General features: G+C 69.6%; 92 protein-coding genes and 2 tRNA genes (1 of these 94 running past the window's edge). 37 read left to right on the plus strand and 57 right to left on the minus strand.

The genetic code is table 11. The features are described from left to right. Positions 1-249: 249 nt before the first annotated feature. Positions 250-2,676: a family 43 glycosylhydrolase gene (locus MK786_RS12000; RefSeq protein WP_241112479.1), complete on the minus strand. Its 2,427-nt coding sequence runs from the start codon at positions 2,674-2,676 to the stop codon at positions 250-252. A 269-nt stretch (positions 2,677-2,945) separates the two neighbouring features. On the opposite strand from MK786_RS12000, the gene MK786_RS12005 reads away from it, so the two are divergent. Genes MK786_RS12005 through MK786_RS12015 form a run of 3 tightly spaced genes read left to right on the plus strand, consistent with a single transcriptional unit; the run spans position 2,946 to position 6,021 of the window. Then, on the plus strand, positions 2,946-4,286 hold the full coding sequence (locus MK786_RS12005) for an ABC transporter substrate-binding protein (RefSeq protein WP_241112480.1): 1,341 nt from the start codon (positions 2,946-2,948) through the stop codon (positions 4,284-4,286). Further along, positions 4,283-5,197 carry a sugar ABC transporter permease gene (locus MK786_RS12010; RefSeq protein WP_241112481.1) on the plus strand — a complete coding sequence of 305 codons (915 nt, stop codon included), beginning with the start codon at positions 4,283-4,285 and terminating at the stop codon, positions 5,195-5,197. The genes MK786_RS12005 and MK786_RS12010 overlap by 4 nt, the downstream gene beginning before the upstream one ends. Next, positions 5,194-6,021 (plus strand): carbohydrate ABC transporter permease, encoded by an 828-nt coding sequence (locus MK786_RS12015; RefSeq protein ID WP_241112482.1) that lies wholly within the window; start codon positions 5,194-5,196, stop codon positions 6,019-6,021. The genes MK786_RS12010 and MK786_RS12015 overlap by 4 nt, the downstream gene beginning before the upstream one ends. Here the strand turns inward: MK786_RS12015 and MK786_RS12020 are convergent. Next, positions 6,008-7,048, minus strand: a complete 1,041-nt coding sequence (locus tag MK786_RS12020) for a LacI family DNA-binding transcriptional regulator (protein WP_241112707.1) — start codon at positions 7,046-7,048, stop codon at positions 6,008-6,010. The two genes, MK786_RS12015 and MK786_RS12020, sit on opposite strands and share 14 nt — an antisense overlap. 164 nt (positions 7,049-7,212) lie before the next feature. On the opposite strand from MK786_RS12020, the gene MK786_RS12025 reads away from it, so the two are divergent. Beyond that, positions 7,213-8,208 (plus strand): LacI family DNA-binding transcriptional regulator, encoded by a 996-nt coding sequence (locus tag MK786_RS12025; RefSeq protein WP_241112483.1) that lies wholly within the window; start codon positions 7,213-7,215, stop codon positions 8,206-8,208. 92 nt (positions 8,209-8,300) lie between these two features. Here the strand turns inward: MK786_RS12025 and MK786_RS12030 are convergent, their stop codons facing one another. The 3 genes from MK786_RS12030 to MK786_RS12040 all read right to left on the minus strand — a co-directional run bounded on the left by MK786_RS12030 (position 8,301) and on the right by MK786_RS12040 (position 13,848). Next, positions 8,301-11,237, minus strand: coding sequence for an immunoglobulin-like domain-containing protein (locus MK786_RS12030; RefSeq protein ID WP_241112484.1), 2,937 nt, complete (start codon positions 11,235-11,237; stop codon positions 8,301-8,303). 270 nt (positions 11,238-11,507) lie between these two features. Further along, a complete protein-coding gene (locus MK786_RS12035; RefSeq protein ID WP_241112485.1) occupies positions 11,508-13,160 on the minus strand; it encodes an FAD-dependent oxidoreductase in 1,653 nt (550 codons plus the stop codon). 232 nt (positions 13,161-13,392) lie between these two features. Further along, a complete protein-coding gene (locus MK786_RS12040) occupies positions 13,393-13,848 on the minus strand; it encodes a MarR family winged helix-turn-helix transcriptional regulator (protein WP_241112486.1) in 456 nt (151 codons plus the stop codon). A gap of 93 nt (positions 13,849-13,941) precedes the next feature. Between MK786_RS12040 and MK786_RS12045 the strand changes: the two genes are divergently transcribed. Genes MK786_RS12045 through menE form a run of 5 tightly spaced genes read left to right on the plus strand, consistent with a single transcriptional unit; the run spans position 13,942 to position 18,969 of the window. Then, positions 13,942-14,859, plus strand: a complete 918-nt coding sequence (locus MK786_RS12045; protein WP_241112487.1) for an SDR family NAD(P)-dependent oxidoreductase — start codon at positions 13,942-13,944, stop codon at positions 14,857-14,859. Next, the gene (locus tag MK786_RS12050; protein WP_241112488.1) at positions 14,856-15,746 is read left to right on the plus strand and encodes an amidohydrolase family protein; all 891 of its coding nucleotides are present in this window, start codon (positions 14,856-14,858) and stop codon (positions 15,744-15,746) included. Before MK786_RS12045 ends, MK786_RS12050 begins: the two co-directional genes overlap by 4 nt. Position 15,747: 1 nt before the next feature. Next, entirely contained in the window at positions 15,748-16,938 is a 1,191-nt protein-coding gene (locus MK786_RS12055; RefSeq protein WP_241112489.1) for an acyl-CoA dehydrogenase family protein, read from the plus strand. A gap of 41 nt (positions 16,939-16,979) precedes the next feature. Beyond that, positions 16,980-17,432, plus strand: a complete 453-nt coding sequence (locus tag MK786_RS12060; protein ID WP_241112490.1) for a MaoC family dehydratase — start codon at positions 16,980-16,982, stop codon at positions 17,430-17,432. Between the two features lie 16 nt (positions 17,433-17,448). Continuing rightward, positions 17,449-18,969 (plus strand): o-succinylbenzoate--CoA ligase, encoded by a 1,521-nt coding sequence (menE, locus tag MK786_RS12065; RefSeq protein ID WP_241112491.1) that lies wholly within the window; start codon positions 17,449-17,451, stop codon positions 18,967-18,969. A gap of 21 nt (positions 18,970-18,990) precedes the next feature. Here the strand turns inward: menE and MK786_RS12070 are convergent, their stop codons facing one another. From MK786_RS12070 to MK786_RS12090, 5 genes are all read right to left on the minus strand, one after another. After that, positions 18,991-19,833 carry a PaaX family transcriptional regulator C-terminal domain-containing protein gene (locus MK786_RS12070; protein WP_241112492.1) on the minus strand — a complete coding sequence of 281 codons (843 nt, stop codon included), beginning with the start codon at positions 19,831-19,833 and terminating at the stop codon, positions 18,991-18,993. Further along, on the minus strand, positions 19,830-20,633 hold the full coding sequence (locus tag MK786_RS12075; RefSeq protein ID WP_241112493.1) for an ABC transporter ATP-binding protein: 804 nt from the start codon (positions 20,631-20,633) through the stop codon (positions 19,830-19,832). The genes MK786_RS12070 and MK786_RS12075 overlap by 4 nt, the downstream gene beginning before the upstream one ends. After that, on the minus strand, positions 20,626-21,450 hold the full coding sequence (locus tag MK786_RS12080; RefSeq protein WP_241112494.1) for an ABC transporter permease: 825 nt from the start codon (positions 21,448-21,450) through the stop codon (positions 20,626-20,628). The genes MK786_RS12075 and MK786_RS12080 overlap by 8 nt, the downstream gene beginning before the upstream one ends. Continuing rightward, positions 21,447-22,301, minus strand: a complete 855-nt coding sequence (locus MK786_RS12085; RefSeq protein ID WP_241112495.1) for an ABC transporter permease — start codon at positions 22,299-22,301, stop codon at positions 21,447-21,449. Before MK786_RS12085 ends, MK786_RS12080 begins: the two co-directional genes overlap by 4 nt. A gap of 85 nt (positions 22,302-22,386) precedes the next feature. Beyond that, positions 22,387-23,373 carry an ABC transporter substrate-binding protein gene (locus tag MK786_RS12090; protein WP_241112496.1) on the minus strand — a complete coding sequence of 329 codons (987 nt, stop codon included), beginning with the start codon at positions 23,371-23,373 and terminating at the stop codon, positions 22,387-22,389. Between the two features lie 251 nt (positions 23,374-23,624). Here MK786_RS12090 and MK786_RS12095 point away from each other — a divergent pair, with 251 nt between their 5' ends. From MK786_RS12095 to MK786_RS12110, 4 genes are all read left to right on the plus strand, one after another. Then, a complete protein-coding gene (locus tag MK786_RS12095; protein WP_241112497.1) occupies positions 23,625-24,500 on the plus strand; it encodes a methylenetetrahydrofolate reductase in 876 nt (291 codons plus the stop codon). Further along, a complete protein-coding gene (gene purU / locus MK786_RS12100) occupies positions 24,497-25,372 on the plus strand; it encodes a formyltetrahydrofolate deformylase (RefSeq protein ID WP_241112498.1) in 876 nt (291 codons plus the stop codon). The genes MK786_RS12095 and purU overlap by 4 nt, the downstream gene beginning before the upstream one ends. Positions 25,373-25,425: 53 nt before the next feature. Next, positions 25,426-26,835, plus strand: a complete 1,410-nt coding sequence (locus tag MK786_RS12105) for an aminomethyl transferase family protein (protein ID WP_241112499.1) — start codon at positions 25,426-25,428, stop codon at positions 26,833-26,835. Between the two features lie 88 nt (positions 26,836-26,923). Then, positions 26,924-27,505 (plus strand): PadR family transcriptional regulator, encoded by a 582-nt coding sequence (locus MK786_RS12110; protein WP_241112500.1) that lies wholly within the window; start codon positions 26,924-26,926, stop codon positions 27,503-27,505. 84 nt (positions 27,506-27,589) lie between these two features. Here MK786_RS12110 and MK786_RS12115 read toward each other — a convergent pair whose 3' ends face one another. The 5 genes from MK786_RS12115 to MK786_RS12135 form a co-directional block, all read right to left on the minus strand. Further along, a complete protein-coding gene (locus MK786_RS12115; RefSeq protein ID WP_241112501.1) occupies positions 27,590-30,460 on the minus strand; it encodes a DUF6351 family protein in 2,871 nt (956 codons plus the stop codon). 150 nt (positions 30,461-30,610) lie between these two features. Then, complete coding sequence (locus MK786_RS12120; RefSeq protein WP_241112502.1) at positions 30,611-31,486, minus strand: PaaX family transcriptional regulator C-terminal domain-containing protein; 876 nt, start codon at positions 31,484-31,486, stop codon at positions 30,611-30,613. Between the two features lie 69 nt (positions 31,487-31,555). Beyond that, complete coding sequence (locus tag MK786_RS12125) at positions 31,556-32,668, minus strand: 5-methyltetrahydropteroyltriglutamate--homocysteine S-methyltransferase (protein WP_241112503.1); 1,113 nt, start codon at positions 32,666-32,668, stop codon at positions 31,556-31,558. Positions 32,669-32,747: 79 nt separating this feature from the next. Continuing rightward, on the minus strand, positions 32,748-34,373 hold the full coding sequence (locus MK786_RS12130; RefSeq protein ID WP_241112504.1) for an amidohydrolase: 1,626 nt from the start codon (positions 34,371-34,373) through the stop codon (positions 32,748-32,750). Continuing rightward, positions 34,370-35,842: an APC family permease gene (locus MK786_RS12135; RefSeq protein ID WP_241112505.1), complete on the minus strand. Its 1,473-nt coding sequence runs from the start codon at positions 35,840-35,842 to the stop codon at positions 34,370-34,372. Before MK786_RS12135 ends, MK786_RS12130 begins: the two co-directional genes overlap by 4 nt. A gap of 151 nt (positions 35,843-35,993) precedes the next feature. On the opposite strand from MK786_RS12135, the gene MK786_RS12140 reads away from it, so the two are divergent. The 4 genes from MK786_RS12140 to MK786_RS12155 all read left to right on the plus strand — a co-directional run bounded on the left by MK786_RS12140 (position 35,994) and on the right by MK786_RS12155 (position 39,348). Continuing rightward, complete coding sequence (locus tag MK786_RS12140; RefSeq protein WP_241112506.1) at positions 35,994-37,004, plus strand: LacI family DNA-binding transcriptional regulator; 1,011 nt, start codon at positions 35,994-35,996, stop codon at positions 37,002-37,004. 7 nt (positions 37,005-37,011) lie between these two features. Then, positions 37,012-37,473 (plus strand): DUF3237 domain-containing protein, encoded by a 462-nt coding sequence (locus MK786_RS12145; RefSeq protein WP_241112507.1) that lies wholly within the window; start codon positions 37,012-37,014, stop codon positions 37,471-37,473. Positions 37,474-37,661: 188 nt separating this feature from the next. Continuing rightward, complete coding sequence (locus MK786_RS12150; protein ID WP_241112508.1) at positions 37,662-39,086, plus strand: hypothetical protein; 1,425 nt, start codon at positions 37,662-37,664, stop codon at positions 39,084-39,086. A 28-nt stretch (positions 39,087-39,114) separates the two neighbouring features. Further along, a complete protein-coding gene (locus MK786_RS12155) occupies positions 39,115-39,348 on the plus strand; it encodes a hypothetical protein (RefSeq protein ID WP_241112509.1) in 234 nt (77 codons plus the stop codon). 10 nt (positions 39,349-39,358) lie between these two features. Here MK786_RS12155 and MK786_RS12160 read toward each other — a convergent pair whose 3' ends face one another. Beyond that, positions 39,359-41,779 carry a LuxR C-terminal-related transcriptional regulator gene (locus MK786_RS12160; protein ID WP_308220040.1) on the minus strand — a complete coding sequence of 807 codons (2,421 nt, stop codon included), beginning with the start codon at positions 41,777-41,779 and terminating at the stop codon, positions 39,359-39,361. 834 nt (positions 41,780-42,613) lie between these two features. Here MK786_RS12160 and MK786_RS12165 point away from each other — a divergent pair. The 4 genes from MK786_RS12165 to MK786_RS12180 all read left to right on the plus strand — a co-directional run bounded on the left by MK786_RS12165 (position 42,614) and on the right by MK786_RS12180 (position 44,826). Further along, on the plus strand, positions 42,614-42,934 hold the full coding sequence (locus MK786_RS12165; protein ID WP_241112511.1) for a TraR/DksA C4-type zinc finger protein: 321 nt from the start codon (positions 42,614-42,616) through the stop codon (positions 42,932-42,934). Positions 42,935-43,155: 221 nt separating this feature from the next. Continuing rightward, entirely contained in the window at positions 43,156-43,896 is a 741-nt protein-coding gene (locus tag MK786_RS12170) for an SDR family NAD(P)-dependent oxidoreductase (RefSeq protein WP_241112708.1), read from the plus strand. A 136-nt stretch (positions 43,897-44,032) separates the two neighbouring features. Beyond that, positions 44,033-44,326 carry a hypothetical protein gene (locus tag MK786_RS12175; RefSeq protein WP_241112512.1) on the plus strand — a complete coding sequence of 98 codons (294 nt, stop codon included), beginning with the start codon at positions 44,033-44,035 and terminating at the stop codon, positions 44,324-44,326. 167 nt (positions 44,327-44,493) lie between these two features. Continuing rightward, the gene (locus tag MK786_RS12180) at positions 44,494-44,826 is read left to right on the plus strand and encodes a cupin domain-containing protein (protein ID WP_241112513.1); all 333 of its coding nucleotides are present in this window, start codon (positions 44,494-44,496) and stop codon (positions 44,824-44,826) included. A 486-nt stretch (positions 44,827-45,312) separates the two neighbouring features. Here the strand turns inward: MK786_RS12180 and MK786_RS16375 are convergent, their stop codons facing one another. From MK786_RS16375 to murQ, 7 genes are all read right to left on the minus strand, one after another. Next, positions 45,313-45,438, minus strand: coding sequence for a hypothetical protein (locus MK786_RS16375; protein ID WP_277397549.1), 126 nt, complete (start codon positions 45,436-45,438; stop codon positions 45,313-45,315). 378 nt (positions 45,439-45,816) lie between these two features. Then, the gene (locus MK786_RS12185) at positions 45,817-48,618 is read right to left on the minus strand and encodes an FAD-binding and (Fe-S)-binding domain-containing protein (protein ID WP_241112514.1); all 2,802 of its coding nucleotides are present in this window, start codon (positions 48,616-48,618) and stop codon (positions 45,817-45,819) included. Continuing rightward, on the minus strand, positions 48,615-49,376 hold the full coding sequence (locus tag MK786_RS12190) for a glucosamine-6-phosphate deaminase (protein WP_241112515.1): 762 nt from the start codon (positions 49,374-49,376) through the stop codon (positions 48,615-48,617). The genes MK786_RS12185 and MK786_RS12190 overlap by 4 nt, the downstream gene beginning before the upstream one ends. 2 nt (positions 49,377-49,378) lie before the next feature. Beyond that, positions 49,379-50,416 (minus strand): beta-lactamase family protein, encoded by a 1,038-nt coding sequence (locus MK786_RS12195; protein ID WP_241112516.1) that lies wholly within the window; start codon positions 50,414-50,416, stop codon positions 49,379-49,381. 6 nt (positions 50,417-50,422) lie between these two features. Continuing rightward, positions 50,423-51,442 (minus strand): Gfo/Idh/MocA family protein, encoded by a 1,020-nt coding sequence (locus MK786_RS12200; RefSeq protein ID WP_241112517.1) that lies wholly within the window; start codon positions 51,440-51,442, stop codon positions 50,423-50,425. Beyond that, on the minus strand, positions 51,439-52,386 hold the full coding sequence (locus MK786_RS12205; protein WP_241112518.1) for an N-acetylglucosamine kinase: 948 nt from the start codon (positions 52,384-52,386) through the stop codon (positions 51,439-51,441). Before MK786_RS12205 ends, MK786_RS12200 begins: the two co-directional genes overlap by 4 nt. A 1-nt stretch (position 52,387) precedes the next feature. Beyond that, positions 52,388-53,320 carry an N-acetylmuramic acid 6-phosphate etherase gene (murQ, locus tag MK786_RS12210; RefSeq protein ID WP_308220041.1) on the minus strand — a complete coding sequence of 311 codons (933 nt, stop codon included), beginning with the start codon at positions 53,318-53,320 and terminating at the stop codon, positions 52,388-52,390. A 146-nt stretch (positions 53,321-53,466) separates the two neighbouring features. On the opposite strand from murQ, the gene MK786_RS12215 reads away from it, so the two are divergent. Next, positions 53,467-54,363 carry a MurR/RpiR family transcriptional regulator gene (locus tag MK786_RS12215; RefSeq protein WP_241112520.1) on the plus strand — a complete coding sequence of 299 codons (897 nt, stop codon included), beginning with the start codon at positions 53,467-53,469 and terminating at the stop codon, positions 54,361-54,363. A 5-nt stretch (positions 54,364-54,368) separates the two neighbouring features. Here MK786_RS12215 and MK786_RS12220 read toward each other — a convergent pair whose 3' ends face one another. The 11 genes from MK786_RS12220 to serS all read right to left on the minus strand — a co-directional run bounded on the left by MK786_RS12220 (position 54,369) and on the right by serS (position 70,635). After that, positions 54,369-55,196 (minus strand): carbohydrate ABC transporter permease, encoded by an 828-nt coding sequence (locus MK786_RS12220; RefSeq protein WP_241112521.1) that lies wholly within the window; start codon positions 55,194-55,196, stop codon positions 54,369-54,371. Next, positions 55,193-55,990 (minus strand): carbohydrate ABC transporter permease, encoded by a 798-nt coding sequence (locus MK786_RS12225; protein WP_241112522.1) that lies wholly within the window; start codon positions 55,988-55,990, stop codon positions 55,193-55,195. The genes MK786_RS12220 and MK786_RS12225 overlap by 4 nt, the downstream gene beginning before the upstream one ends. Before the next feature lie 122 nt (positions 55,991-56,112). Next, positions 56,113-57,417, minus strand: a complete 1,305-nt coding sequence (locus MK786_RS12230; protein ID WP_241112523.1) for an extracellular solute-binding protein — start codon at positions 57,415-57,417, stop codon at positions 56,113-56,115. A gap of 524 nt (positions 57,418-57,941) precedes the next feature. After that, positions 57,942-58,033 (minus strand) — tRNA-Ser (locus MK786_RS12235). Between the two features lie 146 nt (positions 58,034-58,179). Then, positions 58,180-61,770 carry a glycoside hydrolase gene (locus MK786_RS12240; RefSeq protein WP_241112524.1) on the minus strand — a complete coding sequence of 1,197 codons (3,591 nt, stop codon included), beginning with the start codon at positions 61,768-61,770 and terminating at the stop codon, positions 58,180-58,182. Positions 61,771-61,955: 185 nt separating this feature from the next. Then, positions 61,956-65,450 carry a family 43 glycosylhydrolase gene (locus MK786_RS12245; protein WP_241112525.1) on the minus strand — a complete coding sequence of 1,165 codons (3,495 nt, stop codon included), beginning with the start codon at positions 65,448-65,450 and terminating at the stop codon, positions 61,956-61,958. A 107-nt stretch (positions 65,451-65,557) separates the two neighbouring features. Next, positions 65,558-66,868, minus strand: a complete 1,311-nt coding sequence (locus MK786_RS12250; protein WP_241112526.1) for an LCP family protein — start codon at positions 66,866-66,868, stop codon at positions 65,558-65,560. Further along, positions 66,868-68,142 carry an LCP family protein gene (locus MK786_RS12255; RefSeq protein WP_241112527.1) on the minus strand — a complete coding sequence of 425 codons (1,275 nt, stop codon included), beginning with the start codon at positions 68,140-68,142 and terminating at the stop codon, positions 66,868-66,870. Before MK786_RS12255 ends, MK786_RS12250 begins: the two co-directional genes overlap by 1 nt. Positions 68,143-68,193: 51 nt before the next feature. Further along, positions 68,194-68,278: transfer RNA gene (locus MK786_RS12260), tRNA-Ser, on the minus strand. Positions 68,279-68,384: 106 nt separating this feature from the next. Then, positions 68,385-69,293, minus strand: coding sequence for an HAD family hydrolase (locus MK786_RS12265; protein WP_241112528.1), 909 nt, complete (start codon positions 69,291-69,293; stop codon positions 68,385-68,387). Positions 69,294-69,348: 55 nt separating this feature from the next. Continuing rightward, a complete protein-coding gene (serS, locus tag MK786_RS12270) occupies positions 69,349-70,635 on the minus strand; it encodes a serine--tRNA ligase (protein WP_241112529.1) in 1,287 nt (428 codons plus the stop codon). Between the two features lie 65 nt (positions 70,636-70,700). On the opposite strand from serS, the gene MK786_RS12275 reads away from it, so the two are divergent. Together MK786_RS12275 and MK786_RS12280 are read left to right on the plus strand one after the other, a co-directional pair. Continuing rightward, the gene (locus tag MK786_RS12275) at positions 70,701-72,017 is read left to right on the plus strand and encodes a diacylglycerol kinase family protein (RefSeq protein WP_241112530.1); all 1,317 of its coding nucleotides are present in this window, start codon (positions 70,701-70,703) and stop codon (positions 72,015-72,017) included. Between the two features lie 254 nt (positions 72,018-72,271). Continuing rightward, a complete protein-coding gene (locus MK786_RS12280; RefSeq protein WP_241112531.1) occupies positions 72,272-73,627 on the plus strand; it encodes a deoxyribodipyrimidine photo-lyase in 1,356 nt (451 codons plus the stop codon). Positions 73,628-73,763: 136 nt separating this feature from the next. Here MK786_RS12280 and MK786_RS12285 read toward each other — a convergent pair whose 3' ends face one another. The 5 genes from MK786_RS12285 to MK786_RS12305 all read right to left on the minus strand — a co-directional run bounded on the left by MK786_RS12285 (position 73,764) and on the right by MK786_RS12305 (position 81,100). After that, a complete protein-coding gene (locus MK786_RS12285; RefSeq protein WP_241112532.1) occupies positions 73,764-75,827 on the minus strand; it encodes an alpha-galactosidase in 2,064 nt (687 codons plus the stop codon). A 9-nt stretch (positions 75,828-75,836) separates the two neighbouring features. After that, positions 75,837-77,180: an ABC transporter substrate-binding protein gene (locus MK786_RS12290; RefSeq protein ID WP_241112533.1), complete on the minus strand. Its 1,344-nt coding sequence runs from the start codon at positions 77,178-77,180 to the stop codon at positions 75,837-75,839. Positions 77,181-77,247: 67 nt separating this feature from the next. After that, entirely contained in the window at positions 77,248-78,147 is a 900-nt protein-coding gene (locus MK786_RS12295; RefSeq protein ID WP_241112534.1) for a carbohydrate ABC transporter permease, read from the minus strand. Beyond that, a complete protein-coding gene (locus MK786_RS12300) occupies positions 78,147-79,088 on the minus strand; it encodes a carbohydrate ABC transporter permease (RefSeq protein ID WP_241112535.1) in 942 nt (313 codons plus the stop codon). Before MK786_RS12300 ends, MK786_RS12295 begins: the two co-directional genes overlap by 1 nt. Beyond that, positions 79,085-81,100, minus strand: a complete 2,016-nt coding sequence (locus tag MK786_RS12305) for a beta-galactosidase (protein ID WP_241112536.1) — start codon at positions 81,098-81,100, stop codon at positions 79,085-79,087. Before MK786_RS12305 ends, MK786_RS12300 begins: the two co-directional genes overlap by 4 nt. A 136-nt stretch (positions 81,101-81,236) precedes the next feature. Here MK786_RS12305 and MK786_RS12310 point away from each other — a divergent pair, with 136 nt between their 5' ends. Continuing rightward, positions 81,237-82,265, plus strand: a complete 1,029-nt coding sequence (locus MK786_RS12310) for a LacI family DNA-binding transcriptional regulator (protein WP_241112537.1) — start codon at positions 81,237-81,239, stop codon at positions 82,263-82,265. Between the two features lie 25 nt (positions 82,266-82,290). On the opposite strand, the gene MK786_RS12315 is transcribed toward MK786_RS12310, so the two are convergent. Further along, positions 82,291-83,694 carry a collagen-binding domain-containing protein gene (locus tag MK786_RS12315; RefSeq protein ID WP_241112538.1) on the minus strand — a complete coding sequence of 468 codons (1,404 nt, stop codon included), beginning with the start codon at positions 83,692-83,694 and terminating at the stop codon, positions 82,291-82,293. Positions 83,695-83,947: 253 nt separating this feature from the next. Between MK786_RS12315 and MK786_RS12320 the strand changes: the two genes are divergently transcribed. Continuing rightward, on the plus strand, positions 83,948-85,009 hold the full coding sequence (locus MK786_RS12320; RefSeq protein ID WP_241112539.1) for an LLM class flavin-dependent oxidoreductase: 1,062 nt from the start codon (positions 83,948-83,950) through the stop codon (positions 85,007-85,009). 5 nt (positions 85,010-85,014) lie between these two features. On the opposite strand, the gene MK786_RS12325 is transcribed toward MK786_RS12320, so the two are convergent. The 3 genes from MK786_RS12325 to pheA are packed head-to-tail and all read right to left on the minus strand — an operon-like array spanning position 85,015 to position 86,962. Beyond that, entirely contained in the window at positions 85,015-85,635 is a 621-nt protein-coding gene (locus MK786_RS12325) for a class I SAM-dependent methyltransferase (RefSeq protein WP_308220042.1), read from the minus strand. After that, a complete protein-coding gene (locus tag MK786_RS12330) occupies positions 85,542-85,982 on the minus strand; it encodes a pyridoxamine 5'-phosphate oxidase family protein (protein WP_241112541.1) in 441 nt (146 codons plus the stop codon). The genes MK786_RS12325 and MK786_RS12330 overlap by 94 nt, the downstream gene beginning before the upstream one ends. Before the next feature lie 2 nt (positions 85,983-85,984). Beyond that, a complete protein-coding gene (gene pheA / locus MK786_RS12335) occupies positions 85,985-86,962 on the minus strand; it encodes a prephenate dehydratase (protein ID WP_241112542.1) in 978 nt (325 codons plus the stop codon). Positions 86,963-87,169: 207 nt separating this feature from the next. On the opposite strand from pheA, the gene pgm reads away from it, so the two are divergent. The 3 genes from pgm to MK786_RS12350 all read left to right on the plus strand — a co-directional run bounded on the left by pgm (position 87,170) and on the right by MK786_RS12350 (position 91,597). Continuing rightward, complete coding sequence (gene pgm / locus MK786_RS12340; RefSeq protein WP_241112543.1) at positions 87,170-88,813, plus strand: phosphoglucomutase (alpha-D-glucose-1,6-bisphosphate-dependent); 1,644 nt, start codon at positions 87,170-87,172, stop codon at positions 88,811-88,813. A gap of 109 nt (positions 88,814-88,922) precedes the next feature. Continuing rightward, on the plus strand, positions 88,923-90,443 hold the full coding sequence (locus MK786_RS12345) for an alpha-N-arabinofuranosidase (RefSeq protein WP_241112544.1): 1,521 nt from the start codon (positions 88,923-88,925) through the stop codon (positions 90,441-90,443). 110 nt (positions 90,444-90,553) lie between these two features. Continuing rightward, the gene (locus MK786_RS12350; RefSeq protein ID WP_241112545.1) at positions 90,554-91,597 is read left to right on the plus strand and encodes a LacI family DNA-binding transcriptional regulator; all 1,044 of its coding nucleotides are present in this window, start codon (positions 90,554-90,556) and stop codon (positions 91,595-91,597) included. 131 nt (positions 91,598-91,728) lie between these two features. Here MK786_RS12350 and MK786_RS12355 read toward each other — a convergent pair whose 3' ends face one another. After that, the gene (locus tag MK786_RS12355) at positions 91,729-92,847 is read right to left on the minus strand and encodes a glycerate kinase (protein ID WP_241112546.1); all 1,119 of its coding nucleotides are present in this window, start codon (positions 92,845-92,847) and stop codon (positions 91,729-91,731) included. Between the two features lie 47 nt (positions 92,848-92,894). Continuing rightward, on the minus strand, positions 92,895-93,872 hold the full coding sequence (locus MK786_RS12360) for a LacI family DNA-binding transcriptional regulator (RefSeq protein ID WP_241112709.1): 978 nt from the start codon (positions 93,870-93,872) through the stop codon (positions 92,895-92,897). A 95-nt stretch (positions 93,873-93,967) separates the two neighbouring features. On the opposite strand from MK786_RS12360, the gene galT reads away from it, so the two are divergent. From galT to MK786_RS12375, 3 genes are all read left to right on the plus strand, one after another. After that, a complete protein-coding gene (galT, locus tag MK786_RS12365; protein WP_241112710.1) occupies positions 93,968-95,143 on the plus strand; it encodes a galactose-1-phosphate uridylyltransferase in 1,176 nt (391 codons plus the stop codon). Continuing rightward, positions 95,140-96,339 carry a galactokinase gene (galK, locus tag MK786_RS12370; protein ID WP_241112547.1) on the plus strand — a complete coding sequence of 400 codons (1,200 nt, stop codon included), beginning with the start codon at positions 95,140-95,142 and terminating at the stop codon, positions 96,337-96,339. Before galT ends, galK begins: the two co-directional genes overlap by 4 nt. A gap of 114 nt (positions 96,340-96,453) precedes the next feature. After that, the gene (locus MK786_RS12375) at positions 96,454-97,290 is read left to right on the plus strand and encodes an alpha/beta fold hydrolase (protein ID WP_241112548.1); all 837 of its coding nucleotides are present in this window, start codon (positions 96,454-96,456) and stop codon (positions 97,288-97,290) included. 95 nt (positions 97,291-97,385) lie between these two features. Here MK786_RS12375 and MK786_RS12380 read toward each other — a convergent pair whose 3' ends face one another. The 3 genes from MK786_RS12380 to MK786_RS12390 form a co-directional block, all read right to left on the minus strand. Beyond that, positions 97,386-97,553, minus strand: a complete 168-nt coding sequence (locus MK786_RS12380) for a hypothetical protein (protein ID WP_241112549.1) — start codon at positions 97,551-97,553, stop codon at positions 97,386-97,388. Positions 97,554-97,670: 117 nt separating this feature from the next. Then, complete coding sequence (locus MK786_RS12385) at positions 97,671-100,022, minus strand: glycoside hydrolase family 3 C-terminal domain-containing protein (RefSeq protein ID WP_241112550.1); 2,352 nt, start codon at positions 100,020-100,022, stop codon at positions 97,671-97,673. Between the two features lie 58 nt (positions 100,023-100,080). After that, on the minus strand, positions 100,081-101,403 hold the full coding sequence (locus MK786_RS12390; RefSeq protein WP_241112551.1) for an MFS transporter: 1,323 nt from the start codon (positions 101,401-101,403) through the stop codon (positions 100,081-100,083). Between the two features lie 103 nt (positions 101,404-101,506). On the opposite strand from MK786_RS12390, the gene MK786_RS12395 reads away from it, so the two are divergent. Both MK786_RS12395 and MK786_RS12400 read left to right on the plus strand, forming a co-directional pair. Beyond that, a complete protein-coding gene (locus MK786_RS12395) occupies positions 101,507-102,178 on the plus strand; it encodes a TetR/AcrR family transcriptional regulator (protein WP_241112552.1) in 672 nt (223 codons plus the stop codon). Beyond that, complete coding sequence (locus MK786_RS12400) at positions 102,162-103,673, plus strand: carboxylesterase/lipase family protein (protein ID WP_241112553.1); 1,512 nt, start codon at positions 102,162-102,164, stop codon at positions 103,671-103,673. The genes MK786_RS12395 and MK786_RS12400 overlap by 17 nt, the downstream gene beginning before the upstream one ends. Before the next feature lie 120 nt (positions 103,674-103,793). On the opposite strand, the gene MK786_RS16480 is transcribed toward MK786_RS12400, so the two are convergent. The 6 genes from MK786_RS16480 to MK786_RS12430 form a co-directional block, all read right to left on the minus strand. Further along, complete coding sequence (locus MK786_RS16480; protein WP_241112554.1) at positions 103,794-104,285, minus strand: DUF559 domain-containing protein; 492 nt, start codon at positions 104,283-104,285, stop codon at positions 103,794-103,796. Positions 104,286-104,915: 630 nt separating this feature from the next. Beyond that, positions 104,916-105,902 (minus strand): LLM class F420-dependent oxidoreductase, encoded by a 987-nt coding sequence (locus MK786_RS12410; RefSeq protein WP_241112555.1) that lies wholly within the window; start codon positions 105,900-105,902, stop codon positions 104,916-104,918. Between the two features lie 9 nt (positions 105,903-105,911). Next, positions 105,912-106,805: a site-specific DNA-methyltransferase gene (locus MK786_RS12415; RefSeq protein ID WP_241112556.1), complete on the minus strand. Its 894-nt coding sequence runs from the start codon at positions 106,803-106,805 to the stop codon at positions 105,912-105,914. A 25-nt stretch (positions 106,806-106,830) separates the two neighbouring features. After that, complete coding sequence (locus tag MK786_RS12420) at positions 106,831-107,880, minus strand: lipoate--protein ligase family protein (RefSeq protein WP_241112557.1); 1,050 nt, start codon at positions 107,878-107,880, stop codon at positions 106,831-106,833. Positions 107,881-108,017: 137 nt separating this feature from the next. Continuing rightward, positions 108,018-109,616, minus strand: a complete 1,599-nt coding sequence (locus MK786_RS12425) for a glycoside hydrolase family 6 protein (protein ID WP_241112558.1) — start codon at positions 109,614-109,616, stop codon at positions 108,018-108,020. A gap of 159 nt (positions 109,617-109,775) precedes the next feature. After that, entirely contained in the window at positions 109,776-110,627 is an 852-nt protein-coding gene (locus tag MK786_RS12430) for an alpha/beta hydrolase (protein ID WP_241112559.1), read from the minus strand. A 92-nt stretch (positions 110,628-110,719) separates the two neighbouring features. Here MK786_RS12430 and MK786_RS12435 point away from each other — a divergent pair, with 92 nt between their 5' ends. Then, entirely contained in the window at positions 110,720-111,184 is a 465-nt protein-coding gene (locus MK786_RS12435; protein WP_241112560.1) for a MarR family winged helix-turn-helix transcriptional regulator, read from the plus strand. Between the two features lie 5 nt (positions 111,185-111,189). Continuing rightward, positions 111,190-112,539 (plus strand): MFS transporter, encoded by a 1,350-nt coding sequence (locus tag MK786_RS12440; RefSeq protein WP_241112711.1) that lies wholly within the window; start codon positions 111,190-111,192, stop codon positions 112,537-112,539. 30 nt (positions 112,540-112,569) lie between these two features. On the opposite strand, the gene MK786_RS12445 is transcribed toward MK786_RS12440, so the two are convergent. Next, a complete protein-coding gene (locus tag MK786_RS12445; RefSeq protein WP_241112561.1) occupies positions 112,570-113,814 on the minus strand; it encodes a D-arabinono-1,4-lactone oxidase in 1,245 nt (414 codons plus the stop codon). Positions 113,815-114,016: 202 nt separating this feature from the next. Here MK786_RS12445 and MK786_RS12450 point away from each other — a divergent pair, with 202 nt between their 5' ends. Then, positions 114,017-114,163: a hypothetical protein gene (locus tag MK786_RS12450; protein ID WP_241112562.1), complete on the plus strand. Its 147-nt coding sequence runs from the start codon at positions 114,017-114,019 to the stop codon at positions 114,161-114,163. A gap of 31 nt (positions 114,164-114,194) precedes the next feature. Here MK786_RS12450 and MK786_RS12455 read toward each other — a convergent pair whose 3' ends face one another. Beyond that, positions 114,195-115,040, minus strand: a complete 846-nt coding sequence (locus tag MK786_RS12455) for a transglutaminase family protein (protein ID WP_191764343.1) — start codon at positions 115,038-115,040, stop codon at positions 114,195-114,197. After that, positions 115,037-115,343, minus strand: the 3' portion of a protein-coding gene (locus tag MK786_RS12460; protein ID WP_241112563.1) for an alpha-E domain-containing protein. The gene runs 626 nt beyond the window's last position; the window shows 307 of its 933 coding nt (coding positions 627-933); its start codon lies beyond the right edge, outside the window; the stop codon is at positions 115,037-115,039. The genes MK786_RS12455 and MK786_RS12460 overlap by 4 nt, the downstream gene beginning before the upstream one ends.

Genomic DNA, 115,343 nt, shown 5'->3' on the forward strand with positions numbered 1-115,343 from the left:
TGACCCGGGCTGAGGTCGGCTCCGCGCTCCGCGCACGCGAGACGTCACATCCGCGCCGAGACAGCGGGGGCGAGACGCCGTCTCGGCGGGGGTGCGCCGGGGAGGCCGCGGGGGGCCCCCCCGCGGGGCCCACCGCCGGGGGGGGGGGGGCGTCTCCGCGCGCCGGCCCGCGGTCGCCCCCCGGGGGGGCCCGGGGGGGGGGGGGGGGGGGGGGGGGCCGGCCCCCGCCCCCCACCCCGGGTGTGTGCGTCAGCCGCAGCTGTGCGCGCCGTAGGCCGCCTCGACGACCCCGGTCAGCGGTTCGCCGCCGACTGTCGCCGATGCCGACACGGTCGCGGCGCCCGCCGTGACCGTGGCCAGGCGCGTGGTGAACGCGTTCGAGACCGTCTTGCCGGCCGCGACCGTCACCGACTTCGAGCCGAACTCGGTCGCCACCGATGCGGTGACCGGAACGTCCTCGCCGTTGGTGACCTTGACCGTCAGCACCGACTTGCCCGCGACGCAGCGCGATGCCGCCTCGGCAGTGACGTCGAGCGTGCGCTCATCGGCCTCGGTGAACGACAGAGTGTCGAGCTCGAACAGGTCGCCGGTCCCACCGCTGTAGGTGAAGAAGACGTCCTGGGTTCCCGTCGCGCCGGAGAGGTCCGCCGACAGCTCGGTCCACTCGCCGACCGCACCCGTCACCGGAACGGTGCCCACGACCGGCCCGGTCTCGCTGCCCGTGCGGACGGAGATGGATCCGCCCGCCTGGAGCGGCTTGACCTTGACCGTCACATCAGCGGCTCCGGCGTCGCCGAAGTCGACCGACGACAGCGCGGTCCAGTCCCCGTTGTCGATGTCCTTCACGACGAGGTTCGGAGCCTCCGCGCCGAACTGCGCGGAACCGTTCGTGACCTTCTGGGTCGCGATGCCCTTGCTCCAGCCGAACGTCTCGGCCTCGAAGGTGCGGAACGGATCGAAGTCGCGCACCTGCTGGACGCCGGCGTAGGTGCCCACGACCTGCTGGATGGTGCCGTCCGCGTTGAACGTCAGCTCCTGGATGTGCGGGCTGCGGTAGCCCTGGGTCGTGTTGCCGTTGATCCGCTTGTTGAGCGTGGGAGCGTGGTACGTGAAGTAGTACTTGCCCTCGAACTCGAAGACGGACTGGTGGTTGTTCCCGCCGGTGCCGGTCCCGAAGAACTGCGACTGGTTCGGGAAGAGCACCCCGACGTACTTCTCCTTCGGGAAGTTGGTCGGGCTGTCCGACATCATGTACGGAATCTGGCCTCCGCCCGGGTATCCGGGGAGCGGCGTCTGGTTGCCGCCGAAGTCGTTTCCGCCGAAGTGCGACGAGTAGGTCAGGTAGTACTTGCCCTCGCGCTCGAACACGTGCGCGGCCTCGAACGACACGGGGGTGTCGACGACCATCGCCGAGCCCTTGGTGGTGACCATGTCGTCCTCGAGCTCGATGACCCGGATGTTCTTCGGGTTGTTGTAGCGCTCGGCCGCGGGCAGGCTCGTCGAGGCGGGACCGCCGCCGAAGTACAGGTAGTTCTTCCCGTCCTTGTCGACGAGCGGAGCCGGGTCGAACTTCCAAGCGACGTCCTCGGCGCCCGGCGTCGAGCCGTTGATCAGCGTGCTGGTTCGCTCGCTGATCCAGGGGCCGAGCGGGCTCTCACCCGTGATGACGTTGCTCGAGCCGCCGCCGTTGGCGTAGTAGAGGAAGTACTTCTCCTCACCATCCACGACCTTCTTCGCGAAGCCGGGAGCCCATGAGTTGCCGGTGAACGGCGCCACGCCCTGCGGGCCGGCCACCTGGATCTCACCGTGGTCGGTCCAGTTCACGAGGTCCTCCGAAGAGATCAGCGTGATCTGGTTGATGTTGCCGTAATTGATCGACGGCGAGATGCCGGTGATCGGGTCGGGCGCGTACCCCTGCGTGTCGTTCGTCATGAACATGTAGACGCGGCCGTCCTCGGCATAGCCGAAGCCGTCGGCACCGAACTTGTGGCCGATCAGCGGGTTGTGCTCGCCGGGGAGCTTGCCGACGACCTCGATCGTCTTCGAGGGCGGCGGCGGCGGGGGCGTGCCGATCAGCGAGACGTCGTCGACGACGAAGTCCATGAGGTGCGTGTCGGGCGCCGCCGAGGGGTCGCTGGTCCACGGCGTCTCGATGAACAGACGGGCGGTCGCCACGCTCTGACCCGCAGGGACGGTGAACGTCGAGTTGATGTAGCCCCACTGTCCGCGCGCCGGCGTCGTGCTGGCGAGGTTCGTGTAGGTGCCGCCGCCGTAGTGCATTGTTGCGAAGAACTGCTTCGTCGCGGGGCTGGCGGGATTGTCGTACTTCACCCGTGCCTTGATCGCGTACGTCTGGCCGGCCTGGATCTTGCCGCTCAGATCCTGCATCGGGCCCGAGCCGGTCGTCTGCCGCGCGGTGATCTTCACCGCAGATGCGCCCGAGAACGCGTCATTGACGATCGACAGGGTGCCGCCGTCCGTGCCGTTCCCGTTGTTGACGAACCAGCCGTCGAGGCCGGCCTCGAATCCGCCGTTGACGATGAGCTCTTCATCGGCGGCGGTCGCGGGAGCTGCGAGCCCGCTGACGATGAGCGCTGTCGCGGCGAGAGCCGCGCCCAGCACGCCGGCCATCCTGCGGCGCACCGCCGCACGATGTGTGATCTCCCTGGTGGTCAAGGTCTCCTCCTCATTGATCGATCAACCTCGGTCCGCCTGCACCGCAGGAACGCGGGGGGATGTGGGGTGGGCAGTGATTTTCCCCTTGCCTCAGATCTGCTGAGCACTGCTGCGTGCGACCCGACCCCAATGGCGGATTCTCGCATGTTAGCGGTCACAGCAACCCGTGACAATACCCAGTTGTTCGCGCTATCAAAGTCGTGCATGATCGAGGGAAGCCACGAGCGGCGCCCGTTCCCGTCGATCCCGCTCGACGCGAAGGAGCGTGCATGGTCAGCATCGGATTCCGCGCGCGCCGCCGACTGGGGCGGTCGACACGCGGTCGCATCGCCGTGCCCGTGCGCGCCGTCTCCGCGTTCGCCCTCGCGGGTTCACTGCTGCTCTCCGGCTGCGCGGCGGCCCCTTCCGACGGACCGATGACCTTCTGGTCGTTCACGGGGATCCAGCAGGGCGAACAGGTCGAGGGGTACCTCGAAGCGCATCCGGGCGCCCGCATCGAACTCAGCGAAGTGGGCACCTCGGCCGAGACCGCCGACGCACTGACGGCGGCGCTCGCCGCAGGTCACGCGCCCGACCTGGTGCTGATCCAGGGCGACGATCTCCCACGCTTCCTCGAGGCCGAGGACCGCTTCGTCGACCTGAGGGACTTCGGCGGTGACGACGTGGGCGGCGAGTACCTCGATTGGGCACGGGATGCCGCGACCACGGCCGGCGGGAAGGTCATCGGCGTCCCCACCGACGTCGGCGGCATGGCGCTCGCGTACCGCGCGGACCTCTTCGCGGCGGCGGGGCTGCCCACCGACCCGGAGGAGGTGGCCGCGCTCTGGCCGACCTGGGAGGACTTCGTCGAGACCGGCATCCGATTCTCGGCGCGGTCCGACGTCGCGTTCGTCGACAACGTCTCGACCACCGTCTTCATCAACGCCGCCAACCAGCTGCCCGTCAAGTACTACGGCGACGACGGCGAGCTCGTCCACACGTCGAACTCGGGGCTCGAGCGCGCCTTCGACGTGGCGCTGCGCGCCCATGAGGCCGGCATCGGCGCCGGAGCCGCCGCGTTCACACCGGGCTGGTCGGCGGCCATGGCCCGCGGCGACTTCGCCGTGATGCCGGCTCCGTCGTGGATGCTCCGCGTGATCAGGTCGACCGCTCCCGACACGCACGGGGCGTGGCGGATCACGTCGGTTCCCGGTGTCGCGGGGAACTGGGGCGGCAGCTATCTCGCGATTCCGGCCGGGGCGCAGCATCCCGAAGCCGCATGGGACTACATCGCCGCGACCCAGGCCCCCCGAGCACAGCTCGAGCACTTCGAATCGGGCGGTCCGCTGCCCGCCTCCCGGGAGCCCTACCTCCAGGACGCCTTCGCCTCATACGGTGACGACTTCTTCGGGCCGTCGCGGATCGGCGAGGTGCTCACCCGATCGATCGTCGACATGCCGGCGGTGCGCCAGGGGCCGGCGTCGACCACCGTCGACACCGCCTTCGTGCAGACGCTCGCCGCCGTCGAGCAGGGCTCCATCCGACCTGCGACCGCGTGGCGCTCCGCCCTCGACGCGATCGCCGTCGCTCTGCCGCCGTCGGCCGCGACCGACGTCGCGGACGACCGGTGATCGACCGGCCTCGCCTGCGGTGGGCATCCCGGTGGGACCCCGCGGCGCCCTACCTCTTCCTCGCGCCGTTCGCGCTGATCTTCGCGGTGTTCACGGTGCTCCCGTCGGTGGCCACCTTCGTGCTCGCGTGGTGGCAGTGGGACCCTCTCGGCGCGCGCACGTGGGTCGGCGCCGCCAACTTCGAGCGCCTGGCCGCGGACCCGCGGTTCTGGACCGCGACGACCAACACCCTCGCCATCGCCGCCGCGGCGACGATCGTGCAGGTGGGGATCGCCCTCGGTCTCGCGCATCTCGTCCATCGGGTGGCCGGTCGGGCGGTGGGAGCTCTGCGGGTCTCCCTGCTCGTCCCGTTCGTGACGTCGGGCGCGGCGGTCACGATCCTCGTCGCGCAGCTGCTGGACCGGGACTACGGGTCCGTGAACCGCCTGCTCGACGCGCTCGGGTACCCGCACGTGGATGTGCTGGCGCCGCCGTGGGGAGCGTGGGCGGTCGTCACCGGCATCGTTGTATGGCGCACCTTCGGGTTCACGACGCTGCTGATGCTGGCCGTGCTCAGCGCCACGCCGCGGGATGTGTTCCGGGCGGCGGAGCTCGACGGCGCCGGAGGGTGGGCTCAGTTCCGCCACCTCTCTCTCCCCCTGCTCGGGCCCGTCATCGCGTTCAGCGTGGTCACCTCCGTCACCGGGGCGCTGCAGCTCTTCACCGAGCCTCTCCTGCTGGACCCCACCGGCGTCACCTGCGGCCCAGCGCGCCAGTGCCAGACCCTCGCGCTGCTCGTGTACGAGGTCGGCTTCCGCGACTTCCAGTTCGGATACGCGGCGGCAGTGGCCACCGCCGTGTTCGCGATCGCCGGCGCGGCCGTCGGCGCTGCTGCTCTGGTGGCCGGCCGTCGACTGGGGTGGACGACGTGACACGTTCCGCGCGGATAGAAGTCGCTGTCGTGGTGGCCGCGGCGATCGTGTGCTGGCTGCCGATCTGGTTCATGCTGGTGGTCGCCTCGCGCGACTCTGCGTCGGCGACGACCTTTCCTCCGCCGCTCCTCCCGGGTGGATCGCTCGTCGACAACGTCGGAACGGTCCTCGCGGCCGTGTCCTTCGGCCGGGCGCTGGTGAACTCCGTCATCGTCGCGGGATGCGTCGCGCTGGGCGGTGCGCTGGTGTGCGCGCTGGCGGGATTCGCCTTCGCGAAGCTGAGCTTCCCCGGTCGACGCCCTCTGTTCATGCTCGTGATGCTCGGTCTGACGCTGCCCGTGCAGCTCGCGGTGATCCCGCAGTATCTGCTCGTCTCTGCGTTCGGCTGGGTCGACTCGCTCACGGCGCTGATCGTTCCGGCGCTCGCGAGCGCCTTCGGGGTCTTCTGGATGCGCCAGTACATCGTGGCGACCCTGCCGGACGAGCTCCTCGATGCCGCCGCACTTGATGGCTGCGGCACCGTGCGGACATTCCGCCACGTCGCCTGGCCACTCGTCAGGCCGGGAGCAGCGGTCCTCGCCGGCATCCTGTTCGTCACCACGTGGTGCGACTTCATGTGGCCGTTCATCGTGTTGCGCTCTCCTCGCGGGCAGACCGTCCAGGTCGCGCTTCGCGCGCTGCAGGGCGAGTACGGCGCCGACTACGCCCTGGTGTTCACGGGTGCACTGCTCGCGACGGCGCCGATGATCCTGATGCTCGTCGTGGCGGGACGGCGCATCACGCGTGACGGGATCGCTCGCGCCCCGGCAATCACACGCCGCTGATCATCGACCGCTCTCCTCGGGCGCCGTCGTGGACCGGCGCGGTGCTCTGTCGCGCGACGAGCCGCGCACGAACCTGCACCTCGGACGCGAGTTCGTCGTGCGCTGCCAGGAGACGAGCGACGACGGTCGCGGCGAGATCATCCCTGCGTGACGAGACGGTGGTGAGCGGCACTGCGGCATGACGCGCGTCGGCGTGGTCCTCGAGACTCACGATGCTGAGGTCCCACGGCACTCGCACGCCACGCAGCCGCAGCCCCCGCACCGCGCCCAGCGCGAACGAGACCGTGGGCGCGAGCAGCGCGGTGCAGTCGGCGAAGGCTCCGGCATTCTGCCCGAGACGGAACCCTGCGTCGGCGTCGACGCCCGCTCCCGCGATCGACCGGAGCCGGACACCCCGGACACCCGGGACACCGCACGCATGGTCGACGGGGCGTGCCGTATCCGCGCCCGCGAGCGCGATCCGGCGGTGGCCGAGCCCGGCCAGGTGCTCCACGGCCACGGCGACCCGGGCCGGCGAGTCGGCCGCGAGCGCGAGCATCCTGTTCCGTCCCGCCTTCGGCACCTCGGCATGCGTCGTCTCGGCCAGGGACCTCAGCCGCTCACGCGAGAGCGGGTCGGCCGCGATGAGCACGATCCCCGCCGTGCCGGGCTCACCGATGCGCGCGGCCGCGCTCGCGCGCGAACGCTCGTCGGCAGGGTCGACATCGACGATCGTCAGAGCAAGACCGGCCCGATGCGCCTGTCGGGCGACGGCGTCGACGAGCAGCCCCGACTCGCGCCATCCCTCCGCTGCCACCAGCGCGACGAGCTGCGGACGCACGCGGCCGGCGAGGGTGCGCGCCGACGCGTTCCGCTCGTACCCCATCCGCCCGGCGATCTCGAGCACGCGTCGCCGCGTAGCCTCGGTCATGCCGTCCTGCCCGTTCACCGCTCTCGACACCGTCGTGTGCGAGACGCCGGCGAGCCGTGCGATGTCGTAGATCGTCGGCGGATGCTGCCGCGTCAACTGCTGCCCGACCGCCATCATGCTCACTCCAGACGCAACCGCGCAGGCAACGGGCGGCGCGAGCGGCCACCGTCTGTCCGCCGTGAGACGCGAGACGCAGCTAGAGTCGCAAGGTACCTCGGCACCGACCCGAACAGATCCGGATGCAGCCACCGCCCCCTTCTCACGCGAAACCGCATGTCACGATGCAGGATGTCGCGGACAGAGCCGGCGTCTCGGCGCAGACGGTGTCGAACGTGATCAACGGCCGCACCGAGCGCGTCGGCGCCGAGACCATCGACCGCGTGACCAGAGTGATCGATGAGCTGGGATACCGGCTCAATCAGAGTGCCCGCTCGCTCCGGAAGGGACGGACCGGGATCGTCGGACTCGGACTCCCGGTGCTCGCCTCCGAGTACTACAGCGAGCTTGCCGAACGCCTGTCGGTGCGATTCGCCGAGCGCGGCATCCGGCTCGTCGCCGAGAACACGGGCGGCGCGATGGCTGCCGAGGTGGAGTCCCTCGCGGCATCCCACCTCGAGACCTATGACGGCTTCATCCTCGCGATCGCAGCGAGCGAGTCGGTCGATCTCAACCGTCTGCTGCCCACCAAGCCCATCGTGCTGCTCGGCGAGCGTGCGCTGTCCAGCCGATTCGACCACGTGCTGATGGACAACGTCGCGGGCGCGCGCATGGCAACCGGACACCTCCTGGATCGGGGGTCGGAGTCGCTCGTCGCACTCGGCGGCGATAGATCGGGTCCGGAATCGGTGCAGACGCTGCGCACGCGCGGCTTCGACGAGGCCCACCGGGAGCGCGGCCTCGAGCCGCACCCGGAGCGGATCGTGAACGGCGGTCTCGACATGGCCGACGGGTACCGAGAGGTGTGCGCCCTGCTCGACCGCGGCGTCGGGTTCGACGGGATCTTCGCCCTCACCGACTCGTGTGCGCACGGCGCGCTGCGCGCGCTCGCCGACCGCCGGGTCCGCGTTCCGGCCGACGTCCAGGTCGTCGGATTCGACAACGTCCGGGCGAGCGCCTACACGACTCCGCGCCTGACGACGATCGAGCCCGGCAACGACGAGATGGCCGACGAGATCGTCCGCGTCATGATGGCGCGGCTGCAGGCGGGCGCCGCGCCCGGCGAGCTGCACCGCAGCACGGCGCACGCCCGGCTCGTGGCGCGCGAGAGCACGCGCTAGAGCTTCCGCGGGGCCGCCGATGCCGCCCGCCCGCCGATGTCGGCGGGCGTGCCGATGGGGGGCCGCAGGACGCGACCCCCCACCGGCACGGGTCACCCTGTGCAGGACGCCGCTCCGTACTCGACGACGTACACGGACTGCTCGCGATCATCTCCATCGCCCGCCGACACGGTCACCGTGACGGACCCGGCCGGGATGTTCGCCGCACGGGTCGTGAACACCGACGAATGCGTCTTGCCCGCGACCACGGCGCCGACCTGCTTCGTACCGAAGTCCGAGCCGATCTGCGCGCTGATCTTTCGCTCGTCGCCGTTGGCGACAGAGACCGTCAGCAGGACCTTGCCGCCCACGCAGCGAGACGACACGGCGACCGAGGCCGCCACGGCGGGCAGCACCTCGAACGACGCCGTCGCCTCCGAGGCGAGCAGGATGTCGAACCCGAGGAACTCGGCCTTCACGGTCTGCGCACCCTCGGCGAGGTCCGCGGGGAGCGTCGCCGACGCCTCGCCGTCCTCGAGGTAGACCGTCTCGGACCAGTCGCCCAGGCTGAACCGCACCTGGCCGCCGGTCTCGAAGCCGTCGGCAGCCGACACGGATGCCGTGACGACGGTGCTGTCGCCCGCGCGGACGTCGTCCGCCGAGACCTCGACCGTGGTGGCCACGTCCTCGTTCGGGATGCCGCGGATGCTGTTCCACTCGCGCAGGGTGATCGGGATCACGGTGCCGTGACGCGGACGCGGGACGCCGGCGTTGGTCATCGTGATCGTCTTCGCCTGCCACGTCTGCGCCTCGATGTTCGCCTCGCACGCGGCCTGGTATCCCCCGCCGTTCGTGTAGCGGTCTCCCCACAGGTAGAACTGGCCGGGGCACGCGGTGTCACCGGGGTTCGCCTTGAAGATCACCGGGCCCTCGTAGCCGGCGTTCGACTGCCACGTCGTGCGACCGAGCGCCGGGGCGATGAGCTCCCACGCGTTGATGTCGCTGTCGAGGAAGTCGGTGTGCTTCTCCGAGAAGATGTCCGACCCGGCGTTGCCCGCCTCGTTCTTGGTCACGCGGTAGTACTCGTCGCCGACCTCGATCGCGGTGGTGTCGATGCGCGACTGCGGAGCCGGGTTCTGCCACACCTTGGGCTCGGAGAACGTCTGGAAGTCGCGCGTGATGTTGTACCACATCTGCGCGTTCCCCTGACCGGTGCGGTTGATCGGGTCGTTCCACAGCGACTGCGCCCAGAACACCGCGTAGGCGCCGATCTCGTCGACCCAGAGCGACTCCGGAGCGAACGCGTTGCCGGCGTTGTCGGGCGCCACCTTGACATGACGCTGAGGCGTCCAGTTGACCAGGTCGTTCGACTCGAACACCTCGATGTACTGCGTGTCGTTGATCGCGTACCCGCCCTGGTCGTACCAGTTGAGGTCGGTGGCGATCATGTAGAACGTGTCGCCGTCGGGCGAGCGGACGATGTGCGGGTCACGCAGACCCTGATCGCCGAGCTGCGAGACGAGCGACGGCCAGCCTCCGGTCAGGCCGGTCCAGTCCAGCGCCGTGTTGCCGTTGGACGTCGCGAACATGATCTGCTCACCGTCCGCGATGCCCTCGCCCTTGAAGTAGCCGAGGAAGTACCGCTCGTTCTCCTCCTCGCGGGGCAGCGGCTTCACGACGACGTCGAAGGTCTTCTCGACCTCGGCGTCGCCCTTGGCGATGGTCGCGGTGAGCGTCACCTCGACCTCGGCGTGGCCGTACGCGGGGCGCGTGACCACACCGGTCGGCGAGACCGCGTCGGAGTCGGACTCCCACGTGATCTCCGAGCCCCATCGTCCGGCGTCGGGCAGCGTGATGTTGCCGCGCACGTTGTCGGTCTCGTAGAGCTCGAGGTCGAGCGCGTCGCGGTCCACCGAGTGTCCGTCATCGAACTCGGCCGGGACCGTGACCTGGATCTCGCGGACGGCGACGGACTCCGCGCCCTTGCGCAGGGTGGCCGTCAGCGTGGCGGTCGCGTCGGACTCGCCGAGCGCCGGGCGCGTGATCACACCGCGGATCGGCACCTTGCGCGCGCTGTTCACGGCGGGCGGGTTCACCACCTCGACAACGGCGGGGTCGGACGACGCCCACGTGGTCGTCGAGCCGGCGACGCTGCCGAGCTTCGGCAGCTCGAGGTCCTCGACGATGGCGCTCGTCAGTCCGAGGTCGATGGCCGCGGCATCCGCTTCCACTCCCTCGTCGTTGCCCTGCGCCGCACGCATCGCGACCTCAGACGCGCTCAGACCGCGGTCGTACACGCGGAAGTCCGCCAGCGTGCCGCGGAACGAGTAGTTGCCGGGCACCTGCGAGCGAGCGAGGAAGTTGCAGTTCGTGCCTGCGGCATTGACCGACGGCGGGGTGGTGATCGTGGCGGACTGCGCGTGCTGCACGCCGTCCACGAACAGGGTTCCGGTCCACGAGGTGCCGTTGGCGTTCGGCGTCTGGGTGTAGGTGACGTGCTTCCACACACCCTCCGGCAGCCGTACGCGGTTCTGCTGCACGTTGACGCTGCCTGCGGCGACACGCAGGCGCTGCGTGTTCGACGAGAACAGCTGGCCCTGCTGGCCGGTCGTCGCATCGCACGACGCCTTGTTGCCGAGGCTCCAGATCTGGTGCTCGCCGACGTTGGCAGGGTCGATCCAGATGTCGTAGTCGACGGTGATCGCCTGCATGCCGGCGGTCAGGTCGTTCGGCAGCCGCACGTACGCGCCGGAGAGGGCGTCGGCGTAGTCATCGGGATTGAAGCGGATGCCGCGGCCCTCCCGCGCCGCGTTGTCGGGGTTCACCAGCGTGGCGTCGGCTGCCGCACCGGCCGTACCGGTGTTGGCGACGCGCGTGCCCGTCGTCTCGTCGAGGAGGAACTGGTGGACGAGACCGTCTACGACATCTTCGTAGACGGGCTCCGCAGCCGCAGGTGTGGCGGCGATGACGCCGACGCACAGGGCCGCCGCAGCGGTCAGCGCGGTGACGCGACCCCTGCGTCGTTGTCGGGTGGGGGCGGGATGGGCCATGGAGCACTCCTTCGTGCGGTCGTCGGACGAGTGTGGTCCGCCGCGTGAGCTGGGGCTCCGACGGCGACAGACCGAGGTTTATCCATCAACCTCGGTCCTCTTCGCATGTTAGCGGTCACACTGCGGATGGCCAAGAGGCAATGGCTGACCCGGGCTGAGGTCGGCTCCGCGCTCCGCGCACGCGAGACGTCACATCCGCGCCGAGACAGCGGGGGCGAGACGCCGTCTCGGCGCGGATCCGCCGTCTCGACGGCGGATCCGCGCCCGGTGTCACACTCGGACGGGGTCGGGCTTGCGAGCGGCGACGCCCGCTGCCCAGGTGCGGTAGCCGCCGTCGAGGTTGCGGACCTCACTGCCATGCTGGGAGAGGATGCGCGCGGCGGTGTGTCCGCGCTGTCCGACCTGGCAGTGCACGATGAGCGGGCCGCCGGGCAGTTCACGCAGACGTTCGCGCAGCTCGTCGACCGAGATGCTGATCGCGCCGGGGATCGCACCGGCGGCGTGCTCCGCGGGGGTGCGGACGTCGATCAGGGTGGCGCCGCCGCGGAGCGCGTCGTCGAGCTCGTGCCATTGGATGCTCGAGGTCGTGCCTGCGCGCAGGTTGTCAGCGACGTATCCGAGCTGATTGACGGGGTCCTTCGCGGAGCCGAACTGCGGCGCGTACGCCAGTTCCAGGCGCGCGAGCCCGGACGCCGTGATTCCGCCCGCGATCGCGACGGCGATGACGTCGATGCGCTTGTCCACGCCCTCCCCTCCGACGATCTGCGCGCCGAGGATGGCGTCGGTGACCGGCTCCACCAGCAGCTTGATCGACATCGACTCCGCGCCCGGGTAGTAGGTGGCGTGCGATGCGGGATGGGTGTGGATGACGCGGTGGGGGCGGCCGGCGGAGGCGAGCTGCCGCTCGCTCCAGCCTGTCTTCGCCGCGACCACATCGAAGATCTTCACGATCGCGGTTCCCCATGCCGGCGTGTTCCGCTCGTCGCGGCCGACGATCACGTCGGCGACGGAGCGGCCATGCCGGTTGGCGAGGCCGGCCATCGTCACCAGGGCGGGCTCGCCCGAGATCGCGTCGATCTTCTCGATGCCGTCCCCCACGGCGTAGATGTGAGGGTCACTGGTGCGGTTTCGCCCGTCGACCGCGATCCCGCCGGTGGGCCCCAGCCGCAGACCGGCGGTGCGGGCGAGGTCGACGTTGGGGAGCACGCCGGACGCGTCGATGATGAAGCTCGGCCGCACGCCGGTCCCATCCGTGAGGAGAACGTCGCCGCCCTCGATGCTCTCGATCGTGACGGACGTGCGCACGTCGACGCCGTGGCGGCGCAGCTCCGTTTCGATCGGGCTGGTCATCTCAGGATCGAGCGGGCTGAGGATGTGCGGGCCCCGCTGGATGAGGGTGGTGTGGATGCCGCGGCGCACGAGATTCTCGACCGCCTCCAGCCCTATGAATCCGCCGCCCACCACGAGTGCGGACGAGTGATCGGCCGCGGTGCCGACGAGTTCGTCGATCGCGTCGACGTCTTCGACGGTGCGCAGCGTGTGGGTGGGGATGCCGGAGTCGCCGGTCGCCGCCCGTGCGGAGGCACCGACCGCCAGGATCAGCTCGTCGTAGGTCTCGACCGAGACGTCGCCGGTGCCGAGCTCGACCACGGTGATGGTCTTCCCCGCAGGGTCGACGCTGACGACCTCATGGCCGGTGCGCACATCGAGCCGGAAGCGAGCCGCCAGCGACGCCGGGGTCTGCAGGAGCAGGGAGCCGCGGTCGCGGATCACGCCGCCGACGTAGTACGGCAGACCGCAGTTCGCGTAGGAGACGTACGGTCCGCGCTCGAACACCACGATCTCCGCTGCCTCGTCCAGGCGCCGCAGCCGTGTCGCCGCAGACATTCCCCCGGCGACACCGCCGACGATGACCGTCTTCATGTGGGCTCCTCCAGAGGTGGTTCGGTATACCCCTATGGGTATCCTACTATACCCCCGGCAGTATCAGCATTCTCGTCGCCGCGGCTTGGTGGTTCGGCTTCGACCTTCTCCTCCAGGTGGTGAGCGGCGTGCGCTCTTCATCTGTCGAGCAAGGTATGAATCGATGTGGTGACTCGGCATCACCACATCTGGTGATCTTCGGTGCGGAAGACCGGGTCTGCCCGCCCCGGCTTCACTCCGCGGGGAAGGCGAGGGTGCGCAGCAGCCGCATGAGGGTCTCGCGGTCGTCGGGGGCGAGCTCCGCGTGCACGCGCTCTTCGGCGGAGCGCGCGGCCTCGCGCGCACGCGAGGCGAGGTCGCGACCGGCGTGCGTGGCCACCACGACGTTCGCACGCCGGTCGGCCGGGTCCGGCTTCCGCTCCACCAGACCGCGCGACTGCAGCTCGTCGACGAGCGTCACGACCTGACTCGGATCGAGCCGGAGGAACTCGGCGAGCTCGCGCTGCGACGGGCGGGCATCGCCCGCCGCCAGGACGAGCACGGAGTATGAGCGCGCTCTCAGCCCGTGAGCGGCGAGCGCACCGTTGCCCTCGGTGAGGGAGATCGCGTTCGCCCTTGCCAGGAGGAAGCTGAGATCGTCTGTCAGCGTGGACGACCTCAGACCCACGGCATCGACGGACTTCGGCATGACGTCGATGCTAGCGGAGGTGATGGAGAAACAGAATGATTGACTTTTTCAACAGTCCGCACTTCAATGGAGTCCGACACGAAGGAGTCACCAATGTCGCTGCAAGGCAAAGTCGCCATCGTCACCGGCTCGGGTCGCGGCCTCGGTCTGGCCTACGCCCATGAGCTCGCCCGACAGGGCGCAGCGGTCGTCGTCAACGACGTCGACGAGGCGACAGCAGCCGAAGCGGTCGCCTCGATCGAGGCTGCGGGCGGTCGTGCGGTCGCCGTCGCGGCCCCGGTCGGCTCCACTGAGACCGCGAAGCGACTCGTGCAGGCAGCGGTCGACACGTTCGGACGGCTCGACATCCTCGTCACCAACGCGGGAGTGCTTCGCGACACGGTGCTGTGGAAGATGAGCGACGACGACTTCGACACCGTCATCAATGTGCACCTGCGCGGCACGTTCACGTGCGTGCGCGAGGCGGCCACCTGGATGCGCGAGAACGAGGTCGCCGGCCGCATCATCTGCATCGGTTCCCCCACCGGTCAGCGTGGGAACTTCGGCCAGACCAACTACGCCGCCGCGAAGGCAGGCATCGTCGGCATGGTGCGCACCTGGGCGCTCGAGCTCAAGAGGGCCGGCATCACCGCCAATGCCGTCATCCCGGTCGCCGCCACCGCGATGACCGCGACGGTCCCGTACTTCGCCGCCGCCGTCGAGGCCGAAGCGGCCGGCGAGCCGATGCCGGCGTTCTTCCGCCACGACCTCGGCTTCGGCACGTCGGACGATGTCGCCGGGCTCATCGCCTACCTGGCATCGGATGCTGCGGCCGGCGTCACCGGTCAGGCCATCGGCATCGGCGGCGACCGCCTGCAGCTGTGGTCCCACCCCGAGCCTGTCGCCACCGCCTACCATGACGGCGGCTGGTCGTACGACGACCTCGTCCCCGGGTTCGCCGCCGCAGCAGGTGACCTGCAGAGCGTCGGTGAGAAGTTCCCGCCGCTTCCCGAAGAGCTCCAGCGGCCATGACGCGCTACGAGCCGCGGATCGACCTCGACGCGATCACCGCGATCGACGTGCACGTGCACATCGAGGTCGACGACCACGGCCACGCCTCGCTTCCCCCCGACATCGCCGAGGCCGCGTCGGCGTACTTCCGCGCCGACGGGCCCCGCCCTGACCTCGAGTCGATCGCGGACTACTATCGCGAGCGCAAGATGGCCGCGGTCGTGTTCACGGTCGACGCGCAGACCCAGCTCGGCCACCCCGCGCTATCGAGCGCCGAAATCGCCGAGGGCGCGGCGCGGAACAGCGACGTGCTGATCCCCTTCGGCTCGGTCGACCCGCGCGCGGGCGCCGAGGCGGTCGACCGCGCACAGCGCCTGATCGATGAGAACGGCGTGCGGGGATTCAAGTTCCATCCGACGGTGCAGGGTTTCGACCCGTCCGACGAGGCGTACCTTCCGCTGTACGAGGTACTCGAAGAAGCCGGTGTGGTCGCCCTGTTCCACACCGGCCAGACCGGCATCGGCGCGGGCATGCGCGGAGGGCGGGGCTTCCTCCTCGGAATGTCGAACCCCATGCTGCTCGATCCCGTCGCCGCTCGGTTCCCCGACCTGCAGATCATCATGGCGCATCCGTCCGTCCCCTGGCAGGACGAAGCCCTCGCCGTCGCGACGCACAAGCACAACACGTGGATCGACCTGTCGGGATGGAGCCCGAAGTACTTCCCCGAGTCGCTTGTGCGCGCCGCGAACTCGTACCTCAAGAATCGCGTCCTGTTCGGGTCGGACTTCCCGCTCCTCACCCCGGATCGGTGGATGAAGGATGCCGACTCCACGGGGTCGTTCAAGCCCGAGGTCATGCCCGGCATCCTGAAGCACAACGCGGCTCGGCTGCTCGGACTCGGCGGCTGACGTGCCTGCGCTCGAAGCGGAGGCCACGTTCGGGTTCGACCCGTACGCGGTCGCGGCCGAGCACCTGAGCCCCGCCGCGCAGTCGGCGCTCGGGCGGCTTCAGGACACGCTGGGCCGCAGCATCCGCCCCCTTCTCGCCGATGCCTGGGAGACGGCGACAATGCCCGGCGCGGTGCTGGACGCGCTGATCCCCCTCGATCTGATGGAGCCGCGCGGAGTGGATGCCTCGGAGGCGGCGTCGAGCATGTTCTCGGGCTTTCGCAACTACGTGCTGGCGCGCACCGACGTCTCGGTCGCCACGCTCTACAACGCGCAGTCAGGGCTCTTCCGCACCGCCGTCCGCCTGGGCGGGTCACCGGAGCAGGCCGCCCGGCTCGACCCGCTCGTGCGCACGTTCGAGCTGCGGGGCGTCTTCGCCCTCACCGAGCCGGAGCACGGCTCGGACATCGCCGGAGGGCTCGCCACCACCGCCCGCCGGGACGGCGACGAGTGGGTGCTCGACGGACGGAAGAAGTGGATCGGCGGCGCGGCCGGGTCGGACGTCCTCGTCGTCTTCGCCCGCGACGTCGACGAGGGGGCGGTCAAGGCCTTCCTCGTTCCGACCCGATCGACCGGGGTGCGCCTGCAGCCGATCGACGGCAAGATCGCGCTGCGCCCCATGCAGAACGCCCTCATCACCCTCGACAACGTGCGGGTGGGCGAGGAGTCGAGGCTGCAGAACGTCGATGGATGGCATGACGTGTCGCGGATCCTCGGCGCGATGCGCGCGGACGTCGCGTGGATCGCCGCCGGACTTCAGTCCGGCGCGCTCGACGCGGCCGTGCGCTACGTCCGCGAGCGGCGCCAGTTCGACCGCCCGCTCGGCGGTTTCCAGCTCGTCCAGGAGAAGCTCGCCCGCATGCTCGGCAACACCGTCGCGTCACTGTCGATGGTCGCCGCGCTTTCGAGCGCCCAGGACCGGGGCGTGTTCGCCCACGTCAACTCGGCACTCGCGAAGCTGCAGACCGCGCGCCTGGCGCGGGAGACCGTCGCCCTCGCCCGAGAAGTGGCCGGCGGCAACGGGATTCTCCTCGAGCACGACGTCGCCCGGTTCTTCGCCGATGCCGAAGCCGTGTACTCGTACGAGGGCACCCACGAGATCAATGCCCTGATCGTGGGCCGCGCCCTGACGGGCACGGCGGCGTTCACTTGACCCCTGCACCACAGCCTGACACGGCACCAGAAGGAGAAACCATGACCACCACCGTCGCCTACGAGGACATTGCGAGCCTCGCCGGGACCGACCTCGGCTGGACCGAATGGCTCGAGGTCACGCAGGACCGCGTGAACCTCTTCGCCGACGCCACCGACGACCACCAGTGGATCCACGTCGACCCCGAGCGCGCCGCCGAGGGTCCGTTCGGCGGCGCGATCGCCCACGGGTTCCTGTCGCTCTCGCTCACGGTCAAGTTCTGGTCGGAGCTCTTCGACGCCACGGGGGTCACCACGCGCGTCAACTACGGCCTCGACAAGGTGCGGTTCGTCTCACCGGTCAAGGTCGGCGCCCGCGTGCGGATGAACGCCGTCATCGATGAGGTCACCGAGGTGCGCGGCGGATACCAGTTCGCCGTCGACCAGACGATCGAGATCGAGGGCGCCGACAAGCCGGCCGTCGTCGCCCGCGGTCTGTACCGCTTCTACGCCTGACCTCCCGGATCGACCCATGCACCACCTCGGAATCGGGTTCTGGCTCGGCAAGCGCCGCCTGCGCAACCCGGGCAAGACCGCCGTGGTCTTCGACGGCGAGAGCCTGACCTACCGGCAGCTTGCCGACGCCGCCGACCGCGTCGCCGCCGTGCTCTGGCACCGCGGCATCCGCAAGGGCGACGCCGTCGCGTACATCGGAGAGAACAGCCCGCAGTTCCTGCAGGTGATGTTCGGGGCAGCCCAGCTGGGCGCGGTGTTCGTGCCGGTGAACACGCGGCTCGCGGCGCCCGAGATGCGCCACGTGCTCGCCGATTCGGGGGCGCGCGCGCTGATTCTCGACCCCGAGTTGCTCGATCGGGCGATGCCCGGAGTCGAGGCGGGTCGCATCGCCCACGTCATCGTCACGGGTGTGGGCCTGCCCGAGCACCCCGGGCTCGCTCAGCTCATCGCGACGGCGACCGGCGGGCACACGCTGGCCGAGGTCGGTCACGACGACCCGGCCGCGATCATCTACACGTCGGGCACGACGGGGCGCCCGAAGGGCGCTGTGCTCAGCCACGGCAACCTCACGTGGGTGGCACTCAACTGCGCCGTCGACTACGACGTCGTCTCGACCGACGTGTCGCTGATGATCTCACCCCTCTTCCACGTCGCCTCGCTCGGCATGGGCGCACTCCCGGTGATCCTCAAGGGCGCGACGCTGGTGCTCGAGAAGGGCTTCGAGCCCGGCCGGGCGCTGGCCCTCATTCAGCAGCACCGCATCACCATGCTCAGCGGCGTGCCGACGACCTACCAGATGATGGCCGACCACCCCGCCTGGGCCGCCACCGATCTGACGTCGCTGCAGAAGCTCACGTGCGGGGGCTCCGCCGTGCCCACGCGCATCCTCAACGCCTACGAAGAGCGTGGCCTGTCCTTCTCGCAGGGATACGGCATGACCGAGACCTCGCCCGGGGCGACGTCGCTGTCGCCCGCGATGACGCGCGAGAAGCAGGGCAGCGTGGGGCTGCCGCACTTCTTCACCGAGGTGCGCATCGCCGACGAGCACGGCGACATGGTGCCTCGCGGCACCGTCGGCGAGATCCAGGTGTCGGGGCCCAACGTCTTCCTCGGTTACCACGGGCTGCCCGAGGCATCCGCCGATGCCTTCACGGACGACGGCTGGTTCCGCTCAGGCGACCTCGGATACCTCGACGAGGACGGCTACCTCTACATCTCCGATCGGCTGAAGGACATGATCATCTCGGGAGGGGAGAACATCTACCCCGCCGAGGTCGAGAACCTCATCGCCGACATAGAGGGCGTTTCGGGAGTTGCCGTCGTCGGCGTGCCGGACGAGCGGTGGGGCGAGGTGCCCTGGGCCGTCGTCACCCTGCGGGACGGGGCCGAGGTCGACACCGAGAAGGTGCGCGACCACCTCGACGGACTGCTCGCGCGGTACAAGCTCCCCAAGAACGTCGTCGTTGTCGAGGACCTGCCACGCACCGCGTCGGGCAAGGTCCGCAAGGCCGATCTGCGCGAGCGCTTCCGTCGGTGAGCGCGCTGCGGCGCGGATGCCTCAGCCGACGAGCGTCGCGAAGTCTCTCACAGCGGGGAACGCGAACTCACGGTGTCGGCGCGTGAACAGCTCGAAGCTTCGATCGGCCGGCCAGTCGTCGCCCATGTACTGACGAGGAAGCCGCGGGTCTGCCCGCAGCAGCGCGAGCCAGTCGGCGACGAGAATCGTCCGGGCGGTGATGGGCGGCAGGTCCGACGCGGCGTCGTCGTGCTCCCAGTGCGCGATGAACTCGTGATGGGCGGTCCGGATGGCCTCGACATCCCACGCCAGGCGCACGGTCTCGGTCATCGGGAACCCGTCGAGCTCGGCTGCCGAGAACGCGTTCACCGACGTCGGCGGCAGATCGGGGATGATGGCGCCGAGCGCAGCGGCGAGGTCGACCGCTCCGGGGGCGATCCACATCCCGTCGCGCAGGAGTGCGAAACCCGACCACGTGAGGGCGGCCCGCAACCGATGACGCAGGTCCCGCAGGTGCTCGGGCACGGTGAAGGTGACGACCGTCCAGCCGTCGCTCTGCGGTTCGAACGGCGCAGGTCCATTGACGCGGACGGATGCCTCGCGCAGCACCTCGCTGCCGTGCGGCGTGAGCAGGAACCCGATCTCACGCCCGAGTCGCGTGCGCTCCAGCACACCACTGCGGACCATGCGGTCGAGGTTCGTCCGGACGGCGGATGCCGCGACCCCGGCGCTCTCGAGCGCGCCGATGAGCACGCTCGCACGCAACGGCTCGAAGTACCTGTCGCACACGTACTCGCCGAAGAACGCCAGCAGCAGCTGCCGCGGCTTGCGCGTGAGGATCGAGTCGTCGGTGCCGCCGAAGACCGCAAGGGCCGTGCCGGTCACGCCGCGCTCGGCCGCACGGCCTCACCGCGCTTGGCTCGCTGGATCTGCTCGTAGACGTGCGTGCGCAGCTCAGTGAAGCGCGGAAGCGCCCGCGTCGTGATCTGATCGCGCTCGGGCGCGATGTCGATCGCGAGGTCCTCCTGCACCCACGTCGGCGACTTCGACAGCACGATCACGCGCTCCCCGAGGTATACCGACTCATCGATGTCGTGAGTGACGAAGAGGATGGACATGCCCCGTTCGCGGTGGAGGGTGCGCACCAGGTCTTCGAGGTCGGCCCGGGTCTGGGCATCCACCGCAGCGAAGGGCTCGTCCATGATGAGCACCTCGGGCTGATACGCGACCGCCCGCGCGATCGCCACGCGCTGCTGCATTCCACCCGACAGCTGCCACGGGTAGCTCTTCGACGCGTGCTCGAGACCCACCGCCGTGAGCGCGTCGTCGATCAAGCGGTCGCGGTCCGCCCGCGAGAGCTTCTTGTGCTTGAGCGGCAACTCGACGTTGCCGCGCACCGTGAGCCACGGGTACAGGCTGCGGCCGTACTCCTGGAACACCAGCGCCATGCGCGGTGGCGGCGCAGTGACGCGCTTGCCGTCGAGCTCGACCACACCCTCGGTCGGCGCGAGGAGGCCCGCGATGCACTTGAGCAGCGTGGTCTTGCCGCATCCCGACGGACCGACGATGCAGACGAGCTCGCCCGAGTTCATCTGGAAGCTGATGTCGCCGATGGCCTCGACGTTTCCGGTCGACGCCTCGTACACCTTGCGCAGGCGTTCGACTTTCAGCAGCGTGTCAGGCACGCTCCACCTCCTTGATTCCGTGGTACCAGCGAAGCACCCGCCGCTCGACGAATCCGAAGATCACCGCGAGCAGCACGCCGATCAGGCCGAGCAGCACGATGCCGCTCCACATCTCGGCGATGAGGTAGTTGCGCTGGAAGTAGACGATTCGGTAGCCCAGGCCCGACGACGAGAAGAACATCTCGGAGATCACCATCAGGATCAGGGCGATCGACAGGCACTGCCGCACTCCCGTCATGATGCGCGGGCTCGCCGCGGGCAGCACGAGGAACCGCAGGCGTTCCCCTCGGGTGATCGCGAACGACCGCGCCGTCTCGGTCATGACCGAGTCCGTGGCACGGACGCCCTCGATGGTGTTCAGCAGCACCGGCCAGACGGCGCCGGTCACCATCACGACGACCTTCATCATGTCGTTCGCTCCCACGAGCACCGCGACGATAGGGATGAGGACCGGGGGCGGCACGGCACGGAAGAACTCGAAGATCGGCTCGAGCAGTTCGCGCAGCCAGCGCACGAGTCCGATGACTGTACCCGCGGCGATGCCGAGGACGACGGCGAGCACGATGCTGATCGCCAGTCGAGCGAGACTCGGCAGCACATCGGCGACGAAGGCGGGCCCGATCCAGGTGTCGACGAACGCTTCGAAGATGACGAGCGGGCTCGGGAAGAACAGCGCAGGCGAGATGGACGACCAGATCCCCCAGATCACCAGCAGGACGATCGGCAGACCGAGGGCATAGGCGGTGTTCTCGCCGAACTTCGCCCAGGCCCGCGAACGGCCGCGGGGGGTCACGACCGTGCTCGTGTACAGGGTCACAGCAGCTCCTCCCCGCGCACCGACTGATGCCACGACAGCGTCCGGCGCTCGATCGCGCGGAAGCCGAGGTTCACCAGCAGGCCGAGCATCCCGGTCACGATGACGAGCGCGTACACGGTGGTCCATTGACCCGACTCACGGGCGATCATGATCGCGCGACCGAGGCCGGGGATGCTGATGAACATCTCTGCGGTGATCGCGAGGATCAGCGCCACTGTCGCGGCCAGTCGCAGCCCGGTCATGAGATACGGCAGCGCCGTCGGGAAGACGAGGTTCACGATCCGCGAGCCTCTCGTCAGCCCGAAGCTGCGCGCCGTGTCGCGGGCCACGGCGTCGACATCCGCGACGCCGTACAGCACCTGGATGAAGACCTGCCAGAAGCTGGCGTACACGATGATCAGGAGAGCGGCCTGCAGCTGATAGCCGAACATCAGGATCGCGAGAGGAATCAGCGCCACCGACGGGATCGGACGCAGAAACTCCACGGTGGTATGCGTTGCGCGCCGCAGGAAGGGCACCAGCCCGATGACGGTGCCGAGCACGACCGCGAGCACGGTGGCGATCAGCAGGCCGATCGCCCACGAGGTCAGAGTGCGGCCGACGTTGCGCCAGAACTCCAGGTCGCCCATCAGCACGATCAGCTGCCCGATCGTGTCGGTCGCGGTCGGGAAGTACGCCTCGTTGACGATGCCGAGGGTGGGCAGGAGCTGCCACGTGACGAGGAACCCGGCGATGCCCGCCAGTCCCAGCACGACCTTCCGAAGCGTGCGCCCCCGGCGCCGGCGGCGGAAGCGCCCGTCGTCCGCGCCTGGCTCCGGGGGGACGGCCGGGACGTCGGGAACGTCTGTCATGACGACAGTCTGCATGGTGTCTCTTCCGGCAAGGACGGGGCGGATGTCCGCGGGCCGCGGCATCCGCCCCGTCGCTGTCATCGTGCTACTGCTGCTGGATCAGGCGGCCGTAGTCGGGCTCCGTCTCGATGTACTCGAACTCGACGGCGAGAGCGCCGAGGTCTTCGATACCGGCGTCGGCGAGGTCCCAGGTGAACGTCGGGAGGGTGATGCCCGCGGCCGCCTCCTCCGGGATCTCGAGGTTGGTCGCGATCGCCGCGCGCACGGCCTCCTCGTTGTCGGAAGCCCACTCCAGCGCCTCCGTCATCGCAGCGGAGTACGACGCCACCAGGTCGGGATCCTCGTCGAGGAGGGCCTGCGTGGTGATGTTCGTCAGCACAGTGAGGCCCGGGATCGTCGCCTGGTAGGGAGCGACCACCGAGGTGCCCCCGCCGCCGACGATGATGCCGCGGAACGGGTCGGGTGCCCAGGCGGCGTCCATCGTGCCGGCCTCGAGCTGCGCGGGCACATCCGGGAAGGCGACCTCGACGAACTCGATGGTCGAGGGATCGCCGCCGTCGTCCTGAACGGCCTTGCGGATCGTGAGGTCACCGGCGGCACCGAGGGTGTTGACCGAGACCTTCTTTCCGGCGAGGTCGGCCGGGCGCGTGATGCCCGAGTCCGCGAGGGCGACGACGGCGTTGACGTCTGTGCCCTCCGTGAGGCTGTTGGCGTAATTGCCGACGATCGTCACGCCGAGGTCCTGCAGGTCGGCGCGAATGGGGCCGAACGGCTGACCGATCGCGAACTCGATGTCGCCGCTGAGCAGCGCAGGGATGGCGTTGGCGCCGCCCTGGGCGGGCACCACCTCGATCTCGAGACCGTGCTCCTCGAAGATGCCCTCGTCCATCGCGGCCCATAGCGCGCCGGTCTCGGCGATCGGAAGTGCGGCGACACGGACAGTGGTGAGCTCGCCCGAGCCGGCATCGGCGTCGGAGGGGCTGGACTCGGGGTCGGCGGCGGAGTCGGAACAGCCGCTCAAGGCGAGGGCGGCGGCTGCCAGGACTCCGATGGTGGCAAGACTCTTCTTCATTGACGGGCCTCTCAGGAACGGGTGCGGGGTCTCCGGCCACCCGAGTCGGTCCGACAGCAGTCGGAGTCCTCACGGCGGCGTGCCGGACATGACACATCGTGCGCCCCTCGACTGAGATTGTCAATGATTTCATGACGCCCGTCACAGATTCGTTGAACTATCGCGCACCCCTCTTGCCATTACCTATGTGCATAGGTATCGTCAGTCTCGCGGGACGCGATGATGCGCCCGGTGACGAAAGGACCGCAGTCATGGCGCACGCGAGCCCCGCCTCCCCTTCGGCTGCCGCGCTGGTCGACGGCTTCTCGCTCGAGATGACCGGCAAGGACGTCGCCGGCTTGCACGAGGCCCGAGCGATCATCCCCCGCGGCACGAAGATCAACGTCACCTTCCTCGGCAACGAAGACCTCGAGATGCGCGTTGCCGCCGCGCGGGCCGTGAAGGAATCGGGCTTCGTCCCCGTCCCTCACATCTCCGCACGTCGACTGGAATCGGCGGCGCAGCTCGAGGAGTTCCTCGGCCGGCTCCACGAGGTCGGCGCGACCGAGCACGTCTTCGCGGTCGGCGGCGACCCTGCCGATCCGGCTGGGCCCTATCCCGACGCGCTGTCGCTGATCCAGTCCGGGCTGCTGCAGCAGTACGGGGTCCGCGAGGTCTCGATCGCCGGATACCCCGAGGGGCACCCCGACATCACCGACGACGTGCTGTGGCGCCACCTCGACGAGAAGGCGCTCGCCCTCGCGCAGCAGGGTCTCGACGCCGTCATCCTCACGCAGTTCGCGTTCGACACCGCACCCGTGATCGACTGGATCGCGGCAGTCCGCGACCGCAGCATCGACGCCCCGATCCGCGTCGGCACACCCGGTCCCGCCGGCATCAAGCGGCTCATGGCCTTCGCCCGACGCTTCGGGGTCGGCGCGAACGCGATGATCGTCAAGAAGTACGGCTTCTCGCTGACCAACCTGATGGGCACGGCAGGACCCGACCGCTTCGTGTCCGATCTCGCCGAACAGCTCCCCGCCGCGTCGACGGTCAAGCTGCACCTCTACACGTTCGGCGGCCTTCTGGCCACCGCTCAGTGGGCGCGCGAGTTCGTGGCCGCCGAGTACTCCGGCGCGGTGCAATGACGCCGCGACTCGAGGCGACGCACGACCACGCCTGTCTCATCGTTCACGGCCCCGACCGGCCCGGCATCGTCGCGGCGGTCACTGCCCTCGTGACACGGATCGGCGGGAACATCGTCACGCTCGATCAGTACTCCGACAACCCTGAAGGCGGGGAGTTCTTCCAGCGCGTCGTGTTCCACCGTCCCCATCTGGAGGCGGCGCTCCCCGCCGTCGAGGCCGACCTCGACGAGACCCTCGGACCGTTCGGGATGACCTGGCGACTGACCGACCAGTCCATCCCGAAGAGGATGGCGATCCTCGCCTCCACGAGCGACCACTGCCTGCTCGAACTGCTGTGGCGCCACCGCCGCGGCGAGCTGCCCGTGACGATCCCGATGGTGATCTCGAACCACACGAACACGGCAGAGGACGTGCGTTCGTTCGGGATCCCGTTCTTCCACGTGCCGGCTCACGGGCCTGACAAGACCGCCGCCGAAGCTCGGCTGGTCGAGCTGCTGGGAGGCAACGTCGACTTCGTCGTGCTCGCGAGGTACATGCAGATCCTGTCGGACTCGTTCCTCGAAGAGGTCGGCGTGCCGATCATCAACATCCACCACTCCTTCCTTCCCGCCTTCATCGGCGCCGCGCCGTACCGCAAGGCGAAGGAGCGCGGGGTGAAGCTCATCGGGGCGACCAGCCATTACGTCACCGAAGACCTCGACGAGGGTCCGATCATCGAGCAGGACGTGGCGCGGGTCTCGCACGCGATGACCGCCGCCGACCTGCAGGCGCGAGGTGCCTACGTCGAGCGTGCCGTGCTCTCGCGTGCCGTGCAGTGGCACGCCGAAGACCGGGTGATCCGTCACGGCAACCACACGATCGTCTTCGCCTGACGGCACCGACCGAATCCCGAAGAACAGAATCCCAACGAACAGAGAGGTTCCTCATGGCTCAGAATCTGCAAGAGCTCATCGACGGGCGAAACCCGGTCGAGATGCTGCGCAACTCGCAGATCGGCTCGTACATCTATCCCGTGGTCCCGGCCGACTTCCAGAACTGGATCAAGGAGCAGCGGGCCTGGCGCGAGGCATCCGTCCTCTACGACCAGTCCCACCACATGGACAACGTGTTCCTGAAAGGCTCCGATGCCATCCGGCTGATCTCCGACACGGCGATCAACTCGGTGGCGACGTTCCCGGTGAACCGGGCCAAGCAGTACGTGCCGACGACGTCGTCGGGGCACGTCGTGGGCGACGGCATCCTGTTCCACGAAGCCGAAGACGAGTACGTCTACGTCGGCCGCGCCCCGGCGTCGAACTGGCTGATGTACCACGCCGAGACCGGGGGCTACGCGAACCTCGACGTGACCGTGGACCGCCGCTCGCCCTCGCGCCCCTACGGCGATGCCGTCGCCCGTCGGTACTACCGGTTCCAGATCCAGGGACCGACCGCGTGGCAGGTCATCGAGAAGCTCAACGGCGGGCCGCTCGAGCAGCTGAGGTTCTTCAGCATGTCGGAGATGCAGCTCGGCGGGGCGCGCGTGCGCACCCTGCGGCATGGCATGGCCGGCGCTCCGGGCCTCGAGATCTGGGGGCCGTACGAGCACCACCACCGCGTACGCGACCTCATCGTCGAGGCGGGCGCCGAGTTCGGCCTCGTGCCGGTGGGCTCGCGCGCGTATCCCTCGAACACCCTCGAGTCGGGCTGGATCCCGTCGCCGCTGCCGGCGATCTACTCGGGCGAGGCCGAGCGCGGCTACCGCGAGTGGCTCGGCACCGACAGCTATGAGGCGACGGGCACCCTCGCGGGCTCGTTCGTCTCGGACGACATCTCGGACTACTACCTGACGCCGTGGGAGCTCGGCTACGGATCGTTCGTCAAGTTCGACCACGACTTCATCGGGCGCGACGCGCTCGAGAAGATCGACCCGGCGACGCAGCGGCGAAAGGTGACTCTCGCCTGGAACGCGGAGGACGTCACGAAGATCTTCGCCTCGCTGTTCGATGTCGAGGGCGACAGCTACAAGTTCTTCGACCTTCCGCTGGCGAACTACGGGTCGGCGAACTACGACTCGGTGACGGACGCCGACGGCAGCGTCGTCGGCTTCTCGATGTTCACCGGGTACAGCGCCAACGAGAAGCGTGCGCTGTCGCTCGCGACGGTCGCCCCCGATGTCCCCGAGGGCGCCGAGGTGACGGTCGTGTGGGGCGAGCCCGACGGCGGCACGACGAAGGCCTCGGTCGAGCCGCACCGGCAGCTCGAGGTGCGGGCGGTCGTGTCGCCCGTGCCGTACTCGACCGTCGCACGCCAGACCTACCACGGCGGCTGGCGCACCGGGTACCGCGAGTCGGCCTGAGGCAGCCCCGGGCGCAGTCGATCAGAGGGGGTCCGTCCTGACGGGGCGGGCTCCCTCTGTCGGTACGCTCGGGGAGAGAGGAGCGCCCATGAGTCTGCGATACGCGCTGCTGGCGATCCTGCGGGTCGGCCCTCTGTCGGGCTACGACCTGCAGAAGCAGTTCCACCAGTCGGTCGGTCACGTGTGGCATGCTCCCGACTCGCAGATCTATCCCGAGCTGCGCAAGATGGAGCAGCTGGGTCTCGTCGAGGGCGAGGAGCAGGCCCGCGGGGAGCGCGGGACGCGGCGCCTGTATCACGTGACGGATGCCGGCGACCGGGCGTTCGTCGAGTGGATGGCCTCCCCGCTGGACTACCAGCGGGTGCGCGACCCCTCGCACCTGCGGGCCGCGTATCTGGAGACCACCACGCCCGAAGCCGCGCGCGCGTTCCTCGAGCGCCACATCGCACAGTGGGAGGGTGAGCTCGCCCAGTGGGAGCAGGAGCTCGAGCGCATCGACGCGGTCACGAACCCCATGCTGATCCGGCGCCTCGCCGTGACCGCCGATGCCGACCGCGAGCGCACCATCGCCTACAAGCGCTTCGCCTACGAGGGTCTCGTCGATCGTGCCCGCGGCGAGATCGCCTGGGCCCGGCGCGGCCTGGCTCTCGTCGACCGCGTCCACCCGTAGCGTCTTCGCGGCCCCCGATGACCCGCGCGCACAGCGGGGGCGAGCTCTCGACTGAGAGCCCGCCCCCTCGCGCGCACTGTCGGGTCAGCGCACCTTGACGCCGTGCCGCGATTCGAGGGTGACCGAGGGGTATCCCTCCTTCGTGCCCGTGACCGCGACAGTGATCTCGGTCCGGCGGTCGTCGCGCGTCAGCCGGTACGTCTGCTCGGTCGCGGCGGCGATCGGCTCCCCGTCGCGAAGCCACTGGTAGGTGAACGACGTGCCGGGCGTCCACAGCAGCGGCAGCGCGATGAGCTTCGCACCGACGACCGGCGAGCCGATGACGAGCGGCGGCGTCGCCAGCGCCGCCTTGAGCGTCGGCTCCGACGTCGACGAGACCGTCTGATACCCGCGCAGGCTGCCCGTCACCTGGACGGCGATCCGGTCGCCGATCATCGTCGCTCGCACCTGCAGGGTCGCCTTCGTCTCGCCGCGCAGCGGCTTGCCGTCAGCGAACCACTGGTAGGTGAGGCGGGCACCGGGGGTCCAGTCACCGGTCACGGCCTTCAGCCGCGCCCCGACGACGGGAGCGCCCTCGATCACCGGCACGGTCGCCAAGGCGACCCTGGCGGTGCCGCCCGACACGCGGCTGACTGCCACGAACCCTTCCGCGGCTGCTGTCACCCGCACCGAGATCGTCGCACCGACGAGCTCGATGCCCGGGGTGAACGTCGCGCCCGTCGCACCGTCGATGACCGCGGCGTCCGCGAGCCACTGGTAAGACAGCGTCGCGCCCGCCGTGGACGAAGCCGCCGAGGCCGTGAGCGGGGAACCGACCCGCGCCGATCCGGTGATCTTCGGGATCGACACATCGGCCGGGTCGGTGTCGCCGAAGTCGAGCCAGGTACCCTCGAGCTCCGCGTAGCCCTGCGGACGCTCGTCCCAGTCGCAGACGCCTGCCGGGAACGTCGCCAGCAGGCGCGCCCACTGCGCGTCGCTCAGCTCGGGGTAGTCGGTGCGCGCCGGCTCGGTCAGCTGACACTTCAGTCCGTCGGCGATGAGCGGCATGCCCGCCTCTGCCCGCGGCTGCGAGTGATAGGGGTACAGCGTGTTGCACGTACTCGTCGGGTCGTCGTAGTCGAGGGTCTCTTCGATGAACGCCATCTGGGAGTCGAAGCATCCGTCGGTCAGATCCGCCGGCCGCGCGGCGATGGTGCGCGCACGGTCCTCGGGCCCGCCGGCGGCCTGGATGGCGTCGAGCCACTGCTCGAGCTTGTCGAGAGCCTGAACGCGCATCTGGTTGGTGTTCGCGCCGATGTTGGCACCCGTCCAGTTGACGTGGGTGCCGGCGTCGCCGTAGGCGGCGAGCATCCGCTCCCGGATGATGGCCGAGCGGTAGCGCTCGTGGAAGTCGCCGGTCGGGTCGGTGTAGTTGCGGATCTCGATCACCGGCGTCCACCCGAGGCCACCCGTCATCATGTTGACGCGTCCGGTGGCGTAAGCCCGCTCGATCGCCTCGATGCTCGCCTCGGAGCGCTCGACGGTGCGGTTGCCGTCGATGCCCATGCCGCCGATCCGCTCGTTGAGCGAGACGAACTGCTCGGCGGTGATCGCACCGCTCTGCAGGGCGTTCCAGCCGTACTGCACGCCGACGTTGTCCGGCTCGACGCGCAGACCGCGGCCCTCGGCATCCGTCCCGTACACGTTCTTCACCATGTCGGCGATCGTGCAGCGCAGACCGTCGGGGTTGGTCGGCGACCAGCGATCGGCGACGGGGATCGCCGCCGCGCAGCCCCGGTTGGGGTCGTCGACGCCGTCGAAGAACGTGAAGCCGAAGCAGGTGCCGGGAACCGCGTGGCCGGTCACGGCGACCTTCTGCGCGTCCGTCCACCCCGCCCCCGCCGGCGAGTTCCAGTAGTTCAGCAGCCCTCGGCAGTCGTGGCCGCCGATCGTCGTCGAGCGCTCGTCGGGGTAGCCGATCTCGCCGAGGACGCCGTCGATGATGCCCGGGTAGTTGTTCGACAGCAGCAGCTGCTGCATCGTGCCGGCCGAACCGCCCGAGCCGATCGTGTACTCGACGCGGCCGAGCTGCTCGATGACATGCTCCTTGACCATCATCGCGGTCTCGGCGCTGGTGACGTCGTTGCAGTTCTGCGCGTAGACGTTGAGGGTGGCGGATGCCACGGCATAGCCGCGACTCAGGAACAGGTCGTTCTGCACACCGCCCGTGCTGGTGCCCTGCCAGTACCCGACGCCGCAGGCCCCGCCGAAGGTGTAGGCGAGCTTGCCGTTCCAGCCCGGGCCGGCCGCCCCTGGCGTCGGGTCTGCGGTGCCCGGAGCATGCAGCACGGCGGTCTCGTAGACGGCACGGTTGATGGTGCCGCGCTCGATGCGCACGATGTAGGGGACGGTCGCGCCGTCGACGGTGGTGGTGGCGAGGTTTCCGGGGGTGGATCCGTCGACGGGATAGTCCGCGAACTGGCCGGCGGTCGTGCGGTAGCGGTAGGTGACGACGGGCACCGCGACGTGGCAGTCTTCGTCGACCGCCCCGAGGTTCCAGGGTGCGGCACTGGCGGTGCAGTACATCGGATGCTGCGGACCCGAGAACACCGGACCGGTGACAGGGTGGTTCTCGATCTCTATGGAGGCCTGCACCTTCCCGCCGTGCTTGCGCACGACCTGGATCTCACTGACGCCGATCGGGAGTCCGTCGACCAGGCCCACGCGGGCTCCGTCGAGCGGCTGGAACGCGTCCGTCACCTCGACTCCGGCGGCGAAGATGCGGTCGTCGGGCTTCGCGCCGGCGACAGCGATCAGGGCGTCGCCCCCGGTCACGCTGTCGGCGCGCCCCGACAGCACGTCGATCGACACCCGCGGCGCGGCCGCGGCCGCCACCGGCACGAGCAGCCCTGCGATGAGCGCGCCGGCTGCGGCTGACACCCCTAGCGCGAGCACGTTCCTCCTGAACCTGTTCATCTCACCCTCCGTAGACACCGTTGTCTCGAGCGTCGGCTGCGTCGCCGTCACGGGCCCAGAGTAGAACTTGCGGTGACGATCGGCAAGAAAACTTCCAGTATTGATCGGGCAGCGTCGGGCATCGGCTCCCGGACGCCGGAGCGGGGCGCGTCAGAGGCGCAGCCGGCGAACGGTCACCCGCTCGGCGAGCTCGATCGAGATGGGGGTGATCTCTGCGCGGACGCGCTGCTCGGCGGGCGCGCCCATCGCGTTGTAGTGACCGACCCACTGTCTGCGGGTGGCGGTGCGAGGCCAATCCTCGGGGACGAGTTCCCGCGGAATCGCGTTGTCGAGAAGGCGGAACGCCTGCCAGCGCAGCATGAGGCGGGTGCGCTCGGCAAGGGCAGCCGAGGGTGTCGCGGACTCATCGACCGCGGCGACTGCCGCGGCGAAAGAGCGATACTCCTCGGCGATCGAGGCAAGATCCCACGCGGCCTGCGGCCCGCCGGCGATCGAGGTCTCGACGCTCGCGCGCATCGAGGTCACGTCCCTCACATCGAGCTCGCGCAGCTGGGTCATCGCGTCGGCGGCGTGATTGCGGGGCGAGATCCACAGCCCGTCGTACAGCGGCATGAAGCCCAGCCAGCGCAGGCGAGACCGGGCGAGGTGGCGCACCGCCCGTTGCGACTCGGGGATCGAGAAGGCGAGCACGCTCCACAGGCCGTCCCACGGCTGTTCCTCGACGCCGAACGAGTCGAGCCACGCGGCCTCCTCGTCGACGATCGCGGACGCGCGCTCGGTCAGCCGATGGGCGGTCCGACGCCCGCTCCGCTCCGCCGAGAGCAGCCCGTTGCGCACCATCCGCGTCAGCGTGGCGCGCGCCGCCGCCTCTTTCAGGCCCAGGTCGCCGAGCACCGCGACGAGCGCGCCGGTCGGAAAGGCCTCGTCGACGTGCCACCAGTAATCGCCGAAGAGCGTCAGCACCTGCCGCACGGGCGAGGCGCGCCGGATGCCCTTGCCCGCCGGCTGCTCGTCGACCCCGGTCATGGTGTTCATCATCCCAGGCCGCACCGACCGCTCGCGCCCGGATTCAGCGGCTGGATTCAGTTGCTCGATTCAGCGCCAGACGTCGGCGGCGATGTCGACGACCTCGCGCACCTTCGCCCACTGCTCCTCTTCGGTGAGGAGGTTGCCCTCCTCCGTCGAGGCGAACCCGCACTGCGGGCTGAGGGCGAGCTGGTCGAGCGGGGCGAACGCGGATGCCTCGTCGATGCGCTGCTTGACGGCATCGACGTCTTCCAGGTCGCCGGTCTTCGACGTGATGAGCCCCAGCACGACCGTCTTGTCGCCCTCGGGGAGGAACCGCAGCGGCTCGAACCCGCCGGCCCGCTCGCTGTCGTACTCGAGGAAATAGCCGTCGTAGCGTGTGTTGCCGAGGAGCTGCTCGGCGACCGGCTCGTACCCACCCGACGAGATCCAGGTGGAGCGGAAGTTGCCGCGGCAGACGTGGGTGGTCACGACGAGGTCGTCGGGCTTGCCCTCGAGGATGCGGTTGAGGATGCCGGCATACCGCTCGGCGATGCCGTCGGTGCGGATGCCGCGCTCCCGCGCCTTCTCGAGCTCGACCGCCGAGCAGAGGTACGCCCACGCGGTGTCATCGAACTGCAGGTAGCGGGCACCGGCGTCATAGAACGCGGCGAGGGCGCGGCGGTACGCCTCGACCAGGTCGTCGACGATATCGTCCCGCCCGTCATACGCCGACGCGGCGATGTGGTCGGGCTCGAGGCGGAAGTCGAGCACAGTCGGCGCGGGGATGCTGAACTTCGGCACAGCTCCCGTGGTGCGCTCGAGCACGTCCTTGAGCGAGCGGAAGTGGTCGAGGAACGGATGGGTGTCGCTGAAGCCGATCTTGCCGGTGACCTCGATGCCGTGAGGCTTGGTCTGGACTCCCTGGAACTGGATGCCGTGGTCGAGCTCGACGATCTCCACCCCGTCGAGGAAGCCGAAGAAGTCGAAGTGCCACCACGCGCGCCGGAACTCGCCGTCCGTCGCGAGCGCCAGCCCGGCGTCGGCCTCGCGTGCCACCAGTTCGGTGATCGCCGTGTCTTCCGCGATGCGCAGAGCCTCGGCGTCGATGTCACCGGCGGCGAATCGTCGGCGGGCGGCAGCGAGTTCGGCCGGGCGGAGGAAGCTGCCGACGACATCGGCGCGGAATGGGGGCGTGGACACCCCGCGAGCGTAACCGAACCCTCCCGGCATAGGGAAACGCCTCCGTCAAACGCCGCAATCATCGCCGGCGACTCGCCGCTCAGGACACGTCGGCGTCCACGACGATTCGACCGCCGACGACGGTCAGCAGGACAGCAGCCTCGCCGAGGCTTTCGGGCGCGACCACGCGCGGGTCGCGATCGAGCACGGTGATGTCCGCCGGAGAGCCGACCGCGAGCACACCGCCGATTCGCCCGATCGATCGATAGGGCTCAACGGTCAGTCCCCGCAGCGCCTCCATCGCGTCGAGCGCCTGGTCCGGATTGACCGGCACCGCGTGCGGATCGTCGTGCGGACGGCGCAGCTGGGCATCAGCCAGGATGCCGACCGCATCACTCGGAGCGACCGGCCAGTCCGACCCCAAGGCGAGAGGGATCCCCGCGCGCACGAGGTCGCGGGTGCGGAAGCCTCTCCCCGCGCGCTCCTCCCCCAGTCTTCGCGACCAGTTGTCGCTCCCGTCCGCCCGCGTGAAGAGCGTGCAGTGCGTGGGTTGCATGCTCGCGGTTGCGCGGGACGACACGAACACCTCGAGTGCGGCATCCGTCATCGTCTCGATGTGCTCGACGCGGTGCGTCGCCCTGGGATCGGCCAATCCGTCGATGGCGCGCACGACGAAGTCGATCCCTGCGTCGCCGATCGCGTGGGTAGTGGTCGGGATTCCGCGGCGGTCCAGTTCCGTGAGTGCGTGGCGGTATTGCTCGGGATCGAGCCACAGCGATGCCGTGGACTCGCCGAGGCAGTCCGGTTCATGCAGCCAGGCCGTTCCGTTGTCGACCGTGCCGTCGATCATGAGCTTGACGCCCTCCACGATCCAGCGGCGCCCGCGCATGCCCTGCATCTCGGCCAGGCGCGAGACCTCTTCCAGCGGCGCCCCCGGCACGTACCAGGGAGACATCCGCAACCGGATCGGAAGGTCGCGCGTCGCCTCTATCGTCTGCAGGAGCTGGATCGCGTCTGGGGCGAGGTCCTGGACCTGCCCCGAGGTGAACCCTGCGCGCGCCATGTGCAGGAGCACGTCGTAGAGCGCCTCGGCTCGCTGGTCGAAGCTGAGCTCTGGCAGGGTCGCCTCGACGAGGTGGATTGCCTGCATCTCGAGGAGGTAGCCCGTCGGTGCGCCCGAGGCGTCTGTGACGACACGAGACCCATCGGTGAACTCTTCGGTGCCTGTGACACCCGAGCCTTCGAGCGCTGCCGAGGAAGCCAGCGCGGCGTGCGCGTCGAAGAAGCGGATGAAGGCGCGGCGGTCACCCGCGACCTCGTCCAGAACCGCGTTCGAGACGGGTGCTTCACCGAACACGTTCGGGTCGAGCCCCCAGCCGAGGAGCCAGTCTTCCGCCCCCAGCCCGGCTGCCTCCGCCCGCAACGACGCCTCGACGTCTGCGAGCGTCCGGCAGCGACTGAGGTCGGCCCCGCGGGTCAGATCGATGCCGAACACCGGGTGGATATGGCTGTCGACGAATCCCGGCAGGATGGCGGCATCCGCCAGCTCGATGACTCGCGTTCCCTCTGCGATGTAGGTCTGGAGGGTGCTCCTGTCGCCGAGCGCGACCACCTCGCCGGCGCGGATGGCCAGGCCCTCGGCATCCGCTGCGGTCGCCGCTTCGGGTGCCATCGTCACGACGGCCCCGCCGAACAGCACGAGATCGGCCGCGAGCGCGTGGCTCACCGGACCTTCTCCGCCTCGGCCAGGACGGCTTCCGGATCGGCGCCGCCGATCCGCGCGAACACCTCTGGCTTGCGGCTGCGGAGGAAGACGGCGTACGCCGCGCCGGCGATCAGCACGACGGGGACCACGGCGAGGATGACCGCGTTGATGGCGGGCCCCGCGGCCGTCAGGTAGTCGATCGTGATGACCAGCACGGTGAGCAGAACGGCCATCGCCACGAGCGAGAAGATCGCGGCAGGCAGCACGTACCAGCGCCGTGGGAGATCCCGGTTTCGCAGGATGAAGCGAAGCACCGAGATCGACGCGAGAAGCTGCAGGGTGATGATGCCGTACACGCCGGGCGAGTTGACCAGGATGACGAGCTGCGTGAGCGGGTCGAGGCCGGCGACGCCGAAGGCGATCACGACGGCGATGGCGACGATGCTCTGGATCAGCCCGGCGAGCCAGGGCGCGCCCATCCGGTTGGTGCGGTTGAAGAAGGCGGGGAGGATGCCGTCGCGCGAGAGCGCGAAACTGTAGCGGTTGATCGCGTTGTGGAACGCGAGCTGGCCCGCGAAGATGCTCGAGACGATCAGCACGAACATCACCGAGACACCCCACTCGCCCACGTACGCCCCCATCGCGGTGAAGAAGAAGGCCGCCGGATCCTGGGCGATGACTCCCTGCACCTCGCTGTCGCCGAACGCCTGGATCACCAGCCACAGGGTGGCGGTGTAGAAGATCGCGAGGAAGGCGACGGCGATGTAGGTCGCGCGCGGGATCGATCGATCGGGCTCCCGGGTCTCGCTGCGGTAGAGCACGGTGGACTCGAAGCCCATGAAGGCGGCGAAGCCGAACCCGAGGATGGCGAACATGCTCGGGGTGAAGATGTTCTCCGGAGCGAACGTTCCGAACTCCAGCTGACCGGCCCGCTGGCTGAGGATCGCCACGGCGAGCACGACGAGCAGGGCCGTCTCGAGCACCAGCAGCACGCCCAGGACCTTCGCTCCGACATCCACCCCGACCGCCGCAAGGCCGAACACCAGCACCGCGCCGATCACGGCAAGCACCCACCACTGCACCTCGATGCCGAACACCACGGCGAACATCCCCTGCGCCATCACGCCGAACAAACCCCACAGGCCGATCTGCAGCAGGTTGTAGGACACCCAGGCGAGGAAGCCCGCGGCGAGCCCGATGACTCTGCCGAGTCCCACCGAGATGTACGTGTAGAAGCCGCCCATGGGTTTGAGGTTTCGCGCCATGAACAGGAAGCCGATGGCGAACACAGCCAGGACGATTCCGGCGACGGCGTAGACGACGGGCGCCGAGACGCCGCCGATCAGAACGGCGAGGGGTCCGATGCCGGCGAGCACGCTCAGCGGAGCCGCCGCCGAGACGACGAGGAAGACGACTCCCCACGTGCCGAGCGCGGCCTTCTTCAGCGTTCCGGTCGGCTCCTCCTTGAGGAGGCTCGAGTCCAACGTCATGGCTAACTCCTTCGTCGGGTAATCGACCCTGCCGACTACATCGTCGGCATGTCTTGGAGGAGAGTGTGCCCTACGCAGCGGGTGATGCGCAATCGATTGTGCAATATTGATGGCAAGATGATCCCCCTAGGATCGGCCGGAGGAGGTACCGATGCCATCGACGCGACCGGCGACTCTGCAGGACGTAGCCGATCTGTCCGGTGTCTCGCGCGGAACCGCCTCACGCGCGCTGACCGGCGGCGGACGGGTCTCCGCCGAAACGCGGTCCCGCGTCATGGAGGCCGCATCGAGGCTTCACTATTCGACCAACAGCGGCGCCCGCAACCTGCGCCGAGCCCGCGCGGGATCGATCGGACTGTGGCTGCCCGGCGGCATGAACTTCATGGAGTACTACATGAACTTCGCGGTCGGCGTCGTCGAGAGCACGAAGGACAGGGAGCTCACGGTCACGCTCGTCCCGGCCGACTTTCCGGCCGCGAAGGCGGGTAGTCTCCACGTCGATGGCTTCGTGATGGCCGACGTGATCGAGGGTGACGAGCTTGCGCGCGCGATCCTCGAGACCGGTCGACCCGTCGTGGTCTCGGAACCGGTGCCACCCGGAATGCCCGAGCCGACCGCGGTCGTGGCCGGGGACCACCGCACAGCGATGTATCAGCTGCTCGACCTGCTGCGCGCCGGGGGAGCGACGTCGATCGCGGTCATCAATCCGCCCGCGAATCAGATGTGGGTGCGTGTCGCGGCGTCCGCGGCCGCGACCTGGGCGACCGAGAACGACGTCGCTGTCACGTTCGTGGACCTTGCGGGGTTGCCATCGGCCGACGAACTCCATCGGACCGTGCAGGGGCTTCACACGCGGCATCCGGACATCGACGCGATCATCTGTCTCCCCGAAGGCCTCGGTGTCGGCATTCTCTCGATCCTGCGAGAGCTGGGGCACTCCGTTCCGGATGACATCCAGCTCGTCTCGTACACCGACAGTCCGGCGCTGCCGATCGTGCAGCCGCCCATCTCGGCGCTGGACTTGAGAGCCGGAGACGCCGGCAGGCTGGCCGGCGAACTGCTGATCTCTCTCCTCCATGGCAACGATGTGGCCGAGCACACGGTCGAGTCGTTCGATCTGATCTACCGCGAACGCTCGTCTACTCGCCCGCTCGGGAAGTAGGTACGCCATGTCGCCGCTCCCTCCGGTGCCCGCACTCGAGCGCGCCTTCGAGGTCGTCGCAGAACTCGGCGCCCTCGAGGATCACGGGATGACGCGCGTCGGTCATCGCCGGATCATCCCGGTGACCGGCGGCACGATCACCGGGGAGTTCAAGGGGGTCATCCTCGCCGGCGGCGCGGACTGGCAGACCGTGCGCGCCGACGGCTCCATCGAGATCGACGGTCGCTACAGTGCGCGCTCCCACGACGGCGAACTGCTCTACATCCGCGCGCGAGGCGTACGAAGTGGCGACCCGGCCGTGCTCGAGTCGCTCCTCCGCGGCGACGACGTCGCTCCCGACGACTACTACTTCCGGGCGGCTCTCACCCTCGAATCGGCGACAAGACCCGAGTTCGAGAGCGCCATGTACGTCGCGTCTTACATTCGTGAAGCGCACCGCGTGCGCTACGTCGCCTACCGCGTGACGTGAGCGTGAGGACCGCCGTCGCTGCGAGGGTGAGCGACATCACCACGATGTGCGTGGCACCGCAGAACCCCCGGCCAAGTCGTCTCCGCAGGCGCAGATAGGGCATTTGCCCGATGCGGCTTCGTCCTCCCAGGATCACCATCGACTACATCCGGAACGCCATGCCCGGAACGAGTTGATGGAAGGGTGCCATGACGATTCATGCGGTCGACGAAACCACAGAGCTGGACCAGCGGCTGTTCATGCCCTGGCAGAAAGGGTTCAAGCTCGGCGGCGGATACGACTTCCTCGCAGGCAAGCCCATGCAGTCTGCCTTGTCGGCGGTCGACAGTTCACCGTCGACGCTCAGCGGGCGCAAGTTGTACGTACGCTACGTGCGCTCTCAGGAAGACTTCGAGCGGGAGGTCAAAGGCTCGTTGAAAGCCTCGGGCGAGGCGGACGGCGTGCAGATGAGCGCCAGCGTGAGCTTCCTGAGCAACGCGAAGTACTCGAGCACGCAGGAGACGCTCCTGATCTCGTGGTACAGCGATCAGGATGACTTCGATGAGGTCAAGAACCCCGCGCTCTCGACCGCAGCATCACAGCTGCTTGCCGGCGGCATCGACACGTTCCGAGCCCAGTACGGCGACTACTTCATCAGCGGAGGACTCCGTCACGCCGAGTTCCATGCGATGTATGTTCTCAGCGCGCACGACTCGAGCAGCCTGGTCAAGGTGGAAGCCGCAGTGCAGGCCAAAGGCGGGGACATCTTCTCCGTGGACGGCAGTGCGGCTTTCACGCAGACGGCGGCGACGTCCGGGGTGAGCATCATGGTGTTCGCCGAGCACACGTCGGCGAAGGAAAGCGCAACCGCACCGAAGACGCTCCGCGGCAAGGACGTCCAGAGCAGCCTGACCCCCACGGCGGTGGGCGAGCTCTTCGAATGGTTCAAGCAGAACGCAGCAGGAGGATACGTCGTCGCCGAGCTGACTCATCTGAGTGTTCTCGTGCCGACCTTCCCTCGCGAGATCAAGGTTCCGCCGACCACGCTGGTGAACCTCTCCGACCTGACGACGACGCTCGCGAACTGCCGGCGACTGCACACGTCCTTGCCCGCGCACTATCGAGCGCAGTTCGACAAGGAGCTCAACGGTATCGAAGCGCTGGCGGGCTCGGAGCGGCAGAAGCTCTGGCGGAATCCTGGAGCCCTGACCGGTCCCCTCGACAGCGCGGAAAAGCTCGAGGCCAAGATGCAGGCGATCGTGGACTTCTTCGACAACGTTGCACACCTGCGAGGACACACGAACCAGCTCACGGGACGTGACGGGGGCGCAATCGGGATCGGTGAGCACGGCGACACGACGAAGGTTCCCGAGGGTGTCGAGGTGCACACGACCACCCTGTCGGCGCGTGGGACGGCTGTATCCGGAAATATCACGAGGAGTTGCGAGTGGAGTCAGCCCAACCTTCGAATCGTCCACGCGAGCGTCTCATCCGGCTGGCCGCGTGATCAGCGGGGTACCTGCAAGCACGTCAACGGCGACGTCGGCACGGGCTACCTGGCGGCCGGCTTCGAGGCGGACTTCGACAGGGGCATGAGCTGGTCGGTCGAGATCAAGTACGTGGACTTCGACTGACCGCGGAGCATCAGGAAAGGAAGCGGACATGGGACAGTACGTGCGAGGAGTGGCCATCCAGCAGATGAGGAACGGGGTCTGGACTCAGGTCGCCGCCGGCTTGTCCGGCGACGACGAGCTCACGCAGCTCTCACTGCAGTCGAACGGCGGCTGGCTGCCTGGGCTGTCGGTGAATCAGCAGTACCGGATCGACTTCGGCGGCGGCGTGACCAGAGTCATGACGTTCATCGATGGCACGGGTGGCACCCTGACATTCCGCTGATCAGTCAGCGTCAGGGCGCGTCCACGAGGCCATGGCGGATTGCGAACGCCGTGGCCTCGGTGCGGCCCCGGACGCCGAGCTTGCGGTAGATCGCGACCGAGTGGTGCATCACGGTCTTCGCAGAGACGCTCAGCCGGCTCCCGATCTCCTTGTTCCGCAGGCCCGCCGCCAGGAGCGCCAGCACTTCCCTCTCTCGCGGTGTGATCGGCGGAGCAGCCTCTGCTGGTTGCGGCGCAGTCGAGGCGACCTTGGCGCTGAGCCAGGCAGTTGCCTGATTCGCGGCATCCACCATCGAGACTGTGCTCCCTTCGGCCAGCAGCCGCAGGAATGTCTCTTCGCCGAGACCGGCGCGAAGTCTGTCGAGGATGCCACGGAAGAACTGCTCTGTCACCGGAGTCATTGAGCGGTCGAGGCGATCCTGGTCGGCCTGGACCACGCCGAATATCCGTGCGGCGAACGGCTCGTCGCCGAGTATCGCGGCGATGAGAGCTGCGTGGAGGAGCGAAAGGCTCATGAGAATCGTCCACCCTCGCCGGGTGGACAGCGCGAGGCGCGCCAGGCACCACCGCGCGGCTTCAGCCGGCCGACCGCTGAGAATCGCTTCCCAGCTGAGCACCGCGAGAAGGAAGGTCTCGACGGTCAGGTCGTGCGCGACACGCGCGAGGTCGAGGGCTTGCTCCAGGCTCGGCACGGGCACGTCAGGATCATGAGAACCGGCAGGAAGCGTGCGAAGGAGCCCGGTGGCTCCGGCGATCGCATGAGCGTCACCGATCCGCTTGCCACGCTGCAGGCCGCTGATGGCCAAGGCCGCGGCGTCGTCGATCCCACCTCTCGAGTACGCGATGATGCCGCCCCAGACCTCGAATCGGGCCAGCCATGCCTGCGCGCCGACGAAGCGGGCGATCTGCACCCCCTCCTCCGCTGCGCGTGCCGCGATCGTCGGATCCGCAGTGGTCCCGATGCTGCTGACAGCAATCAATCGCGCCTGCAGACCCAGGAACGGCCAGGATGCATCATCCACCAGCTCGATACCGCGCCGCAGCCGCTCGTCCACCAGCTCGCGCTGCGCGCTTCCCTCCGGGGAGCGCGCGAGGCAATTCGCCGCCCACAGCCACACGGCCGCCTGCTGTCGGCGGTGTAGACGGTCGACAGCCCCCGACGCGATGATGCGGTCGAGAATCACTCCGACCGTCGAGCCTTCGGTGAAGTCTCCGATGACGGCAGCGGAATCCGTCGCGAACTCCGCTGCCGAATCGATATCTGCCGCCGCTTCGGACCGCAACGCGTCCGCCACGTCCGAGCGAAGCACCCGAGCGTGGTCGGTGGCGGGAGAGTCGCTCGCCGATGAGGCCGCCTCCGCCGCCTCGTGCACCAGTTCGCGAAGATACGTGAGACGGCGCGCCTCGACCGCGTCCGCATCGGCGGAAACCTCCCGACCGAATGCGCGAACCATCGGCAGCATTCGGAAGATCAGCTCTCCCGGCTCCTCGTGCATAGGCTCGACCAGCCTCAGCTCGACGAGCACGTCGATATCGTCCAGAGTCTCAAGGAGCCTCCGGCCGGAGACGCGCGCGGCAGCTTCGAGCGGGAACGGACCCCGGAACCGAGAAAGGGCGAGCAGCAGCGCATCCTGCGATGTCGTGAGGATCGCTCGGTTCGCAGTCAGCGCCGCACGGATACCGACGACGCCGGCGGTTGCCCGCGGGCTCAGAATGTCGAGCGCCACACCCGATGAGGAATCCTCCGCCAGTCGGCGGACCAGTTCGCGAGGTGGCAGCAGTCGAGCGCGAGCTGCGGCAAGTTCGATCGCCAACGGCAGACCGCCGAGCTGGCGACAGATCTCCGCAACCGACGCGGCTGTGGCGCCATCCAGCGTGAACTGGGGGTCCGCCTCACCGGCACGATCGGTGAACAGGCGCACGGCCGGACTGCGAAGGATCTCGGCGAGCGGGGCGCCGACAGCAGGGACGGCAAGCGACCGCAGGGCGATGCGCTCCGCGGGCGCGTTCAGGGGCAGTGTCGAAGCCACGATCAGTGTGAGCTCGGGACACATCCGCAGCAGCTCCAGGAGCGACGCGTCGACGGTGCAGGAATCGGCGTGATCCACAGCGAGAACCCGTGCACCTCCGCCCATGAGGCTGGCCAGAGTGCGCGGAATGGTCCGCTCAGCGCCACTCCGCGCCGCCTCCGCAGGCGCGCCGAGGGCACGGGCAACCTCATCCAGCAGGCGCGACGCGGGCGGGGACTCGCTGAGATCCACCGTCCACACGTTCGCCTGCCTCGCCTCGGTGGCCAGCAGCTCCGCGAGCAGTGCGCTCTTGCCCACGCCACCCGTACCGGACAACGACACGATTCGAGCGCCGCTTCGCGATATCAACCCGCGAAGCTGCAGAAGCTCGGCGCCACGACCTATGAGTGCCACCAATGCCACCTCCCCGGCGACGCATACGGCGGGGGAGCGCGATGAGTGTCACTTCCCGGCGAGGGTGACGAGCGCTCACGCCCGATGCGCATCAGCGTAGAGGACGTGCTCGGAATGAGGGAGCGGTACAGCTGTGCGGGTTCGCTGTGCATGCACGGATCCGTATGGGAGAGCTCGGCTGGGCCACGAGCACTCGACGGCGCCGATGAGACGGGTCACGCTGTCACGGTCGCCGCCCACACATTGCGGAAGATGCCTCATTGAGGCTCTGCTGCTCGCGTGGCAGGAATGGCGCAAGTCGTGGCAGAGGCAAGTGAAAATCCTACTTGACCACGACTGTTCTATGCGGAGACGTGGGATTTGAACCCTCGGTCCCCGTCGTGTCGCCGACAGCACCGCTGCGGGGTTCACCCCCGGACGGTCCTTGGCGAGTTCTTCGATCCGCTCCGCGACCAGGTCCATGCCGGTTCGCGAGTCCACGAGCAGGGCGGTCACAGCGGTGTCGACGCCTCAAGCGCTCTGCCCTCACCATAGCCAGCCGCTCGGTAGACGCCTTTCGCGACCACTTGCCTTTTCTACGGCCTCGGCTATGGTGTGGGCCATGACCCGGATCCTCAGCCTTGTCCCCTCGGAGCGTCGTTTCGACGCCTCCGTGGTGACGTGCGCTGCGGACATCGCCGGTGCCCGGCACGAGGTTCTTCCGCCCCGGCGTGCCGCGGCAGGTGGTCGGCTGATCCGTGCCACCTCGCGCGCTGCACCCCCGTAAACCCCCTTCCCCCGAAGGGGTATCCGGTCAATCAGCGCGTCGCATCTGCGGCGCGTTTCTCATTTCTAGGAGCCGTCATGACGCACACTTCCCACGCCGCCCAAGACCCGAACGTGGACACCATCCGCCAGCAGCTCGAGCAGCATCTGCAGGAACGACTCGACACTCTCGGCCAACTCATCCCCTGCCCGCTGCCCAGCGTCGACCCGGTCGGCTACCAGACCGTGGCATCCAACCGTCTGGTTGTCGAACAGATCAGCGCGGCATTGAATCGGCTGGATGCCGGCACCTACGGCCGCTGCACTCGATGCGGCGGTCAGATCGCTTCTGGACGCCTCGCCGTGCTGCCGCACGCTGCCGCCTGTATCGAATGCCAGAGCCATGCCGACGCCGCATAACACCAGGCATCCCGCGACGTATCGCCGCCTCACGAACCGGACCCGAACCCGGACACGGGCCCGGACCCGCGACGATGACGGCGGCGGCGCACAGCTCAGAGAGACGCGACCGTGGAGGCGCAATATCCATTTACCCGAATATGAATACTGATTGGGGCGTTGTTCATGGCAGATGCAGAACCCGGCCTGGGTTCGATCCACAGACGTGAGGAGTGAACGAGATGACGAACAGATTCGATGGCCGTGTGGCTCTGGTTACCGGCGGTGCGAGCGGCATCGGCAAGGCGACAGCGCTGCGAATCGCCTCGGAAGGCGGTGCAGTGGCAATCGCCGATGTGCAGGAGCAGGCCGGCAACGATGTGGTCTCCGAGATCGAGCGGAGCGGCGGCAAGGCTGCCTTCGTGCGCCTCGATGTAACCAGCGAGCAGGATTGGGCTGATGCGGTCGAGGCCGTGGTGTCGACGCTCGGGAAACTCGACATCCTGATCAACAATGCCGGGATCGGCGACACCGAGGCGCTCGAGGTCACCAGTCTGGACACGTGGAACAAGGTCGTCGCCGTCACCCAGACAAGCGTCTTCCTGGGCATGAAGGCTGCAGCCGGCGCGCTCAAGGCCAGTGGCAACGGCGCCGTCGTGAACATCAGCTCGATGTACGGCATCGTCGGATCCGGGGTCAGCCCGGCGTATCACGCCGCCAAGGGCGCGGTGCGCCTCCTGACCAAGACCACCGCCCTCGGCTGGGCGAAGGAAGGCGTGCGCGTCAACTCCGTCCACCCCGGCTTCATCGACACCCCGATCCTGGGCGATACCGACCGCGACATGCTGATCGCCGGCACACCGATGGGCCGGCTCGGACGAGCAGACGAGATGGCGGCGCTCATCGCCTTCGTCGCCAGCGACGACGCGAGCTTCGCAACCGGCTCCGAGTTCGTCGCGGACGGCGGCGTCACAGCCGGCTGAGTTCAGCCTGTCCGGCGATGTGGATGATGCAGTCCGCATCTGGAGGGCCAGCCGCCGATTCCCCCGAGGTAGTGCGACCCCGATTCGGGGCCGCACTACCTGAACGTGACGAAGGCGTCACAGAAACGAGGTCGACATGACACACATCATGTACGGACACATAGAAGCTGCCCGCGTCGACGATGACTGCTGGCGTCTCTGCGACGGCACACTCCCTGAGAACGATCCACGGGTCATCGCACTCGCAGAGCTGAAGGACGACCACGTGACAGTCCTCTGGCTGCGGAAGCGGAACAAGCGAAGCACGTTAGCCACCTTCGAGCAGGCACTCCGCGCCGCCGAGAAGATCATCCACGACGCGGAGCACAGGCGCCCATCGCGCCCGGTCCCGATCCCGCACTTCCCGCCCCTCCGGCGCGCTGTCGGATGAGTGCGCTTCGAGGGGTGATGGCGGCACCCGTTTGCGGGCGGAGAGCGAACCCGATCGCCGTTCAATCGACGCTGATCGAATCGGATGCTGGACGCAACCGTATTCTGTTGCACGGGCGCTGATCACAGCAGCTCATCGACCCCGAGCCTCGGGACGGAACACCGCGCATGCAGAAGACATCACTGACAGCACTCGCACGGCACGAACTCGACCATGCAGTGGGAGCATCCAGTGGCAGGAGCACCAAGACAGTGTTCGGTGGCCACCAGCACCAACTCCGTCAAACGCTGATCGCCCTCCGGGCCGGCGAGGAACTGTCAGAACACGAGAACCCCGGGGAGGCGACGCTGCAGGTACTCCAAGGACGGGTTCTTCTCAAGGCCGGCGAGGTGTCCTGGAACGGATCAGCGGGAGACCTCATGACGGTTCCCGACGGACTCCACTCATTGGACGCCGTCGAAGACTCCGTCGTCCTTCTCACGGTCGTCAAGATCCGCTGAAGAGATATTGACGCAGGCTACTTCGCCTCACGCTCGTCGTCGATGATCGGCGGCGGACCATTGGGATCGAAGGTGCCCCCTCGTCCACCCAATCCGCAATCTCGGCGGCTTCTTCACTTGTCACCGGCCGAGGCCGTGGAAGAGCGCCTTCATGACTCACCCCGCTTTACCGGGGGTTTTTCGGCGGAGACGGAGGGATTTGAACTCCGGCCTCCGGACATTTCGCGGGCGAGGTTCACTGTGCACACGCACGATTGCGCGGATCTCGAGGTTTCGTCGATTGCCCGCGATGTGCGTGATCGGTCTCAAGTCTTCCCAAATCGTTCCCACGCGGGGACCGGACGGCATCACCGATCTACGGACGAGGAGCAGGCTGCGCTCCTCTGGTTGATAGGTGCGCACCGCTCTCGAGGTTCCTCATGAACTCGTCTGATTTCTGCTGGAGGAACGCGCAGAGCCTGGCAAGCTTTGTCATCTCGACGGCGATCATCTGACCGCGACGGCTCCGAGCCGGACGTAGTCCACGCGGGGTTCGAAGGTCACCGTCCACTCCTCGCCGGGCTGAGTCGGCGGCTCGATATAGATCTCGGTCGGCGAGTTCGGCAGCCGCATCCCGACAAGGCCTGTGTCAGCGCCGCCATCGCCATCCTGAGGGATTACCCGGATGTCGCTCGCGCCCGCTGAGTTCTGCTGTTCGAACTAGACAGCGACGATTCATTGCCCGCATCAATCGACGACAGCGGGCGTCGAAATCACGATCCCTCGCCTTCCCCGCCGCTGACGCCAGCATCGGTGTCGCGGTCGAGCTGTCCGGTCAGCACCAGCGCGATCGCGAGCGGGATCGCCGCGATAGCACCGCTCCCGATGTCGGTGCGCGAGTGTCAGCCATTCCGTCCATGGGCAACCAACGGGTACTGCTCACCGGGTCCGCGGAGCGCCCGCAGTGCGCATCTGACAGTCTGTTGGGCTGCCTATGCCCCCGGCGTGCGGCTACCTGGTCACTTGCTCGAGGATCTCGAGCAAGTGCCGGTAGGGCTGGCCGGTCGCGCGGCTGAGTGCGATCTCACAGGTGCGGTTGACGGAGGCGTACGCGTCGTAGCGTCTACTCATCACTTCGGCTGCTTCCGCGCGGGTCGCCGATTCGGTGAGTTCTGGATGCAGCATCCCGCGGTCGCCTGCGAAGGCGCAGCATTGCCAATCGTCGGCGATGCTGACGTGTCGTGCGACCCTTTCGGCGACCTTCTCGACCGCCTCGTTGAGCGACATTCGGGTCGAGGAGCATGTCGGGTGCAGCGCCAGGCTGCCCAGGATCTCCTTTACCTGCAGTGAGGGAAGGATCCGTTCGGCAGTGAAGGCCACGGCATCGATCGCTCGAACCCCGCCGGCATCTGCGGCGTCGAGGAGCAATTCAAGGCCTTCGCTGCATGATGCGGCGTCGCAGACGACGGGTATTCGACCGCCATCGGTCGCTTCCACCAGCACCAGCGAGACGCGGTCCCTCATGGCGTGATAGCCCGAGACCAGGCCCTTGGACTTCCATGGGGTTCCACAGCAGAGGTCTCCGATCTCGGGCGGAGCGGCCAATGCGACACCTGCTCGGGCGCACAGCGTGAGGAAGGCGTCCCGAACTCCGAGGCCGGAAGCTTCAGGAGCGAACATCGTCGTGGTGCAGCTGGAGAAGTAGACGGCTTCGGCGTCCGTGTCCGTGATAGGCAGTCGTCGCGTGCCGCCGGCCGGCAGATCGCCGGTGTATCTGGGCACGACATCGCGGCCCAAGGCCGCTCTCCCGACCTCGCTCATCGCGGTGGAGATTGCCGAGGGCAGCGCGCCGGCAACACTCAGAGCGACCGAGGCGCTGCGGGTCGCGGTGTCCCAATGGACGGCTGCCAGCCGTCCGATGCGTTCGGCAGCCGGTGTCGCCGCTTCCTGACGCAGTCGGCGGACCAGATCGCCGGTGTTGATGAGGACGGGACATGCGGTCTGGCACATGCCGTCCACGGCGCAGGTCTCGACGCCGTCGTATCGATACTCGGCCTCGAGAGCTCTCAACAGCGTGAGGTCCTGCGCCTCCGACGCCTGGGCTGCCTCGCGGCGCAGGGCGATCCGTTCGCGGGGCGTCAGGGTGAGGTCGCTGCTCGGGCATGCCGGCTCGCAGTACCCGCACTCGACGCAGCGGTCCACCTCGGGTTCCACCTGCGGCGCGACCTTGAGATTTCGCAGGTGCGCCTGCGGGTCCTCGCTGATCAACACCCCCGGATTGAGCACCCCGCTGGGGTCGATGAGCCGCTTGATCTCGCACATCACGTCGTAGAGTTCATCTCCGACTTGGCGGCGAAGGAATGGCGCCATCATTCGCCCGGTGCCGTGTTCGGCTTTGAGTGTGCCGCCGTGCCTGAGCACGAGGTCGACCACATCGTCGGTGAATCGTGAGTACCGCTCCATCGAACGCGGCTCATCGAAGCGCTCGGTGATCATGAAGTGGATGTTGCCGTCCTTGGCGTGACCGAAGATCACACCGTCGTCGTACCCGTGTGTGGCGAAGAGTGCGACAAGCCCGGTGCAGAGGGAGTACAGCTGGTCGACAGGAACGGCGACGTCTTCGAGCAGCGCCGTGGTGCCCGACGGGCGCGAACCGGCAACCGCGGTGAAGAGGCCTTTTCGGATGCGCCAGAGTCGTGCTCGACGATCGGGATCGGTGTCGATCAGCGCGGGAACCGGCAGGGCGTGGTGGGCCAGCGACGCATGGGCGGTGTCCACGCGCCTGCGAAGGTCGTCCGCGCTCGCCTCCTGGAACTCAACCAGGAGTGCAGCGTGCGCGTCCAGGTGCAGAGCACGCAACTCGGCCGTGGTCTCGGGGTCGGACTGGGCGACACGGAGACTGGCTGTGTCCAGGAGCTCCACAGTCGCAAAGCCCATGTCCACGATGGCCGGGAGCGCGGAAGTCGCATCCTGCAGGTTGTCGAACACGAGCAGGCCGGTTGCTGCGTGCGCTCGGATGGGCACCGTGCGGAAGGTCGCTGAGGCGACGAACGCAAGCGTTCCCTCGCTTCCCACGATGAGGTGCTCGAGGATGTCCACGGAACGGTCGTGATCGAGGAAGCTGTTCAGTCCGTACCCCATCGTGTTCTTGATGGAGTGCAGGCGCCTGACGGTCGCCACCGAGGTCGGGTTCCCGCGAATCCGGTCGCGGAGGCGGAGGAGTCCCGCGTGGATGCCGGGCTCGCGGGCCTCGAGCAGGCGATCCACGTGCGGATCGGACGTGTCTATGGTGGTTCCGCTGGGGAGGATCAGTTCCATGCTGTCGAGGGTGCGGTACGCGTTATCGCGGATGCCGCAGGCCATCCCGCTAGAGTTGTTGGCGATCACCCCGCCGATCGTGCAGGCGACCTCGCTGGCGGGATCGGGGCCGAGCTTGCGGCCGTGCCGCGCGAGGCGGGCGTTGACTTGCCGGACTGTCGCTCCCGGCCCGGTACGGACTGCGACGCCGTCGTCAAGGATGGTGATCTGCCGGAAGGCGCGCCTGGTGTCGACGATGACCCCCGTCGACCCGGCCTGTCCGCTGAGGCTGGTGCCGCCCGACCGAAAGGTCACAGACGATCCGGATGCCCGTGCCTGAGCGACCACGGTGGCCACATCGTCGGCGCTTCGCGCCCGCACCACCGCGGCGGGCACCAGCCGATAGGGCGATCCGTCGTGCGCGGCGGCCAGTCGGTCACTGACACGATCGGCTACGGTCAGCCCCGATGCCCGTAGCGCTTCGAGCAGTGCGGGTGGCGGCGAGGCGAGCGTCATGCGGCATCGCCGTGTCGTGCGCTCATCCGGTAGTAGTCTGCGAAGGACAACCGACTCGCGGCATCCTCGTCGACGATCGCCACCACGTCAGGATGAAGCTGCACGGCAGACGCGGGAACCGAGGCGGTCACCGGTCCCTCGAGAGCTGCCGCGACGGCATCCGCCTTCCGTCGGCCGGATGCGACCAGGATCAGCCGGCGGGCATCGAGAATGGTCCCCACTCCTTGAGTGATGCATCGGGTCGGTACGTGGTCGAGAGAGTCGAAGAAGCGGGCGTTGTCTCGCCGGGTCTGGGCGGTCAGTTTCGCGATGTGCGTGCGGCCCGAGAGGGACGAACCCGGTTCGTTGAACCCGATGTGGCCGTTCCGGCCGATCCCGACGACCTGGACGTCGATGCCGCCCGCGGCTCGAATGGCCGCCTCGTACGCAGACGGCGCGTCTCTCACGTCGGCGTGAACATCGGGGGTACGCACCTTTTCAAGATTCAACGCGAGGGGCACGGCGATCTCCCGGTGAACGACGGCGGCATAGCTCTCCGGATGTCCGGGCGGCAGGTCGAGGTACTCGTCGAGGGCGAACGCCGAGACCCTGCTCATGTCGAGGCTCATGGCCGCGAGCGCTGACCAGATCGGGAGGGGGGTGGATCCGGTGGCGACTCCGAGCACCATGTCGGGCTTCTGTGAGAGGGCGGCCGCGATGAGGGTGGCTGCGACCGCTCCCCCGGCCTGAAGGTCTGGGACGATGAACACGTCCGCCACGGTCAGATCGCTCCCGCTCTGCTGGCGGCCCAGTTGCTGAATCGCTGCCGGAACGCGGTGAGGTCGGCATGATCCCGATGGGGATGGACGTTGTTCGTGAGCAGCACCGCGGCGAGTCGGCGCGTGGGATCGGCGAGCCACATCGTCCCGGTGAAACCGACATGACCGAACGCTTCGACATCGCCGAGGAAATCTGCATCGTTGAGCGCCGGGCCCAGGGCCTGACCGAACGCCGACCCGTGATGCGGTCGCAGACCGTTCGAGGTCATCCAGGTACGCGCTTGCGATTCGAAGATGCGGTCGTCTGTGAAACTCTCTGCGAATGTGAGAACGTCCTCGGCCGATCCGAACAGGCCGGCGTTGCCCACGCACCCGCCGAGGTAGCGGTTCAACTCGTCGTGCACCTCGCCCTGCAGCATGCCCGTCCCTGCCCACGGTTGAGCCTCGGTGGCGGCCGCTCGGGCGGGGTCGACAGGTCCGTATCGGACCGAGGTGAGGTTCAGGGGCTGCGTCACGAGTTCGTCGAGCAGCAGCGGCAAGGTGCGCCCTGTTACGCGTTCGGCGACTGCGCCGGCGGCGATGTAGCCGACGCAGGAGTATCGATAGACCTCATCAGGCGCGCTCTGGAGCGGCGTGGCCAGGAGCGCGCGCATCCGCTCCCCCGGGGGAGTCGAGAAGTCTCGCCAGATGAAGGATTCCGCCGGCAGACCCGAGACGTGGGTCAGCAGCATCCGCAGCGTGATCCACTCGGCGCCCGGCCCCTTCCCGACGGGGAGGACGGTCGCGACCGGTTCGTCCAGGTTCACCCGACCCTGCGCCGCCAGCCGCGTGATTACCGCAGCAGTGAAGGTCTTCGACACGGACGCGAGATCGAAGACGGTGTCTTCCCGAACCGGCGTCAGGTCGTCTTGGGCATGCGTCCCGGCGTAGGCGATGTGTCGTTCGCCGCGGACGACGATGCCCGCCGCCGCGCCCGAGTACAGGCTCTGCTCGAGACCGTCCTCGAGCAGAGCCTGCAATTGAACCTGGATGCTGTCCATCCGCCCTCAGACTGCCTCGACGTTCACAGGTTCGCCGGACTCGATCGAATCGAGAATCGCTCGCAGCACGGCTGTCACCTGGAGACCTTCCTCCCCCGTAGCGAGGACCTCGCCGCGACCATGTGCCGCATCGACGAACTGCGCGATCGCGTCCAGCACGAACCCGGTGAGCCGCGGACCGTACGGCGGGACCAGGACGGCCGGATAGTCCAAGGAGTCGGCCGTGTGAATCTCGACCGTGCGGTTGTGGGTGGTGTCGATGTAAACCGCGCCATCGGAGCCGAGCACCTCGAACTTGAGGTCGGTGTTGGTGGGGTTCCCAGCGGGAAGGATCCAGGCGTGCTCGAATACGGCCAGCGCCCCGGACTCGAACTCGGCCATGATCACGAACAGGTCGGGCGTGTTGATTCCGCGCGCCTCCAGGGTCCCTGTCAGCGCACGGGCGGTCACCTTCACGATGCGTTCACCCACGATCCACTGCGCCACGTCGACCATGTGGCTGGCGAGGAACCAGAGCGATGACGACGAGGACGCCCACTTGATCATCGAGGCGATGGTGACGGTATTGCTCAGTCGCGCATAGACGTACTTGACCTGGCCGACTCGTCCGTCTCGGACAGCCTGGTAGGCGTCGACGAACGGCGGGTTGACCCTGTTGTGGAAGTCCACCATGAGGATTCCGCCGCCCTCGCTCGCGGCGTCGACGATGGCCTTCGCGTCCTCGACGCTGGTGGCGAGCGGCTTCTCGATGAGGAGGTGCTTGCCCGCCTTCGCGGCGGCGACCGCAGGCGCGGTGTGGAGGTGGTCGGGGGTCGCGACGGACACCGCCTCGAGCCCGTCGATCGCGAGGAACTCGTCGATGTCGGTGAACACCGGGACAGGTCCGGACGCGAAGTTCGCGACCGCGCTCTCTGCCAGTTCGCGGTTGAGGTCGAGGACCCCGACGAGTTCGACGTCGGGGTGCCGGTCGAAGGCCTGAATGTGACGGGACCCGAAGGTCCCGGCGCCGATGACGCCGAACTTCATGATGCTCCTAGGGAATGGTGGGATCGCTGAGGTGATAGGCAGAAGAGGTAGGGGGAGTGCGAGGGGATGGCCGCCGTAGAGGCTCGCTGCGCGAAAGCGACTGCGCCATCGAGCGGCGTACCCGGATCGGCGGCGAGGGCGAGATCCGGCCTGGCCTCGCGCACCTGTCGCGTGAAGGCCTCGGCGATCGCCGTGTCGCGGGAGAGCCCGCCGACGAGCGCGAGCCGTGGGGCGATCCCCTCGCCCATCACACTGAGAGCCGTCTGGGCGAGTTCTCGCGCGGCCTCGGAGATGATCTCCTGGGCCCGCGAGTCGCCTGCGCGTGCGGCGGCGGAGACTCGTGGCGCGAACGCCGCGAGCACGCTGGCGGGGTTCGGCGCCGACCGCACAGCTTCGGGAACCCGCAGCGGCTCGCCGAACTGCTCACGAAGGGCGTCGAGGAGCACCGGGGACGCCCCGGGACGACCGTCGACTGCGCGCAGACCGGCGGACAGCCCCCGGGCTCCGATCCACGCAGCGCCACCGTCGTCCCCGAGCTCGTGGCCCCATCCGTCCGAACGCGTCCAGGTATGTGCGAAGTCGGTTGCGAAGGCGATGACCCCGGTGCCCGCCGCCACAATTGCGCCGCCGGCCGAACCCCATGCGCTCATGACCGCGGCCACAGCGTCGGAGACGACCACGATCACCGCATCCGGCCAGAGCGCGGCGGCCGCCTCGGCGAGCAGGCGCGGATCGCCGAGCGAGATCAAGCCGGCTGCGCTGATCGCCACGGCTGCCACGGGCTCCCCGGCCGGCGCCTGCCGGGCTAGGGTACGCACCGCGTCCGCGTGCGCGGCGCGCCCGTCGACGACGGCGAAGGGATCACCCTCGGCGTCGATCCGACGTTCGCCCACGACGGCGATCCGGGAACCCGAACCACCGAGATCGATCCCGATGACGGTCATGTCATCCGTCCGAGCTCAGGCGTCGAAGGGCGTCTCGCACCGATCCGTGGGAAGCCTGGAGAGCTGCAGCCGCCGACTCTGCGGACACGGCCGCGACGGAGGTCACGACGGCGACGCGGAGATCTCCGCCGGCATCGTCGAGCAGCCGGGAGCTTTCCTCCAGCGACTCCCCTGTCACGTTCTCGAGAATACGCAGTGTGCGGTCCCGGAGCTTCTTGTTTCCGGCGACCACCGCCACCATCAGATTCGAGTACGTGCGCCCCATCCGGACCATGAGGGTCGTGGAGAAGCCGTTCAGGATCACTTTGGTGGCCGTTCCGGCCTTGAGCCGGGTCGAGCCGGTGAGCACTTCTGCGCCGGTATCGGCGACGACGACATGATCGGCCAGCTGCGCCAGCGGAGACTCCGGATTGCTGGTGACCAGACCCGTGAGGGCGCCGAGGCTCCGAGCCGCGCGCAGCGCTCCCTCGACGTACGGCGTGGTGCCCGAAACCGCGAGGCCGATCACGACATCGCCCGACTGCACCGAGTCGTGTGCATCGCTGTACCCCTCCTCGGCGGAGTCCTCGGACCCTTCGACGGCACGGGTGATCGCATCCGAGCCCCCCGCGATGTGTGCCTGCACTTGCACGGGGTCGATGCCGAAGGTGGGCACCAGCTCGGCAGCGTCGAGCACTCCGAGCCGCCCTGACGTGCCGGCCCCGAAGTAGTGGACGCGGCCGCCGTCGCGAACCCGGTCGACGGCGTCGTCGACCAGTGCGCCGAGGGCCGGAAGCGTCTCGGCAACGGCCGAGATCGCCCGGTGATCCTCGGCATTGAGCAGCTCGAGGATCTGGATCGTGCTCATGTCGTCGAGACCGGCCGAATGAGGATTGCGCTCCTCCGTGGCAGGCGCGCGACGTGACGCTTCAGACGTGGTGGCCATCGGATCCATTTCGCTTTCGGGACCCTCACCGTCGTACGGGAGGATACTTTCTTTCATTATAGTACCCTATTGTGTAAGTAATTTACTAGATCCGAGGGCGACGATTCCCGGCTCGCGCGAGCGGTATGGTTCAGTCGGCCACATGTAGGAAGGGGGTGGGTTGGGTGAACGAGGACGTCATGCAGGAACTGCGTGCCGCGGTTCCGGCGCTCAGGCCGTCCGAGCGTCGAGTGGCGGAGTTGGTGCTGCAGGATCCGGCACGAGTGGTGAGCCTGTCGATCACGGACCTCGCCGAGCTGTGCGACACCTCCGTGGCGTCGGTCGTGCGGTTCTGCCGCAGCCTCGGATACACCGGTTACGCGGAGTTCCGGCGTGAGCTGGCTTCCTCGGTCGGGCGCGAGCAGGTGTCCCTCGGTCGCTTCGGGGTGTCGGACAGCGACATCGCCACCGATGACGAAGCTTCGGCTGTCATCGCCAAGATCGCGTTCCATGAGGCGCGGGCGATCGAAGCCACCGCCGCGGCGATCGACGCCAAGGTGCTCGACTCGATCGCGGACGCGATCGTCGGAGCGCCGAGGGTGGACATCTACGGTGTTGCCTCCAGCGGGATCGCCGCGGTCGACCTCCAGCAGAAGCTGCACCGGATCGGGATGGTGGCATTCGCCTGGAGCGACGTTCACCTCGCATTGACGAGTGCGGCGGTGCTGACGCCCGGCTGCGTCGCGATCGGGTTCTCTCACAGCGGCCTCACGGTCGAAGTCGCCGACAGCCTCGCGGCGGCGCGCGACAGCGGCGCCACGACCGTCCTGGTGACGAATTTCCCCGCCTCGCCGATCGCCATGGACGTCGATCATGTGCTCACCACGAGCGCGAGCGAGACGCGGTACCGGCCAGGCGCGATGTCGGGCCGGATCACGCAACTGGCCGTGATCGATTTTCTCTTCGTGCGCATCGCCCAGCAGCTCTCGGATCGGGCGGCGGAACCCCTTCAGCTCACGTACGACGCAGTGCAGACCCATCGCCTCAATTACGGTCGACGCGGTCGGCGCTGACATCGCTACTTGAGGCTTCCGGCCGTCAGGCCCTTGACCAGCGGGCGTTGCATCGCCAGCACGAAGAGGACGATCGGCGCGAGGATCAGCACCGCACCGGCGCACAGCGGACCCCAGTTGACACCTTGGAAGGTGATGAACTGCGCGGCGAAGACGGTCAACGTCTGCGCTCGCGTCTGGCCGAGGACAAGCGGGATGAGGAATGCATTCCATACGGCGATCGCCGTGAAGATCGCGACGGTCGCGATTCCCGGGGCGACCATCGGGATCAGGACGTAGCGGAACAGCTTGAACCGGTTCGCGCCGTCCACGACGGCCGCCTCCTCGATCTCAATGGGCGAACCACGGAAGAACGCGAGCATCAGCCATGTGCCGAAGGGAATGCTGAGACCGGCCAGGATCAGGGCGATCGGCCACCAGTTGTCGTAGGCGCCGAGTGCGCTCACCATCCGGAACAGCGGGACGATCAGGACGACGCCGGGAATGACCTGGACGAGGACCATGACGGATGCCAGTGTGCGGCGTCCGGGCACCCGCAGACGCGCGAACGCGTAGCCGCCGAGAGTCGCGACGATGACTACGATGAGCGTCGCAGCGAGCGTGATGACCGTCGATGTGACCGCCGCACGGGCGAAGACCGGCGATGCGAACAGCTCCGAGTAGTTGGCCAGAGTCGGGGTGAAGATGAAAGCGCGCTCGGCGGGCGCGGCGGCATCCTTGTTGGTCTTGAAGGACGTCAGCAGCACCCAGAACAGCGGAAAGACCGCGAGGAGGGCCGCCACGATCAACGCGAGCTGGACGATCGCGTTGCCGGCGAATCGGCGAGTTCTCATACTTTCGTCAATCTGATGTAGAGGAAGTACACGGGGAACATCAGCAGCGCCAGCGCGATCGACATCGCGGCGCCGTCGCTGAATTCGTAGAACTGGAACGTTGTGACGTACGAGAGCATCGAGACGGTCTCGGTCGAGGTTCCGGGGCCGCCGCGAGTCGTGCTGAAGACGATGTCGAAGATCCGGACGATGTCGATGCATCGCACGATCAGCGTCACCATGATCACCGGCGCGAGTGCCGGGAGCACGACGTAGCGGGTGGTCTGCCACCAACCCGCTCCGTCGATGGCTGCCGCCTCCAACGGCTCGTCTGATACGCCGGCCATCCCCGCGACGAGCATCAGCATCACGAACGGGATGTGCATCCACGCGTCCAGCATCACGATCAGCGCCCGCGCGAGGAGCGGATCCGCGAAAAAGTTCACGTCCCACCCGAAGGCCCCGAGCATCGCGTTGATGATCCCGAGGTCGGGATTGAACATGAACTGCCAGATCAGCCCCACCACGACAGGCGTGAGGAGCATCGGGATCAACAGAACGGTGCGCGCGATCTGGAAGCCGCGAAGCTGGCGGTGCAGGGCCACTGCCAGCAGGTACCCGAAGATGAATTGGATGATCAGGCCGGCTACGACGAAGATCAGCGTCGTCCCGAGGGTGCCGAGGAACCGCGGCGTGAAGACGGCGTCGATGTAGTTCTGGAGTCCGACGAACCGCGACCCGTCGGAGTACAGGCTGACGTCGGTGAACGAGATCCACACCGCATAGCCGATGGGAATGAGTCCGATCGCGAGCATGAACAGCCACGTCGGCGCGACGAAGCCCAGGGACTCCAGCGCCCCTCTCCTGCTCCGTCGCCGCGGCGCGCGGCCGGGGCCCCCGCTTGACGCGGGAGCCTCGACCGGCGCGAGTGAGACAGTCACCCCTTGTACCGCCCGGATTGGACGAGGATGTTCATCAGCTGGTCCTGGGCCGCCACGAGACCCTCCTCACGGGTCATCTGCCCGGTGGCGATGCTGTTGAGCGTCTGACTGAGCGCGGTGATGATCTGCGACATCTCGGGGATGCGGTCGATGGGCACACCGGACTCGACGGACTCGCCGACGGCGGCCAGGTAGGGAAGCTGCTCGAGGAACTCCGGGTTGGTGGTTGTCGAGATCCGAGCCGGCGGCGGGGCACCGGCGTCGATGAAGGCGGCCGCGTTCTCCTTGCTCAGCGCCCAGGCGAGGAAGTCCCACGCCGCGGCCTGGTGAGGCGAGGCGCTGGAGATGCCCGCGACCCATCCGTACAGAACGGCGGCGGGGTCGTAGTCGCCGGCCTCTTGCATCGCGGGCGGGAACGTGCCGTAGTTGCCGGCGTTGGGCGACTCGTCGGGGTTGTTGATGGTGCTCCACCAGCCTGATGCGAGCGTCGTCATCTGGCCGACGTCGAGCTGGCTGAAAGAGTTCACGGCATCGAAGATCGTCGCGGACGCGGTTCCCGAGGGCCCGTACTCGACGAGGTCGATGTAGCGGTCGAGTGCGACGGCCGCGACCTCCGTGTCGAGCATCGGCCGGTACGTCTCGGAATCGAGGAGCCGTCCCCCGGAGCCGACCAGGACCGCGTTGAAGTGATGCGCGGAACCCGAAGCGCCGTAGACGCCGACAGCACCATAGTGCCCCGCCTCCTGCAAGGCGTCGGCGTTCTCGTAGACGTCATCCCACGTCACCGCCGCCTCGAGCCCGAGCTCGTCATAGAGGTCTGTCCGAATCCACTGCAGGTAGGGCTCTGTGGACAACGGAAGCCCGTAGCTCACGCCATCCTGCTTTGCGTACTCCTTGAGTCCCTCGGGGAAGTCGTCGTAGTCGTAGTCGGCGTCATCGGCGATGTAGTCGTCGAGCGACAGGAGACCGTTCGCCGCGACGATCTGCGGAAGAGTGAAGCCGTCCACCTGCGCCATGTCGAAGGTCGACTCGCCACTCTGGCTGGCGAGGATGATGCGCGTTGCGAGCTGCTCGTACGGGACTTCGACGAACTCGATCGCAACCCCCGTCTCCGACTCGTACTCCGTAGCCAGAGCGCGCAGACCATCAGCACTCGGACTCGCAGTGACGAGCATCGTCAGCGAGTCGGGCGTGCCCTCCTCCTGCGGAACGCCTTCCGACGGGGTTGAGCCGGCGCTGCAGCCTGCCAGAATCATGGCCGCGGCAAGGCCCGCGACCAGCAGAACTCCTGATTTCTTCACTGTGTTGCCTCTCTCAAGTAATGACGGGACCACGGCAGACCCTGACGTCATCCGGGTGACTCCCGGGCTCGGGTGACAACACTTTACCTAAGAATGATTCAGAAGGAAACCTTTTTACTATGCTGAATGGCGGAACGAGGACAACCTCGCGAGAAGCACCACGCTCGAGGCCCCACGGGCTCCTCGCGCGCGCTCGGTGCGTCGGACTCGACTCCGGTGACGGTGGGATGTGAACCCAGTGGCGGGGGTCGCGCTGATTCGCCAGCGTCACCGGAGGTCAGGTCGAAGATCACGTCACCATGGTGCTCGGTGGAGACGGAGGGAATCGAGCCCAGCGTCTCCTTAGACTCCGCCGACCACTGCCGGGGCTGGGAACCCGAGCTCCGCATGCTTCGGCGGTTCCCGAGCCGAATCGCGAGCCGCGAAACCGGACAACATCGGACGCGGGCGCACGAAACATGCGCAAACTCTTCCCGAATCGTTCTCGCGCGGAAATAGAAATAGCCCCTAATCGGGGCTATTCATGGCGGAGACGGAGGGATTTGAACCCTCGGTCCCCGTGAGGGGACTCCACCTTAGCAGGGTGGTGCACTAGGCCTGACTATGCGACGTCTCCAGGCATCCGCCCGCAGGACGCGCGGATGCACCCGGCAATCATACCCGGACGGCGCCGGGGTCACGAACCCGCTCCACGGCCCATCCAGGCGCCGGCGCGGCCGACGCGGCCGCAGACACGCCGACCGCACCGACCACGCCGGTCACTCACCCGCAGGACGCCGCGCCATACGACGCCGTCACCGTCGCAACGACCCCGGGATCCGCGGACGACGTCCCGACCACCGTGACCTCGCCCGCCGGCACACCCACGGCGCGGGTCGACAGCGCCGCCGACGCCTTCTTCCCGGCGGCGACCGGACCGAGCGACGTCGAACCGTAGGCGCTCGACACGGCGAACCGCACCGGGCCGTCCGAGCCGTTCGTCACCGTCACCGCAACCACGACCTTGCCCGCGAAGCAGCGCGTCGTCGCGACAGCCGACACCTCGAGCGCAGGTCCCGGCACGAGGTCGAACGTGTATTCGCGCGAGGTCCCGTCGGGTGCCGTCACGGTCACCTTCGCCGAGCCCTCGGGCCCGGACGCCTGTGCGACCTCGACCGACGCGTCGCGGTCGACGGCCACAGCCGCGACGACGGGTGCAGCATCCCCCCGCCACGGCACGGTGTACGAGGTCGTCCCCGGCGCGAAGCCGGCCAGGTCCGTGCCGTCGAGGGTCACCCGAGCGAGGTCTGCGATTGACGAGGCCGACGGCGCGGCCGCGTAGACCTCGACCTCCGACACGATCATGTGGGTCGCGTCGCGCGCGGTGAGTACGAGCCGCACGTCGTCGGCGACCACTCCCCCGAGCGGCACGTCGACGATCGGCGCCGTGCCGTCTGCCGGCACGGGCACCGCGACGTTCGGTCCAGGCGTCCAGACCCCGGTCCCCGCACGGGTCTCCACCCGCAGCGACTGCGGCCAGCTGTTGCTCGATCCGTCCTTGTAGAAGTAGGCCGTCACGTGCGACACCGTCTCGCGCTGCGCGAGGTCGTAGGTGAGCGTGTCCTGCAGGTTCTTCGTTCCCGAGCGCCAGTTCGACCAGCCCTTGTCGGTGCGCAGGCCGTTCTTCGTGCGGTCTACCGAGTACGACGAACTCTCGGTGAACGTCGCCGAGGCCGCGCTCTGCGGCGCCACGTTCCCTTCCCCTGCTTCGGTCACGATCACCGACAGGCGCGCCGGCAGCGACGAGCGCGCGCCGTCCGACGCCGTGCCCGGCACCGTCACGACGCCGGCTTCGTCGAACGACGCGTCGCTCACGCCCGACCAGTCCCACTCGACGTCGAGCGCGAACCGCTGCGGCGCGGTGCCGACCTGTCCGGGGACGGATGCCGGCGCCGCCGCCTGCACACGGGTGAGCGACGCGCCCTCGAAGGTGGTCACCGACACCGGGTCGGTCGCCGTGAACGATCCGACGACGACCTCGGCCTCAGCCTGGAAGGGGGCTCCGAAGACGTCGGTCCCCGAGCCCGGCACGGTCACCGTGCCGGCGGAGCTCCAGTCGGAGCCGGCGGTGTCCCACGTCACCGAGGCGACCCGCTCGACCCCGCCCTCGTACACGACCGTGACCTGCGCCGGCAGGGTCGGCGCGACTCCCACACGGGTCGTCGCCTCGATGACACGCACGTCAAGGATGCCGGTGCCCGCGAGCGTCCAGCGCTGGTTGGCGCCGTTGTTCGACGTCCACGTGCCCACGCCGGCGCCGTCGGCGGTGCTCTGACCGTTCACGTCGAGCACCCGCTCGGCGGCCGCGCTCAGCAGCGAGAAGGTGGTGCCGTCGGTGGTCGAGAGCAGCCATTGGAGTGATTCATCGGATGCCGCAGCCTCGGGCTCCGCGTCGACGAGCGCAGTGCTCGTGCCGTTCACCGCGAGCAGCCGGCCGTCGCCGTTCTCGAGGGCGAAGCGGTGGCGGTCGGTGCCGGCGCCCGAGATCGAGTGGACCGTCCACGCCTGCGGCGTCGCCGCGGTCTGCGTGGTCCCCCCGGTGCGGATCGTCAGTCCGGCGGCATCGGCGGTGAGGGCCTTCCCGCTCTGCACGCCGACGAGCTGGTACGTCTCGCCATCGTGGAGCGCGGGGGCATCGGCCGAGACGCCGGACACGCCGTCGATCACGAGGGTGGTGACCGACTTGGCCGGAACGCTCACCAGCGCGGTGCGGGACGCGGCATCCACCGTCACCGGCTCACCCTCGACGAGGGCGTTCGCCGTCACATCGTCGGCCGGGGACTGCGTGGTGACGATGGGCGTGACAGTCGCGCCGGGCACGATCCGCCCGAAGCGCGACAGGTCGATCGTGAGGTCTCGCGCCGTCGTCTCGGTGTTGACGTGCACGAGCGTCGCGCCGTCGCCGTCAGCCTGCAGGGCGGCTGTCGTCTGCGTGCTGTCGGTCGGGATGAGCGAGTCGCCGGGCCGGATGAAGTGCGTGAAGTTGCGGACCGTGTTGAACTTCGCGTTGGTCAGCACCTGGCATGACGGGTCGGCCTCGCCGTCGGCGATGCGTCTCAGCGAGTCGCCGTTGTCATCGCAGTCGAAGTCGATGAAGACGCTGCCCCAGTTGAGGTTCTCGACCTTCTCCATGTTGTAGAGGTCTTCGACCGGCTGCCAGAACACCCACGCACTCGGCTCGAGCTCACGCAGGTCGTCGACGATGCGCCCGGCCATGCCGAGTCCGTTCTCGATGTTGGTCAGATTGAATCCGGTGCCGTCCCAGTCACCCTCGACCTCGCTCATCCACAGCGGCTTGTCCGAGGCCTTCGCGATGTCGCGCGCGACGACGCGGTCGCCGGTGCCGTAGGTGTGCACGTTGAGCTGGTCGACGATGTCCTTCGACTCCTGCGTCCACGCGTTCCAGTTCTGCGTGAAGATGCTCGGGTTGGTCTCGTCCATGGCCGAGATCGCGACGTCGGTCGCGGCATCCGGCTCAGTCAATCTCGACTCGAGCGCCTTGATCATGAGGTCCTGACGCTGCGGTCCGATGTGCGCGCCCTCCTGGCGACTCGCCGACGTGGGCCAGCCGTCGGTGCCGAGGCGCGTCGACCAGTACGACGTGTTGGGCTCGTTGAAGGGGTCGAGCGTGTCGAAGTCGATGCCGTGCTCGGCCTCGAGCTCCTCGACGACCGTCACGAGATAGTCCGCGAACGCGCCCATGTCGTCGGCGGCGAGCTGCTCGGTGCTGCCGTTGTCGATCCCACCCGACACGTAGCCGCTCTCGGTCAGGAAGTAGGGCGGGGAGTTGCTGAACGCCTCCCACTTGGTGACCTTGCCCTTCAGCGCGTCGAGCCACCAGCGCTGCGTCGCATCAGCATCGAAGTCGTAGTGCGCCGGGTCGTCGCCGTCCCACGCAGCTTCGTATCGGGCGCGGTCGGCGTACGTCGAGGTGATCTCGCCCTCGGCGTCGGACACGCCCAGGTCGGGGTTCCACCACCCCTCGACTGCGCCGCCCGGGCGCAGGTACGGGGGCACGTCGGTCGCATTGCCGCCGCCGATGTTGTAGCGCGCGATGTTGAGGTTCAGCCCGTCCTCACCGAAGACCTTGTCGAACAGCGCCTGGCGCACGTCGTCGGGGTACCCGCCGGTCGCGTTCGCGAACCACACGAGGCTCGTACCCCACCCTTCGAACGGCGCCGACGCGTACGCCGGGTTGGGCGTGATGCGCACAGGCGTGCCCGCGGCCTGCGCGGGCGCCGAGGCGACCGTCAGCGCGGATCCGACCAAGGCCAGGGCGGCGGTCGCGGTGAGGACTCGGGAGGCTGACTTCATCGTCGTTCCAATCTCGGCGGGACGCAGCGTTGCGGGGCGGTCGATGTTTACGCAAACAGTTACCGCGAACAGGAGCGTACCCTCGCGCTGCCCGCCGCCGCAAGACCCCCGCATAACCCCGCCGGGGACACAGCCGAGCCCGGAACGCCTGCGCGCCCCGGGCTCGTACCCATCCGTTCCCGGCGTCAGCAGGTCAGCGTGTCGTACGTCGCGCTCACCTCCGACGTCACCGTCTCGCCGTCCACGATGCCCGTGACCTCCGCGCTCACCCCGCCGGCGGGGACCGACGCCTGACGTGTCGAGAACGCCTGCGAGCTGCGCTTGCCGGGCGCGAGGTCGGCGATCGCCTTCGAGCCGTACGCCGTCTCGAGCGCAACGTCGACCGGAACCTCGTCGCCGTTTGCGGCCGTAACGGCGAGCACGCCCTTGCCGGCGACGCAACGGCCCGTCACGGTGAGCTCGACGTCGAGCTCCGGCGCTGCGGGCGCCGCCGCCCACGCCTGGAATTCGAGGATGCCGCTCGATCCGCCCGCGCTCGCGGAGCCCCACGCCTGCATGAGCGCACGGAGCTTCGTGGTCGTGACCGGCGCGAAAGCCACCTCGTTGACAGTGGTCGACGAGCGTTCGTAGGAGCCCGTCGCCGCGACATCCCGCCACTCACCCGACGCCAGGTCGACGTACTGCAGCTTCCACTCGCGCGGCGGGATCATGCCCACCCCCGATGCATCGCTCGAGTCGCGGAAGAACAGCACGCCGGCCTTGTCGATCGTGACGACCCGGTCCCATTCGAGCTGCACCCACTGCTCGCCGACGTTGGGCCACGTGCCCCACGACGCTCCGCTCAGTGCGCCGTCGTTGACCGCCGTGACGGAGTTCCAGCCCGAGGTGTAGGACGCGGTCGGCGTCGCGATGGGGGCGATGTTGCCCTCGAGCGGAGCGTTCGGCGACAACGGCACGGTGATCGAGGCGAGCGCCGAGAGGTTGCCCGCGGCATCCCTCGACCGCAGGTACACGACGTGCCGCTCATCGTCGACCGGCACAGCCGTGCCGTACGCCTGCCAGCCGGTGGGCGCGTCGATGGCGTACTCGATGCCGGCGACGCCGGACCCGGCGTCTGCGGCGGTCGCGCTCACCGTGCGCGCGACGATGTCGAGTGTGCCGGTGACGGTGGGGCGCGTCGCGTCGATCTTGACGGGGACGGATGCCTCGGCCGACGTGTTGCCGGCGGTGTCCGTCGCTCGCGCGGTCACCGTGTGCTCGCCGTCGCCCGATACGGTCGCCTCGGCGAAGCGGACGTTGTCGCTCGCCTGCCAGGCGCCGCCATCGACCGACAGCTCGATGCGCGTGCGCACGTCGCGGTCGTCGGTGGCGGTCGCCCGCACGGTCGCGGCCGACAGGAACCACCCGTCGGCGCCGTCGACACCCGACACCGCGAGCGCCACGTCGGGCGCCTCCGCGTCGATCGTCTCGCCGAACACCTCGAGTTCGCCGAGGCCGACGCCGGCGTGCGCCTCACCGTCGGTCTGAGCCGCAAGCACCGCCCGGATGCCCGTGGTCGTGACCGGGTCGAACGTGACCGCGTTCGGGGCGTCGCCGGTCGTGCCGTATGCATCCGCACCGGTGACGTCCTGCCACTCGCCCTCGACGAGCGCCTGCACGGCCCACGACCGGGGCACGGCGACACCGTCGCCGGCGTCGGGTCCGGCCCGGTCGCTCCAGAAGTGCGCGGTCACGCCATCGACGCGAACGGGCTCCTCCCAGGTGTATCCGGCCCAGCGGGTGGCGGCGTCGCCGGCCGCGGTCGTCCACACCGGGTGTGCCGATCCCTCATAGAGGACCTGGCCGTCGTTGAGCGCCGCGAGCGACGAGCCGCCGGCCGTCGCCTGCGCCTCGGGCATGCCGGTCAGCGCGAGGTTGGTGCGCCACGGGTCCTCACCGAGGACGGTCACCGTCGCGTCGACGCGACCTGCGGCGTAGCCCTCGACGAAGCCGCTCACCGTGAACTCGCCGGCGGCCGTGATGTCGGCGGGGTCGATCTCGCCCCAGCGCACCGGCGCGGGCAGCGTCTCGTCGCCGTACGTGAGGCTCACGGTCTCAGGAAGCTCCGGCGGGGTGCCGATGACGGTCTGCACCGCCACCGGCTCGACGCCGTCGGGCTGTGCGGCGTGCACCTCCCACTCCTCCACGGCGAGCGCGGAGTACTGCGGCGGGTTGGCCGCGTTGGGCGAGGCGTTGAGCACTGCGCGCAGCCGCGACGTCGTCACCGCACCGAAGGTCACCTGATGGACGGCCGTCGTGGCCGTCGGGTAGCCGCTCGGGTCAGGCACGTCCTTCCACTCACCCGCATCCCAGTACTGCAGCATCCACGACGAGGGGTCGGAGACACCGTTGCCCGTACCGGGAGCGGCGTCGCGCCAGAACTTGATGCGCGCGCGATCGACACGGACGGGGACGTCCCAGTCGTACTGGATCCACTGCTGCGCCGGGCGGTTCGCCGTCCAGCTTCCCCACATGTCCGGCGGAAGCGGATTGGGACGGACGAGCTCGTCGTTGAGCGATCTGATCCAGTACTGGGTGGGGATCGGCTCATTTGAGGCGGATGCCGTCGCCCACGGCGCGACGTTCGACCGGGGCGTGAGGTTCGGGCCCTTCACCGGGGTAGGGGTCACGGGGAGGATGCGCGCCGGGGTCTGGGTGTCGTCCCACTCGAGGTGGTCGATCGCGACCGAGCGGCGGAAGTGGTTCCCGCCGACGGCGTCGGCCGTGTGGTACGCCATGTACCACTCGCCGTTGAACTCCGCGATCGCCGGGTGGCTCGTCGTCGACGACACCGGCGCGAGAATGCGGCCACGGTGGGTCCACGGCCCGAGCGGGCTGGAGGCCGTCGAGTAGGCGATGCACGCGTGGTAGTTCGCCGGCGTGCACGAGCTGGTCGGGCCGGCGTTGTTCGCGGCATAGGCCAGGTAGTAGGTGTCGTTGCGCGTGAAGAGCCACGCCGCCTCGAAGAACCCGGTGACGCCGCTCGTGATGTTCGTCGGCGTCCCGATGCGGGTCTTCATGTCGGCCTGCAGCTCGATCGCCATCAGACGGCTGAAGCTGCCCCAGTACATCCAGACGCGACCGTCGTCCACGAGCACGGTCGGATCGATGTTGTGCGCGTCGTTGCCGAGGATGGTCTGCGAGACGATCGGTCCGCCGGCGTGGTCGGCCCAGGGGCCGAGCGGCGTGTCCGACACCGCGACGCCGATGCCGAACTTGTCGGGCGCGGTGCTCGCCGCCTCGTTGACCGGGACGTACCAGTAGAAGCGCCCGTCGACGCCCTTCACGACCTGGCCGGCGTAGGCGCGACCGGACGTGGCCCAGGAGAACACCGTCTCGGGCCGCATCAGCGACGGGTGGTGCTCCCAGTCGCCGCTGTCGACGTCGGTCGTCGAGAACGCCTGCCACTCGTTCATGATGAAGTCGTTGGTCGTCGTGCCGGCTTGGTCGCGCCCCGCGTGGATGTACAGCGTGTCGCCGTCCGCGAGCAGGCTGGGGTCGGCGGAGTACACGGAGCCGTCTCCGATGATCGGGTTCTCGGTCGCCGCGATCGCCGGCGACAGCGGCGACAGCGTGACGACCAGCGCCCCGACCGCGACGGCGGCCAGCGCGGCCATCGTCTTCTTCGATTTCGCGACCACGTCGTCCTCATTCCTCGAAGGGCTCAGGGAGCTCCCACCACGGTTGAGGGGACGTTATCGGTAACAGCACGGGAGTCGCAAGCCTTTTCGAAGTTTTCGAAACGCCGTCACTCCTGCGGCTTGGTGCACGTGGTCTGCGCCGCGGTCTGTCCCGCGATGTCCGAAGGCAGGTCGACGCGCTCCTGGACGACGGGCGTGCCGGTCGGATCCGGCGTCGCGGTCGCGGCATCCGGTCCGCCCTCGTCACTCGGCGTCTCGGACGGCGTCGGCGTCTGCGGGACCGCTTCGCCGGTGACCTCGATGGCCAGACCCTGGCTGGACTCGCCGGTGAGGGTGAGGGGCTGGTTCGCCTGCAGGGCGCTGAACAGCACGTCGGCCGCCTCGGTGACCGGGTAGACCTGCACGCCGTCCCACGAGTAGGCCGTCGGATACTGGACGAACACGATGTCCTCGTAGGGCACATCCTTCGCCGCCATGGCGATCTGCACCATCAGCGTGGGGTTCGCGAGCGACTGGCTGAGCACGAGCTGCTTCTGCTGCACCTGGCTGATCGCGGTCGTCGCGAGGGTGAACAGCACGCCCGGGTCGGCCAGCACCGCATCGGACTGCAGTTTGCGCACCATCGACGACATGAACTGCTGCTGGTTCGAGATGCGCCCGAGGTCGGAGCCATCGCCGATTCCGTGGCGCATGCGCAGGAACTGAAGAGCCTGCCGGCCCTCGAGCGTGTGGGTGCCCGCCGCGAGCGTCAGGCCGGTGTGCGGGTCGTGGACGTCGCCCGTGACGCACACGTCGACGCCTCCGATCGCATCCGACATGTTGATGACGCCCGCCCAGCGGATCGCCGCGGCGAAGTCGATCTTGTCGTGGATGAGCGATTCGACGGTGAGCGCGGTGCAGGCCAGTCCGCCATAGGTGTACGACACGTTGAGCTTCTGTGCGCTCATGGCCGGATAGGTGCCCGACCCGTCCTCGGTGGGGCAGGCCGGGATCGGCACCACCATGTCGCGAGGGAACGACACCACCGTGATGCGGCGCGGCTCGTCCGAGATGTGCACGAGCAGGGTGACATCGTTGCGCTCGCCGTCGACGTCGCCGTTCTGGCAGGCCGCCGACAGGGCGGCGTTCTCTCCCTCGCACGAGTCCGTGCCGACCAGCAGCAGGTTCGCGCCGCCCTCGATGGCTCCGAGCGACGGGGGGATGGGCTCGTCCTCGCCGAGGACGACCGCGTTGGCGGAGAGCGAGTGCGCGGCATCCCACACGCTGAAGGCGGTGATGCTCGTGGCGCTCACTCCGATGACGGCGAGCGCGACGGCGAAGACGGCGAGGAAGGCGACGAGCGGATGCCGGTCCCGGTGCACCGCGTGGCGCGCGAGGGGGACGCGGCCCTCCTCCGAGGGTCGAGTGCCTGCGGGCATCAGCCGTCGGCTCGCACGTTGCCTGCGGAGCAGGTGCGGTCAGCGGCGGAGGTTCCGGGGATCGAGTCCGGCAGGTCGACCGGAACCTCGGTAGCGCCGGGAGTCGGCGTCGTCGAGGGCGTGGCCGTGGTGGGCGTCTCGTCGGCGCCGGGCTCGACCGTGATCACGCCGCCGCCGAGGTTCGCGTCGTTGGTGACGTTGATCGGCTCGTTGGCCGCGAGCGCCGACCACAGCGCTTCGGCCGCCTGACGGTTGGGGATCACGCGGTTCTCGTCGTACGGGTCCTGGTCCACGGGGTACTGCACGAAGACGATCTCCTCGAACGGCACGTTCTTCACTGCGAGGGCGATCTGCACGAGGGTCATCGGATTGGCGAGCGACTCGCTCGGGGTGATGTTGTCAACGGCGGTCGTCGCCAGCTTGTAGAGCGTCGCGGGGTCGGACAGCACCTCTTCGCTCACGAGCTTGCGGGCGAGGCTCGACATGTACTGCTGCTGGTTGCTGATACGGGCGAGATCGCTGCCGTTCGCGAGCCCGTAGCGCGTGCGCAGGAACTGGAGCGCTTCGAGGCCCTGCACATTGCGCTCGCCGGCGGGCCAGTCGATGCCGGTGTTGCTGTCGCGGATGCCGCCGTTGCCGATGCACACGTCGACGCCGCCGATCGCGTCGGTGATGTTGATGACGTTGCCGAAGCTGACCTTGGCGGCGAACGGGATGCTGAGACCGCTGAGCTCGGAGATGGTCTTGTTCACGCACGACAGGCCGCCGTACGACCACGCGGTGTTGATCTGGTCGTTGGAGACCCCGCCTGTGACGGATCCGTCCTCGCTGGTGCACGACGGGATCGGGATCATGAGGTCGCGCGGGAACGAGATCACGGTGACGCGCCGCGGATCGTCGGAGATGTGCACCAGCATGTTGACGTCGTTGAGCTGGCCTTCGGAGTCGGCGCCGGTGCACCGCTCGCCGAAGTACTTCGCGTACTGCGGCTCGCACTCGTCAGTGCCGACGAGGAGCAGATTCACGCCCCCCTCGATCGCCCCGATGTCGGGCGGGACGTCTTCCTGGCCCTCGAGCGCCACCGCGTTCTCGGCGACGCTCCCCGTCAGGTCGGTGAGCGCGTAGGCGGCGACACCGGCGGTGGAGACGAGGATGACGGCGACGACCACGCCGACCAGCTTCATGATCAGCGAGATGGGGTGAGGCGAGGTCAGCTCACCGTGCCGCGCGACGGTGCGACGGCCACGCTTCGCGGGCTTGGTCGTCTCGGCCACTCGTGTCCTCTCGGGGGAAGCTGCTCTCACTGGTACGCCCCCGGCGCTCTGCGGAGGGTGTGGGATTCGAACCCACGGGACATTGCTGCCCACTGGTTTTCAAGACCAGGTCCATCGGCCGCTCGGACAACCCTCCCGACGATCCCTCAAGCGAGGCATCCGTCAGACAGGCGTCGAGTCTAACCGACAGACCGCCTCCCGATTCTTCCAGCGACGCCTGTGGAAGGTCTGAAAGGGCGCGCTCAGAGCTTGCGCAGCACCGCTGCGACGCCGCCCGCCTGAACCGACGTGGTGGTCTCGCCCGCGGCATCCCGAACCTCCTGCGGGCCCTGTTCCATAGCAACCGCCCGGCCGCCGTTCTCGAGCGCCCACCGGAACATGCCGACGTCGTTGCGGCCGTCGCCGATCACGAGCACGTGCGCCGGGTCGATGCCCAGCTCGGTGCGCACGATCTCGAGGCCCGTGCTCTTGTCGACCCCGTGCGGCGCGATGTCGAGCCACGCCGTCCAGCCGACGGCGTACGAGACCTGGTTGAGGCCGATGCGCTCGACGAGGTCGAGGAAGTCCTGTGGACCCTGCTCGGGGGCGACCACGACGATGCGGCACACGGGCTGCGCGCCGAGCTCGTCGAAGCCGACGCGGCGCGCGTGCACGAGGTTCCAGTCCTCGAGGTACTCGGTGTACAGCCGCTGCCCGTCCGGCAGCTCGACGAGGTAGCGGGCGTCAGGCAGATGCTCGCGCAGCAGCGTCAGCACCTCGGTGGGATCGAACGTCTCGATGTGGTCGCGCTCATAGCGCACCTCGTCACCGTCGACGCGCTTGAGCACCACGGCGCCGTTCGAGCACACGACGTACTCGGGCGAGAGCCCCAGTACACGCATGATGCCGCGCGTGCCCTCCCAGCTGCGGCCGGTGGCGATCATGACCTCATGGCCCGCGCGCCGCGCGTGCTCGACGGCCTCGACGACGCCCGGGCTGAGCGACTCGTCCTCGAGGATCAGCGTGCCGTCGATGTCGAGCACGATGAGCAGCCGCTCGGTGACGATCGACGGGTCTTCAGTGTCGCGCGCGACCCGCTCGACGAGCTTGGCCGCCTTCTTGGGCTTGACGACCTTGATCGACCCGGTCGGCGGAAGATGCGCTTCCGTCATTCGGTCGCCCCCTTCGGGCGATGCGCGCTGCCGCGCGCGGGAGGGGCGCCGCGTGTCATGCGCGCACAGGCTCCATGACCTCGAGCCCTCCGAGGAACGGGCGCAGCACCTCGGGCACGGTCACCGAGCCGTCCTCGCGCTGGTGGGTCTCGAGGAGCGCGACGATCCAGCGCGTGGTCGCGAGCGTGCCGTTGAGCGTCGCGACGGGCTCGGTCCTGCCGCTGCCCTTGCCCGGCTCGGAGGGGAGCCGGTGGCGGATGTCGAGGCGGCGCGCCTGGTAGGTCGTGCAGTTCGAGGTCGAGGTCAGCTCGCGGTAGGCGTTCTGCGTCGGGACCCACGCCTCGATGTCGTACTTGCGCGCGGCGCTCGACCCCAGGTCGCCCGCGGCGACGTCGATCACGCGGTAGCTCAGGCCGAGGTCCTGCAGCATGCGCTCCTGCATCTCGACGAGGCGCAGGTGCTCGGCCTCGGCGTCCGCCGCCGTCGTGTAGACGAACATCTCGAGCTTGTTGAACTGGTGCACGCGGATGATGCCGCGGGTGTCCTTGCCGTACGAACCGGCCTCTCGGCGGTAGCACGTCGACCAGCCCGCGTAGCGCTTGGCGCCCGTGCTCAGGTCGAGGATCTCGTCCATGTGGTACCCGGCGAGAGGCACCTCGCTCGTGCCGACGAGGAAGAGGTCGTCGTCCTCGAGGTGGTAGACCTCGGCGGCGTGCTGCCCGAGGAACCCGGTGCCGCGCATCACCTCGGGACGCACGAGCGTCGGTGGAACGAGCGGCACGAACCCGGCCTTCAGCGCCCGGTCGAGGGCGAGGTTCATGAGGGCGAGCTCGAGCCGCGCCCCGATGCCCTTGAGGAAGTAGAAGCGGCTGCCCGACACCTTCGTGCCGCGCTCCATGTCGATCGCGTCGAGCAGTTCGCCGAGCTCGAGGTGGTCGCGGGGCTCGAAGCCGAACGCGGGGACCTCGCCGTGTGTGCGCAGCGTGACGAAGTCGTCTTCGCCACCGGCGGGGACGCCGTCGATCACGATGTTCTCGATCTGGGAGAGAGCGAGAGCGGATGCCTCTTCCGCCGCCGTGACGGCGTGCTGAGCCTGCTTCACCCGCTCGCTCAGCTCCTTCGCCTCGGCGACGAGGGCGGCCTTCTCGTCCTTCGGCGCCTGTGCGACCTTCTTGCCGTGGGCGTTCTGCGCGGCCCGCAGCTCTTCGAATGCGGTGATGGCGGCGCGTCGGGCGCGGTCGGCCTCGAGGGCGGCGTCCACGGTGTCGGGCGACACGCCGCGGGCCTCCTGCGACCGCTTGACCAGCACGGGATTCTCGCGAAGCAGGACGGGATCGATCACCCTACAACCTTAGTCGCCGGGCGGGACGCGGCATCCGGCGTCTCATCTGGCCATAGCCTGTACCCATGGTGACTCCTCCCGACTCCGAACGCGCGGCCGAGCCGGGCGGCGAGGACGCGCCCGATCCGGTGCACCCCTCCGATGCGATCTACGCCGACGGCCCCGATCGCGACGAGGTCGAGGCCGACGCGGAACGCGTGGCGGAGGCCGCCGCCGAGGGCGCGGGCGACGCCCGGCCCGCTGACGCCGATGCTCCCGATCCCGCCGCGGCGGCCGCACCGGACGACGTGATCCGTGAGCCCGAAGACGTCGAGCCCGACACGAAGGACGGCGAGGGCGGCGAGGCCCGTCGCGTCGGGCCTGAGGGCGAGACCGAGCCCATGGCCGGCGGCGATGAGCGCCCGAGCCCCAAGGCGGCGCTGGTCTACAACCCCATCAAGGCCGACGGCGACGCGCTGCGCGAGACCCTCATGCGCCTCTCCGCCGAGGCCGGCTGGGCGGAGCCCCTGTTCTACGAGACGACGGTGGACGACCTCGGCGACGACGTCACGCGTCAGGCGCTCGAGGCGGGCGTCGACGCGGTGCTCGTGGCCGGCGGCGACGGCACGGTGCGCGCGGTGTCCGAGGCGATGAGCGGGTCGGGTGTGCGCCTGGCGATCGTGCCGAGCGGCACCGGCAACCTCCTCGCGCGCAACCTGAGGCTTCCCCTCACCGAGCCCGAGGCGATGATGCGCGCGGTGTTCGACGGCGACACCCTCGCGATGGACATCGGCTGGTCGAAGCTGCAGCGCCGGGACGGTGAGATCGAGGAGCGCGCATTCGTCGTGATGGGCGGGATCGGGCTCGACGCCGCGATGATCGCCAACACCAACCCGCAGCTGAAGAAGACGGTGGGCTGGGTCGCGTACGTCGACGGCGCAGCTCGCTCGCTGCCGAGCGCCAAGCCGTTCCGCGTGATGTACCAGCTGCCCGAAGCCCGCCTGCACTCGGCGCGGGTGCAGAGCATCCTCTTCGCGAACTGCGGGTCGCTGCCCGCCGGGCTCGAGCTCATCCCCGAGGCGTCCGTCGCCGACGGCGCACTCGACATCGTGATCTTCCAGCCCAAGGGTCCCCTCGGGTGGATCTTCGTCTGGCGCCGCGTGGCGTGGGACAACAGCTTCCTGCGGCGCTTCCGCGCCGGGCGCCGGGTGCTCGCACTGCGCACGAAGGACAACGCGGTGCGGTACTCGCGCGGCTCGGGGATCGAGATCGCGACGCAGGATCCCCGGCCGGTGCAGCTCGACGGCGACGAGTTCGGCGAGGCGGTCTCGGTGCGCACGCGGGTCGAGCCCGGGGCGCTGCTCATGGTCGTCCCGAAGAACCACGAGACCGACGCGCTCTGAGCGGCTCACCACCTCCTACGGGGGGTGGGCGAGCGAGGCGAACGCGCCGCGGGATGCCGCGCCCGTCAAAGCGTCGGGAGATTCGGCCGCCTCGGTGCCGCGACTCGCCAGTCTCGTGCAGTTTCTCCCGACCGTTTGACCGGGGCCGGGATCCGGCGAGCCGGATTCGCGTCGCCTGACTTCGGCGCAGGGGGGGGGAGCGCGCCGGTTGTCAAGACCGGATCGCCGCCGGCGGACGCCGACAGGATGGACCCATGCCGAGCCCCTCGATCGTGTGGTTCCGCGACGACCTGCGTCTGGCCGACAACCCGGCGCTGCGCGCGGCGATCGACCGAGGCGAGCCGATCATCGGGCTGTACGTGCTCGACGAGGAGTCGCCGGGCATCCGGCCGCTGGGCGGAGCCGCCCGGTGGTGGCTGAACGGCTCGCTGGCGTCGCTCGCCGAACGCCTGGCCGAGCGCGGAAGCACTCTCGTCCTGCGGCGCGGTCCGGCCGATCGCGTGGTGCGGGAGGCGGTGACGGATGCCGCGGCCGGCGCGGTCTTCTGGAACCGCCGGTACGGCGGGCCCGAGCGCGAGGTCGACGCCGGGCTGAAGGCAGGGCTGCGCGACGCCGGCGTCGAGGTGGCGTCGTTCGCGGCATCCCTCCTCTTCGAGCCGTGGACGGTGACCACGGGAGCAGGCACGCCCTACGCCGTCTTCTCGCCGTTCTGGCGCGCGTGCCAGGCGCTGCCCGCGCCACGCGCGCCGCTCCCCGAGCCGCGCGAGATCGCGGGGCCGCCGCATCCGATCGACTCCGACCGCCTCGACGACTGGGACCTGGTCCCGCATGAGCCGGACTGGGCGGGAGGCCTGCGCGAGACGTGGGAGCCGGGCGAACCCGCCGCGCGCCGGCGCCTGCGCGAGTTCTTGAACGACGACCTCGGCCACTACGCCCGCGCTCGGGACGAGCCCGCCGCCGGGGCGACATCGCTGCTGTCGCCGCGCCTGCGCTGGGGCGAGGTGAGCCCGCATCAGGTGTGGCACGAGGGGGTGGCGACGGGGCGCGCCGGGAAGTTCCTGTCGGAGCTCGGCTGGCGCGAGTTCGCGTGGCACACGCTGTTCCACTCCCCCGAGCTCGCGACGCAGAACCTGCGGCGCGAGTTCGACGCGTTCCCCTGGCCGCGCCTGCGGCCGAGCGTGCTCGACGCATGGCAGCGCGGACGCACCGGCATCGCGCTCGTCGACGCCGGCATGCGCGAGCTGTGGGAGACCGGCTACATGCACAACCGCGTGCGGATGGTGACGGCGTCCTTCCTCATCAAGAACCTGCTGATCGACTGGCGCCTCGGCGAGCAGTGGTTCTGGGACACGCTGGTCGACGCGGATGCCGCGAACAACCCGTTCAACTGGCAGTGGGTCGCGGGGTCCGGTGCCGACGCCGCGCCGTACTTCCGGATCTTCAACCCCGAACTGCAGGCGAAGAAGTTCGACCCGGACGGGCACTACGTGCGGCAGTGGGCGCCCGAGCACCTGTCGGACGACCCACCGCAACCGATCGTCGATCTGCGCGAGACACGCCAGGCCGCCCTCGCGGCGTACGACGTGGTCAAGAGCGCCGCCCGCGGCTGAGGTCACCCGGGGCCGTGCACAACGTCGGCAGTCCGCCCTCCGGAACCGCGGCCGGTGAGCGCCCGCCCCGCCGCTCAGGCGGCCCCCTCCGCACCGCTCCGCCGGATTGCCGACGATGTGCACACCGCCAGCCGGGTCAGTCGGCGTCGGCGCGCAGCACCACGGCGTTGCCGGGCTGCAGCAGCGGCATGGGCAGCCCGACGTCGGCGAGCACAGCGCCCGGCAGCGTCACCTCGCCCGTCGCGAACCACGGCGGGGGCGCATCCTGCAGCATGCCGGGGCCGGCACCGAGGTCGACCACGGTGACACGGTACCGGCGCGCGGGGTCGAGTCCGGGCAACCGCAGCGGTGCGGGCAGCGCGGCGTCGGTCTCGCCCACCACGGCGTACGAGACCAGCGCCCGCCCGCGGTCGGGCGCGACGACGGCGTGCACCAGCGCGGCGCGGTCTGCGGCGTCCGCTCGCACCACGCGTCCCGCGTGCAGCAGCGCCCGGTGCTCGCGGTAGACCTCCGCCCAGCGGCGGACGGCCTCGAGGTCTTCGGGCGAGACGCGTGTGAGGTCGGACTCGATCCCGGCATGCCCGAACAGCGCCGTCGCGAGCCGGAACCCGAGGCCGGCGACGCGTCCGGTCGTGTGCGCGCGGGCGTCGCCGACGTGCGAGCCGAGGTATTCGGGCGGGACCACGATGCCCGTCCATCGCTGGATCGCCTGCCGCACGAGCGGATCGTTGGTGTCGCTCGTCCACACCCGGTCGACACGGCGCAGGATCTCGAGGTCGATCCGGCCGCCGCCCGACGCACACGACTCGATATCGACTCCGGGGTGCGCGGCGCGCAGCCGGTCGAGCAGGCGGTACAGGCCGAGGACCTGCGGGCGGGACGCCTCGACCAGGAGGTCGCGGTTGTGATCCCACTTCAGGTACGCGATGGGGTACTCGTCGAGGAGAGCGTCGAGCCTGTCGAACAGGTGCTGCTGGACCTCGGGCAGCGACAGGTCGAGCACGTGCTGCCAGCGCCAGGTCACCGACTCGGGTGCGGTGAGGAGCCATTCGGGATGCCGCTGGGCGAGGTCGGAGTCGAGGCTGACCATCTCGGGCTCGACCCACAGCCCGAACTCCATCCCCGCGGCGTTCACGCGCGCGGCGAGGGGACCGAGCCCGTCGGGCCAGCGCTCCGGGTCGACCGTCCAGTCGCCGAGGGCGCGGCGGTCGTCCGTGCGGCCGAGGAACCAGCCGTCGTCGAGGACGAAGCGCTCGACGCCCACCTCGGACGCGCGTTCGACGAGCGGTTCGAGGCGCGAGAGGGAGTGGTCGAAGTACACGGCCTCCCACGTGTTGAGGGTCAGCGGGCGCGGCCGGGCGATCGTCGACCACGACCGCACCCACGGGTGCAGGCGGTCGGACAGGCCGTCGAGCCCCGTGCCCGACCACGTCGCGACGACGGTCGGCGACGCGTAAGACTCTCCGGGTGCGAGTGTCGTGGACGCGAAGCGCTCGCCCGCCCCGAGCACGGCGGGCGCGAGGTCGGACCGCTCGAACCACTGCCGGGTGTCGCCGCTCCAGGCGACGTGGGTCGACCACACCTCGCCTGAGCCGAAGTCGAAGCCCGCGGTGCCGGCGACCATGAGGAACGGGTCGTCGTGGCCGCCGCGGCCGTGACGGGTCTCGCGCAGCCATGCGCCGTGTCCGGGACGGCCCCGCTGCGGGCGCCGCTCCCCCGCCCAGCGGCCGGAGAAGTCGAGCACCTCCCGTGCCCGATCAGGAACCGGGAGCACGACGTCGGCTGCCGTGACCGCGACCGCGGAGTCGCCGTCGTTGCGGATCGTGTGCGAGGCAAGGAGCACGCCCTGCGCCGTGAGTTCGAGCCGCGTCGTCACGACAGCATCCCCCACGACCGTCTCGACGACGAGGACGTCGTCTTCGCGCGCGGTGCTGAGGTGCCGCACCGGCGCGCGCCCGTCGGCGAGCGCCACCGCCGGGCGCCCGGTCCACCCGTCACCGAGGGCAGGCAGCAGTGTGAGCCGCAGCGGCACATCGATCGAACTGGGCGCGATCGCGGGAACGCCGGCGTCGGCGAGGGTCTGGAGGTCGGCGGGGTCGAGGGCGCCCAGGTCGCGGCCCCAGTGGACCACGGCGGGAACGCCCGCGCCGCGGGAGTCGAGCACGAGGCTGACTCCCGCGGCGCGGAGGTGATGGATCACGCGGGGACTCTACTCCGCGACCGGGATCGACTGCGCCTTGAGGGTCGCGATGGTCGCCTCCTGGCCGGCCTCGAGTGCCTCGAGCAGCGTGCCCTGGCCGGTGACCGCCTTCTGGAAGCCGTCCGACACGTCGGCGTAGGTCTGCGTCATGGTCGGGCCCCACACGAAGTCGGGGTTGACCTGCTGCGCGGCCTCGGCGAAGACGTCGTAGATCTTCTGGCCGCCGTAGAACTCGACGCCTTCCTGGAGCGACGGGAGCTGCAGACCGGCCGTCGTGGCGGGGTAGATGTTCGCCGACTGGTTGAGGGCGGTGAGCGCCTCGTCCGAGGTGTTCAGCCACAGGGCGAACTTCGCCGCCTCGTAGAGGTGGTCGGTGCCCTTGAAGACGGCGATCGACGAGCCGCCCCAGTTGCCGGAGCTGGCGCCGCCGTCCTCCCACTGCGGAGACGGTGCGACCGACCACTTGCCGGCGGTGTCAGGGGCGCCGGACGAGATCGAGTTCGCGCCCCAGACGGCCGAGTTCCAGGTCCAGACCGCACCCGAGTTGTAGGCGTTGTTCCACTCCTCGGTCCAGGCCGGGTACGTGGCGACGAGGTCCTCGTCGAGCAGCTCCTGCCAGTAGTCGGCGACCTGCGTCGACGCCTCACCGGTCAGGTCGACGGTCCATTCCTGGCCGTCGTTGGTGAACCAGTCGCCGTTGTTCTGCCACACGAAGCCCGCGAACTGGTTGATGTCGGCGGTCGAGAAGTTGGTGATGTAGCCGCCGGCCGCGCGCACGGCCTTGGCTGCCTCCTTGTACTCCTCCCACGTGGTCGGAACCTCGATGCCGTTCTGCTCGAAGAGGTCGGAGCGGTAGAACAGCGCCATGGGGCCGGAGTCCTGCGGCACGCCGTACACGCCGTCGGTGCCGAGCGTGACCTGACCCCAGGTCCACGGGATGAAGTCGGCCTCGGCCGCGACGACGTCCTCGCACGCGGAGAGGTCCTCGAGACCGTCCTGCACGCGGAAGCTGGCGAGCGCGTCGTACTCGATCTGCCCGAGGTCGGGCGCGTTGCCGGCCGCGAGCTGGCTGAAGAAGCTCTGGTAGGTGCCGCCGTTGCCGTTGGGTCCGGTCTGCACCTCGACCTGGATGTCGGGGTTCTCCTCGTTCCAGATCGCGACGACGTCCTCGATGCCGGGGATCCACGACGTGAAGTCGAGCGTGACGCTCTCGTCCGACGGGGCGCAGGCCGCGGCATCCGCGCCGTTGCCGCCGTTCTCGCCCGCGCCGGAACCGCCGCCGGCGCAGCCGGCCAGGGTGAGCGCGCTGAGCAGTGCGACGCCTGTGACGACTGCCCTCTTGGAGTGCTGCATGATCTTCCTTACTTGTTCGGGTGGTGCGATTACAGGGGTGCCGGAGGCCGGGGCCGCCGGCGGGGAGTCACTTCACGGATCCGCTGCCGAGTCCGTTGCGCCAGAAGCGCTGAAGCAGGAGGAAGGCGATGATGAGCGGCACGATCGAGAGGAACGAGCCGACGAGGACGTAGGTGCGCAGCTCGGGGATCTGGTTGAGCTGCGTGTTCCACGAGTAGAGACCGAACGTCACGGGGAACAGCTCCTGGCTGCGCAGCATGATCAGCGGCAGGAAGAAGTTGTTCCAGATCGAGACGAACTGGAAGAGGAACACGGTGATCAGGGCGGGCATCATGAGGCGCACCGACACGGTGAAGAACGTGCGCACCTCGCCGGCGCCGTCGATGCGGCCCGCCTCGATGAGCTCGTCGGGCACGCTCGCCGAGGCGTAGATGCGGCTGAGGTACACGCCGAACGGACTCACGATGCTGGGCAGCAGCACCGCCCAGAACGTGTCGGTCATGTTGACCTGGCTGAACAGCAGGAACAGCGGCAGCGCGAGCGCGGTCGCGGGTACGAGCACCCCGCCGAGCACGACGTTGAAGAAGACCTCGCGGCCGCGGAACCGGTACTTCGCCAGCGCGTAGCCGCACATGCCGGCCACGACGGTGGCCAGCAGCGCGCCGATGCCCGCATAGCCGAGGCTGTTCAGGAGCCAGCGCACGTAGATGCCGTTGTTGTAGGTCAGCAGGTCGCCGACGTTGCCGAAGAAGTTCCAGTCGGCGAACCACAGCGCGTTCGTGGTCAGCAGGTCGCCGCGGTCCTTGGTGGACGCGATGAACAGCCACCAGATGGGCACGAGGAAGTAGAGCGTGAACACGCCCATCACGATGAGGGCGGCTCCGCGCGACAGGACGCTCTCGCGCGGACCCCGCGACGGGGTCAGGTCGTCGGCGGTCGCGCCGCGCGTACGGGTGAGCATGCTCATCACTGGGCCGCCTTCCGCTGGGTGAGCTTCAAGAACGCGAACGACAGCGCGAAGGTCGCGAGGGCCAGGACGACGGAGAAGGCCGCGGCCAGCTGCGTGTTCGGGATCGAGTTGGTGGCGTAGATCGTCATGTTCGGCGTGAACGTGCTCGACACCGCCGCGGTGAACGACCGGAACACCTGCGGCTCGGCGAGCAGCTGCAGTGTGCCGATGATCGAGAAGACGGCGGTCAGGATGAGCGCCGGCGCCACCATCGGGATCTTGATCGACCAGGCGATGCGGATCTGGCCGGCACCATCGAGGCGCGCGGCCTCGTAGACCTCGGAGGGGATCGCCAGCAGGGCCGAGTAGATGATCAGCATGTTGTAGCCGACGAACACCCACGTCACCACGTTGGCGATCGACCACAGCACGAGCTGCGGCGAGAGGAAGTCGACCGACTGCGTGACCTGCGTGAACGGCGACAGGTTGGGCGAGTACAGGAAGCCCCACATGATCGCCGCGATGACGCCGGGGACGGCATAGGGCGCGAAGAACGCCAGCCGGAAGAACTTCTTCCCCTTGAGCACGGGAGAGTCGAGCAGCAGTGCGAACAGCAGTGCGAGGCCGAGCATGATGGGCACCTGCACGACGCCGAAGAGCAGCACTCGGCCGACCGACTCCCAGAACGGCGCGTTCTGGAACACCAGTGCGTATTGCGCCAGCCCGCCGAAGACCTGCTGAGGCTCGCCGTAGAGGCCGTCGCGCTGCACGACCTGCAGCGACTGCCACACGGCGTAGCCGATGGGGATCAGGTAGAAGAGCAGGAACAGCACGCCGAACGGACCCGTGAAGATCGCGATCGCTCCCTTGTGCGGGGTGTGCCGACGCCGCTCGTCACCCGATCGCGCGTTGCGCGCCTTGCGGGCGCTCCGCGTCACGAGGACCTCTGTGGCGGTCATGCGGCCGCCTCCTCTCTGATGATACGCACGGCTCCCGCCGGCACCTCTATGTCACCGGTCACCGGTGATTCGGTGACGAGCTCGAATCCGGATGCCTCGGCCACCGCCGCCGTCGGTCCGTGGTTGACGACGAACAGGTACGCGGCATCCGCTCCTCGGCGACGCACGATCTCGAGGGCGCCGCGGCCTCCGCGCACGACCGCTGCCGGACGCGCGCCGGCCTCTTCGGCGATGCGGCCGAAGAGGGCGCGGCTGTCCGCGGCGTCGAGGTGGGTCGCGAGGTACCACGCCGTGCCCTCGCCCCAGGCGTTGCGGGTGATCGCCGGGCTGCCCGCCGCGGGTCCGTCGGCGAAGGATGCCACGGTCTCGGCGGTCGTCACACACGCGCGCTCCGACCACAGGGTCGACGTGGCGCCGTCGGTCAGGTGCAGCGTCTCGCCGGGCGCGACCGGCGCGAACTCCTCGACGCGGATGCCGAGGGCATCGCGGAACGGACCCGTGTAGCCGCCGGTCCACACGCGGTCGTCCTGGTCGACGGTGCCGCTGTAGAACGTGACCACGGCGGTGCCGCCGGCGGCGATCCACTCCGTGATCACCGCGGCGTCGGCCTCTCGCACCAGGTGGAGCCCGGGAACGACGACGAGACGGTAGGCGTCGAGCTCGGCACCGGGCGGCACGATGTCGACGGTCAGGCCGAGGTCGTGCAGCGCGCCGTAGGCGGCATGGATCTGATCGAGGTAGCCCAGCGCCTGGCTCGGGCGGGACTCGGTCTGGGTCGCCCACCAAGACTCCCAGGAGAAGACGAGAGCGACATCCGCCTCGACGCGCGACCCCGCGATCTCACCGATGCGATCTACGATGCGGCCGAGCTCGACGACCTCGCGCCACACGGCCGAGTCGGTGCCGGCGTGCGGGAGCATCGCGGAGTGGAACTTCTCGCTCCCCTGCACCGACGCGCGCCACTGGAAGAAGCACACGCCGTCCGCGCCGCGGGCGACGTGGGTGAGCGAGTTGCGGGTCAGTTCGCCCTGCGCCTTCGGTTTATTGAGGGGCTGCCAGTTGACGGCGCCGGTGGAGTGCTCCATGAGGAGCCACGGTGCGCCGGAGCCGAGGCCGCGCGAGAGATCGGCCGCGAAGGCGAGCTCAGCGGTGGGGTCGGCGAGGCGGTGGTCGAGGTAGTGGTCGTTCGCGACGACGTCCATGTCGCCGGCCCACGACCAGTAGTCGAGGTTCTCGATGTGGGCGGTCACCATGAAGTTCGTGGTGATGGGCGCCGCACTGAGGGGCCGGATGATCTCGGCCTCTGCGCGGTAGTACGAGAGCAGTTCGTCCGAGCTGAAGCGGTGGAAGTCCAGCATCTGACCGGGGTTGCGGCTCGAGACGGTCGCGCGCGGCGGGAGGATCTCTTCCCAGTCGCTGTAGGTCTGACTCCAGAACGCGGTCCCCCAGGCGGCGTTGAGCGCCGCGATCGTGCCGTGCTTCGCCCGCAGCCAGCGTCGGAACGCGGCGGCGCTGACATCGCAGTAGCAGAGCGCGTTGTGGCAGCCCAGCTCGTTCGAGACGTGCCACAGCGCGACGGCCGGATGGTCGCCGTAGCGCCGCGCGACGGCGTCGACGAGCCGAAGCGCCGCGGCGCGGAACACCGGCGAGCTCGGGCACCAGGCCTGCCGGCCGCCGGGGTAGCGGCGGGTGCCGTCCTCGACCATGGGGAGGACCTCGGGGTAGGCGGTCGTCAGCCACGCGGGAGTCGACGCGGTTCCGGTGCCGAGATTCACCCGGATGCCGGCGGCGTGCAAGCGGCCGATAATGTCGTCGAGCCCACGGAAGTCGTACTCGCCCTCGCGCGGCTCGATGTGCGACCAGCCGAAGATGTTGATCGCCACAAGGTCGACTCCGGCCTCGCCCATCAGGGCGATGTCCTCGTCCCACACGTCGGGCGTCCACTGCTCGGGGTTGTAGTCGCACCCGAAGGCGATGCCGTCGTGCCGGAAGGGGCGGGCGGGGACCGTCATGTTCTCCTCGGATCTGTGAACGTGCACAGATCCGAGCGCGAAGTCTCGACGCTGAGAGTCTGTGAACGTGTACAGAGTATGCGCGTGACCAATCCCTGTCAATCAGCCAGTGACTAACTGTGCTCGTGCACATACGATGGGTCGCGTGGACCACACCGTGAAGAGGCGCCGCGCCACCGTCAAGGATGTCGCGCTCGAAGCCGGCGTCTCCCGCGGCACCGTGAGCCGCGTCCTCAACGGGCAGCCCTACGTCTCCGACGAAGCGCGCGCGGCGATCGACGCGGCGATCGCGAGGGTGGGCTTCGTTCCCAACCGGGCCGCGCGCAGTCTGGTGATGCAGAGCTCGCAGGCGATCGGCCTCATCGTCCACGAGCCGCATTCGCTGTTCGTCGAAGACCCCAACATCGGGTCGATCCTGATGGGCGCCAACGCCGCGCTCTCGGAGGCCGACTACCAGCTCTCGGTGATGATCGCCGACAGCACCCGAGACATCGAGCGGCTGGCGCGCTACCTGAGCGGCGGGCTCATCGACGGCGTGATCGTCGTGTCGGCACGCGTCGGCGATCCGATCACGCGGGCGATCGCCGACCTCGCCCTGCCCGCCGCCTTCGTGGGGCATCCCCGCGACATCGGCGACGCGGCCTATGTCGCGATCGACAACCGCGGCGCGGCGCGCGAGATCACGACCCGGCTCGCCCACACCGGGCGGGAGCGCATCGGCATGATCGCCTCGGCGCTCGACCGAGACTCAGGGTCGGACCGCCTCGCCGGGTTCGTCGACGCGCTGGGGAACAGATTCGACCCGCAGCTCGTCGAGCGCGTGCCCCTGTATTCCTATTCCGACGGGCAGGCGGGCATGCGCGCTCTGCTCGAGCGCGCGCCAGACATCGACGGCGTGTTCGCCTCGAGCGACGCCGTCGCCGCCGGAGCCATGGATGTGCTGCAGTCGGCGGGGCGCCGCATCCCGGACGACATCGGCGTGGTCGGATTCGACGACAGCACGTGGGCGCTGCGCTGCGATCCGCCGCTGTCCACCGTGCACCAGCCGGCCACCGAGCTCGGACGCGCGGCGGCCGAGTCGGTGCTGCGTCAGCTGCGGGGCGAGGATCCCGAGACCGGCGGCACGGTGCTGGAGTGCCCCGTCGTCTGGCGCGCCTCGGCCTGAACCCCCGGCGCTCGGGTCGACCGCGTCAGTCGGCGGCGCGGGCGCGTCGTCGGCCGAGCAGGCTGATCGCGACTCCGCCGGCGAGGAGCGCGGCCGCTCCGGCGACGAGGCCGGTCACCACGAGGGGGTCCTGGCCCGTGACGGCGAGTGCGCCCTCGCCGGCCGGGTCGGCCGGCGACTCACCCGCGACGACGCCCTCCTCCGTCGGGTCCGTCGGGTCCGTCGGGTCCGTCGGGTCCGTCGGGTCCGTCGGGTCCGTCGGGTCCGTCGGGTCCGTCGGGTCCGTCGGGTCCGTCGGGTCCGTCGGGTCCGTCGGGTCCGTCGGGTCACCGGGCACCGTGCCCTCGAAGCCGTAGTGGTGCAGCTCGCCGCCGCCGCGCGAGGTGAACGACTTCACCAGCCACTGGCCATTGTGCGAGATGCCGGAGTCGAAGACGACGTCGGCGTTCGGTGCGAAGACCGAGCCCAACTCGAGCCCGCTGACGGTGAGCATGCCGCTGACCTGCGACGCATCGATCATGATGTGGCGGGCGTAGCCCTGCTGAGCGCCGAGCTGCGCGCTCCATCCCTCGATGTTGATCCGTCCGATCGTCGTCGTCCCGGGCGCGACGCGGATGATGAGCGGCGCGTCGGCCGTCGGCACATAGCCGCCGGAGCGCTCCAGCTTGATGATGCGATCGGCGACGTCGGCGTAGTCGATCACGTTCGGGCGGTCGGTCGCGAACGACAGCGGGAAGACGAGACCGCCCTCGATCGTGAGCGGCACCTCGTGCACCGCGGTGGTGCCGTAGGCAGCGGCGAGAGCCTCCGCCGCGGCATCCGCTCCTGCCGCATCGATGTACGACGCCACAGGCGAGGCCGTGCGCACCGCATCGAGAGCGTCCGGCGCGTAGCGCACGGCGAGCAGGTCCATCCATCCGCCATCGGCATTGGTCAGCCGGGCGAAGTCGGCACCGGCCGCTGGGCCGACGCCACCGCTGCGGGCGCTGAGCTCGATGCCGGTGAGGTCTTCGAGCTTGGCCGACGCCGCGGCATCCGCCTCCCCCGCGACTCCCCGGCTCGCGTTCGAGACCTGCACGTTGCCCTCGCCCGTGAACGCCTTCGCGAGGAGTCGCACCGGGACGCCGTCGATGAGCGGCACCGTGTAGCTGCCCTCGCTGGCCACGTCATGCCGCAGCGGGAAGTTGCCCGAGGTGCTCGAGACAGCTCCGAGCGCGGCGACGGATCCCTCGATCTCTCCGTTGCCGAGCGACGCGTCACCCAGCGAGACGACGGTGAAGCCGCCGTTCACCCCGAACGGATTGATGCTCGCCTCCGCCGCGATGGCTGCCGGAGCGGCGCCGAAGACGGCGCCCATCGCGAGCAGGCCGGCGAGCGCCGCCCCCGTCGCCGCTGCGCCGCGTCGACCGCGACCGCGCTTCACTGACATCGTCTCCCCAATCCCGGGCACGCCGAACGTGCCCTCATCTGCGGTGCGCGCCGTGCACACTCCGCAGACGCGGAGCGGCGGCACTGTCCCCCGATGCAGGCGGCGATGGACTCGCTCACGCCTTTGGGCTCCCCTGCCCGGCATCTCTTACTCCCATCCGACCACGGAGCGAGCTTGTCCACCAAATGGGGGACACGCCTCCTGGCGAAGTCTCAGGGAATACACCGCCCCGGAACGACGGTTGGGGTCAGCGATGACTTCTGCACCGGCCCTGTCCGTCCTCGACCTCGTGCCGGTGCGCTCCGGCCAGACCAGCGCACAGGCGGTCGCGGCATCCCTCGCGCTCGTCGCGCGCGCCGACGAGCTCGGTTTCCGCCGCTACTGGTTCGCCGAGCACCACAACATGCCCGCGGTCGCCTCGACCACCCCGCCCGTGCTGGCTGCCGCGGCCGCAGCGCGCACGTCGCGCATCCGCCTCGGCTCGGGCGGCGTGATGCTGCCGAACCACTCGCCGCTCGTGGTGGCCGAGCAGTTCGCCGCCCTCGAGGCGCTCGCACCGGGGCGCATCGACCTCGGGATCGGTCGTGCGCCGGGGTCCGATCCGGTGATCACGCAGCTGCTGCGGCAGAGCGGCACCACCAGCGACGTCGAGCGGTTCCCCGACCACGTGCGCGACATCGTGTCGCTCGTGTCGCCCGACGGCGCGTCGGTGCGATTCACCTCGGGCGGCACCTATGACGTGCACGCGACGCCGGCGGCGTCGACCGTGCCGGAGGTGTGGCTACTCGGCTCGAGCGACTACTCGGCCCAGCTCGCCGCGGCCGTCGGACTCCCGTACGTCTTCGCGAACCACTTCTCCGGTCAGGGGCTCGAGCGTGCGCTCGACCTGTACCGCACCGGCTACCAGCCGAGCGAGGCGCACCCCGAGCCGCGCACCTTCCTCACCGCGAACGTGCTCGCCGCGCCCACGGCCGACGAGGCCGAGGAGCGCGCCCTCCCGAACCTGCGCATGACGGCGCGGCTGCGCACGAACCGCCCGCTCGTGCCTCTCGAGACGGTCGAGCAGTCGATCGCCGGGGCGGCCGACTTCGACGGGCTCGGCGATTCGTTCATGGCGTCGGCCCGCGCGAACTGGTTCGTCGGAACGCCCGCTGCGGTTGCGGGCGAGTTGACCGCGTTCGCCACCGCGCACGGCGTCGACGAGGTCATGATCTCGCCGATCGCCGGGTCGTACGACAGCGAGCCGATCGATGCTTCGCCCGGCCGCGCGCAGACACTCGAGCTGCTCGCGGCCGAGCTCCCGCTCGCCGCCTGACCCTCTCACCGGGTCAGCGAGTAGAACCGGAACATCCCGAAGTCCTCGACCGCGAGGATGTCCAGGTCGGCGAAGCCGGCCGCCTGCGCATAGTCCCGTAGGGTGTCGGGACGCATGACCGTGCCGGTGCCGGCACTGGGCCGGTGCGAGAGGCCGTCCGGCAGGCAGCAGAAGATGCCGTAGCCGCACATGAGGCGCTCGACGTCGTCGCCCGGCGCGACCAGGCGCTCGCCGACTGCCTCGTCCATGATGACGACAGGCCCGTACGGCACCGCCTGCCGCATCGCGGCCAGCACGTCGACGGGCCGCGCCATGTCGTGGATGCACTCGCACGCGAACGCCGCATCGAACGGTCCGTGAGCGGCGAGTCCGTCGCCGTCCGCGTTGTGGAACCGCACCCGGTCGACGACACCCGCGGTCGCGGCGTTGGCCCGGGCCAGCTCGATCGACGGCTCGTCGATGTCGAATCCGTCCACCTCGAGTCCTGGGTAGGCCTGCGCGACGGCGGTCGACGACCAGCCGCCGCCGCGCGCTACCAGGCGATCAGCTTGTGCGGGGTGACCTCGATCATGACGGAGTACCGCTCCGCCATGGTCTCGGTCGTGAGGTTCAGCCGCTGCAGCCACGCATCGTACTTCGCCGTGTACGCCGCTGCGATGCGCGGAAGCCACGCGGTCGAAGGCTCGGGCGAGAGGGTGGCGACACCCCGCAGGACGCTCAGCTGCTCACCGTCGGCTCCGGCCTCCAGGTGCAGCAGCACGCGATCGTTCGCTCGGATGTTGCGCACCTTCGCCGTCTCGGGCTCGCTCATGATCAGCGCGCGGCCGTCCTGCCACAGGAACCAGATCGGCACGGCGTGCGGGTAGCCGTCGCGCCCGATCGTGCCGAGCCACGCGACCTGCTCGGTGTCGAGGCGCTCGAGCGTGCGCGCGTGGGTCTTGACGGCGGGATCGAAGACGAAAGGTGCGGGCACGGTCACGCGTTCCCCGGCTCGCCGCTGATGAGACCGCGCAGCCAGTCCCGCGCCTCGACGAACACGTCGTCGGAGTAGCGCTCCGGGTAGTGCACGACCGCGCGGTCGGCCCGCGGGTACGAGCCGAGGAACACGACCTGCGGGCTGAACCGCCGCAGGCCCAGCAGCGCGTCGGCCATGCGCTCGTCCTCGATGTGCCCGTCAGCGTCGATCACGAAGCGGTACCGTCCGAGGGCGTCGCCGATCGGACGCGATGCCAGCAGCGAGAGGTTGATCCCGCGCGTCGCGAACTGCTCGAGCATCTCGAGCAGTGCGCCCGGGTGGTCGTCGGGAAGCTCGACGATGAGCGACGTCTTGTCGGCGCCGGTGGGCGGCGGCGGCGCGACGGTCTTGCTCACGAGCACGAAGCGCGTGACGGCGTTGGGATTGTCGCCGATAGCGGAGGCGAGGAGTTCGAGCTCGTGGTGCTCGAGGATCCCGGGCGGCGCGATCGCGGCATCCGCGGCGATCGATCCGTCGATGAGGCCCATCGCACTGGCGACGTTGCTCGCCGCGGGGATGTGCGAGTGGGCGGGCAGCGTGCGCGAGAGCCACTGCAGGCACTGGGCGTACGCGACGGGATGGGCCGCGACGACCGAGACCTCGTCGAGCGTCGCGCCGGGGCGGGCGACGAGCACGAACTCCACCGGCACAAGGTGCTCCCCGACGATGCGCAGCCCCGGGACGGTGGCGAGGGCATCCTGCGCAGTCGAGACGCCGCCGTCGACGGAGTTCTCGATCGCGATCATCGCGGCGTCGGAGCGGCCCTCGACCACGTCGGCCAGCGCTTCGCCGACGTTGCGCACCGGGCGCCACTCCTGCGCGCGTGCCTCGGGCACCTGCGCCAGCGCCGCCTCGGTGAACGTCCCGGCGGGCCCGAGATAGCTGTAGGAGCGGCGGGCGGGAGCGGATGCCTCGGTGTGGGGCGCCTCGGAAGTCACGGGTGCCAGCCTATCGACGTGCACAACGTCGGCAGGTCGCGGGTCTCACCGGACGGCAGGCCCGCCGAAGCGCCGTGCCGGAGACGATGTGCCGACGTTGTGCGCGGGCCGGCCGGACAACGGGGTCTGGCCGGGGCGGAGGGCGCCCCGGAGACGCCGGGTGTCAAGCCGAGGACAGAAGCAAGGCGAAGAGGGCAGACTGGACCCATGACTCGCGCAGGACAGCCCGCCGAAGCATCCGACCTCATCGACATCGATGACCTGATCTCCGCCTACTACGACCTCACGCCCGATCCGTCGGTGCCGGAGCAGCGCGTCGCATTCGGCACCAGCGGCCACCGCGGCTCCTCCCTCTCGGCGAGCTTCAACGAGGTGCACATCCTCGCGACGACGCAGGCGATCGTCGACTACCGCCGCGAGCAGGGCATCCAGGGTCCGCTCTTCCTCGGCCGCGACACGCACGGCCTGTCGCTTCCCGCCGAGCGCAGCGCCATCGAGGTGCTCGTCGCGAACGGCGTCGACGTGCGCGTCGACTCGCGCGATTCGTGGGTGCCCACGCCGGCGCTGAGCCACGCGATCCTCAGGTACAACAAGGGGCGGGATGCCGCGGACCCGGGCCGCGCGGACGGCATCGTCGTCACGCCCAGCCACAACCCGCCGCGCGACGGCGGCTTCAAGTACAACCCGCCGAACGGCGGCCCCGCCGACACCGACGCCACGGGATGGATCGCGAACCGCGCCAACGAGCTGATCGCCGCCGGTCTCGAGGGTGTGGCCCGCACGCCGTTCAAAGACCTCGACGGCGATGCGCTGGGCGACTACGACTTCCGCGACGCGTACGTCCGCGACCTGGCAGACATCATCGACATCGACGCGATCCGCTCCGCCGGGGTGCGCATCGGCGCCGACCCGCTGGGTGGCGCGTCGGTCGAGTACTGGGCGCTCATCGCCGAGGTGCACGGCCTCGACCTCACCGTGGTGAATCCCGACGTCGACCCGACGTGGAAGTTCATGACGCTCGACTGGGACGAGAAGATCCGCATGGACCCGTCCTCACCGTCCGCCATGGCCGCGCTCGTGGCGCGCCGCGACGAGTACGACATCCTCACGGGCAACGACGCCGACGCCGACCGGCACGGCATCGTCACGCCCGACGCGGGGCTCATGAACCCCAACCACTACCTCGCCGTCGCAATCGACTACCTCTATTCGCACCGGCCCGGATGGCCGGCGGATGCCGCGGTCGGCAAGACCCTCGTCTCGTCGATGATCATCGACCGCGTCGCCGCGTCGCTCGGCCGGTCGCTGCTCGAGGTGCCGGTCGGCTTCAAGTGGTTCGTGCCCGGTCTGCTCGACGGGTCAGTGGCCTTCGGAGGCGAGGAGTCCGCGGGCGCCTCGTTCCTGCGCAAGGACGGCTCGGTGTGGACCACCGACAAGGACGGCATCCTGCTGTGCCTGCTCGCCGCCGAGATCCTCGCGGTGACGGGCAAGACGCCCTCGCAGCGCTACGCCGAGCTGGAGGCCGAGTTCGGCGCCTCCGCATACCAGCGGGTCGATGCGCCGGCGACGCCCGCGCAGAAGGCGGCGCTCGGAAAGCTCGCGCCCGAGGCGGTCACCGCGACCGAGCTCGCCGGCGAGGCCATCACCGCGAAGCTGTCGCACGCGCCGGGCAACGGTGCCGCGATCGGCGGTCTCAAGGTGCAGACCGAGCACGCCTGGTTCGCCGCGCGGCCGTCGGGGACGGAGGACGTCTACAAGCTCTACGCCGAGTCGCTGCGCGGCCCCGAGCACCTCGCCGAGGTCCAGGCAGAGGCCCGCGCGGTCGTCACCGAGGCCCTCGGCGGCGCCTGACCCGACGGCCTTCCGACCGACTGGGCGAATCGGGCGCAGCACGCTAGTGTCGCGGGGTCGCCGCTCTTGCCCGACCGTCCTTCCTCTCTGATCCCGTCCGAGGACTCGCATGACCCACGCCGCCGCACGCCTCGACCCCGCGCTCGAGATCGCCGACATCGACCGCCGCCTGTTCGGCGGCTTCGTCGAGCACCTCGGCCGACACATCTATGACGGCATCTTCGAGCCCGGGCATCCGTCCGCCGACGCCGACGGGTTCCGCGCCGACGTCATCGAGCTCGTGAAGGAGCTCGGCGTCACGACGATCCGCTACCCGGGCGGCAACTTCGTCTCGGGCTACCGGTGGGAGGACGGCATCGGGCCGGTCGACCAGCGGCCGACGCGACTCGACCTCGCCTGGCATGTGACCGAGACGAACGCCGTCGGCCTGCACGAGTTCCAGTCATGGCTCGACCGGGTCGGCTCCGAGCTGATGCTCGCCGTCAATCTCGGCACGCGCGGAACCGAAGAGGCCCTGGACCTGCTCGAGTACGCCAACACGTCGGTCGACACGACCCGCACACGCGAGCGCGCCGCGAACGGCCGCTCGGCGCCGTTCGGCGTGAAGATGTGGTGCCTCGGCAACGAGATGGACGGCCCGTGGCAGCTCGGCCACCGCAGCGCCGCCGACTACGGCAAGCTCGCATCGCGCACGGCGAAGGGCATGCGGCAGCTCGATCCGACGATCGAGCTCGTGGTGTGCGGGTCGTCGAGCCGCACCATGCCGACGTTCGGCTCGTGGGAGCGCGAGGTGCTCGAGCACACGTTCGACGACGTCGACTTCATCTCGTGCCACGCCTACTACGAGGAGCACGACGGCGACGCGCAGGAGTTCCTGGCGTCCGGCGTCGACATGGCGAAGTTCATCGCCTCGGTGGTCGCGACCGCCGACCACGTCGCGGCGGTGAAGCAGAGTGACAAGCGCATCATGCTCTCGTTCGACGAGTGGAATGTCTGGTATCTCTCCCGCTGGAAGGAGGAAGAGGCCACCTATCGTCCCAACGAGTGGCCGATCGCTCCCCGGCAGCTCGAGGACCGCTATAGCGCCCTCGACGCGGTCGTGTTCGGCGACCTCCTCATCACGCTTCTCCAGCACGCCGACCGCGTGCGCTCGGCCTCGCTCGCCCAGCTCGTCAACGTCATCGCGCCGATCATGACCGAGCCCGGCGGCCCGGCCTGGCGGCAGACCACGTTCCACCCGTTCTCGCTCACGTCGCGCCTCGCGCAGGGACGGGCCGTACGCCTGCCGGTCGACGCGGCGACGTTCGAGAGCGCGCGCTTCGGAGCCGTGCCGTCGGTGAACGCGGTCGCGACCCTGGACGACGACGGCGCGAGCGTCTTCCTCGTGAACCGCTCGACGACGGATGCCGCGTCCGTCCGCCTCGACCTCGCTCCCCTCGTGGCCGCGCTGGGCCGCGACGTCGCGGTGGTCGAGTCGCACCTGCTTCACGAGGACGACCTCTACGCCGCGAACACCCTCGAGGACCGCGAGCGCGTCGGCGTCTGCCCCCTGGACGACATCGCGATCGAGGAATCCGCTCTCTCCCTCGAACTCCCTCCGGTGTCGTGGGCCGCACTGCGACTCGCCTGACCGGACGCACGATCGACCGGACACGGCGCCGCAGACGTCGCGCGCCGTGCTGGACGAGAAGGTTTGCCTGATCAGACCACGATCCGGACAGAAGTCCTAGACTCAGCCTCGTGAGCGAGACGCACACGCCTGCCCGAGGCGCAGCAACCCTGCACGACGTCGCGCGCGAGGCCGGCGTGTCGCTGGCGACCGCCTCCCGCGTACTCAACGGATCGACCCGCAAGGTGGCCGACAGCTACCGCGAGCGGGTGGCTGCAGCGGCCGAGAAGCTCGGCTACACCGCCAACCTGTCCGCCCAGGCGACCGCCCGGGGAACCTCGGCCATCGTCGCGCTGCTCGTGGCCGACATCGGCGACGTCTCGTTCGGCCGATTGGCCTCGGGAGTCGTCCGCGGCGCCGAGGAGGCGGGCCTCATCGTCACGATCGCCGACACCGGCCGCGACCCGGAGCGTGAGCTGCGCCTCGTGCGGACCCTGCGGGGTCAACGCCCCCGCGGGCTCATCCTCGGCGTCGCCCGCAACGCGGGGTCGGGCTCCGCCGCCCTCCACGGCGAGCTCACCGCACTGGCCGCCATGGGCTGCCATGTCGTGGTGCTCGGTGAAGGAGAGCCGGGGCATCGGTCGATCAGCCTCGGCAACCGCGGCGGCGCGGAGGCGCTCGGTGCCGAACTCGCCGAGCTCGGCTACCGGGATGCCGTCGTGGTCGGCGGCCCCGAAGGCCTCCGCGCGTCGGACGACCGCATCGGCGGCTTCACCGCCGGCTTCACTGCCGGCGGCGGGACGATCGGCGCGGTGCGCCACGGCGCAACGACCCGCGACGCGGGTTACGCGGCCGCGGGTGAGGTGCTCGCGGACGGCCTCGCTGAGGGAACGCTGATCTTCGGCGTCAGCGACCTCGTGGCCGCCGGGGTCGCGTCGGCACTGCGCGATGCCGGCCGCCGCGTCGGCGCCGACATCGCGGTGGCGGGGTTCGACGACATCCCGACGTGCCGCGACATCGGCCCCGGACTGACGACGGTCCGCGCGCCGTTCGACGCCCTGGGCTACCGCGCGCTGCGTGCGGCCGTGGAGAGCGACTGGCAGGGTGACGCCGAGGCGCCGCTCGCACTCGAGGTCGTCGTGCGCGGGAGCACTCCTCGGCGCGACGGCGGCTGACCGGGCCGGGCCGCCGTCACCGGCGACGACGGCTGACCGGGCGGCCGTCACCGGGCGACGGCTGACCCGGCGGCCGTCACCGGGCGACGGCTGACCCGGCGGCCGTCACCGGGCGGCAGCGCCCTCGGGCGTCAGCCGAGCGCTGCGGCGAGCGCCGCGCCCGCTTCGGTCAGCCAGTGAGCGGGCGAGGCCATGGCGGCGTCCGCCGACCCGGCGAGGTCGGTGAGCGACACCGTCGCCGCGAACGCCGAGACGTCGGCGTCGCCCGCGATGCGCCCGGCGACCAGTGCGACGGCGACCTCGGCCGCGTGGGCGACCGCCGCGACGTACGCGGGGGTCTTGCCCGCGGCGGATTGACCGTCGAACGATCCTTCGCCGGTGAGGACGACGGATGCCTCGCCCACCGCGGACGTCAGTCCGATGAGCTCCGCGACCGCTGCCGCGCCGGGCACGAGCGTCGCTCGCCACGCGAGCAGCCCGAAGCCGGTGCCCCCTGCGGCGCCCGCGCCGGGCGTCGTGGGATCGGCGGGGAGCAGCTTGGCGAAGCGAGCGAGCTCGGCGTCGAGTTCCTGCACCTCGTCGGGCGACGCCCCCTTCTGCGGTCCGAACACCGCTGCCGCGCCCCAGGCACCGACGAGCGGATTGTCGACGTCGCTCAGCACGGTGACGCCGCCCGGCGGCAGCGGCCGAAGACCCGACAGGTCGGCCGAGACCAGGTCGGCCAGACCGCGCCCCCCGTCGGCGACCGGCCTGCCCGCAGCATCCGTGAATCTCGCACCGAGCGCGGAGAGCAGGCCCGTTCCCCCATCCGTCGACGCGCTCGACCCGATGCCGAGCACCAGCCGCGAGACGCCGTGGTCCAGCGCGGCGGCGACAGCCTCGCCGAAGCCGAGCGTGCCGGCGTCGAGCGGGCGCAGCCGCGCAGGCGTGCCGAGCAGTTCGATGCCGCTCGTCGAGGCCAGCTCGACCACACCGGTGCCGTTCGGCGCGTCGGATGTCGCGGGAAGAAGAAGCCACGTCGCCTCGACCAGTGTGCCCTCGGGCCCGGTCACTGTGGCCGGCTGCCGCTGCGCGCCGTCCACCGCCGTCGCGAAGGCGTCGATCGTACCCTCGCCACCGTCCGCCATGGGCAGCAGGAGCAGCCGGTCGTGCGGCCGCACGCGCGCCCATCCCTCGCCGAGGCGGGCGGCCGCTTCGGCGGCCCCGACCGTGCCCTTGAAGGAGTCCGGGGCGATCACGACGGTGTGCATGCGGCCATTGTCCTCTTGCCCGGCCTGCTTCGCCGGGCCGCCGCTGCTCAGCGCGCCCGAGCGGTGCTCTCGCGCACCTGGAGCGTCGTCGGCACGATGTGGGATCCGGTGGCGCCGTCCTCGATGCCTGCGACGAGTGCGGCGACGGCGAGCTCCCCCAGCCGGTCGAAGTGCTGGCGCACCGTGGTGAGCGGCGGGCGGTAGTCGGCCGCATCCGCGATGTCGTCGAAACCCACGATGCTCACGTCGCCCGGCACCTCGCGTCCCGCATCGGAGAAGGCGCGGATCGCCCCGAGTGCGAGCTGGTCGTTCGCCGCGAACACCGCGGTCGCCTCGTCCTCGAGCAGGCGGGCGGCAGCGGCATGACCGGATGCCGCGGTCCAGTCGCCGCGCACGACCCGGGGTGCGGGCGCCCCGGCGTCGGCGAGCGCTTCGCGCCAGCCGCGTTCGCGCTCGGCCGCCGCGAACGACGTCGCGGGGCCGCCGAGGTGATGCACCGTGCGATGGCCGAGCGCGAGCAGGTGCGTCGTGGCGGCGCGGGCACCCCCGGCGTGGTCGGACTGCACGATGCCGAAGTGCCGCGTCCCCTCCGCGTCGGGCGGCGCGTCGACCACCACGAGGCTCAATCCGGGAGGCGCGGGTGTCTCGCGCGCGGCCGCGGTGGCCTCGTTCAGCACCACCACCCCGTCGACGCCCTGCTCGCTCAGGCGCTCGAAGGCGGCCGGCACATCGGGGTGGGCGCCGAGCGTCACCACGGTGAGGGCGTAGCCGCGCGCGGCCGCAGCATCCGCCACCGCCTGCAGCATGCGGGAATTGCCCACCGTCGCCAGCGTCGACACCAGCAGCCCGATCGTCTGCGTGCGGCCGGTGCGCAGGGCGCGCGCGGCGCGGTGCGGTCGGTAGCCGAGCTGTGCCATGGCCACCTCGACGCGGGCGCGCGTGCCGGGGTCGACGCGGGGACTGTCGTTCACCACGCGCGAGACCGTCTGGCCTGAAACGCCGGCGAGCGCCGCGACATCCGCCATCGAAACGCGTCGCTGCACGGGGCCTCCTCGATCGGGTGAAACGGTCGGGCATGTTGACGTTAGCACGGGGCCATTGGTACCGTGTTGACGTGAACATGCCCGCTGCATTGCCACCCGCCGAGACACTCGGCGCCGGCGTCGTCAAACGCTCCACCCGTCTCGACGACGGCCGCGAGCTGATCTACTACGACGACCCGGGCACGACGCTCGGCCCCGAGCGCGCCGCGGACGCGCGTGACCTCCCGGCGCGGCCCGAGACCGCGACCATGCGCCGCGACGTGCTCACCGGCGACTGGGTGTCGATCGCCGCAGCGCGCCAGAACCGCGCCTTCCTGCCGCCGGCCGAGCTGGACCCGCTGTCGCCGCAGACGGCCGCGAACCCGTCCGAGATCCCGTCGCTCTACGACGTCGCCGTCTTCGAGAACAAGTCGCCGTCGTTCGGGCCCGCCCTTCGGGTGGCGCACGGCGAGGCGCCGGCCGGTTCCGACGCCCCGGTCGACCTCGCCGATCTCGACGCCCCAGGGCTGGGGCGAACGCGCACGTCGGTCGGACGCTGCGAGGTCGTCTGCTTCAGCCCTGAGCACTCCGGCTCGTTCGGCACGCAGAGCGTCACGCGGGCCCGCACGGTGATCGAGGCGTGGGCCGACCGCACGGCCGCGCTGTCGGCCCTCCCGGGGATCGAGCAGGTCTTCCCGTTCGAGAACCGCGGCGAGGCGATCGGCGTCACGCTGCCCCATCCCCACGGCCAGATCTACGCGTACCCCTACATCACGCCGCGCACCACCAGCCTGCTCGCGTCGATCGAACGCGAGGGCGCCGACCTGTTCGCGCGCATCCTCGAGTTCGAGCGCGCCTCCGAGCGGGTCATCGTGCAGGGCGAGCACTGGACCGCGTTCGTCCCGTTCGCCGCGCGCTGGCCGCTCGAAGTGCACCTGCTGCCGCACCGGCACGTCGCCGACTTCGCCGAGACGACCGACGCCGAGCGCGACGAACTCGCGCCGCTCTATCTGCGCCTGCTGCGCGGCGTCGACGCGCTCTACGACACCCCCACGCCGTACATCGCCGCATGGCACCAGGCGCCGGTGCACCGCGGGCGCGATACCGTGCGGCTGCACCTCCAGCTGACGTCGCCGCGCCGCGCCGCCGACAAGCTCAAGTTCCTCGCCGGGTCGGAGGCCGCCATGGGCGCCTGGATCGGCGACGTGCCGCCCGAGTCCGCCGCCGAGCGCCTCCGCGCCGTGGTCGACGCGATCCCCGAGGAGACCCTGTGACCTCCCCCACCGCTTCCGCCACCGCTGCAGACACGGTCCGCGCGGCCCGACGGCTCTTCGCCGAGCGCTTCGGCGGCGAACCCGTCGGCACGTGGTCGGCGCCGGGACGCGCCAACCTCATGGGCGAGCACACCGACTACAACGATGGGTTCGTGCTGCCGTTCGCGATCCAGCACCGCACCCACGTGGCACTGGGTGTGCGCGACGACGGGATGATCCGCGTCGCGTCGACGTTCGACGATGCTGCCGTCGAGGTGCCGCTGGCCGAGCTCGATGCGCTGTTCCCCGCCCGCCGCGACGAGATCGCCGAGTGGGCGCGCTACCCGCTCGGCGTCGCATGGGCGCTCATCGGGTCCGGGGCGACGGGCGCTCGCGGCGTCGACCTCGCCTTCGCGTCGAGCGTGCCGGTCGGCGCCGGCCTCTCGTCGTCCGCGGCCATCGAGGGCGCCACCGCCTCGGCGCTCGCCCACACGTGGGGACTCGACGTCGACCGCGTCGCGCTCGCCCGGGCCGGGCGCCGGGCCGAGAACGAGGCCGTCGGCGCTCCGACGGGGATCATGGACCAGATGGCGTCGATGCTCGGCCGCGCCGACGCGGCGATCTTCCTCGACTGCCGCTCGCTCGACGCCCAGGTGGTCGACCTCGGCTTCGACGACGCCGGGCTGGAGCTGGTCGTCGTCGACACCGGTGTCTCGCACTCGCACGCCACCGGCGGCTACGGCGAGCGTCGCGCCGCCTGCGAACGAGGTGCGGCGATCATGGGCGTCGCCGCGCTGCGCGACGTGTCGGTCGACGACCTCGCGCGCGCGGAAGGACTCATGGATGATGTGACCTTCCGGCGCGTCCGCCACGTCGTGACCGAGAACCAGCGCGTGCTCGACACCGTGCGCACGCTGCGCGAGCGGGTTCCGCGCGCCATCGGCGAGCTGCTGGTCGCCTCGCACGCCTCGATGCGCGACGACTTCGAGATCTCGGTGCCCGAGCTCGACACCGCCGTCGACGCAGCGCTCGCGGCGGGTGCCGTCGGCGCGCGCATGACCGGCGGCGGCTTCGGCGGTGCGGCGATCGCGCTCGTCGCACACGACCGGCTCGAGCAGGTCACGGCTGCAGTGAACGCCGCGTTCGCGGCATCCCGCTTCACTGCTCCGACGATCTTCACGGTGACGCCGTCCGACGGCGCCGGCCGCGACGCCTGACGCTCGCCGTTCAGCACGCGAACACCGTCAACCCCTGGCGGTTCGGGATGCCGCCCCCTAGCGTCGGAGGTGGGCCGCGGCATCCGCTCGCCTTCGGCCCGGAAGGAGCGACACGTGGCGTACATCACCGTCGGAACCGAGAACTCGGCCGACATCGAGCTCTACTACACCGACCAGGGCGAGGGTCAGCCGGTTGTGCTGATCCACGGCTTCCCGCTGAACGGGGAGTCGTGGGGCAAGCAGCAGGCCGCGCTCCTCGACGCCGGCTACCGCGTGATCGCGTACGACAGGCGCGGGTTCGGAGCGTCGTCGAAGGCGGGGTCCGGGTACGACTACGACACGTTCGCGGCCGACCTGCACGCCCTGATGGAGGACCTGGATCTGAAGGATGCCGTCCTCGTCGGCTTCTCGATGGGCACCGGCGAGATCGCACGCTACCTCGCGCGGTACGGCAGCGCCCGGGTGGCCAAGGCCGCGTTCCTCGGATCGCTCGAGCCGTATCTGCTCGTGACCGACGACAATCCCGACGGCGCCGGTCCGCAGGATTTCTTCGACGGCATCGCCGCCTCGGTACGCGAGGACCGGTACGCGTTCATCTCCGGCTTCTTCAAGGACTTCTACAACCTCGACGACAACCTGGGGTCGCGGATCTCGCAGGAGGCCGTCGATGCCAGCGTGCAGGTCGCGAACCTGATGGGCAACGCAGGCATCTCGGCGGCGCCGTTGACCTGGCCGACCGACTTCCGCGCCGACATCGGCTCGGTCGACGTGCCGACGCTCATCCTCCACGGCACGGCCGACAACATCCTGCCTATCGATGCGACCGCGCGACGGTTCCGCACGATGCTGCCCGACGCGACCTACGTCGAGATCGAGGGGGCACCGCACGGTCTGCTGTGGACGCACGGCGCCGAGGTGAACGAGGCACTGCTGGCGTTCCTCAAGTCCTGAGCCGAGGGGCGGCACGTGGATCCGTCCGGGTCTGAGTCGGTGACCGCCGCTCACGGGGTGCCCCGCATCGGCATCGGGATGAGGGATGCGGCGGCTCAGGCCTTCTCGTCCTCTTCCGGCTCGAAGGTGGACGGCGTGCCGGTGTGACCTGCGGCGACGCCGTCGGGGTCATCGGGGATCGTGCCGTCCTGGCCCAGCCCGTCAGGCTTCGGGGTGCCCTCCGGGTCGTTGCTCCGTGCCTCGTCGGGCGCATTGCGGTTCATGTCTCGTCCTCTCTTCCCCCACGCTCGAACGTACGCGGGCCCTCGAGCGGACGGTGCGGGGTTGACACGGAGAGGCACGGATGCCCCGGCCACCCGGGCCGAGGCATCCGCTCGTCGTCAGTCCTGCGGCTGCTGCTGCGGGGCGTTGGCCATGGCGATGAGCCCGTCGATCATCTCGGGGCTGACGGCTCCGTTCGAGTCGCCGGCCGCGAACATGCCGGCGCGACCGATCGGGAAGGACTCCATCATCTTGGACGCGTCGACACCCTCGGGCATGATGGCCTCCACACCCTCCATGCCCGACATCATCTGCGCGATCGCCGACTGCACCATCTGACCGACGACGGGGTGGGCCATGACCTCGCCGATCGACGAGTCGCGCGTGAGCGGCAGCACGATCGGGTCGCCCTCGACGGTCACTTCGGCGGTGGAGCGGATGTCGCGACTCGACGCCGCGACATCCACGACGTAGTCCCCGCCCTCGACGACCCAGGCGTCCAGGCGGGTGTCCCAGTACGCGAGGTCCTTGCGGCGCACGGTCAGCGTGACCTCCGCGATCTCGCCCGCCTCGAGCGCGACCGACGCGAACGCCTTGAGCTCGCGCACCGGGCGCTGCGCGGCGCCTCCGGGGAGCGACGTGTAGACCTGCACGACCTCGCGCCCGGCCCGGTCGCCGGTGTTCGCGACCGTGAGCGTCACGTCGATGTCGCCCCGCGCGTTGACCGACGCCGTCGCCTCGCCGTACGAGAAGGTCGTGTACGACAGGCCGTGGCCGAACGGGAAGGCGACATCCATGCGGCGCGCGTCGTACCAGCGGTAGCCGACGAACAAGCCCTCGCCGTAGCGGACGTGCGAGAACTCGCCGGGGAAGTCGAGGAACGCGGGGGTGTCCTCGAGGCGGTGCGGGATCGTCTCGGTCAGCTTCGCCGACGGGTTCACGTCGCCGAAGAGCACGTCGGCGATCGCGCCGCCACCGGCCTGCCCGAGCAGCCAGCCCTCGAGGATCGCGGGCACCCGGTCGGCGAACGGCAGCGCCACGACGCCGCCGTTCGAGAGCACCACCACGACGTTCGGGTTCGCCTCGACCACCGCGTCGACCAGGGCGAGCTGCTCCGCGGGCAGGTCGATGTCGGTGCGGTCGTAGCCCTCCGACTCGAGACGGGCGGGGAGACCGAGGAAGAGGACGACGACATCGGCAGCGGATGCCGCGGCCACCGCCTCGCCCCGCAGCTCCGAGGTCTCGTCGTCGGAGACGGTCGGCGCGACGCTGAAGCCCCGCGTGTAGGTCACGTCGCCGTCGGCGAGGGCGCGGATCTCGTCGAGCGCGGTGTCGAGCTTCGTCGGGTTGATCATCGACGAACCGGCGCCCTGGTAGCGCGGCTTCTCGGCGAACTCGCCGATCAGCGCGATGCGCGCGTCTTTCGCGAGCGGAAGGATCGGCGCGCCGGCGTCGGCGCGCGCGTCGGCGCGCGCGTCGGCGACCGCATCGTTCTTGAGCAGCACGATCGAGCGGCCCGCCGCCTCGCGAGCGAGGGCGTGGTGGGCGTGGATGTCGAGCGGACCCTCGACGGCGCCGGCTCCGGCCTGCGCCTTGCGCACGAGGTCGAGCACGCGGGTCGCGGCGGTGTCGAGCACGGCCTCATCGAGCGCGCCGTCCTCGACCGCCGCGACGATCTGCGCGTCGGTGACACCGTTGGACGACGGCATCTCGAGATCCATGCCCGCGGCGAGCCCGGTCACGCGCTCGTTCACGGCGCCCCAGTCCGAGACGACGAGACCTTCGAAGCCCCACTCGTCGCGCAGCACCCCGGTCAGCAGCCAGGGGTCCTCCGACGCGTACACGCCGTTGATGCGGTTGTACGAGCACATGACCGTCCACGGCTGGGCGTCCTCGACCACGCGCTGGAAGCCGCGCAGGTAGATCTCGCGCAGCGGGCGCGCGTCCACGTCGGACGACGACCGCATCCGATCGTCCTCCTGATTGTTCGCCGCGAAGTGCTTGAGCGACGTGCCGACACCCTTCGACTGCACGCCCCTCACCATCGCGGCGCCCAGCACGCCCGAGACGATCGGGTCCTCCGACAGGTACTCGAAGTTGCGGCCGCACAGCGGCGAGCGCTTGATGTTGATGCCCGGTCCCAGCAGCACCGCGACACCCTCGATCGAGGTCTCTGTGCCGAGCGCCCCGCCGACGCGCTCGACGAGGTCGACGTCCCACGACGAGCCGAGCCCGACCGCGGGCGGGAAGCACGTCGCCGGCACGCTGTCGCCGAGGCCCAGGTGGTCGCCGCCCTCACGCTGCTTGCGCAGTCCGTGCGGGCCGTCGGTGAGCATGATCGCCGGCACGCCCGCGTGCTCGATCGGTTTGGTGTACCAGAAGCTCGCGCCGCTGGTGAGCGACGCCTTCTCTTCGAGGGTGAGATCGGTGACGGATGCCGCGGCCTCGGCGGCGGTCGTGGTGTCGGTCATGGGGCCATCCTTCCGTGGATGAGGGTGGGGTTGTCAGGGGCTGTCTGGTCCTTCTGGTTCAGCGGGTCGCCTTGATCGGCCAGACGGCGAAGGCCCCCAGGATGCTCAGCACGATGCCGACCGGGAAGAGGCCGACGTAGCCGAATGAGAGCACGATCGCTCCGGCGACCGCCGGGGCGAGGGTCTGCGGCAGGGTGGCGGCGATGTTGACGACACCGAGGTCCTTGGCGAACGACCTCGCCGACGGCAGCACCTCGCTGATCAGCGCCGTGTCGACAGCCTGGAACATGCCGAAGCCGAAGCCGGCGATGAACGTCATGAGCATCCAGCCCTCGAGCGTGGGCATGACGATCGGGATGAGCATCGCCAGACCGACGAACACCGACGAGCCGAAGACGAACGGCTTGCGGCGTCCCACCCGGTCGGAGAGCGGTCCCGAGACCACGGTCGAGATCACGATGCCGACGAGGCTGAGAAGCCCGAGGATCGGGATGACGCTCTCGGGATTCTCGACGCCGATGTAGTCGGTGAGGATGAACAGCTGATACCCGGTGACCGCGAAGTAGCCGGTGTAGAGCAGGAGGCGCCCGGTGAACGCCCAGAAGAAGTCGGGGTGCTGGATCGGGTTCACCCAGAAGGTGCGGAGGAAGTCGCCGAGGCGGAAGGGCTCGGGCTGGAGCTTCGTGCTCGAGTAGTCGGGGTTGAACACGACGAACAGCGTGAGCACGACCAGCGAGATGACCGCGAACGTCACGTAGCCGACGGCGATGCTGTTGAAGAACATCGACCCGACGATCTGACCGCCGAGCGCGCCGACCATCAGCCCGATGCCCGACAGGGCGGCGAAGAGACCACGCCGCTTGAGCAGCACACGGTCGGGAAGGATCGCGCTGAGCGGCCCCTGCGCGAAGTTGTAGGCGATCTGCACCAGCGTCCACGCGATCGCGATGCCGACGAGGCTGTTCGCGAACGCCAGCCCGACGAGCGACAGACCACCGGCGAGCGATCCGATCACGATCCAGGGGGCGCGGCGCCCGAAGCGCGAGCGTGTGCGGTCCGAGATCTGGCCCGCGATCGGCTGAGCGATCATCGCCGCGAACGCGCCGATCGTCGCGATGATCGCCAGGTTGGCGACCTTGTTCTCCTCGCCCAGGACGACGGTCACCTGCTGCGGGAGCAGGATGCCGGGCACCGCACCCCAGATGAGGAAGATGCCGAGGTTCGCCGGGATGATCCAGCCGAGCAGTCGGCGAAGGCCCTTGATCGGCGCCGGCGGATCGTCGTTGCCCGCAGCGGTGGCGACGAAGGTGTTCTCGGTCATGGGCGAGGTCGGCGGCAGGGCCGGCTCGGGGGCGAGTGCGGAGTCAGACGGCGTTGTCATGGACGATCCAATCGGGATGGAGCACGCTCGTCCTCGAGCGATAGCAAAACCATATGTAACTTGGTTTTGAGAAATCAAGCCTCGTTCGGGTTTACTTGTCCCCATGGCAGAAGGCCGCAAGGAACGCAGGGGTTCGTACGCGAAGGGCGTCGCCAAGCGCGAGGAGATCCTCGAGCGCGCACTCGATGTGATCGCGCGCGAGGGCTACCGAGGCGCCTCGATCAAGGAGCTCGCCGAAGAGGTGGGCCTGAGCCAGGCCGGTCTGCTGCACTACTTCGACAGCAAGGAGGAGCTCTTCACGGCGATCCTCCGCAAACGGGACGAGATCGACTCGGCCAACTTCGGCCTGGCTGACGATGACGGCCAGGTCGAGGGCGTCGACCTCCGTGAGGGCTACCTCGGCGTGATCCGCCACAACGCCGACGTACCCGGGCTCGTCCAGCTGTTCGCGCGCCTGTCGGTCGACGCGAGCGATCCCGACCACGCAGCCCACGACTTCTTCATGGCACGCGGCAAGACGCTCCGAACCGCCTTCGCCGACGCGATCGCCGCGCAGCAGGCGGCGGGAGAGCTCACCGATCGCGTCGGTCCCGACACCCTCGCCCGGATCTTCCAGGCCGTCGCCGACGGCCTCCAGGTGCAGTGGATGCTCGAACCCGATGTCGACATGGCCGGCACGATCGACGCCCTGTTCACCGCCCTCGCCACCCGCACAGCCGCGGGGCCGGATGCCGGCACCGACACGGAATCGAGGCGTCATGGCGCAGCATCCTGAGCATCCCGTCGTCTCGATCACGTCGGGCGCCGTCCGCGGGTTCTGGCGTGGCGAGCCCGGTGCCCCCGGCGCATCGGCGGCATTCCTCGGCATCCCGTTCGCGCAGCCGCCCGTCGGGGAGCTGCGCTTCGCGGCGCCCGTTCCGCCGGAGCCATGGCAGGGAGTGCGTGACGCGCTCGAGTACGGCGCCACCGCGCAGCGCATCGACCCCGGCGACACCCTCATCCCCGAGCCGGCGATCCCGGGCGACTCGACGCTCAACGTGAACGTCTTCACGCCCGCGCCGGGCGGCGACGCGCGCCTGCCCGTGATGGTCTACATCCATGGCGGCGGATACGTCGCCGGATCGCCCGCGAGCCCCTGGTACGACGGCCGGTCGTTCAATCGCGACGGCGTCGTCACCGTCACGCTCTCGTACCGGCTCGGCTTCGACGGCTTCGGGCACATCCCGGGCGCCCCCTCCAACCGCGGGGTCCGCGACTGGCTCGCGGCGCTCGAATGGGTGCGCGACAACATCGCAGCCTTCGGCGGCGACCCGGCGCGCGTGACGATCGCCGGGCAGTCGGCGGGCGGCGGAGCCGTGCTGACACTGCTCGGGATGCCGGCATCCCAGCACCTGTTCCACTCGGCGTGGGCGATGTCGGCCGCGCTCGCCGACGTCGCACCCGAACGTGCGCGGACCCTGTCGGCCAAGCTCGCACACCTCGCAGGCGTCAGGCCGAACCGCGACGGCTTCGCGTCCGTGCCCGAGGAGACGCTCCACGACCTGCAGCACGACGCCGCGACACCGGATTCGCGCGATCCTCTCGCCGCCGTGCATGAGATCCTCGACGACGGGCTCTCGTGGGGTCCGATGATCGACGGCGACCTGCTGACGCAGCCGACCGTCGCCGCGCTCGCGGCGGGCGTCGGCGCCGACAAGCCGCTGGTGCTCGGCACGACCGACGACGAGTTCACGATGGTGACCGACTCCGCCCGCGGCAAGCTGCGGCTCGTGCCCGCCTCGATCGCCCTCGGCAGACTGAAGCTGCCGCGCGGCGCGCGGCGCGCCTACCTCGCGGCCAACGTCGCGCAGCGACGCAAGGGAACGGCGGCCGTCCTCGGCCGCTACGTCACCGACGTCGTCTTCCGCTCCGATGTCGTGCGCGTCGCCGAGGCGCGCGGCGACGCCCGGACGTGGGTGTACCGCTTCACGTGGGTCTCCCCTACGCGGGGGTGGGCGCTGCATTGCCTCGACGTGCCGTTCTGGTTCGACTGCCTCGACGCCGCCGGAGTGACTGCGCTCGCGGGCGACGCCCCGCCCCGCCGCCTCGCCGAGGCCGTCCACGGCGCCGCCGTCGGCCTCATCCGCGACGGCGACCCGGGGTGGCCGACCTGGACCGAGCAGCCGGGGGCGACCCGGATGTTCGGCGGCGAGGCATCCCGCCCCGACGTCGACGCCGACGGCTACCGCAGCGTGCGCTCGCTCGTCGCCGGTCCGACCGCCTGGGCCTGACCCGGGGCGGCGTCGCCCGGCCCGTCGTCGACCCGTCAAACCGTCGGGACGACACGCCGTGCTGGGGGTCTTCACCGCCTCTGAGAGCCGAAATCTCCCGACGCTTCGACCATCCACGTCCTATCGCGCCCGTCGATCGGTGCGGCTGCGGAGCAGACCGACCAGCGCCGCGCGCACCTCCTCCGGACGCCACATGATGTCTTCGGCGATCGGCCGGTACGTCGCATACCCCAGCGCAGCAGCGCGCTGATCACGGCGTCGATCGCGGCGCTGCGCGTCCCAGCTCGAGTGGTGCTCGAAGCTGTCGCACTCGACGATGAGCCAGCCGTCGACGACGAAGTCGACGCGGCCGACACCGGAGATGACCACCTGCACGTCGAAGTGCACTCCGAGAGACCTCAGGATCAGCCGCACCAGCGATTCAGGTCCTGACTCGCAACGCGCGTCGACGAGCCTGCGCACGACTGCGTAGCGTCCAGGGAGGGTCGCGAAGAGTTCCTCGAGCTCGTGCGTCGCAAGCAGGCCGAGGTGCAGCGCAGAGTCCAGGGTCGCGACCGCCCCTCGCGGCGGCTGGCACCTCACCGCCTCTCTGAGGGCATCGAAGACCTCCACGGCGAGAGACGCGGGGTGCGGCACCCGTCTCGGCCGTCCCCAGTGCCGCCGTACTCTGCGGCTCGGCTTCGGTGCGCGATCCCGCCCATCGTGGAGGTGAACGTGCAGCGAGTCGGCTGTGAGGACGAATACGCCGCGCCTCGCCAGCTCGGATACGCAGGTCAGCCGACCGCCGTGCGCGCACGCGTCGACCAAGTCGACGTGCGTTCCGGGATCGAGGTACGCGTTGTCTCGCGGTTTCAGCAGCCGACCCTCGTCGACGGCGCGCCGGAGTCCGCGGTCGGTCCAACCGAGCTGGATGAGGTCGCTTCGGCGCATGGCCGTGTCGGGCGGAGGATTGAGCACACGGCGACTGTGGCCGATCCGACGGTCGGCTATGCCTGCACCTCGTCGTCATGCGGAGGCCGTCCCAGCGCGTCCGCTTGGGGAGGAGGCATACCCTGACCGCGGCGTCAAACGGTCGGGAGAAACCGGGCCCAGAGGTGCGCACGCGCGCACGAACGCCCCGTTTCTCCCGACCGTTTGACGGCGGCCGACTGGGCCCCGCCCGACGCACCGCGCCCCGCCCTGCCCGGGCGCCTCCGGGCTCAGGCAGGGACGCCTCCGGCTCAGGCCAGGGCGCCTCCGGGCTCAGGCCAGGGCGCCGACGACCTCCCGCTCGAAGAGCTGCACGCCCGAGCGGTCGTAGGCCGCCTCGGGGAAGTAGTGGATCGCGTAGCCGAGGCCGTGGCGCTCGCGCTCGCCGAGCCGCTCGGCGACCTGCTCGACCGTGCCGAACGCCGGCGAGGAGCGGTACTCGGCCTCGATGGCGTCGGCGCGCTCCTCGCCCACGTGCGGCAGCAGTCGCGCCTTGACCGCGGCGAGGCGATCAGATGCCTCGGCCTCGGTCTCGCCGACGATGGTGTTGAAGTTGGCCGACCGGGTGATCGAACCGAAGTCCCGGCCGATCGCCTCGCAGTGCCCGCGCAGGATCTCGCTCTTGCGGTCCCACACCTCGAGCGAGCCGTTGAAGTTCGTGTACGCCGCGTACTTCGCCGCGATCTTCAGCGTCACCTTCTCGCCGCCGCCGGCGACCCACAGCGGGATCCCACCCTCCTGCAGCGGGAGCGGACGGACGATCGCACCGTCGACCTGGTAGTGCTTGCCGTCGAGCGTTGCGCTGCCGGTGCTCCAGGCCTGGGTCATGATGTCGACGCCTTCGCGCAGCATCCCGAGACGGTCCTTCACCTCGGGGAAGCCGTAGCCGTACGCCCGCCACTCGTGCTCGTACCAGCCGCCGCCGATACCCATCTCCGTGCGACCGCCCGACACGGCGTCGACGGTCGCCGCGACCTTCGCGAGGTAGGCGGGGTTTCGGTACGCCATGCACGTGCACATCTGGCCGAGGCGGATGCGGCGGGTCGAGGCGGCGAACGCGGCCATGAGCGTCCAGGCCTCGTGGGTCGCCTCCTCCGACGCGACAGGAGTGGTGTGGAAGTGGTCGTAGACCCACAGCGACTCCCACGGGCCCTCGTCGGCGAGCTGGGCGAGGGTCGCCATGACCCGCCACTGGTCGGCGGGATCGATGCCGACGAGATCGAATCGCCAGCCCTGGGGGATGAAGGTTCCGAAGCGCATTGGTCCAGCCTACGAGGGCGGCCCTCCGTGGCGCACGACCGCGGCCCGCGGCATCCGCTGCCTCATCACGGCGATCGCGTCGGGGTTGTCGTCGACGAGCACCGCGTCGCGCCCGAGCGCAGAAGCCACGGCACCCGTGGTGCCGCTGCCCGCGAAGAAGTCCAGCACGCGATCGCCGGGGCGCGACGAGGCCTGCACGATCCGGCGCAGCACACCTTCGGGCTTCTGCGTCGGGTAACCGGTCTTCTCCCGCCCGGTCGTCGGCACGATCGTGTGCCACCAGACGTCGGTCGGGAGCTTGCCGCGCGCGGCCTTCTCGGGCGTGACGAGGCCGGGCGCCATGTACGGCTCGCGATCGACGGCCTCGGAGTCGAACCAGTACCGGTCGGGATCCTTCACGTACACGAGGATCGTGTCGTGCTTGGTGGGCCACCGCTTGCGCGTCTTCGCGCCGTAGTCGTAGGCCCAGATGAGCTCGTTGAGGAACTTGTCGCGGCCGACGAGCGCGTCGAGCAGCACCTTGGCGTAATGCGCCTCGCGATAGTCGAGGTGCAGGTACAGCGTGCCGTCCTCGGCGAGCAGCCGCCATGCCTCGATGAGCCGCGGCTCGAGGAAGCCCCAGTAGTCGTCGAACCGGTCGCCGTACGCGCGCAGGTCCCCGCGCAGCCGCTCGTAGTCGCGACCGTGGAAGCCCCGGCGCACGACCGCGTCGGCGGCACGGTCATGGCGCGGCGGGCGCGCCGTCTCGGTCGCGCGCTCCTGCCTGCGCCCGGTGTTGAACGGCGGGTCGAGGTACACCAGCGTGAAGGAGCCGTCGGCGAATCCGCGGATGACGTCGAGGTTGTCCCCCACGTGGATCTCGACGGCTCCGGATGCCTCGGCCCCGGTCGCGGGCGCGCTCACGGTCGCCCTGCCTCGGTCAGGTGCGTCACGGCACCCGGCGAAGCCAGGCGTCGGTGGCGAACTTCGACTCGACGAGCGCCTCGGCCTCGGCGTATTCCTCTTCGGTGATACTTCCCGGGACGGCACCGTAGAGCTTGGCGAACGTCTCCTTGAAACGCTCGATGATCGCCTCTCGCGGCAGCCCGGTCTGGCGGCGCAGCGGGTCGACGCGCTTCGCGGCCGACGTCGTGCCCTTGTCGCTGAGCTTCTCGCGGCCGATGCGCAGCACCTCGGTCATCACCCGGCCGTCCATGTCGTAGCTCAGCGTCGCATGGTGCAGCACACCGCCGTTCGCCAGGCGCTTCTGCGCCGCCCCGCCGATCTTGCCCTGCGGCGACGCGATGTCGTTGAGCGGCTGATAGGTGGCCTCGATTCCGAGCGAGCGCAGAGCCTGCAGCACCCAGTCGTCGAGGAACGCGTACGAGTCGGCGAAGGTCAGTCCGGCGACGAGGGATGCCGGCACGTACAGCGAGTAGGTCACGATCGAGTTCGCGGCCATGAGCATCGCGCCCCCGCCCGAGATGCGGCGCACGACGTCGAACCCGTGCCGCTCGGCGCCGTCGGGGTCGACTTCGTTGCGCAGCGACTGGAACGACCCGATCACGACGGCCGACTCATCCCACTCCCACAGCCGCAAGGTCGGGCGACGGCGGCCGTCGCCGACGCGGCCGGTGAGCACCTCGTCGAGCGCGAGGTTCATGCGCGGTGAAACGGGCTTCTCGTGCACGATCTCCCAGTCGAAGTCGCGCCAGCCCGGTGCCGTCACCAGCGCGCGGCGGACCGCGGTGCCGACCGCCTCGGGAGTGAAGCCGAGCAGCTGCGCACCTTCGGGGAGGGCCGCGCGCACGGCGCCGGCGATCGTCGTGACGTCGGCTTCGACCGGCAGGCCGTTGACCGCGGCGTCTATGTCGTCGAGGGCGGAGTCGGGCTCGAGGAAGAAGTCGCCGGCGAGGTGGAAGTCGGCGATGCGGCCGTCGCGCTCCTCGAGGTCGACGACGACCAGCTTGCCTCCGGGCACCTTGTATTCGCCGTGCATGGGTTCAGCCTATTAGGGCTGGCGCGCGGAGCCTCCGGGAGAGGCGGCGCACCGGCCGTCAGGGAGAGACTGGCGCGCGAAGCCTCCGGGAGAGGCGGCGGCGCCGGGCGGAAGCATCCCGGCGCCGCCGTCCGTTTTCAGGAGGTGCAGGCCTTCCCGTTGAGGTGGAACTGCCACGGCTCAACCGCCGCGCCGGTGCCCGTCACCACGAGCGCCGCCGTCTTGCCCGGCCGCAGCGATCGTGCGCCCTCGACCGCGACGTTCGCGCCCTCCTGCTCGACATCGCCGCCGACGACCTTGACGACCTTCTGCGTGCCGTCGAACGACCAGGTCAGGGTCCAGGGGTCGAGGGTCGACGTCCCGTTGTTGCGGACCGTCAATGCGGCGATGAAGCCCTTGCCGATCTTCGTGCCGACGACCTTGACGTGGCAGTCGAGCGCAGCGATCGGCGGGTTCGCGAGGGCGATCAGCTCCCGCGCCTGTTCGGCGAACCACTGACCGGCGGCGGGGTCCTCCATGCCGCGCTCGGGATCGAGCGGACCGCCCGTGCCGCGGTAGCACTTGCCGTCGGACTCGCCCGGCACCTTGATCCACAGGTAGGCGTCGACGAGCGCGACCCCCGTCTCGGTGGTGGGCCGCAGGCCGAGGCCGCGGTCAGGCGGGTTGCACCAGTCCTCGTGCTCGGGGTAGACGCCGTCGGGGTAGTCCCAGGGGCCGAGCCCGTTGCGGCTGGTGTCGACGACGAAGCGTGTTGTCGGCTCGACGCCGCCGAGGATGAGGTCGTAGCGCGACTCCACACCGTCGACGTTCAGGGCGAGGTCCGCGTCGCCCGGTCCCCACTCGCCGTAGGGCGACATCGTCGTGCCGTTCCATTCCGTCGCCGGGCCGCCGTTCCAGTACTGGTTGCCGCACGAGCCGAAGTCGCCCGGGTTCACCTCGGTGACGTACGCGATGCACGACGAGATCCATCGGCCGAAGTAGGTCGAGTTGGCCGTGAACTGGTAGTTCGAGGCGTTGAGGAAGAACCCGTCTGCGCGCTGCACACCGCCCTTGATCAGGCGGTCCGAGATCTCGCCGACGTTGAGCCAGCTCGATCCGGTGCCGTCGAGGTAGACCGACGTGCTCGCGAGCCCGCCGAGCGTGTCGACGGCGTAGTTCAGCTGCGTGTAACGGTCGGCGGCGGCCGTCTCGGCGGGCACCTCGGCCGGCTGGCACCACTCCGTCACGCCGTCGAGGGTCGTGTAGTGCGGGATGATGCCGAGGCCGTCGGGCTCGAGGATGACCGTCGCCGGCCGGTCGCCGATGCCTGCCGCGAAGCCGTCGATCCACGCCTGGTAGCCGGCCGTGTCCAGCGCGCCGCCCGCGGAGTACTGGGCGCAGTCGCGGAACGGCAGGTAGTACGCCACGAGCACGGGCATCTGCCCCTTCGCCGCCGCGGCGCTCACGACGTCGTCGACTGCGGCCTCGACCTCCGCAGGGGTGCCGTCCGTGAACCAGTCGGCCGAGGGGATCGAGCCGAGCAGCTGGGCGTCGGCGCGTGCCTGGCCGCGCAGCGACTGCGCGGCCTCGAGCGTGGTGCTCCACGGATTCAGGAAGAGCTCCGAACCGGGCAGGCCGCCGTCCACGGCACCCGCAGGGGCGGCGGCGAGGGGGATCGCGAGTCCGGCGGCGAGGGCTGCTGCCGCGCCGAGCGCGACCGCCCTCCGTCGTGACGAGCGGGGGGATGAGTGGGACATGGGGAGGATTCCTCTCGAGGTCATCGTCGACCGAGGCTCGCGACATCGGCGTCGCTGCCCGACCGCCGCGCGAGCGTGGGAGCGCTCCCATGGCGTTCATTGGTGACAGGATGGCGCACCTGGGCCCCGCGCGTCAACGGGCGCAGCTGCGAACAGACCTCAGACGCGCATCGGGAACCGCTGGTCGAGCCACGCGAGCAGGTCGGCCCGGACGTCCTCCTGGGTCACATCGTTGAAGACCTCGTGTCGCGTGTCTGGGTAGACGAGCGTCGTCACGTCGGTGAGCCCCGACCGCGTGCGGTAGGCGTCGGCGAGCTTGTGCACGCTGCGTGGTCCGCCGACCGTGTCGTCACGGCCGACCATCAGGAGGAGGGGGATGTCGCGACCGAGGTCGCGCCGCGGCAGACCGTACATGCGCAGCGAGTCGAGCACGCCGATGAGCTTGATCGGCTCCTCGGTGGTGGTGAGCGGATCGTCGAGGAACGCCCGCCCGACCGACAGGTCGCTCGCCAGCCACTCCGTGCCCATCGCGCCGGGGCCGTCCCAGGGCTTGTTGAGGCCGCTCGCGTGGATCGACCCCGGCATGCGCAGTGCCGAACCCGTCAGCACCACACCGTCGTACGCGTCGGCGTGTGCGTTGACCAGCATCTGCGCGAGCACCGAGCCGCCGGAGTGCCCCAGCAGCACGAGCGGAAGGTCCGGGTTCTCGGCGCGGATCAGCCCGGTGAACTGCCACATCGTGGCGAGTGCGGCACGCAGTCCCCCGGGGCCGAGGTGGCCGAGGCGCGCGACATCCCCGCCGTGCTGGGTCATGCCGGTGCGGCCGTGGCCGCGATGGTCGGCCGCCCACACGGCGTACCCGTCGGCTGTGAGCGCCTCGATCAGGGCGCCGTAGCGGCCGGCGTGCTCCCCGACACCGTGCAGCAGCTGAACGACCGCCCGGGGCTCGGTCTTCGCGGGATGGACGTCGTAGAAGATCGCGATGCCGTGCGCATCGGTGAACTCGGGCATGCGCAGAAGTCTAGGAGACGCGGATGCGGGGGCTCGGGCCGACGCATCCGGAATTTGTTTAGCAAGACTAATGAGCTATGCTAAATAAACGCATGAGCACTGACACGACGACTTCGACGACAGCGACAGACCACCTCGACGACCATTCCGCGGCGGCCTCCGCGCTCCGCATCGCAACCTTCCGGCTCGCCCGCCGTATGCGCACGCAGCGCGCCGTCGACTCGATGAGCGACGGCCAGTTCGCCGTGCTCGCCGCGCTCTGGGTGCACGGCCCGCACACGCTCGGCGAGTTGGCCGAGCGCGAGCGGGTGTCCGCCCCGTCGATGAACCGCACCGTCAACTGCCTGCAGGAATCGGACTACGTCGTGCGCTCCGCCGACGAGAACGACGGCCGCAAGGTCGTGATCTCGCTGACCCGCACCGGCCGCGCCGTCGTGGACGAAACGGCCCGTCGGCGCGACGCGTGGGTCGAGGCGGCGCTCGACCAGCTCTCCCCCGACGAACGCGACACGCTCGCGAAGGCGGCAGAGATCATGCAGCGGATGGTCGCTCTGTGAGCGCCATGTTCCGATCCTTCTCGATCTTCAACTACCGGGTCTGGTTCATCGGCGCCCTCGTCTCGAACGTGGGCGCATGGATGCAGGCGACCGCCCTCAGCTGGGTGGTGCTGACCGAGCTCACCGCCAATGACGCCGCCGCGATGGGCGTCACGATGGCGCTGCAGTTCGCTCCCCCGCTGCTCCTGGTCGGAGTGACCGGCTTCGTCGCCGACAGGTTCGACCGCCGCAAGCTGCTCGTCATGACGCAGAGCCTCCTGCTGCTCGTCGGCGTCGTGATCGGCATCCTGCTGCTTCTCGGACTGATGACGCTGCCGCTCATGTACGCGTTCGCACTCGGGCTCGGCGTGATCGCGGCGTTCGACAACCCGGCGCGCCAGGCATTCGTCTCCGACCTGGTGTCGCGCGAGATCGCCTCCAACGCCGTCGCGCTGAACGCCGCCTCGTTCAACGGCGCGCGGATGATCGGCCCCGCCGTCGCCGGTGTCGTGATCGTCGCGGTCGGCACGGGCTGGGTGTTCCTCGTCAACGGCATCACCTTCCTCGGCATGATCGTCGCGCTTCTGCTCATCCGCACCGACGAGCTCGTGCCGCGCGTGAAGGCCACCGGCCCCTCGCGATTGGCCGACGGGTTCCGCTACGTCGCCCGTCGCCCCGACCTCCTGGTGACATTCGCCATGGTGTTCCTCGTGGGCGCGTTCGGCATGAATTTCCCGATCTTCGCCTCGACCATGGCGCTCGAATTCGGCCAGGAGGCCGACGGATACGGACTGCTCAGCTCGATCCTCGCGGTCGGCTCGCTGGCGGGCGCACTCATGGCCGCCCGGCGCGATCGGGCACGCATCCGCGTCGTCATCGGCGGCACCCTGCTCTTCGCCGGCGCCGCCGCCGTCTCGGCCTTCATGCCCTCGTACTGGGCATATGCCGTCACGCTCATGTTCACCGGGTTCGCTGTCGTGACGATGCTGACGACGGCCAACGGCTACGTCCAGACGACGACGGACCCAGCACTTCGGGGCCGTGTGCTCGCGCTGTACATGGCGATCCTCATGGGCGGCACTCCGATCGGGGCGCCGATCGTCGGGTGGGTCGCCGCCGAGTTCGGCCCCCGCCAGGCGATCCTGCTCGGAGCCGGCGCGGCCATCGTGGCGTTCGCCATCGGCGCGACCTGGCTGGTCGTTTCGGGCCGCCTGCACCGGCACGAGGAGCGCCGGTTCCGGCTCACGATCGATGAGACGCGTCCTCTCTCGGTGGTGCAGCCCGCCCCCGAGGAGTTCAGCGACGAGGTCGCCTCGACCACGCCCGTGCGCGTGCCCACTGACGCCGACCTGCTGCGCGACCGCCGCGCGAGCTGAGGCCGGGAGTCGCGGCGGCGCCCGGGCACCTCAGCGCTCCTCGCGCACGCCCACGCGCTCGAGGTGGCCGTTCGAGAAGCGCCCTCGAGGATCGAGCCGCTCGTACACCGCGCGGGCGTCGGCCAGCCGCGGATGCACGCGCTCGATCGCAGAGCGGTCGAACCCGTGGCGCTTGCCCCAGTGCGGGCGCGCGCCGAACGGCCGCAGAGCCTCCTCGATGCGCGGCAGCACGGCGGCGACCGCGGCCGGATCGTTCCGCCAGGTGAAGTGGATCGCCACGACGTCCTGCCCTGACGCGGGGCTGAGCCACAGCTCATCGGCCGCCGCCGTGCGCAGCTCGCTCACGAACAGCAGCGGACGGATGGCGTCGCCGAGCTCCCGCATCGCCCTCAGGGCGCCGGGCGCCTGCGGGCGGGCGACGAAGTACTCGCTCTGGATCTCGTCTCCGAACGAGGGCGTGCCGTCCAGGCGGAAGTGCGGCAGCCGCAGCATCCATGGCCCGGGAACTCCCCGCAGCTCGGTCACGTCCGCCAGCTCACCGAGCGGCTCGGCGTCGACGTCGAGCACGCCGTCGAGCAGGTCGGCCGGAACGGGCTGGTCGTCGGCGTCGATGCGGGACTTGACCCACACCCACCCGATCGACGCCTCCTCCCACCGGGTGAACACCGAGACGCTGTAGCCGGCGCCGGTGACCGCGTCCAGGGCGGCGAGGGCGGCATCCCACGACACTCCTCGATAGACGTCCTGCCGCACCCGGTACGACGGCTGCGTCTCGATGTCGAGGGACACCAGCACGCCGAAGGCGCCGACGCCCACCGCGAGCGCGTCGAAGTCGGCGTCGCCGCGTCGGACCTCGCGCACCTCTCCGTCGGCATCGGCGAATCGGATGCCGCGCACCGCGCTGGTCAGCACCCCGTTGCGGTCGCCCGACCCGTGGGTGCCGGTGGCGGTGGCCCCGGCGACAGAGATGTGGGGCAGCGAGCCCAGGTTGTGCAGGGCGAGGCCGCGCTCATCGAGCCACGCGGCGAGCACGCCGTAGCGGGTCCCCGCAGCGACCCGGACGGTGCCGTCGCCCAGCGCGAACCCGCCCTCGAGCCCCGCGAGGTCGAGCAGCGCGCCCGTCGTGTCGGGCAGGTCGGTGAAGGAGTGCCGGGTGCCCAGGGCGTGTACGCGACCTTCGGTGCCCGCGAGCTCGCGCAGCACATCGGCTTCGCTCCACACCGGAACGATCCGGGGTGCGGTGTAGTCGTAGGTGCCCGCCCAGTTGCGCGTCAAGACGGTCTCGGCATCAGGCGGGACACGGACTCGGTGCGGTGGACCGACATGGATCGGTTTCCTCCTCGTGGCGGCCGGGCGATGCGTGACACGATACAGGCGCGTCCGCCGGGAGAACCTCCCCGCGCTGAAACGCCTCCCCCTCGCGTCGGCGTTCGTCAACCCCTGGCCCGCTCGCGAGCGTCGGGCCTAGCGTGGGGGCATGGATGAGCGCCGAGCCGAAGACGAACCCGTCGACCAGGACGACCCGGTCGGCGGCGACGAGACGACCGAGGAGCAGCTGGACGCCGACAACCCGGTCGAAGAGGACACCCTGAAGACGCTGGACCCCGACGCCCCGCCCGCCTGATCTCAGGAACCGATCCGCCCCTCCCCGCTCCCTACGCTTCGCGGGTGATGGTCACCTTCACGTGCAGGTGGCTCTTGAACGGGCCGGCGTACACGCCTCGCAGGGGCGGCACGTCGCCGTAGTCGCGACCGCGGCCCACCAGCACGTGGCGGTCTCCGATCTCGATGTTGTTGGTCGGGTCGAAGCCCTGCCACTCCCCGGCGAACCACTCGATCCACGCGTGGGACTCGCCCGTCACCGCGACGCCGACGTCGGCCGACGGGCGCGGGTGCAGGTAGCCCGACACGTACCGCGCGGGGATGCCGACCTCGCGGAGCGCACCGAGGGTGATGTGCGCGATGTCCTGACAGACGCCCTTGCGCGCCTCCCACGCCTCGTGCGCCGTGGAGTGGACGCCGGTGATGCCGTGCATGTACTCGACGGCGTCGCCGATCCCTGTGGCGATCGCGTGCGCCGCCCGCCCCGGGTGGTCGTGGCCGGAGGCGATCGAGCGGGCCAGTTCGGCGACCTCGGGATGCGGGCGCGTGCGTCCCGTCTGCGTCATCTGTTCGACCGTCTCGATCGAACGCGCCGACTCGCGGGCGAGCCCGTGCCACGTCACGTCGACGTGCTCGAGCGGCCGTGGGCGCACCTCGACGAGAGACTTGGCGGTGATCGTCAGCGCGGAATGCGGCGACAGCACGTCGAACGCGGCGACACGCGTGCCGAAGTAGTCGACGTACTGGTTCACCGACGTCGACGGCTCGATGTCGAGCGATGAGTTGAGGACGAACTGGCTGTCGGTCGAGCCCGGCAGCATGCGGGCCTCGTTGTAGGAGGCCGACACGTCACCCTGGTAGCTGAAGCCCGTCTGGTGCTCGATCCTGAGCCTTTTCACGAGATCTCTCCGATCCAGCTCGGCTCGGCCTGCGTCGGGAAGAACCGGCCCCGGATGGCCTCGGACGCCTCGCGCGTCACCTTCTGCACGCGGTCCATGTGCTGCGGCAGTTCACCGAGGATCTCGCCGATCGGCCTGTACTCGAGGTCGTTGCGGATCTGCCCGAGCGCTCGTAGCACGGTGTTGGAGTGGCCGACGCGATCGGCGCGGGGGTCGATGGCGCTCATGCACTCCTCGGCGCGCTGGATCGAGTAGATGATCGACCGCGGGAAGAGCCGGTCGAGCAGCAGGAATTCGGCGGCG

Origin of the sequence: Microbacterium sp. CFH 31415, assembly GCF_022538185.1 — a bacterium.
Classification (GTDB): domain Bacteria; phylum Actinomycetota; class Actinomycetes; order Actinomycetales; family Microbacteriaceae; genus Microbacterium.

Coding starts and splice junctions, on each gene's coding strand:
- MK786_RS12115 (WP_241112501.1), bottom strand. CDS start 30,460: ATGAACAGGTTCAGGAGGAACGTGCTCGCGCTAGGGGTGTCAGCCGCA.
- MK786_RS16375 (WP_277397549.1), bottom strand. CDS start 45,438: ATGCGGCTGCCGAACTCGCCGACCGAGATCTATATCGAGCCGCCGACT.
- MK786_RS12085 (WP_241112495.1), bottom strand. CDS start 22,301: ATGACAGACGTTCCCGACGTCCCGGCCGTCCCCCCGGAGCCAGGCGCG.
- MK786_RS12320 (WP_241112539.1), top strand. CDS start 83,948: ATGACTTCTGCACCGGCCCTGTCCGTCCTCGACCTCGTGCCGGTGCGC.
- MK786_RS12135 (WP_241112505.1), bottom strand. CDS start 35,842: ATGACGTTGGACTCGAGCCTCCTCAAGGAGGAGCCGACCGGAACGCTG.
- MK786_RS12390 (WP_241112551.1), bottom strand. CDS start 101,403: ATGACAACGCCGTCTGACTCCGCACTCGCCCCCGAGCCGGCCCTGCCG.
- MK786_RS12430 (WP_241112559.1), bottom strand. CDS start 110,627: ATGCCCGAGTTCACCGATGCGCACGGCATCGCGATCTTCTACGACGTC.
- MK786_RS12250 (WP_241112526.1), bottom strand. CDS start 66,868: ATGCCCGCAGGCACTCGACCCTCGGAGGAGGGCCGCGTCCCCCTCGCG.
- MK786_RS12295 (WP_241112534.1), bottom strand. CDS start 78,147: ATGAGCATGCTCACCCGTACGCGCGGCGCGACCGCCGACGACCTGACC.
- MK786_RS12060 (WP_241112490.1), top strand. CDS start 16,980: ATGACCACCACCGTCGCCTACGAGGACATTGCGAGCCTCGCCGGGACC.
- MK786_RS12195 (WP_241112516.1), bottom strand. CDS start 50,416: ATGGACAGCATCCAGGTTCAATTGCAGGCTCTGCTCGAGGACGGTCTC.
- MK786_RS12345 (WP_241112544.1), top strand. CDS start 88,923: ATGACCCACGCCGCCGCACGCCTCGACCCCGCGCTCGAGATCGCCGAC.
- MK786_RS12105 (WP_241112499.1), top strand. CDS start 25,426: ATGGCTCAGAATCTGCAAGAGCTCATCGACGGGCGAAACCCGGTCGAG.
- MK786_RS12040 (WP_241112486.1), bottom strand. CDS start 13,848: ATGCCGAAGTCCGTCGATGCCGTGGGTCTGAGGTCGTCCACGCTGACA.
- pgm (WP_241112543.1), top strand. CDS start 87,170: ATGACTCGCGCAGGACAGCCCGCCGAAGCATCCGACCTCATCGACATC.
- MK786_RS12395 (WP_241112552.1), top strand. CDS start 101,507: ATGGCAGAAGGCCGCAAGGAACGCAGGGGTTCGTACGCGAAGGGCGTC.
- MK786_RS12035 (WP_241112485.1), bottom strand. CDS start 13,160: ATGAAGACGGTCATCGTCGGCGGTGTCGCCGGGGGAATGTCTGCGGCG.
- purU (WP_241112498.1), top strand. CDS start 24,497: ATGACGCCGCGACTCGAGGCGACGCACGACCACGCCTGTCTCATCGTT.
- MK786_RS12180 (WP_241112513.1), top strand. CDS start 44,494: ATGCAGAAGACATCACTGACAGCACTCGCACGGCACGAACTCGACCAT.
- MK786_RS12380 (WP_241112549.1), bottom strand. CDS start 97,553: ATGAACCGCAATGCGCCCGACGAGGCACGGAGCAACGACCCGGAGGGC.
- MK786_RS12290 (WP_241112533.1), bottom strand. CDS start 77,180: ATGCAGCACTCCAAGAGGGCAGTCGTCACAGGCGTCGCACTGCTCAGC.
- MK786_RS12095 (WP_241112497.1), top strand. CDS start 23,625: ATGGCGCACGCGAGCCCCGCCTCCCCTTCGGCTGCCGCGCTGGTCGAC.
- MK786_RS12265 (WP_241112528.1), bottom strand. CDS start 69,293: ATGACGGAAGCGCATCTTCCGCCGACCGGGTCGATCAAGGTCGTCAAG.
- MK786_RS12110 (WP_241112500.1), top strand. CDS start 26,924: ATGAGTCTGCGATACGCGCTGCTGGCGATCCTGCGGGTCGGCCCTCTG.
- MK786_RS12020 (WP_241112707.1), bottom strand. CDS start 7,048: ATGATGGCGGTCGGGCAGCAGTTGACGCGGCAGCATCCGCCGACGATC.
- MK786_RS12385 (WP_241112550.1), bottom strand. CDS start 100,022: ATGACCGACACCACGACCGCCGCCGAGGCCGCGGCATCCGTCACCGAT.
- MK786_RS12275 (WP_241112530.1), top strand. CDS start 70,701: ATGGTGACTCCTCCCGACTCCGAACGCGCGGCCGAGCCGGGCGGCGAG.
- MK786_RS12145 (WP_241112507.1), top strand. CDS start 37,012: ATGTCGCCGCTCCCTCCGGTGCCCGCACTCGAGCGCGCCTTCGAGGTC.
- MK786_RS12165 (WP_241112511.1), top strand. CDS start 42,614: ATGACGCACACTTCCCACGCCGCCCAAGACCCGAACGTGGACACCATC.
- MK786_RS12150 (WP_241112508.1), top strand. CDS start 37,662: ATGACGATTCATGCGGTCGACGAAACCACAGAGCTGGACCAGCGGCTG.
- MK786_RS12050 (WP_241112488.1), top strand. CDS start 14,856: ATGACGCGCTACGAGCCGCGGATCGACCTCGACGCGATCACCGCGATC.
- MK786_RS12170 (WP_241112708.1), top strand. CDS start 43,156: ATGACGAACAGATTCGATGGCCGTGTGGCTCTGGTTACCGGCGGTGCG.
- MK786_RS12030 (WP_241112484.1), bottom strand. CDS start 11,237: ATGGCCCATCCCGCCCCCACCCGACAACGACGCAGGGGTCGCGTCACC.
- MK786_RS12025 (WP_241112483.1), top strand. CDS start 7,213: ATGCAGGATGTCGCGGACAGAGCCGGCGTCTCGGCGCAGACGGTGTCG.
- MK786_RS12120 (WP_241112502.1), bottom strand. CDS start 31,486: ATGACCGGGGTCGACGAGCAGCCGGCGGGCAAGGGCATCCGGCGCGCC.
- MK786_RS12200 (WP_241112517.1), bottom strand. CDS start 51,442: ATGAAGTTCGGCGTCATCGGCGCCGGGACCTTCGGGTCCCGTCACATT.
- MK786_RS12315 (WP_241112538.1), bottom strand. CDS start 83,694: ATGTCAGTGAAGCGCGGTCGCGGTCGACGCGGCGCAGCGGCGACGGGG.
- MK786_RS12090 (WP_241112496.1), bottom strand. CDS start 23,373: ATGAAGAAGAGTCTTGCCACCATCGGAGTCCTGGCAGCCGCCGCCCTC.
- MK786_RS12305 (WP_241112536.1), bottom strand. CDS start 81,100: ATGACGGTCCCCGCCCGCCCCTTCCGGCACGACGGCATCGCCTTCGGG.
- MK786_RS12280 (WP_241112531.1), top strand. CDS start 72,272: ATGCCGAGCCCCTCGATCGTGTGGTTCCGCGACGACCTGCGTCTGGCC.
- MK786_RS12450 (WP_241112562.1), top strand. CDS start 114,017: ATGGATGAGCGCCGAGCCGAAGACGAACCCGTCGACCAGGACGACCCG.
- MK786_RS12400 (WP_241112553.1), top strand. CDS start 102,162: ATGGCGCAGCATCCTGAGCATCCCGTCGTCTCGATCACGTCGGGCGCC.
- galT (WP_241112710.1), top strand. CDS start 93,968: ATGCCCGCTGCATTGCCACCCGCCGAGACACTCGGCGCCGGCGTCGTC.
- MK786_RS12045 (WP_241112487.1), top strand. CDS start 13,942: ATGTCGCTGCAAGGCAAAGTCGCCATCGTCACCGGCTCGGGTCGCGGC.
- MK786_RS12155 (WP_241112509.1), top strand. CDS start 39,115: ATGGGACAGTACGTGCGAGGAGTGGCCATCCAGCAGATGAGGAACGGG.
- murQ (WP_308220041.1), bottom strand. CDS start 53,320: ATGGATCCGATGGCCACCACGTCTGAAGCGTCACGTCGCGCGCCTGCC.
- MK786_RS12300 (WP_241112535.1), bottom strand. CDS start 79,088: ATGACCGCCACAGAGGTCCTCGTGACGCGGAGCGCCCGCAAGGCGCGC.
- MK786_RS12225 (WP_241112522.1), bottom strand. CDS start 55,990: ATGCTCGCGATCGGACTCATTCCCATCGGCTATGCGGTGTGGATCTCG.
- MK786_RS12185 (WP_241112514.1), bottom strand. CDS start 48,618: ATGACGCTCGCCTCGCCGCCACCCGCACTGCTCGAAGCGCTACGGGCA.
- MK786_RS12440 (WP_241112711.1), top strand. CDS start 111,190: ATGTTCCGATCCTTCTCGATCTTCAACTACCGGGTCTGGTTCATCGGC.
- MK786_RS12220 (WP_241112521.1), bottom strand. CDS start 55,196: ATGAGAACTCGCCGATTCGCCGGCAACGCGATCGTCCAGCTCGCGTTG.
- MK786_RS12310 (WP_241112537.1), top strand. CDS start 81,237: ATGGGTCGCGTGGACCACACCGTGAAGAGGCGCCGCGCCACCGTCAAG.
- MK786_RS12410 (WP_241112555.1), bottom strand. CDS start 105,902: ATGCGCTTCGGAACCTTCATCCCCCAGGGCTGGCGATTCGATCTCGTC.
- MK786_RS12425 (WP_241112558.1), bottom strand. CDS start 109,616: ATGTCCCACTCATCCCCCCGCTCGTCACGACGGAGGGCGGTCGCGCTC.
- MK786_RS12140 (WP_241112506.1), top strand. CDS start 35,994: ATGCCATCGACGCGACCGGCGACTCTGCAGGACGTAGCCGATCTGTCC.
- MK786_RS12360 (WP_241112709.1), bottom strand. CDS start 93,872: ATGGCGGATGTCGCGGCGCTCGCCGGCGTTTCAGGCCAGACGGTCTCG.
- MK786_RS12420 (WP_241112557.1), bottom strand. CDS start 107,880: ATGCACGGCGAATACAAGGTGCCCGGAGGCAAGCTGGTCGTCGTCGAC.
- MK786_RS12175 (WP_241112512.1), top strand. CDS start 44,033: ATGACACACATCATGTACGGACACATAGAAGCTGCCCGCGTCGACGAT.
- MK786_RS12005 (WP_241112480.1), top strand. CDS start 2,946: ATGGTCAGCATCGGATTCCGCGCGCGCCGCCGACTGGGGCGGTCGACA.
- menE (WP_241112491.1), top strand. CDS start 17,449: ATGCACCACCTCGGAATCGGGTTCTGGCTCGGCAAGCGCCGCCTGCGC.
- MK786_RS12355 (WP_241112546.1), bottom strand. CDS start 92,847: ATGCACACCGTCGTGATCGCCCCGGACTCCTTCAAGGGCACGGTCGGG.
- MK786_RS12205 (WP_241112518.1), bottom strand. CDS start 52,386: ATGACCGTCATCGGGATCGATCTCGGTGGTTCGGGTTCCCGGATCGCC.
- MK786_RS12435 (WP_241112560.1), top strand. CDS start 110,720: ATGAGCACTGACACGACGACTTCGACGACAGCGACAGACCACCTCGAC.
- MK786_RS12240 (WP_241112524.1), bottom strand. CDS start 61,770: ATGAAGTCAGCCTCCCGAGTCCTCACCGCGACCGCCGCCCTGGCCTTG.